The organism is Edwardsiella piscicida (genome assembly GCF_001896205.1).
GTDB classification, from domain to species: Bacteria; Pseudomonadota; Gammaproteobacteria; order Enterobacterales; family Enterobacteriaceae; genus Edwardsiella; species Edwardsiella piscicida.
Genome location: NZ_MPNU01000001.1, coordinates 3708032 through 3823374, shown reverse-complemented (window position 1 = coordinate 3823374; position 115343 = coordinate 3708032). Strand labels below are relative to the sequence as shown.

The 115343-nt window shown below is 60.3% G+C and carries 92 protein-coding genes, 3 tRNA genes and 4 pseudogenes (1 of these 99 cut by a window edge); 54 read left to right on the top strand and 45 right to left on the bottom strand.

The features are described from left to right. Both tpiA and BRD58_RS17610 read right to left on the bottom strand, forming a co-directional pair. Positions 1 to 434 carry the 5' portion of a triose-phosphate isomerase gene (gene tpiA, locus BRD58_RS17615; RefSeq protein ID WP_012850243.1) on the bottom strand. Its footprint begins 331 nt before the window's first position, so the window shows 434 of its 765 coding nt (coding positions 1-434); the start codon lies at positions 432 to 434; the stop codon falls past the left edge of the window. A 125-nt stretch (positions 435 to 559) separates the two neighbouring features. After that, positions 560 to 1189: a DUF1454 family protein gene (locus BRD58_RS17610; RefSeq protein WP_012850242.1), complete on the bottom strand. Its 630-nt coding sequence runs from the start codon at positions 1187 to 1189 to the stop codon at positions 560 to 562. Between the two features lie 161 nt (positions 1190 to 1350). On the opposite strand from BRD58_RS17610, the gene BRD58_RS17605 reads away from it, so the two are divergent. Further along, complete coding sequence (locus BRD58_RS17605; RefSeq protein WP_012850241.1) at positions 1351 to 1782, top strand: DUF805 domain-containing protein; 432 nt, start codon at positions 1351 to 1353, stop codon at positions 1780 to 1782. Between the two features lie 40 nt (positions 1783 to 1822). Here the strand turns inward: BRD58_RS17605 and fpr are convergent, their stop codons facing one another. Further along, the gene (gene fpr, locus BRD58_RS17600) at positions 1823 to 2569 is read right to left on the bottom strand and encodes a ferredoxin--NADP(+) reductase (protein ID WP_069579543.1); all 747 of its coding nucleotides are present in this window, start codon (positions 2567 to 2569) and stop codon (positions 1823 to 1825) included. 7 nt (positions 2570 to 2576) lie between these two features. After that, positions 2577 to 3197, bottom strand: a complete 621-nt coding sequence (locus BRD58_RS17595; RefSeq protein ID WP_041692817.1) for a helix-turn-helix transcriptional regulator — start codon at positions 3195 to 3197, stop codon at positions 2577 to 2579. A gap of 306 nt (positions 3198 to 3503) precedes the next feature. Between BRD58_RS17595 and emrD the strand changes: the two genes are divergently transcribed. Beyond that, positions 3504 to 4688, top strand: coding sequence for a multidrug efflux MFS transporter EmrD (gene emrD / locus BRD58_RS17590; RefSeq protein WP_069579541.1), 1185 nt, complete (start codon positions 3504 to 3506; stop codon positions 4686 to 4688). A 72-nt stretch (positions 4689 to 4760) separates the two neighbouring features. On the opposite strand, the gene glpX is transcribed toward emrD, so the two are convergent. The 3 genes from glpX to BRD58_RS17575 all read right to left on the bottom strand — a co-directional run bounded on the left by glpX (position 4761) and on the right by BRD58_RS17575 (position 8358). Beyond that, complete coding sequence (gene glpX / locus BRD58_RS17585; protein ID WP_015462514.1) at positions 4761 to 5771, bottom strand: class II fructose-bisphosphatase; 1011 nt, start codon at positions 5769 to 5771, stop codon at positions 4761 to 4763. A gap of 160 nt (positions 5772 to 5931) precedes the next feature. After that, complete coding sequence (gene glpK / locus BRD58_RS17580) at positions 5932 to 7440, bottom strand: glycerol kinase GlpK (RefSeq protein WP_073383820.1); 1509 nt, start codon at positions 7438 to 7440, stop codon at positions 5932 to 5934. Between the two features lie 75 nt (positions 7441 to 7515). Further along, entirely contained in the window at positions 7516 to 8358 is an 843-nt protein-coding gene (locus BRD58_RS17575; protein WP_012850235.1) for an MIP/aquaporin family protein, read from the bottom strand. 672 nt (positions 8359 to 9030) lie between these two features. Between BRD58_RS17575 and zapB the strand changes: the two genes are divergently transcribed. Beyond that, positions 9031 to 9273: a cell division protein ZapB gene (zapB, locus tag BRD58_RS17570; RefSeq protein WP_015462513.1), complete on the top strand. Its 243-nt coding sequence runs from the start codon at positions 9031 to 9033 to the stop codon at positions 9271 to 9273. A 77-nt stretch (positions 9274 to 9350) separates the two neighbouring features. Here the strand turns inward: zapB and rraA are convergent, their stop codons facing one another. The 7 genes from rraA to priA all read right to left on the bottom strand — a co-directional run bounded on the left by rraA (position 9351) and on the right by priA (position 17541). Then, entirely contained in the window at positions 9351 to 9836 is a 486-nt protein-coding gene (gene rraA / locus BRD58_RS17565; protein ID WP_015462512.1) for a ribonuclease E activity regulator RraA, read from the bottom strand. A gap of 112 nt (positions 9837 to 9948) precedes the next feature. After that, positions 9949 to 10866 (bottom strand): 1,4-dihydroxy-2-naphthoate polyprenyltransferase, encoded by a 918-nt coding sequence (locus BRD58_RS17560; RefSeq protein ID WP_012850232.1) that lies wholly within the window; start codon positions 10864 to 10866, stop codon positions 9949 to 9951. 188 nt (positions 10867 to 11054) lie between these two features. Continuing rightward, positions 11055 to 12386 (bottom strand): HslU--HslV peptidase ATPase subunit, encoded by a 1332-nt coding sequence (gene hslU, locus BRD58_RS17555; protein ID WP_012850231.1) that lies wholly within the window; start codon positions 12384 to 12386, stop codon positions 11055 to 11057. 12 nt (positions 12387 to 12398) lie between these two features. Next, positions 12399 to 12929 carry an ATP-dependent protease subunit HslV gene (hslV, locus tag BRD58_RS17550; protein WP_005290933.1) on the bottom strand — a complete coding sequence of 177 codons (531 nt, stop codon included), beginning with the start codon at positions 12927 to 12929 and terminating at the stop codon, positions 12399 to 12401. A gap of 87 nt (positions 12930 to 13016) precedes the next feature. Then, on the bottom strand, positions 13017 to 13982 hold the full coding sequence (gene ftsN, locus BRD58_RS17545) for a cell division protein FtsN (protein WP_071840993.1): 966 nt from the start codon (positions 13980 to 13982) through the stop codon (positions 13017 to 13019). Between the two features lie 66 nt (positions 13983 to 14048). Then, complete coding sequence (gene cytR / locus BRD58_RS17540; RefSeq protein WP_015462510.1) at positions 14049 to 15068, bottom strand: DNA-binding transcriptional regulator CytR; 1020 nt, start codon at positions 15066 to 15068, stop codon at positions 14049 to 14051. 277 nt (positions 15069 to 15345) lie between these two features. Continuing rightward, on the bottom strand, positions 15346 to 17541 hold the full coding sequence (gene priA / locus BRD58_RS17535; RefSeq protein ID WP_073383817.1) for a primosomal protein N': 2196 nt from the start codon (positions 17539 to 17541) through the stop codon (positions 15346 to 15348). A 202-nt stretch (positions 17542 to 17743) separates the two neighbouring features. On the opposite strand from priA, the gene rpmE reads away from it, so the two are divergent. Further along, complete coding sequence (rpmE, locus tag BRD58_RS17530) at positions 17744 to 17956, top strand: 50S ribosomal protein L31 (protein WP_012850227.1); 213 nt, start codon at positions 17744 to 17746, stop codon at positions 17954 to 17956. A gap of 114 nt (positions 17957 to 18070) precedes the next feature. On the opposite strand, the gene metJ is transcribed toward rpmE, so the two are convergent. Beyond that, on the bottom strand, positions 18071 to 18391 hold the full coding sequence (metJ, locus tag BRD58_RS17525) for a met regulon transcriptional regulator MetJ (RefSeq protein ID WP_012850226.1): 321 nt from the start codon (positions 18389 to 18391) through the stop codon (positions 18071 to 18073). 283 nt (positions 18392 to 18674) lie between these two features. Between metJ and metB the strand changes: the two are divergent. The 3 genes and pseudogenes from metB to BRD58_RS17510 all read left to right on the top strand — a co-directional run bounded on the left by metB (position 18675) and on the right by BRD58_RS17510 (position 22455). Next, positions 18675 to 19834: pseudogene (gene metB / locus BRD58_RS17520) on the top strand (cystathionine gamma-synthase). A gap of 3 nt (positions 19835 to 19837) precedes the next feature. After that, positions 19838 to 22276: a bifunctional aspartate kinase/homoserine dehydrogenase II gene (locus BRD58_RS17515; RefSeq protein WP_012850224.1), complete on the top strand. Its 2439-nt coding sequence runs from the start codon at positions 19838 to 19840 to the stop codon at positions 22274 to 22276. An 84-nt stretch (positions 22277 to 22360) separates the two neighbouring features. Continuing rightward, positions 22361 to 22455, top strand: a tRNA-Sec gene (locus tag BRD58_RS17510). Positions 22456 to 22686: 231 nt separating this feature from the next. On the opposite strand, the pseudogene BRD58_RS18305 reads toward BRD58_RS17510, so the two are convergent. Next, positions 22687 to 23001, bottom strand: a pseudogene (locus BRD58_RS18305) (integrase core domain-containing protein); the annotation flags it as partial. A 185-nt stretch (positions 23002 to 23186) separates the two neighbouring features. On the opposite strand from BRD58_RS18305, the gene BRD58_RS17500 reads away from it, so the two are divergent. The 3 genes from BRD58_RS17500 to BRD58_RS17490 all read left to right on the top strand — a co-directional run bounded on the left by BRD58_RS17500 (position 23187) and on the right by BRD58_RS17490 (position 25650). After that, a complete protein-coding gene (locus BRD58_RS17500; RefSeq protein ID WP_041692815.1) occupies positions 23187 to 23594 on the top strand; it encodes a type II toxin-antitoxin system RelE/ParE family toxin in 408 nt (135 codons plus the stop codon). Positions 23595 to 23818: 224 nt separating this feature from the next. Next, positions 23819 to 24163: a hypothetical protein gene (locus tag BRD58_RS17495; protein ID WP_069579526.1), complete on the top strand. Its 345-nt coding sequence runs from the start codon at positions 23819 to 23821 to the stop codon at positions 24161 to 24163. A 284-nt stretch (positions 24164 to 24447) separates the two neighbouring features. Next, complete coding sequence (locus BRD58_RS17490) at positions 24448 to 25650, top strand: MFS transporter (protein WP_069579524.1); 1203 nt, start codon at positions 24448 to 24450, stop codon at positions 25648 to 25650. 151 nt (positions 25651 to 25801) lie between these two features. On the opposite strand, the gene BRD58_RS18115 is transcribed toward BRD58_RS17490, so the two are convergent. Further along, the gene (locus BRD58_RS18115) at positions 25802 to 25948 is read right to left on the bottom strand and encodes a hypothetical protein (protein ID WP_012850202.1); all 147 of its coding nucleotides are present in this window, start codon (positions 25946 to 25948) and stop codon (positions 25802 to 25804) included. Between the two features lie 722 nt (positions 25949 to 26670). Here BRD58_RS18115 and BRD58_RS17485 point away from each other — a divergent pair. The 10 genes from BRD58_RS17485 (at position 26671) to BRD58_RS17440 (ending at position 36992) form a co-directional block, all read left to right on the top strand. Then, entirely contained in the window at positions 26671 to 27099 is a 429-nt protein-coding gene (locus BRD58_RS17485; RefSeq protein ID WP_012850200.1) for a universal stress protein, read from the top strand. 801 nt (positions 27100 to 27900) lie between these two features. After that, on the top strand, positions 27901 to 28665 hold the full coding sequence (locus BRD58_RS17480) for an AraC family transcriptional regulator (RefSeq protein WP_012850199.1): 765 nt from the start codon (positions 27901 to 27903) through the stop codon (positions 28663 to 28665). Between the two features lie 281 nt (positions 28666 to 28946). Then, positions 28947 to 29468, top strand: a complete 522-nt coding sequence (gene idi / locus BRD58_RS17475) for an isopentenyl-diphosphate Delta-isomerase (RefSeq protein WP_073383814.1) — start codon at positions 28947 to 28949, stop codon at positions 29466 to 29468. A gap of 641 nt (positions 29469 to 30109) precedes the next feature. Further along, complete coding sequence (gene proC / locus BRD58_RS17470; RefSeq protein ID WP_012850197.1) at positions 30110 to 30919, top strand: pyrroline-5-carboxylate reductase; 810 nt, start codon at positions 30110 to 30112, stop codon at positions 30917 to 30919. A 203-nt stretch (positions 30920 to 31122) separates the two neighbouring features. Continuing rightward, positions 31123 to 32679, top strand: coding sequence for a methyl-accepting chemotaxis protein (locus tag BRD58_RS17465; RefSeq protein ID WP_034168286.1), 1557 nt, complete (start codon positions 31123 to 31125; stop codon positions 32677 to 32679). Between the two features lie 239 nt (positions 32680 to 32918). Beyond that, on the top strand, positions 32919 to 33509 hold the full coding sequence (gene uhpA, locus BRD58_RS17460; protein WP_012850195.1) for a transcriptional regulator UhpA: 591 nt from the start codon (positions 32919 to 32921) through the stop codon (positions 33507 to 33509). Continuing rightward, positions 33509 to 35041, top strand: a complete 1533-nt coding sequence (uhpB, locus tag BRD58_RS17455; RefSeq protein WP_069579521.1) for a signal transduction histidine-protein kinase/phosphatase UhpB — start codon at positions 33509 to 33511, stop codon at positions 35039 to 35041. Before uhpA ends, uhpB begins: the two co-directional genes overlap by 1 nt. A gap of 105 nt (positions 35042 to 35146) precedes the next feature. Continuing rightward, entirely contained in the window at positions 35147 to 36493 is a 1347-nt protein-coding gene (gene uhpC, locus BRD58_RS17450) for an MFS transporter (protein WP_012850193.1), read from the top strand. Between the two features lie 206 nt (positions 36494 to 36699). Beyond that, positions 36700 to 36776, top strand: a tRNA-Pro gene (locus BRD58_RS17445). A gap of 139 nt (positions 36777 to 36915) precedes the next feature. Then, a tRNA-Pro gene (locus BRD58_RS17440) sits at positions 36916 to 36992 on the top strand. Between the two features lie 68 nt (positions 36993 to 37060). Here the strand turns inward: BRD58_RS17440 and BRD58_RS17435 are convergent. Further along, complete coding sequence (locus tag BRD58_RS17435; protein WP_015462499.1) at positions 37061 to 37555, bottom strand: YbaK/prolyl-tRNA synthetase associated domain-containing protein; 495 nt, start codon at positions 37553 to 37555, stop codon at positions 37061 to 37063. Between the two features lie 566 nt (positions 37556 to 38121). Here BRD58_RS17435 and dppA point away from each other — a divergent pair. From dppA to dppF, 5 genes are all read left to right on the top strand, one after another. Then, the gene (dppA, locus tag BRD58_RS17430) at positions 38122 to 39750 is read left to right on the top strand and encodes a dipeptide ABC transporter periplasmic-binding protein DppA (RefSeq protein ID WP_012850191.1); all 1629 of its coding nucleotides are present in this window, start codon (positions 38122 to 38124) and stop codon (positions 39748 to 39750) included. Between the two features lie 150 nt (positions 39751 to 39900). Continuing rightward, entirely contained in the window at positions 39901 to 40920 is a 1020-nt protein-coding gene (gene dppB, locus BRD58_RS17425) for a dipeptide ABC transporter permease DppB (RefSeq protein WP_012850190.1), read from the top strand. 10 nt (positions 40921 to 40930) lie between these two features. Continuing rightward, positions 40931 to 41851, top strand: coding sequence for a dipeptide ABC transporter permease DppC (gene dppC, locus BRD58_RS17420; RefSeq protein WP_015462498.1), 921 nt, complete (start codon positions 40931 to 40933; stop codon positions 41849 to 41851). Between the two features lie 10 nt (positions 41852 to 41861). Next, positions 41862 to 42842: a dipeptide ABC transporter ATP-binding protein gene (gene dppD, locus BRD58_RS17415; protein WP_012850188.1), complete on the top strand. Its 981-nt coding sequence runs from the start codon at positions 41862 to 41864 to the stop codon at positions 42840 to 42842. Then, the gene (dppF, locus tag BRD58_RS17410) at positions 42839 to 43831 is read left to right on the top strand and encodes a dipeptide ABC transporter ATP-binding subunit DppF (protein WP_015462497.1); all 993 of its coding nucleotides are present in this window, start codon (positions 42839 to 42841) and stop codon (positions 43829 to 43831) included. Before dppD ends, dppF begins: the two co-directional genes overlap by 4 nt. 63 nt (positions 43832 to 43894) lie before the next feature. Here dppF and bcsG read toward each other — a convergent pair whose 3' ends face one another. From bcsG to bcsE, 3 genes are read right to left on the bottom strand one after another with little or no spacing between them, the layout of a single operon-like run. Continuing rightward, positions 43895 to 45565, bottom strand: a complete 1671-nt coding sequence (gene bcsG / locus BRD58_RS17405; protein WP_069579518.1) for a cellulose biosynthesis protein BcsG — start codon at positions 45563 to 45565, stop codon at positions 43895 to 43897. Then, positions 45549 to 45755 carry a cellulose biosynthesis protein BcsF gene (gene bcsF / locus BRD58_RS17400; RefSeq protein WP_012850185.1) on the bottom strand — a complete coding sequence of 69 codons (207 nt, stop codon included), beginning with the start codon at positions 45753 to 45755 and terminating at the stop codon, positions 45549 to 45551. The genes bcsG and bcsF overlap by 17 nt, the downstream gene beginning before the upstream one ends. Further along, positions 45752 to 47317: a cellulose biosynthesis protein BcsE gene (bcsE, locus tag BRD58_RS17395; RefSeq protein ID WP_069579516.1), complete on the bottom strand. Its 1566-nt coding sequence runs from the start codon at positions 47315 to 47317 to the stop codon at positions 45752 to 45754. Before bcsE ends, bcsF begins: the two co-directional genes overlap by 4 nt. Positions 47318 to 47499: 182 nt before the next feature. Between bcsE and bcsR the strand changes: the two genes are divergently transcribed. The 9 genes from bcsR (at position 47500) to BRD58_RS17350 (ending at position 63487) form a co-directional block, all read left to right on the top strand. Further along, entirely contained in the window at positions 47500 to 47691 is a 192-nt protein-coding gene (bcsR, locus tag BRD58_RS17390) for a cellulose biosynthesis protein BcsR (protein WP_069579685.1), read from the top strand. 5 nt (positions 47692 to 47696) lie between these two features. Continuing rightward, positions 47697 to 48431 (top strand): cellulose biosynthesis protein BcsQ, encoded by a 735-nt coding sequence (bcsQ, locus tag BRD58_RS17385; protein WP_069579514.1) that lies wholly within the window; start codon positions 47697 to 47699, stop codon positions 48429 to 48431. Further along, positions 48428 to 50995: a UDP-forming cellulose synthase catalytic subunit gene (bcsA, locus tag BRD58_RS17380; protein WP_034168658.1), complete on the top strand. Its 2568-nt coding sequence runs from the start codon at positions 48428 to 48430 to the stop codon at positions 50993 to 50995. Before bcsQ ends, bcsA begins: the two co-directional genes overlap by 4 nt. 61 nt (positions 50996 to 51056) lie before the next feature. Continuing rightward, positions 51057 to 53345, top strand: coding sequence for a cellulose biosynthesis cyclic di-GMP-binding regulatory protein BcsB (gene bcsB / locus BRD58_RS17375; RefSeq protein WP_015462493.1), 2289 nt, complete (start codon positions 51057 to 51059; stop codon positions 53343 to 53345). A 4-nt stretch (positions 53346 to 53349) separates the two neighbouring features. Continuing rightward, positions 53350 to 54471 carry a cellulose synthase complex periplasmic endoglucanase BcsZ gene (gene bcsZ, locus BRD58_RS17370; protein ID WP_012850179.1) on the top strand — a complete coding sequence of 374 codons (1122 nt, stop codon included), beginning with the start codon at positions 53350 to 53352 and terminating at the stop codon, positions 54469 to 54471. After that, a complete protein-coding gene (gene bcsC, locus BRD58_RS17365; RefSeq protein ID WP_069579510.1) occupies positions 54453 to 57914 on the top strand; it encodes a cellulose synthase complex outer membrane protein BcsC in 3462 nt (1153 codons plus the stop codon). The genes bcsZ and bcsC overlap by 19 nt, the downstream gene beginning before the upstream one ends. Before the next feature lie 247 nt (positions 57915 to 58161). After that, positions 58162 to 60201 carry a biofilm formation regulator HmsP gene (gene hmsP / locus BRD58_RS17360; protein ID WP_073383811.1) on the top strand — a complete coding sequence of 680 codons (2040 nt, stop codon included), beginning with the start codon at positions 58162 to 58164 and terminating at the stop codon, positions 60199 to 60201. A 201-nt stretch (positions 60202 to 60402) separates the two neighbouring features. After that, on the top strand, positions 60403 to 61683 hold the full coding sequence (locus tag BRD58_RS17355) for a dicarboxylate/amino acid:cation symporter (RefSeq protein WP_012850176.1): 1281 nt from the start codon (positions 60403 to 60405) through the stop codon (positions 61681 to 61683). Between the two features lie 271 nt (positions 61684 to 61954). Beyond that, the gene (locus BRD58_RS17350; RefSeq protein WP_012850175.1) at positions 61955 to 63487 is read left to right on the top strand and encodes a M16 family metallopeptidase; all 1533 of its coding nucleotides are present in this window, start codon (positions 61955 to 61957) and stop codon (positions 63485 to 63487) included. Positions 63488 to 63560: 73 nt separating this feature from the next. Here BRD58_RS17350 and kdgK read toward each other — a convergent pair whose 3' ends face one another. Then, on the bottom strand, positions 63561 to 64490 hold the full coding sequence (kdgK, locus tag BRD58_RS17345; RefSeq protein ID WP_073383808.1) for a 2-dehydro-3-deoxygluconokinase: 930 nt from the start codon (positions 64488 to 64490) through the stop codon (positions 63561 to 63563). A 277-nt stretch (positions 64491 to 64767) separates the two neighbouring features. Here kdgK and pdeH point away from each other — a divergent pair, with 277 nt between their 5' ends. Next, positions 64768 to 65541 carry a cyclic-guanylate-specific phosphodiesterase gene (gene pdeH, locus BRD58_RS17340; protein WP_012850172.1) on the top strand — a complete coding sequence of 258 codons (774 nt, stop codon included), beginning with the start codon at positions 64768 to 64770 and terminating at the stop codon, positions 65539 to 65541. Here pdeH and BRD58_RS17335 read toward each other — a convergent pair. Next, on the bottom strand, positions 65538 to 66308 hold the full coding sequence (locus tag BRD58_RS17335) for a CDP-diacylglycerol diphosphatase (RefSeq protein ID WP_073383805.1): 771 nt from the start codon (positions 66306 to 66308) through the stop codon (positions 65538 to 65540). The genes pdeH and BRD58_RS17335 overlap by 4 nt on opposite strands. 252 nt (positions 66309 to 66560) lie before the next feature. Between BRD58_RS17335 and BRD58_RS17330 the strand changes: the two genes are divergently transcribed. Both BRD58_RS17330 and BRD58_RS17325 read left to right on the top strand, forming a co-directional pair. Next, entirely contained in the window at positions 66561 to 67454 is an 894-nt protein-coding gene (locus BRD58_RS17330; RefSeq protein ID WP_034168641.1) for a LysR family transcriptional regulator, read from the top strand. Between the two features lie 568 nt (positions 67455 to 68022). Next, positions 68023 to 68616 (top strand): response regulator transcription factor, encoded by a 594-nt coding sequence (locus BRD58_RS17325; RefSeq protein ID WP_015462488.1) that lies wholly within the window; start codon positions 68023 to 68025, stop codon positions 68614 to 68616. Positions 68617 to 68653: 37 nt separating this feature from the next. On the opposite strand, the gene ddlA is transcribed toward BRD58_RS17325, so the two are convergent. Further along, the gene (ddlA, locus tag BRD58_RS17320; protein WP_069579505.1) at positions 68654 to 69757 is read right to left on the bottom strand and encodes a D-alanine--D-alanine ligase; all 1104 of its coding nucleotides are present in this window, start codon (positions 69755 to 69757) and stop codon (positions 68654 to 68656) included. Between the two features lie 227 nt (positions 69758 to 69984). Between ddlA and BRD58_RS17315 the strand changes: the two genes are divergently transcribed. Together BRD58_RS17315 and BRD58_RS17310 are read left to right on the top strand one after the other, a co-directional pair. Beyond that, a complete protein-coding gene (locus BRD58_RS17315; RefSeq protein ID WP_225857399.1) occupies positions 69985 to 70371 on the top strand; it encodes a short-chain dehydrogenase in 387 nt (128 codons plus the stop codon). 297 nt (positions 70372 to 70668) lie between these two features. Further along, the gene (locus tag BRD58_RS17310) at positions 70669 to 72261 is read left to right on the top strand and encodes a methyl-accepting chemotaxis protein (protein ID WP_012850165.1); all 1593 of its coding nucleotides are present in this window, start codon (positions 70669 to 70671) and stop codon (positions 72259 to 72261) included. 61 nt (positions 72262 to 72322) lie between these two features. On the opposite strand, the pseudogene gorA reads toward BRD58_RS17310, so the two are convergent. Both gorA and BRD58_RS17300 read right to left on the bottom strand, forming a co-directional pair. Continuing rightward, positions 72323 to 73674: pseudogene (gene gorA, locus BRD58_RS17305) on the bottom strand (glutathione-disulfide reductase). Between the two features lie 177 nt (positions 73675 to 73851). Continuing rightward, positions 73852 to 74694 carry a 23S rRNA (adenine(2030)-N(6))-methyltransferase RlmJ gene (locus tag BRD58_RS17300; RefSeq protein WP_012850163.1) on the bottom strand — a complete coding sequence of 281 codons (843 nt, stop codon included), beginning with the start codon at positions 74692 to 74694 and terminating at the stop codon, positions 73852 to 73854. A gap of 165 nt (positions 74695 to 74859) precedes the next feature. Here BRD58_RS17300 and BRD58_RS17295 point away from each other — a divergent pair, with 165 nt between their 5' ends. From BRD58_RS17295 to rsmJ, 3 genes are all read left to right on the top strand, one after another. Further along, a complete protein-coding gene (locus tag BRD58_RS17295) occupies positions 74860 to 75333 on the top strand; it encodes an HIT family protein (protein WP_069579503.1) in 474 nt (157 codons plus the stop codon). A 142-nt stretch (positions 75334 to 75475) separates the two neighbouring features. Continuing rightward, positions 75476 to 77518, top strand: coding sequence for an oligopeptidase A (prlC, locus tag BRD58_RS17290; protein ID WP_012850161.1), 2043 nt, complete (start codon positions 75476 to 75478; stop codon positions 77516 to 77518). Then, positions 77518 to 78270, top strand: coding sequence for a 16S rRNA (guanine(1516)-N(2))-methyltransferase RsmJ (rsmJ, locus tag BRD58_RS17285; RefSeq protein ID WP_069579501.1), 753 nt, complete (start codon positions 77518 to 77520; stop codon positions 78268 to 78270). Before prlC ends, rsmJ begins: the two co-directional genes overlap by 1 nt. On the opposite strand, the gene BRD58_RS17280 is transcribed toward rsmJ, so the two are convergent. The 6 genes from BRD58_RS17280 to BRD58_RS17255 form a co-directional block, all read right to left on the bottom strand. Further along, positions 78252 to 78872 carry a KpsF/GutQ family sugar-phosphate isomerase gene (locus BRD58_RS17280; protein WP_069579499.1) on the bottom strand — a complete coding sequence of 207 codons (621 nt, stop codon included), beginning with the start codon at positions 78870 to 78872 and terminating at the stop codon, positions 78252 to 78254. The genes rsmJ and BRD58_RS17280 overlap by 19 nt on opposite strands. Continuing rightward, complete coding sequence (locus tag BRD58_RS17275) at positions 78869 to 80506, bottom strand: FGGY-family carbohydrate kinase (RefSeq protein WP_012850158.1); 1638 nt, start codon at positions 80504 to 80506, stop codon at positions 78869 to 78871. The genes BRD58_RS17280 and BRD58_RS17275 overlap by 4 nt, the downstream gene beginning before the upstream one ends. A gap of 16 nt (positions 80507 to 80522) precedes the next feature. Then, positions 80523 to 81476, bottom strand: a complete 954-nt coding sequence (locus BRD58_RS17270) for an ABC transporter permease (RefSeq protein ID WP_015462481.1) — start codon at positions 81474 to 81476, stop codon at positions 80523 to 80525. A gap of 1 nt (position 81477) precedes the next feature. Continuing rightward, positions 81478 to 82467: an ABC transporter permease gene (locus tag BRD58_RS17265; protein ID WP_012850156.1), complete on the bottom strand. Its 990-nt coding sequence runs from the start codon at positions 82465 to 82467 to the stop codon at positions 81478 to 81480. Further along, a complete protein-coding gene (locus BRD58_RS17260) occupies positions 82460 to 83956 on the bottom strand; it encodes a sugar ABC transporter ATP-binding protein (protein ID WP_012850155.1) in 1497 nt (498 codons plus the stop codon). Before BRD58_RS17260 ends, BRD58_RS17265 begins: the two co-directional genes overlap by 8 nt. Positions 83957 to 84082: 126 nt before the next feature. Continuing rightward, a complete protein-coding gene (locus tag BRD58_RS17255; RefSeq protein WP_041692814.1) occupies positions 84083 to 85075 on the bottom strand; it encodes an autoinducer 2 ABC transporter substrate-binding protein in 993 nt (330 codons plus the stop codon). 528 nt (positions 85076 to 85603) lie between these two features. Between BRD58_RS17255 and BRD58_RS17250 the strand changes: the two genes are divergently transcribed. Together BRD58_RS17250 and BRD58_RS17245 are read left to right on the top strand one after the other, a co-directional pair. Further along, positions 85604 to 86317: a response regulator transcription factor gene (locus BRD58_RS17250; protein WP_073383979.1), complete on the top strand. Its 714-nt coding sequence runs from the start codon at positions 85604 to 85606 to the stop codon at positions 86315 to 86317. Further along, entirely contained in the window at positions 86314 to 87780 is a 1467-nt protein-coding gene (locus BRD58_RS17245) for a sensor histidine kinase (RefSeq protein ID WP_034168505.1), read from the top strand. Before BRD58_RS17250 ends, BRD58_RS17245 begins: the two co-directional genes overlap by 4 nt. A gap of 9 nt (positions 87781 to 87789) precedes the next feature. Here BRD58_RS17245 and gdhA read toward each other — a convergent pair whose 3' ends face one another. From gdhA to uspA, 3 genes are all read right to left on the bottom strand, one after another. Then, complete coding sequence (gene gdhA, locus BRD58_RS17240) at positions 87790 to 89136, bottom strand: NADP-specific glutamate dehydrogenase (protein ID WP_073383802.1); 1347 nt, start codon at positions 89134 to 89136, stop codon at positions 87790 to 87792. Between the two features lie 177 nt (positions 89137 to 89313). Then, on the bottom strand, positions 89314 to 90789 hold the full coding sequence (gene dtpB / locus BRD58_RS17235; RefSeq protein ID WP_012850149.1) for a dipeptide/tripeptide permease DtpB: 1476 nt from the start codon (positions 90787 to 90789) through the stop codon (positions 89314 to 89316). 279 nt (positions 90790 to 91068) lie between these two features. Next, the gene (uspA, locus tag BRD58_RS17230; RefSeq protein ID WP_012850148.1) at positions 91069 to 91506 is read right to left on the bottom strand and encodes a universal stress protein UspA; all 438 of its coding nucleotides are present in this window, start codon (positions 91504 to 91506) and stop codon (positions 91069 to 91071) included. A 598-nt stretch (positions 91507 to 92104) separates the two neighbouring features. On the opposite strand from uspA, the gene uspB reads away from it, so the two are divergent. Then, positions 92105 to 92440, top strand: a complete 336-nt coding sequence (uspB, locus tag BRD58_RS17225) for a universal stress protein UspB (RefSeq protein ID WP_012850146.1) — start codon at positions 92105 to 92107, stop codon at positions 92438 to 92440. Between the two features lie 234 nt (positions 92441 to 92674). After that, a complete protein-coding gene (locus tag BRD58_RS17220) occupies positions 92675 to 94024 on the top strand; it encodes a sodium-dependent transporter (RefSeq protein ID WP_012850145.1) in 1350 nt (449 codons plus the stop codon). 83 nt (positions 94025 to 94107) lie between these two features. Here the strand turns inward: BRD58_RS17220 and pitA are convergent, their stop codons facing one another. Both pitA and mgtA read right to left on the bottom strand, forming a co-directional pair. Next, positions 94108 to 95604, bottom strand: a complete 1497-nt coding sequence (pitA, locus tag BRD58_RS17215; RefSeq protein WP_015462477.1) for an inorganic phosphate transporter PitA — start codon at positions 95602 to 95604, stop codon at positions 94108 to 94110. A 285-nt stretch (positions 95605 to 95889) separates the two neighbouring features. Next, the gene (mgtA, locus tag BRD58_RS17210) at positions 95890 to 98601 is read right to left on the bottom strand and encodes a magnesium-translocating P-type ATPase (protein WP_012850143.1); all 2712 of its coding nucleotides are present in this window, start codon (positions 98599 to 98601) and stop codon (positions 95890 to 95892) included. A gap of 773 nt (positions 98602 to 99374) precedes the next feature. On the opposite strand from mgtA, the gene BRD58_RS17205 reads away from it, so the two are divergent. Continuing rightward, entirely contained in the window at positions 99375 to 101114 is a 1740-nt protein-coding gene (locus BRD58_RS17205; protein WP_069579495.1) for a sensor histidine kinase, read from the top strand. Here BRD58_RS17205 and asd read toward each other — a convergent pair. Beyond that, complete coding sequence (asd, locus tag BRD58_RS17200; RefSeq protein WP_015462476.1) at positions 101111 to 102214, bottom strand: aspartate-semialdehyde dehydrogenase; 1104 nt, start codon at positions 102212 to 102214, stop codon at positions 101111 to 101113. The two genes, BRD58_RS17205 and asd, sit on opposite strands and share 4 nt — an antisense overlap. Positions 102215 to 102487: 273 nt before the next feature. On the opposite strand from asd, the gene pldB reads away from it, so the two are divergent. Continuing rightward, the gene (gene pldB, locus BRD58_RS17195; protein WP_071890371.1) at positions 102488 to 103522 is read left to right on the top strand and encodes a lysophospholipase L2; all 1035 of its coding nucleotides are present in this window, start codon (positions 102488 to 102490) and stop codon (positions 103520 to 103522) included. 16 nt (positions 103523 to 103538) lie between these two features. Then, positions 103539 to 104336 carry a sugar/pyridoxal phosphate phosphatase YigL gene (gene yigL / locus BRD58_RS17190; protein WP_012850139.1) on the top strand — a complete coding sequence of 266 codons (798 nt, stop codon included), beginning with the start codon at positions 103539 to 103541 and terminating at the stop codon, positions 104334 to 104336. A 43-nt stretch (positions 104337 to 104379) separates the two neighbouring features. On the opposite strand, the gene fdhE is transcribed toward yigL, so the two are convergent. From fdhE to fdnG, 4 genes are all read right to left on the bottom strand, one after another. Next, complete coding sequence (gene fdhE, locus BRD58_RS17185) at positions 104380 to 105306, bottom strand: formate dehydrogenase accessory protein FdhE (RefSeq protein WP_015462473.1); 927 nt, start codon at positions 105304 to 105306, stop codon at positions 104380 to 104382. An 85-nt stretch (positions 105307 to 105391) separates the two neighbouring features. Then, positions 105392 to 106048 carry a formate dehydrogenase-N subunit gamma gene (fdnI, locus tag BRD58_RS17180; protein ID WP_012850137.1) on the bottom strand — a complete coding sequence of 219 codons (657 nt, stop codon included), beginning with the start codon at positions 106046 to 106048 and terminating at the stop codon, positions 105392 to 105394. Further along, positions 106035 to 106988: a formate dehydrogenase subunit beta gene (gene fdxH / locus BRD58_RS17175; RefSeq protein WP_012850136.1), complete on the bottom strand. Its 954-nt coding sequence runs from the start codon at positions 106986 to 106988 to the stop codon at positions 106035 to 106037. Before fdxH ends, fdnI begins: the two co-directional genes overlap by 14 nt. A gap of 12 nt (positions 106989 to 107000) precedes the next feature. Then, entirely contained in the window at positions 107001 to 110051 is a 3051-nt protein-coding gene (gene fdnG / locus BRD58_RS17170) for a formate dehydrogenase-N subunit alpha (protein WP_109579853.1), read from the bottom strand. A gap of 373 nt (positions 110052 to 110424) precedes the next feature. Between fdnG and fdhD the strand changes: the two genes are divergently transcribed. After that, positions 110425 to 111249 (top strand): formate dehydrogenase accessory sulfurtransferase FdhD, encoded by an 825-nt coding sequence (gene fdhD / locus BRD58_RS17160; RefSeq protein WP_012850133.1) that lies wholly within the window; start codon positions 110425 to 110427, stop codon positions 111247 to 111249. 103 nt (positions 111250 to 111352) lie between these two features. Further along, a complete protein-coding gene (yiiM, locus tag BRD58_RS17155; RefSeq protein ID WP_069579490.1) occupies positions 111353 to 112027 on the top strand; it encodes a 6-hydroxyaminopurine reductase in 675 nt (224 codons plus the stop codon). 34 nt (positions 112028 to 112061) lie between these two features. Here yiiM and BRD58_RS17150 read toward each other — a convergent pair whose 3' ends face one another. Next, positions 112062 to 112688, bottom strand: a complete 627-nt coding sequence (locus tag BRD58_RS17150; protein WP_012850131.1) for a lysoplasmalogenase — start codon at positions 112686 to 112688, stop codon at positions 112062 to 112064. A 193-nt stretch (positions 112689 to 112881) separates the two neighbouring features. Here BRD58_RS17150 and BRD58_RS17145 point away from each other — a divergent pair, with 193 nt between their 5' ends. Then, the gene (locus BRD58_RS17145) at positions 112882 to 113199 is read left to right on the top strand and encodes a DUF1820 family protein (RefSeq protein WP_012850130.1); all 318 of its coding nucleotides are present in this window, start codon (positions 112882 to 112884) and stop codon (positions 113197 to 113199) included. Beyond that, positions 113199 to 113555, top strand: coding sequence for a DUF2500 domain-containing protein (locus tag BRD58_RS17140; protein WP_069579488.1), 357 nt, complete (start codon positions 113199 to 113201; stop codon positions 113553 to 113555). Before BRD58_RS17145 ends, BRD58_RS17140 begins: the two co-directional genes overlap by 1 nt. Positions 113556 to 113599: 44 nt before the next feature. Here the strand turns inward: BRD58_RS17140 and BRD58_RS17135 are convergent, their stop codons facing one another. Further along, complete coding sequence (locus tag BRD58_RS17135) at positions 113600 to 113875, bottom strand: DUF1145 family protein (RefSeq protein ID WP_012850128.1); 276 nt, start codon at positions 113873 to 113875, stop codon at positions 113600 to 113602. Beyond that, positions 113865 to 114476 (bottom strand): 16S rRNA (guanine(966)-N(2))-methyltransferase, encoded by a 612-nt coding sequence (gene rsmD, locus BRD58_RS17130; RefSeq protein ID WP_012850127.1) that lies wholly within the window; start codon positions 114474 to 114476, stop codon positions 113865 to 113867. Before rsmD ends, BRD58_RS17135 begins: the two co-directional genes overlap by 11 nt. Before the next feature lie 402 nt (positions 114477 to 114878). Between rsmD and BRD58_RS18300 the strand changes: the two are divergent. Next, a pseudogene (locus BRD58_RS18300) lies at positions 114879 to 115343 on the top strand (signal recognition particle-docking protein FtsY); the annotation flags it as partial.

Here is a 115343-nt window from a genome sequence, read left to right as displayed (position 1 = left end):
CGGGCGCAGACTTCTTCCGTTTTACCGGCTTCGTTTTCAGCTTCCGTCTCACCGATGCACAGCACCGGGATCAGACCGGCTTCTTTCAGCGCGGCAAATTTCTCTGCGATGAACGCGTCGCCTTCTTTGTGGTAGGTACGGCGCTCTGAGTGGCCAATGATGATGTATTTGGCACCGATGTCTTTCAGCATCGCGGCGGAGATTTCACCGGTGAATGCGCCGGAGGCATTGATACCGACGTCCTGGGCACCGAGGGCGATACGGCTACCGGCCAGTTCATGGGCGGCCATATCCAGATAGACTGCCGGCGGGGCGATGGCGACATCGCAGTTTGCTACGTCGCTCAGTTCACCGCGCAGGGCGGCAACCAGTTCGTGAACCATGTGGCGGCTACCGTTCAGTTTCCAGTTACCCATAACTAATGGTTGACGCATTTTCTTTCCTCCAATTGGGAAACACATAATCGAAATCAACTCGCCTTGTCGGCATATTCTGTCTGACAGTATAAAAATCTTGGGCGCCAGACACTTTGTTTTCCATCATCAAATGGCTAGGGACCTCAGGATCCTGCATCCTCTGATAGTGAAAGCTTAATCGGTTCAACAGCGAAAGTAATGCCTTTTTCACCGCTATCAGATACCACATAGCGTAAAGAACCATCCTGCTGGCTGTAATAGGGCTGGCTGCGGCCGCGGCTCAGGAGCTCCGCGACTTTTTCCAGGCTCTGCTGCGGGGAAAGGGTCGGGGAGAAGCTTTGCATCAGGGCGGCCATGTAGCGGATAGCCAGCTGGCGATCGGGTGTTTCAGCACCGTTGCGGGCGCCCCGTTTCCCTTTGCCCCGCTCTCCGTCCTCGCTGGGGAGATAGGTTATCTGCAGACTTTTGATTTTACCGGTGCCTTTCTCCAAAACGACGGAGGAGTAAACGGCGGCATTAATCCGCGTCGCAGCCCGGGTCAGCGGCAGGTTTTCATCTCGGACGCTGATGGCGCGGTACTCTTCCAGCGGCAGCGATGGAAACGCCTGATTATAGTGAGCGCGGAAGTTGACCAAGGTGAGATCGAACGTCGGTGCGCCGGGGCGCAGATAGGGCGCGGGCTGAGGCGCCTCGCCGCTGGCCTGCGACGGTGCGGCGAAGGCTGCCGGCTGACAGGCCAGTAAGAACAGGGATAATAGCGTGATCCGTGACATGATTCTGATCCGGTATACAGCGGGATGGCGATCCGATAGATGATTAAAGCGTTTTCTGACGTCGGTTGTCAAAAAGGCGCGTAAAAATTCCGCGATGCGGCGCCGGGATCGAGTACACTGCGCCGCTCTGTTGACTGAACCGAACGACAAAAGGATGAGTGATGGGCCTACAACAGTGGTGTTTTTCTCTGCGCGGTCGCCTGGGTCGTCAGGCGTTCTGGATTTGGATGGGCGTTTGGGCGCTGCTGCTGCTGGCGCTGTTCTCTCTGGCCGGTGCGGCGCTGATCCCGCTACAGGCCGCGGCGTTTCTATTGGTTCTCTCGCTGTGGCCCACGGCCGCGGTATGGGTCAAGCGTCTGCACGATCGCAATAAGTCGGGATGGTGGGCGCTGCTGGCGGTGGTCGCGTGGATACTGGCCGCCGGGAACTGGGAGATCTTAGGGGGGCTGTGGACATGGGCGCTGGGGCGATTTTTGCCGCTGCTGATCTACATCATGCTGCTGCTGGACTGCGGTGTTTTCGTGGGTACGGCGGGCGATAACCGCTATGGGCCGCCGCCGCCGGCGCTGAACTGGCGCCGCATCGGAGCGTAAGCCGGAGGGACGACGCCGGACCTGTCCGGCGTCAGATGTATCACCAGTAGTGTTCGCTGGTGATCTGGCCCGGCTTGCGGCGCAGGTGCTTACGCATCGCGCGGGTCTCTTTCAGCAGCTGCTGCGTATCTCGTACCATCTGTGGGTTCCCACACAGCATGACGTGGCTCTCCTCTGCGCTGATCGGCAGGCCAACGGCCGCCTCCAGCGCGCCGCTGGCAATCAGATCGGGGATACGCCCCTGTAAGGCGCCGGGCGCCGCCTCGCGGCTGACGACGGCCTGAATGCGCAGCTTACCGCCGTAGCGCTGCGCCAGCTGCTGCATCTGCGGCAGGTAGCTGAGATCGGCAGCGTGGCGGACAGCGTGTACCAGCACCAGATGGTCAAAGCGAGCCAGGTCGCGCCCCTCTTCCAGCATGGACAGATAGGGTCCGAGCGCGGTGCCGGTGGCCAGCATCCACAGCGTCCCGCAGTCCGGAACCTCATCCAGCACAAAAAAGCCGTTGGCTTCATCGCTGACCAGCAGGGTATCGCCCGGCCGTAGCGCCGTTAGGCGCGGGCTGAGCAGCCCGTCCGGTACCGTGACCAGATAGAACTCTAGCGTATCGCTGCTCGGCGGATTGACGAAGGAGTAGGCCCGCTGAATGCGTTCGCCGCCGATATCCATACCCAGTTTGCCAAATTGCCCGGCCTGAAACGGCTTGATGGGCGCCCGCAACTGAATGCTGAACAGTTTATCGGTCCAGTGCTGAACCTGTGTGATGGTGCCCGTTACCCATTCGGCCATACGTGAATCACTCCCGGGATGTTATGCGGTAGGCGCAGCGGCGTGAGTCACTGATGATGTGCTCCACGCGCTCAACGTGATACTTCGAGCCCAGCAGGCGGTTGAGCAGCCGCAGCTCGGAGTGACACAGCTTACCGCAGGTATTGGCGGCGACGCCAATCGGACAGTGGTTTTCAATCAGTACCACCGCATTATTTTCGAATTCGACCTCTGCCATATAGCCATCGTCCTGGCGCAGGCGCGCCAGCGCGTGAAAGCGCGCCTCACCTTCGGGATGCAGCGCCAGCTCGCTGACGTAGCGGTCATACAGGGCATCTTCTCGGATCTCGATCAGCTGCTCAACGCCCTGGCTGCCGAACAGCTTTTGCGTCCCTTCTAGCAGCGTGCGCGACAGATCGCGGTGGCGATCGGGGAATTGGGCATGGCCTTTGTTGGTCAGTGACCAGAAGCGAGTGGGGCGTCCTACCTTGGTGCGGGACTCTTCGTAGCACACTAGTTCGCGCTGTTCGAGCTGCTGTAAATGCTGACGCACACCCATAGTGGTAATGGCAATGCGTTCGGCCAGCATTTTTGCCGACTGTGGTCCGAGGCTTTTTAGCTGTAGCAGAATCAATTCAGGTGTCTTCATGGCACAGATCCTTGTGGTAAGCGAGACATTAGTGAACGATTCAGTTTAATAATTTATAAAACGTCGTTAAATGATAAATATTCTTTATTTTTAAATCGGTCGCAGAATGCCCTGCGAGTTGTCACATTTACTTTACGCCTGCGGCGATAACATCTGACAACAAAAATCAGGACAAAGAGCGAGCAGCTGAACATGTTTTAGCTTTATCTGTTAGATTATGCGCCCGAATATGGTCATTGATTCCACACATATGGCCTGGTAATGGTTTATCGTTCTGGTTAATAATGCGTTGGTAAACGTAACATAATGAGAAAGCTAGAAAATTTTCACCTGCTGGTCATGTTGATCCTGTTGGTTGCCGTCGGCCAGATGGCACAGACGATTTATGTTCCTTCCATCCCGGATATGGGACGCGATCTGGGCGTGCGCAGCGGCGCGATACAAAGCGTGATGGCGGCATATTTGCTGACCTATGGCGCCTCGCAGCTGATCTATGGTCCGCTCTCCGATCGCATCGGCCGTCGGCCGGTGATCCTGGCCGGGATGGGCATCTTTATGCTGGGCGCGCTGCTGGCGCTGCTGGCACCCAGCCTGCACGTGCTGGTGATGGCGGCAGCGCTGCAGGGGATGGGGACCGGCGTTGCCGGGGTGATGGCCCGTACCATGCCGCGCGATCTGTACAACGGCACTGCGCTGCGTTACGCCAATAGCCTGTTGAATATGGGGATTCTGGTCAGCCCGCTGCTGGCACCGGTGATCGGTGGCCTGCTGGACGCCTTTATCAGCTGGCGCGCCTGCTATGCGTTTCTGCTGCTGCTGTGCGCCGGGGTGGCCTACAGCATGTTCCGCTGGCTGCCGGAGACTCGACCGGCCGCGGCGGGCCATAGCAACCTGTTTAGCAGCTACCGTCAGCTGCTGAGCCACGGCAACTTTGTCTGCTATCTGGTGATGCTGATCGGCGGACTGGCGGGGGTCGCGGTGTTTGAGGCCTGCTCCGGCGTTCTGCTGGGCGGCGTGCTGCACTTAAGCGGTATCGTGGTCAGCATTCTGTTTATTCTGCCGATCCCGGCGGCATTCTTTGGCGCGTGGTACGCCGGGCGCCCGGGCAAACCCTTTGCTACCCTGATGTGGCATGCGGTGCTGAGCTGTCTGTTGGCTGGGGTGATGATGTGGATGCCGAGCTGGTTCGGCATCATCAACATCTGGACGCTGATCGTACCGGCGGCGCTGTTCTTTTTTGGCGCCGGCATGCTGTTTCCGCTGGCGACGACCGGTGCCATGGAGCCGTTCCCGCTGTTGGCCGGAGCCGCCGGCGCGCTGGTGGGCGGACTGCAGAACGTCGGATCTGGCGCGATGGCCTGGTTTTCTGCCCTGCTGCCGCAGAACGGGCAGTTTAGCCTGGGGATGCTGATGAGTGCGATGGCGGTCATGATTTTGCTGTGCTGGCTGCCGATTGCACACAAGGTGCGTCAGCAGGGACAGATCATGTAATCCGCCGGATGTTGGGCTGAGATAAAACGGCGTGCCGAATGGCACGCCGTTTTTCGTTGGTCGCCCGCGCCGTTACAGAATGATATCGCGGATCTGGGCGTCTTTGCGCTCCAGATAGTGGGTCGAGCGGATACGGCGAATGGTGCGGGACTTACCGCGGATCAGCAGGGTTTCGGTGGTGGCGACGTTGCCCTTACGATAGATGCCCTCCAGCAGGTCACCCTTGGTGATCCCGGTGGCGGAGAAGATCACGTTATCGTTGCGCGCCATGTCGCCGAGGGCCAGCACCTCACCGGCGCAGATCCCCATCTGCTCACAGCGCTGCAGCTCCTGTTCGCCCAGACGGCGGTTCTCCGGCGTATCGCCCTTCACCTGGTGGCGGGCCAGCAGACGGCCCTGCATGTCGCCGTCCAGCGCGCGGATCACCGCGGCGGAGACGACCCCTTCCGGCGCTCCGCCGATGCCATACATGACGTCCACTTCGCTTTCCGGCATGCAGGTCAGGATCGAGGCCGCGACGTCACCGTCGGGAATGGCAAAGACGCGTACGCCCAACGCCTGCATTGCGGCGATGTTAGCGTCATGACGCGGCTTAGCCAGGGTGATCACCGTCAGATGGGACAGCGGCTTGCCCAGGCGGTCGGCGATGTTGCGCAGGTTGGTCTCCAGCGGCAGATTGAGATCGACGCAGCCTTTGGCCTGAGGGCCGACGACCAGCTTCTCCATGTACATATCCGGCGCATGCAGGAAGGTTCCTTTATCGCCGACGGCCATCACCGCCAGCGCGTTGGCCTGGCCCATGGCGGTCATGCGGGTTCCCTCAATCGGGTCGACGGCGATGTCGACCTGATCGCCCTGGCCGCTGCCGACGCGCTCACCAATGTACAGCATCGGTGCCTCGTCGATCTCCCCCTCGCCGATGACGATCTCCCCGTCGATATCGACCTGATTGAGCATGATGCGCATGGCGTTGACTGCGGCGCCGTCTGCCGCATTTTTGTCGCCGCGCCCTAACCACTTATATCCGGCCAGTGCCGCTGCTTCGGTGACGCGAGAGAACTCGATGGCTAATTCACGTTTCATGATGGTCCTGCAGTGATGAGATAGATAAGCAATAAGATGACGGGGGGCGATTCTAACACAGGCGCAGTGAAACGTTTGCGTCGGAAAAACGCCGTAACCTTGACCAAAAATAAAAAAGGGGGCGATTCATTCGCCCCCGCCGTCGGTTTACCGCTGGTTATCAGTCGTGATCTTCCCAGGCCTGCGCGCGCGCCACCGCTTTCTTCCAGCCGCTGTAGCGATAGTTGCGCTCGACGGTTTCAATGCCAGGGCGGAACTCACGCTCAATGCTGGCCTTGCTGCTCAGCTCCTCCAGATCGCTCCAGTAGCCGACGGCCAGACCGGCCAGATAGGCCGCGCCGAGCGCCGTGACCTCCAGGACCGCCGGGCGTTCAACCCGCGTCCCGAGGATGTCTGACTGGAACTGCATCAGGAAGTTGTTAGCGACCGCGCCGCCGTCGACGTGCAGGGACTGCAGACGGGTATTGGCGTCGGCCTGCATGGCATCCAGTACGTCGCGGGTCTGGTAGGCGATGGACTCCAGGGTCGCGCGGATGATGTGGTTATTGTTGACGCCGCGGGTCAGGCCAAAGATGGCGCCGCGGGCATAGGGGTCCCAGTAAGGGGCGCCCAGGCCGGTAAAGGCCGGCACCACGTAGACGCCATTGCTGTCTTTTACCTTGGTGGCAAAGTACTCGGAGTCCGCCGCATCGTTGATGAGCTTCAACTCGTCGCGCAGCCACTGAATCGAGGCGCCGCCGATGAAGACCGCCCCCTCCAGTGCGTAGTTCACCTCGCCGCGCGGACCACAGGCGATGGTGGTCAGCAGGCCGTGCTGTGACGGTACCGCCTCTTTACCGGTGTTCATCAGCAGGAAGCAGCCGGTGCCGTAGGTGTTCTTCGCCATCCCCGGCTGCACACACAGTTGGCCAAACAGCGCCGCCTGCTGGTCACCGGCGATACCGGCGATAGGGATACGGGTTCCACCCTTGCCGCCGATGTTGGTTTTTCCATAGATTTCGGAAGAGGCGCGTACCTGCGGCAGCATTGCGCGCGGGATATCCAGCACCTCCAGCATGCGCTCATCCCAGTCCAGCGTGTGGATGTTGAACAGCATGGTGCGAGAGGCGTTGGTGTAGTCGGTGACGTGTACCCGCCCTTGGGTCATCTTCCATACCAGCCAGGTATCGACGGTGCCGAACAGCAGTTCGCCGCGCTGGGCGCGTTCGCGGGCGCCGTCGACATGGTCCAGGATCCACTTCACCTTGGTGCCGGAGAAGTAGGGGTCGACCACCAGGCCGGTGTTGTGGCGGATGTACTCCTCCAGTCCGTCGCGCTTGAGCTTTTCACAGATATCGGCGGTACGACGGCACTGCCAGACGATAGCGTTGTAGACCGGTTTACCGGTCTCTTTTTCCCAGACGATAGTGGTTTCACGCTGGTTGGTGATGCCGATGGCGGCAATCTGATCGGATTCGATATCGGCTTTGGCCATCGCCTCCGTGAGGGTAGAGCTCTGGGTCGCCCAGATCTCCATCGGGTCGTGCTCCACCCAGCCGGCCTTGGGGTAAATCTGTTCGAACTCGCGCTGGGAGGCGCTGATGATATTGGCATCGTGGTCGAGGATCACGGCGCGGGAGCTGGTGGTGCCCTGGTCAAGAGCGACAATGTATTTTTGTTCGGTTGTCATGATCGTTGTCCTGGTTGGGTGTTCGGTGTACGGAGTTCGCTCAAATGCCGGGGAGTCGCCTCCCCGGAAACCTTATCAGGCTTTGGATTTCTCGCTGTTCTTTTTCTCTTCTTCTGCGATGCAGACATCGCAGGGCAGGTGGCGGCCAATCAGCGCGCGGTAGCCAAAGGCCCCCAGACAGGCCCCGATAATCGGGCCGACGATGGGAACCAGGAAGTAAGGAATGCTGCGCCCGCCGGTGAAGGCGATCTCGCCCCAGCCGGCCATCCAGGCGAAGGCTTTCGGGCCGAAGTCACGGGCCGGGTTAAGGGCAAAGCCGGTCAGGGGCCCCATGGCCGCGCCGATGACGGCGATCAGGACACCGATCAGCAGCGGCGCCAGCGGCCCGCGCGGGATGCCGTTACCGTCGTCGGTCAGCGCCAGAATCAGGCACATCAGAATGGCGGTGATGACGGTTTCAACCAACAGCGCCTGCCATACGGTGATGTGTGGGTTCGGGTAGGTGGAGAAGATCCCCGCCAGCGTCAGGCTCTCTTCGCTGCCGCGTACCATATGATGGGTCTGCTCATAGTCGATGAACAGATTGTGGTACATGGCATAGACCAGCGCCGCGGCACAGAATGCGCCGGCGATCTGGGCGATGATATAGGGGAGTACTTTGCGGCGCTCAAAGCAGGCGAACAGCCACAGGGCGATGGTGACCGCCGGGTTGAGGTGGGCGCCGGAGATGGCGGCCGTCAGATAGATGGCCAAAGCGACCCCCAAGCCCCAAATGACGCTGATCTCCCACAGGCTCAACGTGGCTCCGGCCAGTTTCAGGGCGGCCACGCAGCCACAGCCGAAGAAGATCAGCAGGGCGGTGCCCAGAAATTCGGCGATACACTGTCCTTTTAATGTCGTACTCGCGGTTTGGCTCATAAAAGAAATCCTGCGACGAAGAGGTGGAAGATAAATGCCCGGCGCTGAAGGGAACAGGTTACGGGTGCGATGTGAATTTATCGTTAACGAGCGAAAACGAGAAATAGCGAAATTTAAATGTGTGTGTGTCGTCAAAAAAATGGTTGATATCGCTTATTTTGTGCGATTTATGCCTGAAAAGTTTTGTGATCTGCCTACTGACTTGGATCACGCAGATGGGGCATTGTTCTTTTTATGTTTGATTGTAACTTTTTTTTAAACTGACTTTTTCAACGTAAAACGCACGAGATTGTGCCTGAATGTGTTACAGACTGGGACGCGGCCTAGACAGTGAGAGGTGGGCTACATACAATCGGGGTAATCTAGGCAGTGCCCCGTAACGCCGGGTGAATAGCGTGGCAAAGGGTCAAATGGTGCCGCCCCTCCGGGACGCGTGCCGGGAGGCGCGCCGTCGTAAACCGAGGTCTGCTACGCCCTGCGACCTTCGTTTTGACAATGCGCCTTTGACGCTGCATCGACGCTGGATACGGTGACGGGAACACGGCTAAATGGATTGCGTGCGTAGGTCTGACGGCCTGCGCGGTTAGGGCGCCAATTTGAATGTGTGTGCCGCCGCAGGGCGGCCTGCACAACGGCAAGACGTACGCCTGGCTACTATTAAGGGGACAGACCATGTCATTTGAAGTATTTGAGAAACTGGAAGCAAAAGTTCAGCAGGCGATTGACACTATTACCCTGCTGCAGATGGAAATCGAAGAGCTGAAAGAGAAAAACAATCAGCTTAATCAAGAGGTTCAGCAGGCTGCCAGCAACCGTGAAGGGCTGCTGCGTGAAAATGAGCAGCTGAAGCATGAGCAGGGGGCATGGCAGGAGCGCCTGCGCGCGCTGCTGGGAAAAATGGATGAAGTGAACTGATCGCCACCGCTGCACGGTTCACTATAATAAAAGGCGCTCAATGAGCGCCTTTTGACTATCGGGGAGCGCGTCGCTTCTTATTCGATATCCAGCGGTTCTTCCGCCAGAATAATGCCGGTGTTATCGGCATACAGATGATCGCCGGAGAAGAAGGTTACGCCGCCAAAGTTGACGCGAATGTCGCTCTCACCGATGCCTTCGCTGTCGGCGCCGGCGGGAATAGCGGCCATGGCCTGAATGCCGATGTCCAGCTCCTCCAGGTCATCAACCTGGCGCACCGCGCCATAGACCACGATGCCCTCCCATTCGTTTTGCACCGCCAGACGCCCCAGTTCGGCGTTGACCAGCGCCCGACGCACCGAGCCGCCGCCGTCGATGACCAAAACGCGTCCCCGGCCATTCTCCTCCAGCAGATCGTAGAGCAGGCCGTTGTCTTCAAAGCATTTGACCGTAGTAATCTGGCCGCCAAAGGAGGAACGCCCGCCAAAATTGGAGAACAGCGGTTCCACAACATTCACCTCTTCATGGTAAATGTCGCACAGTTCGGAAGTATCGTATTTCATGGGTCCACGTCCGGTTGCCGCAGGAATTATCAGTATATCCCTTTAATGTGGCTGTTTGCAAAAGCAGCAGTATCACCCGCGTGCGACGCGGGTGATACTACTGCGGAAGGGATTAACTCAGAACGGTGCCGATGGCGAAGAGCAGATTGGTCAACAGAGCGCTTTTCACCATGTTTTCCAGCATGGGGCGCATGGCCTCCGGCGAGCGCTGGTGCAGGACATAGCTGGCGTGGCGGTACAGCATGGGAACGGCCAGTACGAACAGCCAGCCCGCCAGACTATGCAGATCCAGCAGGGCAAACAGCGCTAAACACAGCACCGCGCCGCCCAGCAGGGCTACGTGATAGTAGCGGGCGTTGCGCGGCCCCAGGCGTACTGCCAGGGTGTTTTTGCCGTTGCGGGCATCGTTTTCGATATCGCGCAGGTTGTTGATATTTAGCACCGCCGCCGCCAACAGGCCGCAGGCCGTTGCCGGTAGCATGACCACGCTGTTAAAGGTACCGGCCTGCAGATAGTAGGTGCCGGCAACGCTCAGCCAGCCAAAGAAGATCAGCACCGAAATATCGCCTAGGCCGATATAGCCATAGGGGCGAGTACCGACGGTGTAGGTGATGGCGGCGATGATAGCCATGAGGCCGAGTAGCAAGAACCCAATGATATCCTGGGGTTTTTGGCAGGCGACGGCGATCAGCGCGACGCCGGAAACGACGGTCAGCAGCACGGTGATGATCAGGGCCCGCTTCATCTGCGCCTGGGTGATCACGCCTTTTTGCATACCGCGCAGCGGCCCAATGCGCTCCGGGGTGTCGCTGCCCTTGACGGCGTCGCCGTAGTCGTTGGCCAGATTGGAGAGGATCTGCAGCAGCGCCGCCGTCAGCAGCGCGAGCAGAGCGATGCCGAGATTAAAGGTTTGCTGCCAGGCGGCGATGGCCGATCCGGTCACGATCGACGCCAGCGCCAGCGGCAGCGTACGCAGGCGCAGACTTTCCAGCCAGGCACGAGGCCGGCTGATCGGGGTTAATGAAGTCATTATATGGTTTCAGTCACTAGGGGCATGCGACCCTCAGCGATGCGCTGAGCGGCCCGTTGCCGGGTTATCTCATGAGTTTATCTTAACAAACCGTTAGCTGTCTGTTGCTTCAACCAGTGGCAATAAAAAGGGGGAAGGCAGACGCCTTCCCCCTGGCAAAGACCGAAAAGGACGGTTTCTGCGGGTGATTATAGAATAAACCGGCTCAGATCTTCATCTGCTACCAGCTCATCGAGGTGATTACGCACGTAATCGGCATCGATGGCGATCGCCGCGCCGTGCATTTCACTGGCGTCGAAGGAGATCTCTTCCATCAGACGCTCCATCACAGTGTGCAGACGACGGGCGCCGATGTTTTCCGCGCTCTCATTCACCTGCCAGGCGGCTTCAGCGATGCGGCGGATACCGTCGGCGCTGAAGCTGATGTTAACGCCTTCGGTTGCCATCAGCGCCTGATACTGCTCGGTCAACGAGGCGCTCGGCTCCGTCAGGATACGCTCGAAGTCTTCGGTGGTCAGCGCCTGCAGCTCAACGCGGATAGGCAGACGGCCCTGCAGTTCCGGGATCAGATCGGCGGGGCTGGAGACCTGGAACGCACCGGAGGCGATGAACAGAATGTGATCGGTCTTGACCATGCCGTGCTTGGTATTGACGGTGCAGCCTTCGATCAGCGGCAGCAGATCGCGCTGTACCCCTTCACGGGAGACGTCTGGGCCGGAGCTTTCGCCGCGCTTACAGATCTTGTCGATTTCGTCGATGAAGACGATACCGTTTTGCTCTACGGCGTCGATAGCCTGCTGTTTCAGCTCTTCCGGGTTGACCAGCTTGGCGGCCTCTTCTTCGATCAGCTGTTTGAAGGCATCCTTGATTTTCACCTTGCGCGGCTTGGTTTTCTGACCGCCCAGGTTTTGGAACATGGACTGTAGCTGGCTGGTCATCTCCTCCATTCCCGGAGGGGCCATGATCTCGACGCCCATCGGGGAGGCCGCCAGCTCGATTTCAATCTCTTTATCGTCCAGCTCGCCTTCGCGCAGCTTTTTACGGAAGGTCTGACGCGCCGGGGAGCTTTCATTGGCTTGTTCGGTCTGTCCCCAGTTGTTTTTGGCCGGGGGGATCAGGGCGTCGAGGATCCGCTCTTCCGCCATCTCTTCTGCGCGGTAGCGGTTTTTCTCTATGGACTGCGCCCGGATCATTTTCATCGCGGAGTCGGTAAGATCGCGGATGATGGAGTCCACCTCTTTGCCGACATAGCCGACTTCGGTGAACTTGGTCGCTTCGACCTTGATGAACGGCGCGTTGGCCAGCTTCGCCAGACGGCGGGCGATTTCGGTCTTGCCGACGCCGGTTGGGCCGATCATCAGAATATTTTTGGGGGTTACTTCGTGGCGCAGTGCCTCGCCCAGCTGCATACGGCGCCAGCGGTTGCGCAGCGCGATCGCGACGGCGCGTTTAGCCGAGTGTTGGCCAATGATGTAACTGTCGAGTTCGCTGACAATTTCGCGTGGGGTCATTTCAGACATGATATACAGTCCTTACGCTTTGGAGTCTAATTCTTCAATGGTGTGGAACTGGTTGGTATAAATGCAGATATCACCTGCAATTCCCAGCGCCTTTTCTACGATATCGCGGGCACCCAGCTCGGTGTTTTCCAACAGCGCGCGCGCCGCTGCCTGGGCATAGGGGCCGCCGGAGCCAATGGCGATCAGATCGTTTTCCGGTTGTACTACGTCACCGTTGCCGGTGATGATCAGCGATGCGTTTTCATCGGCGACGGCCAGCAGCGCCTCTAGCTTGCGCAGCATACGGTCGGTACGCCAGTCTTTGGCCAGCTCCACCGCCGCTTTGACCAGGTGGCCCTGGTGCAGCTCCAGCTTGCGCTCAAACAGTTCAAACAGGGTAAAGGCGTCGGCGGTGCCACCGGCGAATCCAGCGATGACGCGATCGTTGTACAGGCGGCGGACCTTGCGGACGTTGCCTTTCATTACGGTGTTGCCCAGCGTGGCCTGACCATCCCCACCGATCACTACTTTGCCGTTGCGGCGAACGCTAACTATTGTTGTCATGAACAGACCCCCGTGGCTATAAAGTAATCCTCCCGTCGCGCGGGACGGGAGGCATTACCCGATTACATGGGGGGGATTTCGCGGATTTCAACCCCCGGCGGCGAGGGTGATGCAGCCGGACATGCCGTTTCCTTTCAGGCGGCCGATCATTTTGTCTGCCGCGGGGCGACTGGCATAGGGGCCGAGCAGGACGCGGTGCCAGCCGCCTCCGCTGGTGATGCGGCTTTCTATTCCGCCAAAGGCCAGCTGGGCCCGTACCGATTCGGCCTGATCCGTGTTACGGAAGGAGCCGCACTGGATCAGCCATTTCTGGCCAGACGCTTTCTCCGCTGGCTTCTCGGCCGGTTTTTCCACCGGTTTCTCCCGGGCGGTCTGTACCGGCGCCGGCGCGGCGCTGGTCACCGGCGCGCTGCGCTCTTTTTCTCGCTCCCGACTGACGGGCGGCGGAGTTGGCGCCGGGCTGGGGCGCGCGCTGGTCTGGGACTGGGAGAATGGGTTGCGCGGCGCGGGCGCCGGCTGACGCACCGGCTCCTGATAGGTCGACTGCGGCGTCGGCGTTTGCTGAGCATAACGCTGCTCCGGCAGGCGGCTGTTGTGCGGCGTTACGGTCGGCGGAGTCTGATCGTTATAGGGCACCTCCGATAGCTGGGTCGGCGCCTGGCGCATATCGGCCTGCATCTGCTCCAGCAGCTGGCGCTGCTCATCCGTCAGCTGCGGCTGCCCCTGCAGCGGGGCTCCGCCGCTGGGTTCGGTCGGTGCCGTGACGCCAACCTGGCGATTTTCCAGCTCTTTAATATAGCGCCAGCGCTCCTCCGGCTTGGGCGGAAGACCATTTTTAGGGTGCTGCGATGCCGCCGGCAACAGCGTATCGCCGTCCGGTTTATGCTGGGTCAGAAAATAGAGGCCACCGGCAAAGGTTGCCAGCACGGCCAGGGCAAGCACCATCATGGTTCTGGATACGCCGGAACCCGAACGCCGCTTTTTACCCCGGCTGTTGCTTTTGCGTTTGGCGCCCGAAGCGCGCCCACGGCTCACATAGTCTCTTTGTGCCACTGTCGTTTCGCTACAACTGAATAGTCAATATCAGGACGCCATGTTACTGAACTCAGATTCAATTCACTAGCGTTTCGGAACAGCCGTACTGCCGCGGATGATGAGCTCGCTGTCCAGCAGGCGCGAACCGCTGACCACGCGATGGTGATGCAGCTGCTCCAGCAGTAGCAGCATGGCCTCACGGCCAATCTGATAGCGGGGCTGTGCCACGGTCGTCAGCGGCGGATCGGCGTACTGCGCCAGGCGGATATCGTCGAAGCCGATGATAGACAGCTCCTCCGGCACCTTGATCCCCAGCCGCTTTGCCTGCGACAGCGCGCCTATCGCCATCACATCGCTGTGACAAAACAGCGCGGTGGGCGGCTGCGGCAGCGCCATCAGCTGCGCCAGCGCCTTAGCGCCGGCCTCGAAGGTAAAGTCGCCATGCGCCACGTAGCCCGTTTCGCTGAGGCCGCAGCGGCGCAGCGCCTGGATATACCCCTGCAGGCGGTATTGGCTCAGCGGCATGTGCTCTGGTCCGGCGAGGCAGCCTATCCGCTGGTGGCCCAGATCGTGCAGATAGAGCACGGCCTTGAAGGCGGCGGTCAGGTTGTCGATATGCACCGTCGGCAGCTCCAGCTCCGGTGCAAACTCATTGGCCATCACCATGGGCGGTAGATTGCGCTGCTCTTCCTTACTGGCGTCGAAGGGAATGTTGGAACCCAGCAGCAGCATGCCGTCGATCTGCTTGGTGATGATCAGGTTAACGAAAGTTTTTTCCTGCTGCATCTGCTGGGCACAGTCGCCGAGCAGAACCAGATAGCCGTGCTCGGCGGCGGTGCGTTCGATCCCCTGGATCACTTCGGCAAAAAACGGATCGCAGATGTCCGGGACGATCACCAGGATAGTGCGTGACTCGCCGCGTTTGTTGCTGCGGGCCAGCGTATGGGGGGCATATCCGACGGCCAAAACCGCCTGTTCGACCTTTTGTCGCGTGGCGGCCGACACCTTCTCTGGATTCATCAGCGCTCGCGATACCGTTGCGGTTGATACGCCGGCATACTCCGCCACATCTTTCATGGTGGCGTTTATTTGCTTCTCTTCCAACGCGTTTCTCCTTGCGTCAGTCCATGCTGGCGCGATGATATGACTTCCCGATCATTATCCCGCGGCGAAGGTAACGATTGCGCCAGCGATAGCTCTGTTCTCTCCGAAGGCAGCCTCGTCCGCTGCCGACATCGGCCGCCGTCAATGGATGGCCGATGAGTATATGATCACATATTAAACGGAACAGCGGGGGTGACAGTTACTTAATTTGCAGGGAAAGTGTGATGTGAATAGATTTTTTCGATCCCGATCGCACTTCATTTCCACGCCGACGCCCTTAGCTGTCGGTGGGATCGACGTCTAATGACCATTTAACCTTCTTATAGGCCGGCAGCGTGCTGACCTGTGGCAGAACCTCCTGCAACAGGCGCTGCAGCTTGGCGCGCGACGGATGCTGAGCCAACAGCTGCCAGCGGTAACGACCGCCGCGTTTGGGTTGCAGCGCCGGAACCGGACCAAGCAGCCACAGCGACTCGTCGCACAGCGGGCTGGCCTCTAGCCGTGCGCGCAGCTGCTGCAGAAAGTCGCAGGCGTGCTGGTTGTCGTGATCGTCGGCGCGCAGCATGACGTGGTGGGTGAACGGGGGCAGGAATACGCTCTGACGTTCCTGCAGTGCCTGACGGGCAAAGGCGTCATAGCCCTGATGCAGCAGCGTTTGCAGCAGGGGATGGTCGGGGTGGTGGGTCTGCAATAGCACCTCGCCGCGTTTGCCGGCGCGCCCGGCGCGTCCGGCCACTTGGGTATACAGCTGGGCGAAGCGTTCGGCGGCGTGAAAATCGGCGGAGAACAGCGCGCCGTCGACGTCCAGCAGGGCGACCAGCGTGACGTTGGGGAAATGGTGCCCCTTGGCCAGCATCTGGGTGCCGATCAGGATGCGCGAGCCCCCCCGATGGACCTCCGCCAGCTGCTGCTCCAGCGCCCCTTTGCGGCTGGTGGTATCGCGATCGATACGGGTCAGCGGGATCGTGGGGAACAGATCGGCCAGCTCATGCTCCAGCTGCTCGGTCCCCAGTCCGACCGGCACCAGATGGGTGGAGCCGCACTGTGGACACTGGTGTGGAACCGGCCGCTGGCTGTCGCAGTGGTGACAGCGCAGGGTTCGCTGGCCCTGATGCAGGGTATAGAAGTGATCGCAGCGCGGACACTCGGCGATCCAGCCGCACTCATGGCACAGCAGCGCCGGGGCGTAGCCGCGGCGGTTAAGGAACAGGATCACCTGGTTTCCGGCGTCGGTGTGACGGCGGATACGTTCGATCAGCGGCGGCGCCAGTCCGGCCTTGAGGGGCAGCCCCTTGAGATCCACCAGATGCTGTGCGGCGGGCTTGGCATTACCGGCACGCTGGGTCAGACACAGTCGCCGGTACTTGCCGACGTCGACGTTATGCAGGGTTTCCAGCGCCGGGGTCGCAGATCCGAGCACGATAGGGATATCCTCGAGGCGGGCGCGCAGCACCGCCAGATCGCGGGCGTGATAGCGCCACCCCTCCTGCTGTTTGTAAGAGCCGTCGTGCTCTTCATCGATAATGATGCCGCCCAAGCGGGCGAACGGCGTAAACAGGGCCGAACGGGTGCCGATAACGATCGCGCTTTCGCCGTCGCGGGCGCGCAGCCAGGCCGCCAGCCGCTCGCCGTCGTTCAGCCCGGAGTGCAGCACATCGACCGGCACGGAAAAGCGCTGGCGGAAGCGGGCGATGGTCTGCGGCGTCAGGCCGATCTCTGGGACCAGAACCAGCGCCTGGCGCCCGCGGGCGAGCAGGTTTTCGATAATGCTCAGGTAGACTTCGGTCTTGCCTGAGCCGGTCACGCCGGCCAGCAGCCAGGGGCTAAAATGGTCATCATCGGCGCGAATGGCGCCCACGGCTGTGGCCTGCTCTGCGTTCAGCGTCAGGCGATCGGCGCAGAGGGAAACGTCGCTGCGCCAGTCGCCGGGGGCGATCGCCTCGCTCTCCAGCGCGATCAGCCCCTTGCTCTTCAGCGCCTGTAGCGCAGCCGCGCTGAGGTCGAACTCATCCGCCTGATGGCGGTAGATCGCGTGGCGCTGCAGCAGCGCCAGCGCCTGCTGCTGCTTGGGCGCCCGTTTCAGAGAGAGGGGATCGGTTTGCTGCCCTTGGGGCGTCAGGCTCCAGCGCCACAGGGGCGTATGGCTAGCCGCCTTGCCCTGGCGCAGCAGCATCGGCAGTGCATGAAACAGCACCTCGCCAATGGGGTGATGGTAATAGTCGGCGGCCCAGCGCAGCAGGCGCCACAGACTGTCGCTGAACAGCGGCTGCGTATCCAGCAGCTGGTTGATGCGCTTTAGGTTTTCCAGCGGCAGCTCGCTCTGCTCGCCGATCGCCACCACGATGCCAATCAGCTCACGGCGACCAAAGGGCACGCTGACCCGGCAGCCCGGCTGAGCCGGCATGTCGTGGGGCAGCAGGTAGTCAAAGGTGCGGGCCAGGGGTACGGGCAGCGCTACGTGGGCTACGGACATCGCGTTTTCCTGCGGCTTAACGGCGTTACAGTGTACACCGGATAGTGTTTGGATCGATGTGGGTGATTGCGTTGGTCGGCTATTTTCTGTATGATTCGCCGCCTTTGATATAATTTTGTATCAAACCCGATTTTATCAACCACGCGTGGTGTCTGGCGGAAAAGGGCCGGATAGCGACGCGGCCTTAACAGAGGTTTTCCCCATGAAAGAAGGTATCCATCCGAACTACGTTGCCATCACTGCAACCTGCTCTTGCGGCAACGTAATCAAGACCCACTCTACCGTTGGTCACGATCTGAGCCTGGACGTGTGCGACAAATGCCACCCGTTCTACACCGGTAAGCAGCGTGACGTCGCTACCGGCGGCCGCGTTGATCGCTTCAACAAGCGCTTCAACATGGTGGGTTCCAAGTAATTTGGAACCGGCGAAAAAGGCACCCTCGGGTGCCTTTTTTATTGCCTGAAAAACGCCGCGGCTCACTCTCGCTAAGGCAGCACCCGGGGCGAACGCATCCGGACGCTACACGTATCAGTATTCCCAGGTTTCCGGATCGATCCCCAGCTGGCGCATCATTTCTTTGGCCGCCTCCGGGATTTCATTGCTGCGATCTTTGCGCAGATCGTCGTCATCCGGCAGCGGCTGGCCGGTAAACGCGTGCAGAAAGGCCTCACACAGCAGTTCGCTATTCGTCGCGTGGCGCAGGTTATTCACCTGGCGGCGGGTGCGCTCGTCCGTGAGTATTTTTAATACTTTCAGCGGAATGGATACCGTAATCTTTTTAACCTGCTCACTCTTTTTGCCGTGCTCAGCGTAAGGGCTAATATATTCACCGTTCCATTCTGCAGCCATGAGGAGATACCTTCACAAAAAATTATTCCGAGACAACGGGCTATTATGCCTGATTGTATCTCGTATCCCTAACAGAATGGCGGGATCAGCGTGGACGATCACGTTTGCCGCGCCGGTATCCAGGGAAGCGATAACCACAAACAGACTGTGCCAATTTTAGCGGCTAATCCTATCTACCTCAATCCATACGCAAAGACTTTTAGATGGCTAGATGTATTGACGTCTATTTTTGCAGCGGTTACGCTCTATCCATCACTGGCGCTATTTCAGGGAGGGCAATCAGGTGCGCTATCAACCGGCAACTCAGGCAGTGCGCTGTGGGCTGAACGACGATGAGCAGTATGGCAGCGTGGTTCCCCCCATCCATCTTTCCACCACCTACAACTTTACCGATTTTAATCAGCCGCGCACGCACGACTATGCTCGGCGCGGAAATCCCACGCGCGACGTGGCCGAGCGGGCGCTGGCGGAGCTGGAGGGGGGCGCCGGTGCGGTGGTGACCGCCAGTGGAATGGGCGCGATCCATCTGATGTGTACGGCGCTGCTCTCCCCCGGCGATCTGCTGCTGGCGCCGCACGACTGCTATGGCGGTAGCTATCGCCTGTTTGACAGCCTGGCGCGCCGGGGCGCTTTCCGGGTGGCCTTCGTCGATCAGGGCGATGCGCAGGCGCTGGCCCAGGCGATGGCGCTGCGCCCGAAGCTGGTGCTGATTGAGACGCCGAGCAATCCGCTGCTGCGGGTGGTGGATATCGCCGCGATCTGCGCCGCCGCGCAGCGGGTAGGCGCCCTGACGGCGGTGGATAATACGTTTCTCAGTCCGGCGCTGCAGCAGCCGCTGGCGCTGGGCGCCGATCTGGTGCTGCACTCCTGTACCAAGTATCTGAACGGCCATTCCGACGTGGTGGCCGGCGCGGTGATCGCCAAAACGGTGGAGATGGCGCAGGAGCTGGCCTGGTGGGGAAATAATATCGGTGTGACCGGCGCGCCTTTCGACTGCTATCTGCTGCTGCGGGGGCTGCGCACGTTGGCGCCGCGTATCGCGCTGCAGCAGGCCAATGCGCTGCGTATCCTCGACTGGCTGCGGGCGCAGCCGCAGGTCACGCGGCTGTATCATCCGTCGCTGCCGACGCACCCCGGCCATGCCATTGCTGCCCGCCAGCAGCGGGGCTTTGGCGCCATGCTCAGTTTTGAGCTAGAGGGGGATGAGTCCCATCTACGGCGTTTCCTAAAATCCCTGCAACTGTTTACACTGGCAGAGTCTCTGGGGGGGTGGAGAGCCTGATCTCCCATGCCGCCACCATGACCCATGCTGGCATGGCGCCGGAAGCGCGCAGGGCGGCAGGCATTAGCGACAGCCTGCTGCGTATTTCCGTGGGTATTGAGGACGGTGATGATTTAATCGCTGATCTGGAACAGGCATTTCAGGCAGCAGCAACGAGGTAAGCGATGAGTGCACAAGCGGTAACGGGGCAGCAACAGGCAGAGCGCCAGCTGCATAAGTTCGGCGGCAGTAGCCTGGCAGACGTAAAGTGTTATTTGCGCGTAGCGGGGATCATGGCGGAATACAGCCGCCCCGGCGACATGATGGTCGTGTCGGCGGCGGGCAGCACCACCAATCAGCTGATCAGCTGGCTCAAGCTCAGCCAGAGCGATCGCATCTCTGCCCATCAGGTACAGCAAGCCCTGCGCCGTTACCAGAGTGAACTGATTGCCGGTTTGCTGCCGCCGGAGATGGCGGAGCCGCTGCAGGCGCACTTTATTCGGGATCTTGAGCGCCTGGCCGCGCTGCTGGATAGTGAGATCGATGAGGCGGCCTACGCCGAGGTCGTGGGCCACGGTGAGATTTGGTCCGCCCGGCTGATGGCGGCGGTGCTGCAGACTCAGGGGATGGCGTCGGCGTGGCTGGATGCGCGGGATTTCCTGCGCGCCGAGCGCGCCGCTCAGCCGCAGGTGGATGAGGGGCGCTCCTATCCGCTGCTGCAGCAGCTGCTGGCCCAGCATCCGAATAAGCGTCTGGTGGTAACCGGTTTTATCAGCCGCAGCGGCGCAGGTGAAACGGTCTTGCTGGGCCGTAACGGTTCTGACTATTCGGCGACGCAGATCGGCGCCCTGGCCGGCGTGCGGCGCGTGACTATCTGGAGCGATGTCGCCGGGGTCTACAGCGCCGATCCGCGTAAAGTGAAAGATGCCTGTCTGCTGCCGCTGCTGCGTCTGGATGAGGCCAGCGAGCTGGCGCGTTTGGCCGCGCCGGTGCTGCACGCCCGTACGCTGCAGCCGGTGTCCGCCAGCGATATCGATCTGCAGCTGCGCTGCAGCTATCAGCCGCAGCAGGGGTCGACCCGCATTGAGCGGGTGCTGGCCAGCGGCAACGGCGCCAAGATTGTCACCAGCCATGACGATGTCTGCCTGATTGAGCTGCACGTTCCCGCTGGTCATGAGTTCAGCCACGTACACCAAGAGGTGGAGCGTATTCTGACGCGCAGCCAGCTGCGCCCGCTGGCCAGTGGGATCCATCGCGATCGCGGACTGATCCAGCTGTGCTACACCGCAGAGGTGGTCGGCAGCGTATTTAAGCTGCTGGAGGAGTCGGCGATTCCGGGGCTGCTACAGCTGCGCGACGGCTTGGCGCTGGTGGCGATGGTTGGCGCCGGCGTCTGCCGCAATCCACTGCATGCTCACCGTTTTTATCAGCAGCTTAAGGATCAGCCGGTCGAGTTTATCTGGCAGTCGGAGGAGAGCATCAGCCTGGTGGCGGTGCTACGCTGTGGCCCGACGGAGGCGCTGGTACAGGGGCTGCACAGCTCGCTGTTCCGGGCAGAAAAACGCGTCGGTCTGGTCCTGTTTGGTAAGGGCAACATCGGTTCCCGCTGGCTGGAGCTGTTCGCCCGCGAACAGGGTAACCTGTCGGCGCGCAGCGGTTTCGAGTTTATTCTGGCTGGGGTGGTCGACAGCAATCGCAGCCTACTGAACTATGAGGGGCTGGACGCCAGCCGCGCGCTGGCCTTCTTTGACGATGAGGCGCAGGCGCTGGATGAAGAGTCGCTGTTCCTGTGGATGCGGGCTCATCCCTATGATGATTTGGTGGTGCTCGATGTGACGGCCAGTCCTTCGCTGGCCCAGCAGTACCGTGATTTTGCCAGCTACGGTTTCCACGTGGTCAGCGCCAACAAGCTGGCCGGCGCCGCCGACGGCCATGAATACCGCCAGATCCGCGACGCATTTGAGAAAACCGGACGCCACTGGCTGTATAACGCAACCGTGGGCGCCGGGCTGCCGGTTAACTATACCGTGCGCGATCTGCGCGACAGCGGCGATACGATTCTGTCCATCAGCGGCATTTTCTCCGGCACCCTTTCCTGGCTGTTTCTGCAGTTTGACGGTTCGGTTCCCTTTAGCGCGCTGGTGGATCAGGCCTGGCAGCAGGGGCTGACGGAGCCCGACCCGCGGGTGGACCTTTCCGGCCAGGATGTGATGCGCAAGCTGGTGATCCTGGCGCGCGAGGCGGGGTATGACATTGAGCCCGCCCAGGTCCGGGTCGAGTCCCTGGTGCCGGTCGGCGGCGAGCAGGGTTCTATCGATCACTTTTTTGAGAACGGCGAGGCGCTGGACGAGCAGATGCTGCAGCGTCTGGAAGCGGCCAATGAGATGGGGCTAGTGCTGCGCTACGTGGCGCGCTTTGACGCCAACGGTAAGGCGCGCGTCGGCGTTGAGGCCGTGCGCCCGGAGCACCCGCTGGCGTCGCTTTTGCCGTGCGACAACGTGTTCGCGATCGAAAGCCGCTGGTATCGCGATAATCCGCTGGTGATCCGCGGCCCCGGCGCGGGGCGCGATGTTACCGCCGGCGCCATCCAGTCGGATCTTAACCGTCTGGCGCGTCTGCTTTAGCGTAATGTCCGCTCGGTGCGCCGGGCGGGGATTTCTCCTTGCGCCCGGCCCCCGGTTGTGGGGTATACTCCCACCGCATCGATTGGAAGATCATCGTCCCCGGTGGGGCGGCCGGACTTCAAATCCGGTTGGGGCCGCCAGCGGTCCCGGGCAGGTTCGACTCCTGTGATCTTCCGCCAATTAAGCTCTCCTGAACTCTCCCCACGTCAAAAAAACCTCTTCTAACCCCTTATATATCAGGCTTTCTTTGTTTCCTAAGGTCAACTGACTTCAACCGGCATCAAGCGCTTTTTGGGGTGTATTAGGGGGTGTTATTTCACCCTTAAAATGCCAGCACCCCAATAATGGTAAAAATGTAATGTATAACAAAGGGTTTAAATGACAATTCCCCAATATTATGCCTGGCTAAATCAGAGAGCCGGGCTTTTTTGTAGACTTTGGATAAATTCCTCTGGAGTCTTGTTATTTAACGATGAATGGGGTCTGCTTCGGTTATATTCCTGTCATCATTGCTCGATCTTTTCCTGCGTATCGTCCAGTGATAGTAACCAATTAACGTTCAGATACTCATCTCGAAAACTACCGTTAAATGACCAGATCAGCGCATTATTCATCGGTTTTCCAGGCCGTGAGAAGTCCATTGCTATACCGTTTTTATATGCCCAGTGAGCCAGTGTTTTAGATATAAATTCACTACCATTGTCTGTCTGAAACCGTTCGGGTACTTATCACTTAAGTTAGCTCGTTGCGGCTATCACGCTCAAGTCGGTTATATTTTCACATATCTTGATAGCAATAGATCCTGTGGGGATGAGTGGATTTGTAGCGTATGGATATCAACCGCATAGCGTTTATGGCAGAATAAAGTAAGGCTGTACTTGGCTACCATCAGTATAGGACATTAAGTAGAGTGAATATTCTCTGCCTTGCGGCAAAAGGTACCGTGGATAGCGCGCATATTTTGTATTTTCTTGGCCATGTATCAGAGAAGCTGGCGGGCGCAATCCAGAGGAAGCTGACGGCGTTTAGCGCATTGGATACCATTCCCAGTGTGCGTAGCCTAAAGATTTTAAATCCCAAGATCTGGGGTTATAAAGGCACGATTTATAAACTGCGGATTGACTGCGGCGCTGAGTCGGCGCGGATCCTGTTGATGCTGAATGCCCATAACGATCTGGTGGTGTTACATGCCTTCCTGAAGAAAACCCGTAAGACACCGAAGAAAGAGGCGGAAACGGCGATACGTCACTTTGACGCGGTGTGTGCCAATGCGGAGCTGATGCCTCTGTTTCCGTCAGCGTTGGAAAATAGGCGCTAACATTTTCGCTATAGAGAGGGCGCATCTGTGTCTCGCGGCGGGGTCATTGCGTGGCCGAGGAGGCTGATCCACTGCCGCTCGCTTACTCACCGATTTTAGCGGGTGTCTCCCTTTGGCGATGCACTGAGAAAAGCGATGTATTCCTAGGGGGCGGCGCGCTACTCTCTTTGACAGTGGCGCCGATCAATCGGCGCGGCAGCAGTCCGTAGAGTGGAGGCAAACAGATGAGTCACGATCTCTTTGAGCCAGAGATGAAGATAACGCTGGACGATAATAGCGCTATTCACGCGTTTTTTAAGAAGTTCTCTAGAGTGGGTCCGGAGATTAGGGACAATATTTACCGTGAGCTACCGCAGATTATCCAGCGGCGTCCTCATAAGATTAAGGCCGCCTGGGGATTGAAGCATCAAGGGCTTACTATCCTGGAGTATAAGGTGGCGCTGAAACCGCAGAGTTTTCGCGCGGCGTACATTCAGCGGGGAGAGGAGGTCCGAGTGATCTTTATCTCGGATATTCTGATTAAGCGTGATTTTGTTAAGGCGTTGGCTGCGACCTCGCTGGTCGATTGATCGTGTGTTGGATTAGCATCGTGTCTCCGGCGCAGGGCCCATTTTACCGCGCGGCGGCGGCGAAGGTATAAATAGTCGTTATATTACTAACGCAATATTTAACACCGCTCTTCAATTTAGTGCTTCATATGCGATATCGGTGTGACCTACCGGCTTCAGCGCATCCTCTGTCACCTATTGTTATATCACCTCGTCTATTATCTCTATTTACGGGAAGAGAGGAGGGCATATTTATAATTTATGCCATAAATATTCACTGCATTTAATTTTATAGGTGTCGGGTGATGGATAATCCTATTGGCGTGACGCTCTCGCTGCGGCAGCAGAATAAAAATATCCTCTGCCTTGCGGCAGCGCAGGCGCTGGCCGGGGCGAATTCGGTGGTGTTTTATGCGATCGGGGCGATTGTCGGTCATCGCCTGGCGCCCTATGACACGCTGTCGACGCTGCCGATCACGCTGTTTGTGACCGGTATGGCGGCCTGTATCTTGCCCTTTGGCTATTTGGCTAAGCAATATGGGCGCAAAGCGGCGTTTATGGCGGGCACGGCGTTGGGAACGCTGGCGGGGTTGACGGCGGCGCTGGCCGTATTCATCGCCTCTTTTGAATTGTTTTGCCTGGCGGCGCTGATGGGGGGAGCCTATGCCGCGGTGAGCCTTTCGTTTCGTTTTGCTGCCGCCGATGGCGTTGGGCCGGAGCGACGCGCGCTGGCGCTGTCGCTGGTCATGGCGGGCGGCGTGGCGGCGGGGGTTATCGGGCCTAGCCTGATCGGTGGATCCCTCGCGCTATGGCCAGCGTATCCACTGGTTGCCGCCTTTATCGCTCAGGCGCTGGCGGCCGCTGCGGCGGCGCTGGTATTGCGTCGTGTGTCGGTTCCCCCCGTCAGCGAGCAGGCGCCAGCGATGCGCCGATCGCTGCGCAGTATTGCCCGTCAGCCCGGACTCATGCGTACGGTATTTTGTGCCACAGTCTCCTATACGGTAATGAATTTTTTGATGACGGCCGCGCCGCTCTCTATGCATATGCACGGGCTTTCCCTGCACGCATCGACGCTCGGTATTCAGTGGCATGTAATCGCAATGTATGCCCCCGGATTTATTACCGGCAGGCTGATCAACCGCTTTGGCGCGGAGTCTATTAGTACGGCAGGGTTGGCGATTACGCTGTTGGCCATCCTGACGGGATTTTCAGGTCAGGAGGTCATGCACTATTGGCTGTCGCTGATCCTGTTGGGGCTAGGCTGGAGCCTTGGATTTACCGGCGCCTCGGCCAACCTGCTCAACTATCATCGTCCGGAGGAGCGGATACGGGTGCAGTCGCTGAATGACTTTATTATTTTTAGCCTGATGATCGTCGGCTCTTTCTTGTCCGGGGTGCTGTTGAATAGCGCCGGCTGGCATGCCGTACTGTGGGGATCGCTGATCCCGGTAAGCGTCGCACTGTGGGTGATGCTGGCGGGAATGGCGCATCGCCGCCGCACCGGCTGAACAGACGGTGAGCTAGCGTCGTCGCTGCGAAACCGGAGCCGTAGAAGACCCGTTGCGCGGATGCTCGGCGTGTTTACCCTGAGGCGCGACGGCGCTCATGCAGGATAGCGCCGGATCGTCGGGGAAGCCGACCATCGTTGACCTGCGGACATTACTCATCAAAATCGGTGTAGAATGTGTCGTTGTAGGTACACATGCCGCAGTCGGCCAGGTTGCCGACGTTATGATTCTGCACCGCCGGGGTATGTGCGCAGCCGCTTAATATCAGTGTGGCAAGCAATAAGATGATATATTTCATGGTGGACTCCTATTAACCCATTAGGTATTTCTAGCGTAAAATGCCCTGCTCATCATGAGCATTTAAATTCCCTGTATTATTTACTGTCGATTATAGCGTGTGTTTTTTGTGCTGTCTTCCCTCTATTTTAACGTAACGTGCGGCACGAAATGTTAAGACGATATGCAAAGAGGGTGCAATAAAAATAAAAAGGCGTTCTGTGTTTTAGTGCTCCATAATTTATTCATAAAGGCGCTTCTTATAATGAAAAATGGAGAAATAAAGGAGAAAGAGTAAAACGATTTTACTTTCATTTTGTTTTTATTATTTGTCGTTGGAAGACCATCTCGCTGGATTATTCGTAAAGTGAAAGTAAATGGGTTTCACCCTATTTGGGGGATGTTTGGGGAATGCTCTGAGCAGAGGCGATTCATCATTACACCATGGGGCGGTTATTCCGCTGCGCGCTCTGTGGGGTGGGCAATATCCTCTGCCGCTGGCATAGGCGTACCGTCGGGGGACCACCCGGTGCGACGGTGCCCAGATGAAAACGTTCGCCAGACTCTGTGGTATCTCACAAAAGCGCGGTGAATCAATTCTGTCTATTCTTATCTGGCAGTATGCTTCACCGTGGAGTGGGGTGCCATAGCACCGGGGGCGTGACCGGCAGGCGTCGGTGAGCGTGACCCGGGGATCGGTGCGGGACATGACGCGCTTTGAGAGTGAGCCAGGAGGGGGTTACGATGTATAAGAATATTTTGGTACCTGTCGATATTGAAGAGGATGTACTGACGCAGAACGCGTTGGAGCATGTGATTTATATGGCAAAGCTGACGGATGCCGAAGTGCATTTCCTGTATGTGCTGCCGGATGCTCAAGCGTTTGTCACCGCCTACTCATTTGGTATTAAAGAGTTTGAGAACAAGGCCGTCGCGAATGCGGAGGAGAAGCTGCTGACGCTGATCGATAGTATCGATCTGCCGCGTGAGCGCCTGTCATATACTATCCGCTTTGGTACGCCGCGCGATGAGGCGCTGCAGCAGGCAGAAGAGATGGGGGCCGATCTGATCGTGGTTGGCTCGCATCGTCCCAGCGTAAAGACCTATCTACTGGGCTCTAATGCGGCGGCGATTGTGCGTCACGCGAAGACCAATGTGCTCGTGATCCGCTGAGCGGCGCGTTACGTATGCGCTTAAGACACCGTGTCACCGTGGGTGATACGGTGTCTTACCGGTGCGATGACGGGGATAACGCGATGCGTCGGAGGGCGCTGATGGTGCGGGTAAAATAGCATGATCAGCTAAAAAAATAGCCATTGAGAGTAAATCTAATCGTTAATTAGCCATCTTTTCCGCATAATGCATTGATATATCTCATCTTCTACTGAGCATGCGCTGAGGCATGGCATTGCATTAGCGCTGTGCCTGAATGATAATAAAAGAAGTAACGCATAATATGGTTTCGTCACGTCACTTTTTTTTCTGATATGAGTTATCGATGAATAATATTATGCCATGCCATTTTCGCGCGGGAGCCATGATCATCGTCCGACGTGCGGCATCGCGATGATCATCGGCAGATGACGGACGTTTACCGTTGTTCCTGCGTAATAAAGGATTATTGTCGGTATTTCGCTGACGATAATGTAGCAAAGACATCGTAGCACTATAATAGCAAAGTAATGATTGCGCGGGGTTATCTCCGCGCTTTTTTCATTTCTATATAAATAATCGTTCTTAAAAAATAGGCTTTTTAGCGAAAAAAGTTCATTTTTCGATAGAAATGTCTCTATTTATATAATAGCGTAAAGATAATGATACATTGATATTGTGCGCGCCGTATTGAAATCGCGGCATGATTCGGTATTTTGTTTCGACATTGGATGTCAGATTTAGACCTCTGTTTATGCCTTATTCAATCGTTAGAATTTGGCTTTGATAAGGCATTTTTACATTTATGTAGGATGTTCTGCTATGAAACTTTGCTGTGATGAGTGTTGTGCGATAGTTTTAACAGAGAAAGATACAGACGTTAGATTTTGCGAAGGAGATATCGTCAAGTTTACTGCAAATAATCTGATGCTAGTCTCCATTGAAAATGACTCAATTGATTTTTCTACGCTTGACTCCTCCCTTATTCTCTATATTTCCCGCGATCTAATAAAAGACTATCTGCATTTTTTAAAGAAAGACCTTACCCACTATACGCCGGTGTCGCGTGGGTTTCCGCCTTATATGATAGAGCCTTGCCGTACGCCCTATGTATTTCGTGAGGCTGCCTGCCACTCGGTAATGCGGGAGGCGGATGAAATCGAGTTTGAGCGTAAGCGTTCGCTGACGTTTGCCGCTCTATCCATTTTTCTTAATAATAGAAGCTTCATTCCATTTTTAATGCGGATGGTTCGCAATAACATTAGCGCGAATGTATACAATATCATTCAGAGTGATATTCATAAGACATGGAGCTTGACGACGGTCGCCAGCTGCCTGTGTCTGAGTCCAAGCTCTTTGAAGAAAAAATTAAAAAATGAGCAGACCAGCTACAGTAAAATCGTGACCGATTGCCGTATGCGCTATGCAGTGGAGCAGCTGTTGGTTTTTAATAAGAATATTTCTCAGGTCTCGACGCTGTGCGGCTATAGCAGTACCTCTTACTTTATTTCCGTATTCAAAGAGTATTATGGCGTGACCCCGCTGAACTATGTACACCGTTACCGGGATGGCACCATGCTGTCATAGCTGTCCTGTCGCGCTATCCCTTTAGCACGACGCTGCCGACAAGGATGTCGTCCCTTTCTCCCGCTTATCCGCCGTCTCCTTTGCTTTCATCCTCTTCAGCCTGCGTGGGGCGATGCGAGCGCGCATAGTGACCGCTGTAAATCAGATTTTTATGGCTAAAGTGTTTTCGGGGGCTAAAAAGCCTGGACGCGATCGGGTATGGTAGCCATGCTCGGACGGCGAGCGCTCACGCGGGCTTGGCGTGTCGTCCGGTTTCTAGGGTGTGTTTGGGAGAGAATGGGGTGATTGAGGTTGTTCTGGTCGATGAGCATGACGTCGTGCAAGGGCATATGGAAAAGCTGGCGGCGCACCGTCAGGGGTGTCTGCACCGCGCGCTGTCTGTCTATATCTTCAATGCGCGCGGCGAGCTGCTGCTGCAGCGTCGCGCCGCCGATAAGTACCATGCCGGTGGACAGTGGAGCAATACCTGCTGCAGCCATCCGCTGCCGGGTGAATCGGTCGAGCGCGCGGCGGGGCGCCGACTGCAGGAGGAGATGGGGATGCAGTGCGATCTGACCGCAGGATTGACGCTGCGCTACCGAGTTGATGTCGGGCAGGGATTGACGGAGCATGAGCTAACCCACGTGTTTATCGGTCAGAGTGATGGGATGCCCCAGCTGAATTTGGCTGAGGCGGACGCCTTTGCGTTTCGTGAGCCGACGGCAATCCTACGGCATATGGCGCAGCAGCCAGACTACTATACGCCGTGGTTCCGGGCATGCCTGACGCCGGTTTTACAGCATGTTGCGGCGCATCCGCGCTGAGCCTTCGCGGTGGGCGGGGGAGCAATACCGCTGCCCTTATTGGATCGCTCGGCCTTTGGCAGAAAGAGGGCGTCAGGTTACGAATTATCCTGACAGTACCGCTAATGCCGAGGCAAGGCCGAGGTACGGAGCCACCGGCTGGCGCACTGACCACGACGCGCGGATCCGCCGTAGCGCCGGTTCTCCTCCGGCAGGACGATAAAGCTATTCATACCATATCGTCCCCTCGGGGGCGTCCCCTTCATTATTCTGCATTCTGCGCTTGCTATGCTGCACCCTGGATGGTGACACAGAGATTCAATGGGGGATAGTTTCTCTTCTCGTCCCGATGGGTATTCCACGCTGCTATAAGCGTACCCGCGCGCATCCTATTATTCCCAATACAGCCTTAGCCCGTTAAAAAATGAGCAGCGCTATATTTGCATAGCCTGGGATGAAGATATGTATCGCCGTATTATTTGACAATATTATTTTTAGCCTACGCTAGGCGGCGTATTTTCCAGTATTTATGCGCGCGCGATATGCGTGCGAGGGAGATCGGCTGGCATATTTTTCCACGGCGCTTGGTGGTAGGCTGAAACCCGGGTGCCTGCTGTATCAGGCGCTCCCATCTTAATGATGCATACTGGGCTGGAGGTTATGTGGAGCAGAAAATCGGATTTATTGGCTGCGGCAACATGGGCCGGGCCATTCTGGGGGGGCTGTTGGCCAGTCAGTTTGCGCGGCCGCAGGATATTCTGGTGTATAACCGAACCGCTGACAGCGTCAGGGCGATTGTCGATGAATATGGCGTCGGCGCGGCCGACGGCGCAGCGGCGTTGGCCGCCGCGGTGGATATTGTGGTGCTGGGCGTCAAGCCCAATGGGATGCGGGCGCTGCTGGAGGAGATTAAAGGGCGTCTGCGGGCCGAGACTATCGTCGTCTCTATTGCGGCCGGCGTGACGCTCGAGACGCTCCAGGAAGGTCTACCGGCGCAGCAGAAGGTGATTCGGGTCATGCCCAACACGCCCTCGCTGGTCAATGCCGGCATGTCATCCATCACCCCGAACGGGCGAGTCAGCGCCGAAGAGTGCGCTCGGATCGTCGCCCTGTTCCGCAGCTTTGGGCGGGCGGAGGTCGTGCCGGAGTCGCTGATCCACGCCGTGGTCGGGGTGAGCGGATCGTCACCGGCCTATGTGTTCATGTTTATTGAGGCGATGGCCGATGCGGCGGTTCGTGCCGGGATGCCGCGGGCACAGGCCTATCAGTTTGCGGCCCAGGCGGTGATGGGCGCGGCAAAAATGGTGTTGGAAACCGGTACGCATCCGGCGGAGCTGAAGGATATGGTGTGTTCGCCGGGCGGCACGACCATTGAGGCGGTGGCCGCGCTGGAGGAGAACGGCATGCGTGCGTCGGTGATCGAGGCCATCTCCCGCTGTATCGCGAAGTCGGAGGCGATGAGTCGCCGCTGAGCGGCGTGACTTCTCTGGCGCTGCCCCGCTGCGGCAGCGCCGCATATCCCCTTTCCCCTGCCTATACGCCGCTGATTTGTTTTATTGTGTGATCTGGCTCAAGTTTTTGTCCCTGTGGCCGATAAATCGAACGCTGACTTAACAGTAAACCTGGCCAAGGGATGATCCCATCATGGCGCAGTATTATTTACAGGGAATAATTAATGAATCAACGAATTACAGTTCGTGGCGGACTGCTTGTCATCATCGTTACCTATACCTTATTGCTTTTCTTTATCAGTAGCATGGGAATTTATTTCTTACGCCAGAGCAATCACTCTCTGGCGGTGGTCAATCAGCTGCAGGCCGATGAGCTGGGTCCGTTGTCGACCGGCTTTAGCGCCACCCTGCGCGCCCGCTCCGCCGCCGCCGTGGCGGCGCGTCAGCTGACGCTGGAGCATATTGCGGACGCCGACAGCAGCCGCCGGACGGTAGAGGCCCTGCTGACTGAGTCTAACGACATCATGGCGCAGTTTTCCGCGTTGAAAAAAGTCACCGTAGAGGGGCAGCGTCTGAGCGCTCGCCTTGAGCAGAGCTATAACGCCTATATCCAGGATGGCCTGCAGCCGATGGTTCAGGCCCTGGCGGCGCGTAATCTGGATACTTACTACGCCCTGCTGGAGAATCAGGTCAGCAGCCATTCCACGGAGTACGACCGCGATCTGCGCGAGTTTCGGCAGTTTGCCGATACGCTGGGACGCCAGGCGCTGGAAAAGGCACAGCGGGATTATCAGCGTGCCATGACCCTGATCATCTCCGCCTGCGTACTGCTGTTGGCGGTTGGTGGCTTCTGCTGGTATGCCCTGCGCGGCATCATTCTGCGGCCGTTGGCGCAGCTGGATGAGCAGGTGGAGCATATCGCCGCCGGGGATTTGGCCCGCCAGCTGGCGCTGAGCGGTCGCTCGGAGATAGCCCAGCTGGGTCGACAGCTGACACAGATGCAGCAGGCGCTGGCTGGAACGGTACGCCGGGTACGCGATGCCAGCGAGCAGGTTGACGTCGGCGCCCGTGAGCTGCGCGCCGGTAACCGCGATCTGTCGCAGCGTACCGAAGAGCTGGCGGCATCGCTGGAGGAGACGGCGGCCAGCATGGAGCAGCTGACGGCGACGGTGCGTCAGAACGCGGCCAATGCGGAGCAGGCCAATCTGCTGGCGAGCGGCGTCTCCGACAGCGCGAATCAGGGCGCGGGCATCGTCAATGAGGCGATCGTCGGCATGCGCAGCATCTCCCATAGTTCACAGAAGATCGCCGATATTATCAGCGTAATCGATGGTATTGCCTTCCAAACCAATATCCTGGCGCTCAATGCGGCGGTAGAGGCGGCGCGCGCCGGTGAGCAGGGGCGCGGCTTTGCCGTGGTGGCCGGCGAAGTGCGCAACCTGGCACAGCGTAGCGCCCAGTCGGCGAAAGAGATTAAGCTGCTGATCGAAGATTCGGTGCGGCAGGTGAGCGACGGCGAGCGACGCGTCAGCGCGGCGGCGGAAACCATGGCGAAGATCTCCGCCGAGGTGGTACGCGTGACGGCGCTGATGTCGGAGATCTCCGGAGCCTCTCAGGAGCAGACCCGCGGTATCGAGCAGGTAAACCAGGCCATCGCCCAGATGGATCAGGTGGCGCAGCAAAACGCGGCGCTGGTAGAGGAGTCCACCGCGGCCACGGCGTCGCTGGAGGCTCAAAGCGAGCAGCTGATGCAGAGCATGGAGAGCTTTAAGCTCGCCTGATCTGCAGGGCGGTGAGGTGCCTCACCGCCTACGATCGCCGCCTTAGCGCGGTACGCGCCGCAGGGTTGGTTGCCAGCCCTGTGGGGCGTGCGCTGGCGTTACCCGGACGGTGTCTGACCTCTGGCCCGCAGCGGCCCGCATTTCCCGCCTTGATGATGGGTTTCTGGCGCTACGCCGTTACGGGACCCCTCCGAGTATGTGTATAATCCGAGCGCTATCGTTATCCGCCGGAGCCCGCCATGACCTACCGCATTGCCTTTATCGATGACCACTATATCGTGCGGTCCGGCTTCGTGCAGCTGCTGGCGCTGGAGGAGGATATGGCGGTCGTCGGCGAGTTCAGCTCGGCGGCAGAGGCGCGGGCCGGCCTGCCGGGGCTGGATGTGCAGGTCTGTATCTGTGATATCTCGATGCCTGATGAAAGTGGGCTGGATCTGCTGGCCGATCTGCCCTCCGGGCTGGCGGTGATCATGCTGTCGATGCACGACAGCGCGGCGCTGGTTGAGCTGGCGCTGGATCGCGGCGCGCGCGGCTTTCTGTCTAAACGCTGCCGTCCCGAGGATCTGGTCAGCGCGGTACGCACCGTCGCGCAGGGCGGCGTCTATCTGATGCCGGAGATTGCCCAGCAGCTGGCGCGTACCCGCATCGATCCCCTGACTCGCCGCGAGCGTGAGGTGGCGATGATGCTGGCCCAGGGGCTAGAGGTGCGAGAGGTGGCCGAACGCCTCGGCCTGTCGCCGAAAACCGTACACGTCCACCGCGCCAACCTATTTGTTAAGCTAGGGGTAAACAACAACGTTGAGCTGGCGCACCGCCTGTTGGGGCAGTGATGCAGCGTCTGATCTCCAGCATCGCCATCTTCTTCTGCTATACCATCGCCGGATTTTGCCTGTGGGCTATCGGCGCGGCGCTGGTGACGGCGCCCGTCGACGCGCTGCTGCTGTTTCCCTTCGGTCTGCGGATGGGCATTCTGCTGCAGACGCCGCGCCGCTACTGGCCCGGTATCCTGGCCGGCGACGTGGCCGTGCAGCTGTTTTTGAGCCATCAGCTGGGCGGCGGCAGCTGGCTGTGGGGAACCCTGGGGGGACTGCTGCTGTGCATGGCCCTCGCCTGGGCGTCGGGAGACTGGCTGCGGCGCCAGCAGCGGCAAGAGGTTGAATGGCGCTGGCCGCTGCAGCAGGGGGCGCTGGTGGCGCTGGCGGCGCTGATCCAGGCGCTGTCCTGGTCGCTGGCGACCGGCGCCATGCCGGGGCCGGCGCTGCTGCTGGGGCTGTGCGGCGGGTTGACGGTGGCGCCGACCTGCCTGCTGATTTGGCACTATTTGGCGCAGCAGATTTGGCTGCCGCTGACGCCGGGGATTCTGCATCGCCCGGTCAACCTGCGCCTGCGCCATATCGGCGGCTATCTGCTGCTGTTCGCGCTGAGCCTCTGGCTACAGCACCTGGCGCAGCACGCCGACCTGCGCCGCTTTGTCCCTTTCTGTCTGGCGATCCCCATCGTCTTCATGTCGTATCGCTATGGCTGGCAGGGGGCGCTGTTGGCCACGCTGCTGAACGGCGTGGTGCTGATCGCGACGGAGCCGCAGGGCGATGCCCCGCACCGCGATCTGCTGCTGTCGCTGCTGGCGCAGAGTCTGACCGGGATGCTGCTGGGCGCCGGGATTGAGCGGCAGCGCGATCTGAACCGTCAGCTGACGCAGCGTCTGGCGGAGAACCGTTCATTGGCCCGTTCGCTGGTCATGGCGCAGGAGATGACCCGGCGGGAGATCGCCCGTGAGCTGCACGATGAGGTCGGACAGACGATTACGGTGATCCGCACCCAGGCGGGCATCATTCGACGGCTGAGCGATGAGCCGCGTCTGCTGGCCAGCGCCGAGGCCATCGAAAACCACGCCCTGCGGGTATATGACGGCGTACACGATCTGCTGGCGCAGCTGTGGCCGGCATCGCTGAGCAATCTGCCGCTGTCGGCGGCGCTTTCGGCGCTGCTGCGCGATCTGGCGCCGCCGGAGCAGGGCACCACGGCGCAGCTACGCTGGCATATCGACGACGCCGCGTTGGACGACACCCTGAAAATTACGCTGTACCGCCTGTGTCAGGAGGGGGTGACGAACGCCTGTCGCCACGCGCGGGCCCGCCATATCGAGGTAGAGGGCTGGCAGGACGACGGTGGCCTGCTGCACGTGAACATCTGCGATGACGGCTGCGGGGTGGATACGCTCAGCCTGACGCCGGGGTATGGCCTGCGCGGCCTGCGTGAGCGGATCTGCGCCATGGGCGGGGAGCTGCGCCTGGAGAGCCATCAGGGGACCCAACTGGCTGTGATCCTGCCCGCAGTTTTATCCGGCGAGGCGGAAAACTAGGAGATTTTCTTAGCGGCGGCGGGGGATTTGTATTAGTTATCCCGCGCGCGCGCGACGCACCATAGCGGCTACAACGATGAGTTTTCACGCACGAGGTATTTCCCCATGTGGTCTTTTCTGAAAAGCCGCACCGACGCGCCCGAGATCCAGGATAGCGCCAAGGTTGATGCAGCCTATAAATACTGGCGCATCCAGCTGATGTGGGTCATGTATGTTGGCTACGCCGCCTTTTACTTTACCCGCAAAAGCTTCAACTTCATCATGCCGGAAATGATCAGCGATCTGGGGCTGAGCATGTCCGATATCGGCATCATGGGTACGCTGTTCTATATCACCTATGGCTGCTCCAAGTTCATCTCCGGGATGATCAGCGATCGCTCTAACCCGCGCTATTTTATGGGGCTGGGGCTGATCATGACCGGTATTATCAATATCGTCTTCGGGATGAGTTCGTCGCTGCTGGTGCTGGGAGCGCTGTGGATGGTTAACGCCTTCTTCCAGGGCTGGGGCTGGCCGCCGTGCTCGAAGATCCTGACCAGCTGGTATTCACGCGCCGAACGCGGCAGCTGGTGGGCCATCTGGAATACCTCTCATAACGTCGGCGGCGCGCTGATCCCGCTGCTGGTCGGCTTTATCTCTCTGCACTTCAGCTGGCGCTATGGCATGATCATCCCCGGGATTATCGGCATCGTTCTGGGGCTGCTGATGTGCTGGCGCCTGCGCGACAAGCCGGTCACGATGGGGCTGCCGAGCGTCGGCAAATGGCGTAATGACGCCCTGGAGCTGGTGCAGGAGTCCGAAGGCAAAGGGCTCTCCAATAAAGAGATCATCAAGCGCTATGTGCTGACAAATAAGTACATCTGGCTGCTGGCCGTCTCTTATGTACTGGTATATATCGTACGTACCGCGATCAATGACTGGGGTAACCTGTACCTGACCCAGACCAAGGGCTACTCGCTGATGACCGCCAACTCGGCGCTGTCGCTGTTTGAGGTGGGGGGCTTTATCGGTTCCCTGGTCGCCGGCTGGGGTTCCGATAGGCTGTTCCGCGGCAACCGTGGTCCCATGAACCTGATCTTCGCTATCGGGATCTTCCTCTCCGTGGCCGCGCTGTGGCTGATGCCGGGCGGCAGCTATGCGCTGCAGGCCGCCTGTTTCTTCTCCATCGGCTTCTTCATCTTTGGCCCGCAGATGCTGATCGGGATGGCCGCCGCCGAGTGTTCCCATAAGGATGCGGCCGGCGCAGCGACCGGCTTTGTCGGCCTGTTCGCCTATCTGGGGGCGGCGCTTTCCGGTTATCCGATCGCGCGGGTGATGGAAGTGTGGCACTGGAACGGCTTTTTCGTCGTGATTTCCGTGGCCGCCTGTCTGTCTGCGCTGTTTCTGCTGCCGTTCCTGCGTGCGCAGAAGGCTGATAGCAAAGCGCCGCCGGCGGTGCAGGCTAACGCCTGAGTTCGCTTTGACTCGATAAATTGACGCGATAAAAAAGCATGGCTTCGGCCATGCTTTTTGCTATCTGAAGGCGGGGAACTGTGGCTAAAATGCAGACAACGGGATGGATTTAGCGTCGGATGGTCGGTTTTCTCAACAAACGGCGGCCGTAATGCAAAAAGGGGGTTGACGGCGGGGGAGGCTAGCAGTAACATGCGCTCCGCATTCGGCGAGTAGCGCAGCCTGGTAGCGCAACACGTTCGGGACGTGTGGGTCGGAGGTTCGAATCCTCTCTCGCCGACCAAATTCCTGAGAAACCCAGCCCTTACGGCTGGGTTTTTTGCGTTACGAGGGCTTTACAGTCAAACGCAAAAAAGCCGAGCCCCGGTGGGCGTTAAGGTGTTGACGACGGGTAGCGCTAGCAGTAACATGCGCTCCGCATTCGGCGAGTAGCGCAGCCTGGTAGCGCAACACGTTCGGGACGTGTGGGTCGGAGGTTCGAATCCTCTCTCGCCGACCAAATTCCTGAAAAGCCCAGCCTTTATGGCTGGGCTTTTTGCATTGTGGCCGGGGTGAGCGCGGGGCGCCTTAGCTCTCCTGACGGCGAATAAAGTCGACGCAGCGCGGCGCGGCGATGCGCCGGTAGTCGGCGCAGTTTAGGATCAGCGAGCGCTCCAGCGTGCCGGCGTTAAAGGCCAGCTCCTCAAAGCGGGTAAACAGCAGCGGATCGGCGACCAGCAGCAGGTCGGGATGCAGGCTGAAAGGGGGGATCGCGCCAAAGAGGCAGTCGGTCAGCGCGCTGACCTCTGCCGGGCTGGCCAACGAGGCGCGAGTGCCGCCGATGCCCCGCGCCAGCGCGCTGAGATCGGCCTGCTGATCGGCGGGCAGCACCGCCAGCACATGCTGCTTTATCCCATTCCCCTTGACGTGGCAGACCAGCGCCTTGGCGCCCTGGCCAAGCTGGGTGCCGCGAATTTTGGCCACCTCTTCTGATTTCCCCGCGCTGGGGTGTTCAACGACGCGATAGCGCGCGCCTTGGCTATCCAGCAGCCGCTGCAGCTGTTCAAATGTTGCCTGTGACACCGTATTTCTCCCATTGATGATGATGCCTGTGATCATAACGCGAAGGCGCGGCTGCGCCTGAGGCCGTTTCCGCAAAAACGGCCGCTGTGGCGCGCGCGCACCCGTTTTCAGCAGAATTTTCCCCTGTATTAATGGCACTTTCCCGGGTTAACTGTGTATATATTCGACATTTGAGATAAATTTTTTCGCCGGCGGCGACAGGGAGATCGACTGGTAAAATTTTGTTACATGGTGGAATGCACGGTGTAATTTCACCGTGGGCAGATTTCGACCTATCTGTGAGGTTTATTTGTCCTTTTTTATACAAAAATATTGCTTATTTATTAGGCGATAAATTGTATTTTGTCATATTGACGTTAACCGGAACACTTGAGAGATTGGGATGTATAAGGTGAAAACAGCGCTTCAGGATTGTGCATCTATTCGCTGATGGACTGCCCGATGAGTCGTTCCTCGCCGGGATATCGTCTACCCACCTTGGCCGCTCAGGCCGCCGCCGGACGGATCGTACAGAAAAAAACAGAGATCCGCCGGTCACACAACATCACAGTATGGAGTTCAATGTTATGTCTTCCAATCATCACGTATCTACGGGGCGTGGCGCAGGCGCCGTCGCGCTGAAATGGGGCGTCGGCCTGGTCGCGTTGGCGATCGCCGGCAGTTTGCAGGCAAAAACCCTGGTGTACTGTTCTGAGGGATCGCCTGAGGGGTTTAACCCGCAGCTGTTTACCTCCGGTACCACCTATGACGCCAGCGCGGTCCCCATCTATAACCGCCTGATTGAGTTTAAGAACGGGAGCACGGAGATCGAGCCCGGGCTGGCGGAGAGCTGGGAGGTAAGCCCCGATGGCAAGACCTATACCTTTCATCTGCGCAAGGGGGTGAAGTGGCAGGGCAGTAAGCTGTTTAAGCCGACCCGCGACTTCAACGCCGATGACGTGGTGTTCTCCTTCGAACGCCAGCGCGATCCGAACCACCCGTACCACAAGGTCTCCGGCGGCAGCTATGAGTACTTTCAGGGGATGGGGCTGCCGGAGCTGATCGCCAAGGTCGAAAAGGTGAACGATAGCACGGTGCGCATCGAACTGAATCACCCGGAGTCGCCGTTCCTGGCGGATCTGGCGATGGATTTCGCGTCGATCCTGTCTGCTGAATATGCCGATGCCATGATGAAGGCGGGCACCCCGGAGAAGATCGATCTGGAGCCGCTGGGCACCGGTCCCTTCCAGCTGGTGCAGTACCAGAAGGATTCGAAGATCCTCTATAAGGCCAACAAAGACTACTGGGGCCCGCAGCCGAAGATTGACCGCCTGGTGTTCTCCATTACGCCGGATGCCTCGGTACGCTACGCTAAGCTGCAGAAGAATGAGTGTCAGGTGATGCCGTACCCGAACCCGGCGGATCTGGCGCGCATGAAGCAGGATAAGAACATTACCCTGCTGGAGCAGCCGGGGCTCAACGTGGGCTACCTGTCGTTTAACGTCGATAAAAAGCCGCTGGACAACGTCAAGGTGCGTCAGGCGCTGACCATGGCGGTCAACAAACCGGCCATCATTGAGGCCGTCTATCAGAAGGCCGGGCAGCCGGCGAAAAACCTGATACCGCCGACCATGTGGGGCTATAACGACGAGATTAAGGATTACCCGTACGATCCGGAGAAGGCCAAAGCGCTGCTGAAAGAGGCCGGCTTGGCAGAGGGATTCAGCATCGACCTGTGGGCGATGCCGGTGCAGCGTCCCTATAACCCCAACGCGCGCCGCATGGCCGAGATGATCCAGGCGGACTGGGACAAGATCGGCGTAAAAGCCAAGATTGTGACCTATGAGTGGGGGGAGTACCTCAAGCGCGCGAAAGACGGCGAACACCAGACGGTGATGATGGGCTGGACCGGCGATAACGGCGATCCGGACAACTTCTTCGCCACGCTGTTCAGCTGCGATGCGGCCAAGCAGGGCTCCAACTACTCTCGCTGGTGCTATCAGCCGTTTGAGGCGGTGATTCAGCCGGCGCGCGCCGAGGCGGATCAGGCCAAGCGCGCCGAGCTGTATCGCCAGGCGCAGGTGATTATGCATGACCAGGCACCGGCGCTGATCATCGCCCACTCCACCGTCTATGAGCCGGTGCGTAAAGAGGTGAAGGGCTACGTCGTGGATCCGCTGGGCAAGCATCACTTCAATCAGGTCTCCCTGGAGTAATCCTGCCGCCCCTCAAGGGTGAGGGGCTTCGTGAACCGTACCGCCGCATGGCCGTGAGGCTAGGCGGTCTCCGGTATCAGGCGCTGCGCACTCTTGCGCAGCGCAGCGGGCCGGCGGGTGGGTGCCGGCCAACTACAGAGAGTTCGGGCTATGCTGCAGTTTATTCTCCGGCGTTTGGGGCTGGTCATCCCAACGTTTATCGGCATTACGTTGCTGACATTCGCGTTTGTGCACATGATCCCCGGCGATCCGGTGATGATCATGGCGGGCGAGCGCGGGATCTCCGCGGAACGTCATGCTCAGATCATGGCTGAGATGGGGCTGGATAAGCCGCTATATCAACAATACTTTATCTATATCGACGACGTGCTGCACGGCAACCTCGGTCAGTCCCTGAAGAGCCGGACTCCGGTGTGGCAGGAGTTTGTGCCGCGCTTTCAGGCGACGCTGGAGCTGGGGATCTGCGCCATGCTGTTCGCGGTGCTACTGGGGATTCCTATCGGGGTGCTGGCGGCCGTCAAACGGGGGTCGATCTTTGACCATACGGCGGTCGGCGTGGCGCTGACCGGCTACTCCATGCCGATTTTCTGGTGGGGCATGATGCTGATCATGCTGGTCTCGGTAAATCTGGATTTGACGCCGGTTTCCGGGCGTATCAGCGACACGGTATTTCTGGACGATAGCCACCCGTTGACCGGCTTTATGCTGATCGACACCCTGCTGTGGGGGGAGCCGGGGGACTTTAAGGATGCGGTGATGCACCTGATCCTGCCCTCTATCGTGCTGGGGACCATTCCGCTGGCGGTGATCGTGCGCATGACCCGCTCGGCGATGCTGGAGGTGCTGAGCGAGGACTATATCCGCACCGCCCGCGCTAAGGGGCTGAGCCGTCTGCGGGTGATCGTGGTGCATGCCCTGCGCAACGCGCTGCTGCCGGTGGTGACGGTGATCGGCCTGCAGGTCGGTACGCTGCTGGCCGGGGCCATCCTGACGGAGACCATCTTCTCTTGGCCGGGGCTGGGGCGTTGGCTGATCGACGGTCTGCAGCGCCGCGACTATCCGGTGGTGCAGGGCGGCGTTCTGCTGGTCGCCAGCATGATCATTCTGGTTAACCTGCTGGTTGACGTGCTGTACGGCATCGTTAACCCGCGTATCCGCCATAAACACTAGGAGGCCGCTGATGTCTGAACCAACAACGGCCGCGACGGCGGCCACCGCATCCGGCGTCGCGGCCCCGCGGCCGATGACGCCGCTGCAGGAGTTCTGGCACTATTTTCGCCGCAATAAAGGCGCTGTCGCTGGGCTTATCTACGTGGCGATCGTGGTGGTGGTGGCGCTGGGGGCCAATGTCATTGCGCCGCACCTGCCGCAGGAGCAGTTCCGCGATGCGCTGCTACGTCCGCCGGTCTGGGAGGCCGGCGGCAGCTGGCGCTTTATTCTGGGCACCGATGACGTGGGGCGCGATGTGCTGTCGCGGCTGATTTACGGCGCCCGTCTGTCGCTGCTGGTGGGCTGTCTGGTGGTCGCGCTGTCGCTGATCCTCGGGGTGGTGCTGGGGCTGCTGGCGGGCTACTTCGGCGGTGCGGTCGATGCGCTGATCATGCGGGTAGTCGATATCATGCTGGCGCTGCCGAGCCTGCTGCTGGCGCTGGTGCTGGTGGCCATGTTCGGCCCCTCGATCGTGAATGCGTCGCTGGCGCTGACCTTTGTGGCGCTGCCGCACTATGTCCGCCTGACGCGCGCCGCGGTATTGGCGGAGGTGCATCGCGACTATGTGACCGCCTCCGGGGTGGCCGGCGCCGGTGCGCTGCGTCAGATGTTCGTCAATATCCTGCCCAACTGCCTGGCGCCGCTGATCGTGCAGGCGTCGCTGGGGTTTTCTAATGCGATCCTGGACATGGCCGCGCTGGGGTTCCTGGGTATGGGTGCCCAGCCGCCGACGCCGGAGTGGGGGACCATGCTGTCCGATGTGCTGCAGTTCGCCCAGAGCGCCTGGTGGGTGGTGACCTTCCCCGGGCTGGCCATTCTGTTGACGGTACTGGCGTTTAACCTGATGGGCGACGGCCTGCGCGATGCGCTGGATCCGAAGCTGAAGCAGTAAGGAGAGGGACATGGCATTACTGGATGTAGATCAGCTATCGGTGCATTTCGGCGACGATAGCGCCCCTTTCCGTGCGGTTGACCGCATCAGCTATCAGGTTGAGCAGGGAGAGGTGGTGGGGATTGTCGGTGAGTCCGGCTCCGGCAAATCGGTCAGCTCGCTGGCCATTATGGGGCTGATCGATTTTCCCGGGCGGGTGACGGCACAGCGGCTGAGCTTTAACGGCGCCGATCTGCAGCGTATCTCCGAGCGGGAGCGACGCCAGCTGGTGGGGGCCGAGGTGGCGATGATATTCCAAGACCCGATGACCAGCCTGAATCCCTGCTACACGGTGGGATTTCAGATTATGGAGGCGCTGAAGGTGCATCAGGGGGGCAACCGGCGCACCCGGCGTCAGCGCGCCATCGACCTGCTCACCCAGGTCGGTATTCCCGATCCGGCGTCGCGCCTGTCGGTCTATCCGCATCAGCTTTCCGGCGGTATGAGTCAGCGCGTAATGATCGCCATGGCGATCGCCTGCCGTCCCAAGCTGCTGATTGCCGATGAGCCGACCACCGCGCTGGATGTGACCATTCAGGCGCAGATTATCGAACTGCTGCTGGCGCTGCAGCAGCGGGAAGATATGGCGCTGGTGCTGATCACCCACGACCTGGCGCTGGTGGCAGAGGCGGCGCATAAGATCATCGTGATGTACGCCGGGCAGGTGGTGGAGTCTGGGCTGGCCGGCGAGATTTTCCACACGCCGCGCCACCCCTACACCCAGGCGCTGCTGCGGGCGCTGCCCGAGTTCGCGGTGGACGGCGAGCGTTTGGTGTCGCTGCCGGGGGTGGTGCCGGGTAAGTACGATCGCCCGACGGGCTGCCTGCTCAATCCGCGCTGCCCCTATGCGACCGAGCAGTGTCGGCGCGAGGAGCCGTCGCTGCGCCACCTGCACGGGCGGGCGGTGAAGTGCCACACCCCATTGGACGACGCCGGGAGGCCGACAGCATGAGTGAAGCCATATTACAGGCGCCGTTACTGCAGGCGGTGGACCTGAAAAAGCATTATCCGGTCAAGAGCGGGCTGTTTTCCCCAGAAAGGCTGGTCAAGGCGCTGGACGGTGTCTCGTTCAGCCTGGAACGGGGAAAAACCCTGGCGGTGGTCGGGGAGTCCGGCTGCGGTAAGTCGACGCTGGGACGTCTGCTGACGATGATCGAAACGCCGAGCGCCGGCGAGCTCTATTATCAGGGCCAGGATCTGCTGCAGCCCGATGCGCAGGCGCAAAAGCTGCGCCGCCAGAAGATCCAGATCGTGTTCCAGAACCCCTACGCCTCGCTGAACCCGCGCAAGAAGGTCGGTGCGATCCTTGAGGAGCCGCTGCGGATCAATACGTCGCTGTCGCGCGACCAGCGGCGCGAGCGGGCGCTGGCGATGATGGCGCGGGTCGGTCTAAAGACCGAGCACTACGATCGCTATCCCCATATGTTTTCCGGCGGTCAGCGTCAGCGTATCGCTATTGCCCGCGGCCTGATGTTAAATCCGGACGTGGTGATCGCCGATGAGCCGGTGTCGGCACTCGACGTGTCGGTGCGAGCGCAGGTACTCAATCTGATGATGGATCTGCAGCGGGAGCTGGGGCTTTCCTATGTCTTTATCTCACACGATCTGTCGGTGGTAGAGCATATCGCCGATGAGGTGATGGTGATGTACCTGGGACGCTGCGTTGAGAAGGGCAGTAAGGCGGCGGTGTTCGGCAATCCGCGTCATCCCTATACCCAGGCGCTGCTGTCGGCGACGCCGCGGCTGAATCCGCAGATGCGCCGCGAGCGGATCAAGCTGAGCGGGGAGCTGCCCAGTCCGCTCAATCCACCGCCCGGCTGCGCCTTTAACGCCCGCTGCCGCTGCGCCTTTGATACCTGTCGCCAGCTGCAGCCGCCGCTGCGTCGCTATGGCGATCAGATGATCGCCTGTTTTGCCGTGGAACAGGAGGCGGGGGCATAGTTGCTCCAGTGCAATAAAAAAAGAGCCGCGAGTCGGCTCTTTTTTATGGTGGCGTCGCCGCGGCTACTGCGGGTAGGGCACCCAGTCCCCGCCGTTGAGGCGTACATAGGGTTTCCCCTGATACATCATGACGATGGCGTTATCGTTTTCCGATACGGCGGCGCTTTGGGGCAGGTTACTGACCAACGCCTGCCAGTTGACGCTGGGCTGGGTGAAGATCTTGCCATCCAGGCTGCGGACGACCAGCTCGGAGAGGGCCAGATAGCTGCTCGGCCGATCGACCAATACCGGCGAGGCTGGCGCCGGCGCCTTCATTCCGCTAAAGATGACGCCGACCGGCACGTGAGTAATGGGCATGCTGGGGATATCGCGCAGTCCGGCCATCTGCATTTTGTCACCGACCACCGCCGCACCGTGCTCCGGTACGATCACCACCATCACATGACGCCCGGATCTCTCCAGATCGTCCAGAAAACTGTTGAGCTGGTCGAGCAGATTTTGCGCCCGCGGTTTAAAGTCGGCCCCCCGGTCGCTATTGATAAAGCGGTTGCCGTCGTGCAGGGCGATCAGGTTGACGAAGTTGGCCGTACGCACGTCGCCCAGTTTCTCCGTATTGCCCAGCCAGCGCTGCAGCGTCTCCAGATCGTTGAAGATAGGCTCGCCGTCGAACGCCGTCAGTTCATGGTCAATATTCGCCTGTGACGCCAGCGGCGGCTGCAGCGCGGCATACTGGCGCAGTTCATTGAGGTAGTCACCGAATTTCCCGGAGTGATCCATGGTGAGCTGTTGCTGGAACCCCAGGCGGCCTAGGTTTTCCATCAGATCGCACTGCTGGCTTGCCGGGGTATACAGCGCCTTGTGCGAAGGCTGGCCGCAGCTGGCGCGTAGCAGGCGGATAGAGGCCGGGCCGCTGTAGGCGGTGGCGGAGTTAAAGTTATTGAACAGAATATCCATCCGTTTCCACAGCGGATGATCCTGCAGGCCGACGGCGCTGAGATCGCTCCAGGAGAGGGAGCAAATATTGATAATCAGCAGGTCGAAGGGCTGGGCATCGGCCGGCAGAGCCGCGGGGAAGTGGGTTTGCCGCTGTTGTTCGCTGGCGTAAAAGCGATCCAGCCAGTCGTTGAGATTGCTGTTGTTGGGCGCGGCGCTCTGCGCCGGGATCTCAGCAGCGCTGGCGGTTGATATCGATGTATTGTCTGGCGTGGACTGGCTGCTCACCGAAGTATCGACCGTGGCAGCACCCTGCTGCAGGCTGAGCTGCGGAACGCCTAGGCTGCCCAGATTGACCCATACCAGGGCCAGAATGGTGAACGTGGTAATCCGAATCCACTGGGCGAGAAACAGGTAGGCGACGGTGATCACCAGCGCCGCGCCGATCATGGTCCAGTTAACGAAGCGTTGAGCTAAGTCCAGCGCATAGTCGGCGCTGAAGTGGCTCCACTGATCGCGCTGTTGCACGATGCTGTTCAGCCCCGGTAGCCAGGTGTCGTGGTAAAACAGCGCCACTCCGATGGGGATAGCCAGCCAGTTACGCCAACGGTGCAGATGCGCCGAGGGCAGGGGAAACAGCAGAAAGGCTAAAAAGATGACGTTGGCGAAAGGGTGAAAATTAAGATAGCCGTACCACAGTAACGCCAGTTTCAGTAAAAAGTAGAGATTCCAGCCGCCCAGCCCGCGCCAGCGGTAGCCTCGTTCAGAGAAAACGCTCTGCTGCTCAGTGTGTTTTGCCATGCTTATCTACCCTAGCGGAGAGTGGGCGGCGGTGCAGTACCGTCACCCGTTGAAGATAACGGGTCGGAAAAATCGTCCTCCGCAGCGTTCGCAGAGGATGGGGATAATACTTGTGCAGGTAAAAACCGCCGGGCAGCATGACCAGCGCGCACAGAACGAGGATCTGTAGAATATCCGTAATCGTCATCATGATGAGGGCTCCCGTGGCGTCATCCCGAGGGTCAGTTGCCGGGGGATGCGTCGTGGATGCGGTATGGCGGTCTCCGTTGGCGCCCTGACCTGCGGTGAAGGAAGCGGTTCGGGTGGCAGCCCTTGCGTGGGGGTCTCATTGCGCATACGCGTCAGCTCCAGCATCAGCTCTGTATCCTGGTGCCATAGACGGCGGTGGATAAATAGCTCTTCGACGGGCAGTGGGAAGATAAAGCGCAGTGCGGTGTCCAGCTCATGGGGGCGGCAGTAGGCCAGAAACAGCACCAGCGATTGCCCGTCCAGCGTGACTAAATCGCCGTCGCGGCGCAGGTTGCAGAGTTTTAGCACCTGTTCGGCATCGATTCCGGAAACCGGCCGTAAGGAGACCAGCGTGCCACGCCCGTCGTGCGGTATCAGCGGGTTATCCAGTAGGTCGAGCAATAGCGTGCAGAACTGCGCTTTGGGCCGGTAGCCGCGCAGTTTGAGTGGCCGCAGGGCGTCGAGCAGCGTGGTGATATTGGCCGGCACATGGCGCAAAAACGTGTGTCCCTGAAGCCCCTCCAGACTCACCAGCGCATTGGATAGGGTGGCGTGTAGCGGGATAACCACGTTGGCGCCGCAGGCCAGCAGCAGGCGTTCGTCGCTGCTGCGCTGCACAACCGCCTGCTCTCGTACCGCTATTTTCAGTGCATTGCCGCGCTGGCGGCGCAGCGTGTGGATTTGGCGCGCCAGATCGTCCACCTGATCGCTTTGCGTCAGTGAAAAAATCAGGGTTGCCGCCTGCGCCGTCAGCGCGGCGGTAAACAGCTCATAGTTAGACGTAAACAGATGCCAGTGCTCAGAGAGCGGGGGGGCGCCCTCCAGAATCGCGGCGTGCGCCAGATAGCTATCTTCATCATTATGGGGCTGTGGCGGTGGCAAAGGGGTTTCTACCGTGGCCTGCCAGCCCTGCGGCGTTTGAGCTAACGGGATATTCTGCTGAGCCGAAACGCCACGCTCATTACACCAAAAGGCGACATCATAGAGCCAGCGGTCCAGCTGCCAGCGTAGGCTAGCCACCCCTGAGACGAGTCGATTCAATGGAACTAGCTGATTACGTAGGACATCGGTTCCTGCCCCGTGACAGATGACGAGCAGCGTCGCGCTGCAGCGCTGTAGCCAACGATGGGTGAGGTTTATCCACCGGTTTAGCCCCTCGGCGGAGAGCGTGGTCAGGTCGGCCGCCGGGATCAGTAGGATAAACAACGGAGATGTTGAGCCCATTAGGTGAGCTAACTCATCCGGCAGCGCCATCAGCGCCGCTGGCGTCGGCGTCAGGCGATAAACCGGCAGAGACGCAGGACCTTGCGAATACGCCTCCTCCAACGCGGACGTCATCTGTCTATCGTGACCCGCGTCGATAAGCGTGACGTGGCTGTCCGCCTGCTGGGCAAAAATCGTTTGGCGACACAGGCTGGGCACATCCTGTGTGCGATCGATATTCAACCAATAAAGGCCGTGCGTTTGCACTGTCTGTAGCTCATCCCACAGGTGTGGGATACCGAGCGTAAATGATTGCGCCATGGTATATCGACTTTGTGAGAGTAGAGTGCTTCACCATGCCGACATAGGCAAAATAACATTAACTATCAAATGATTATGAGATAGTAATGTGGGTAATCATCCCTATTTTGCATTATGGCAGCGCCATTTTCCTACCTTGCTATACTCACTTAAACCATAGCTGAATTTTTATGGTTAGCAGAATGAGCGAACAAACAAAGTATCGAACGGCGCCGACGCCGTCATCGTCGGAAGATCTTGCCGTGTTACAGCGCATCTACGGGATTATGGATATTGATTACGTCAATATCGTGCGGATAGAGCATGTAAACAAGGCATTGGAACGCTGGCCGCTGTTGGCAGAGTGTCGCCAGCTGGCAGAACGACGGGACTAATCCATATGGTAACGGTAGCGCTACAGGGAATTCGCGGCGGTGTCGGCACTACCAGTACCGCCGCGGCGCTGGGTTGGGCGCTCAATGGCCTGGGACAGCGGGTGCTGGTGGTCGATGCCAGTCCCGGCGATCAGCTGGGGATGCATTTTAACCTGCCGCTCGCCGATCGCGCGGGCTGGGCGACGGCGCTGTTGGAGGGCAGCGCATGGCAGGAGAGGGCCTGGCGCTATACCGAAGGGCTGGATTTTCTGCCTTTTGGCGCGGTGGAATCAGCGCAGCTGCCTGCGCTGGAGACCTGCGTAAGCCAGGCTGAGTGGAGGACGTCCTTTGCGTCGCAAAGCGCGGTCTACGACTGGATAATCCTGGATATTGGCAGTGGGCATACGCCGATATCCCGGCAAATGGCGGCGTTCGGCGAGCTGCTGCTGCTGTTGATTATGCCGGATGCCAACTGCCATTTGCGCTTGCACCGTCAGGCGCTGCCCGATGATGCGCACCTGCTTATCACGCAGCTGTTACCCGGCAGCGTATTGCAAGAGGATCTCTACCTGCTGTGGAAGCAAACCCTGCCTAGATTGGTGCCGTTGGTGATGCACCGTGATGAGGCCGTCGCCGAGGCAGCCGCCGGTAAACAGCCTCTCGGTGAGTATGCGCCCTATTCTCAGGCGGCGCAGGAGGCCACCAACCTGGCGGCGTGGTGCCTATTGCATAAGCATCCTGAGAGCGCGGAGGCGACATGAGGCATGCGTGGGATGTGTTGCTGGCGGCACCGGCGAGGCGGGCATGGACGCAGCGCTATCGGGAGTGCCGCGCACACGGTGCGACGCCGCTGGACGCTATCAGCGGTTGTTTTTGGCTTACCGTCGCGTGGCTGTTTCTGCATTGGGAGTCACCGGCGTGGCGGGCTATCCATCAGCAGCAGGCCGCGTTGTTTCCTCATCTCGATCCGCTGCGGCCCCGTCCCCTCGATCCCGTGCGGTATGGGCTGCAGGCGATATGGCTCGCGTTGACCCGCTGGCCGCATTCCGAAACGTTACTGGGTGCCCTACGCCGCATCAGCCGGCGCAGCCTGCAGTGGCTGGCGGGGTTACCGGCGCGATGGGGACAGCAGAAAGGCGAATCGGTCTGGTTAGATGCGTTACCCAATACCGTGCGCCGGGTTGTATTGACGCTGTCGGCGCTGCTGGGGTCCGCACTCGCGTTACTGTGTATCTCTCAGCCGTTTGACCTGCTGTCGCAGTGTATCTTTGTGCTGCTGCTGTGGGGATGCGCGATGGTGATCCGTCATATTCCCGGGCGCTTCACCACGCTGCTGCTAGTGCTGCTGTCAATTACGATTTCCTGTCGTTACATCTGGTGGCGCTATACCTCAACGTTGAATTGGGACGATCCGTTTAGCCTGATCTGTGGCCTGCTGCTGTTAGCCGCGGAAACTTATGCCTGGGTTGTGCTGCTGCTGGGGTATTTTCAATCGGTATGGCCGCTAAATCGCCCGCCGGTGGCCTTGCCCAAGGCGATGGATCAATGGCCGATAGTCGATATTCTGATCCCCACCTATAACGAAGATCTTCGGGTGGTTAAACCCACCATCTATGCTGCGCTGGGGATCGACTGGCCTCGGGATCGGATCAACATCTATCTGCTGGATGACGGCGGCCGTGACAGCTTTCGCCAGTTTGCCGAGGAGGTTGGCGTTCACTATATTGCGCGCCCAACCCATGAGCATGCCAAGGCCGGTAACCTAAACTACGCGCTGAAGCGGATCAACGGTGAGTTTGTGGCGGTGTTTGACTGCGATCACGTCCCCACCCGTACGTTTCTGCAGCTGACCATGGGCTGGTTTTTACACGATGCGCGGCTGGCGATATTACAAACGCCGCACCATTTTTTCTCGCCGGATCCGTTTGAGCGCAACCTGGGGAATTTTCGGCGCACGCCGAATGAGGGCCAGCTGTTTTATGGCCTGCTGCAGGATGGCAACGATATGTGGAACGCCACCTTCTTCTGTGGCTCCTGTGCGGTGCTGCGCAGAACGGCGCTGGATGAGGTCGGCGGTATCGCCGTTGAGACGGTGACCGAGGATGCGCACACCTCGCTGCGCCTGCACCGTAAAGGCTGGACATCTGCCTATATTCGCATTCCGCTGTCCGCCGGGCTGGCGACGGAGAGCCTGTCGGCACATATCGGCCAGCGTATGCGCTGGGCGCGCGGCATGACTCAGATTTTCCGCCTGGATAATCCCTTTTTGGGTAAAGGGTTAACGCTGGGACAGCGTTTGTGCTACGCCAACGCCATGATGCATTTTCTCTCCGGCATTCCCCGGCTGATTTTTCTGGTCGCGCCGTTGGCGTTTCTGTTGTTTCACACCTACGTTATTTTTGCGCCGGCGATGGCGATCGTGCTGTATGTGATTCCGCATATGTATCACTCCAGCTTGGCGCGTATTCGCCTACAGGGGCGCCATCGTCACTCTTATTGGAATGAGATCTATGAAACGGTATTGGCCTGGTATATCGCTCGCCCGACGCTGGTGGCGCTGATCAATCCGAAGAAAGGGCGTTTCAATGTGACGCAGAAAGGGGGATTGGTCTCGCATAATCATATGGATTGGGTTATCTCGTCGCCCTATCTGTCGCTGGTGTTATTGAGCGTGCTGGGGCTGTTGTTTGGGGTCTGGCGTCTGATTTTTGGGCCGCAAAATGAGCAACTTACCGTGTTGCTGACCGTCGGATGGGTGATCTATAACCTCGTTATTCTGGGCGGCGCGGCGGCGGTCGCCGTTGAGGTGCGCCAGATCCGTCAGGCGCACCGGGTCGACATCGCGATGCCGGCAATCCTGATGCGCCACGATGGACATCTTTATCCCTGCACTCTGCGCGACTATTCCGATGGTGGCGTGGGGATCGAACTGGCGGATGAGCGTCTGTGCCTACGGGAAGGCGAGTCGATCTCTCTGCTGCTGCAGAAAGGGGAAGAGAGCTTTGTGTTTCCGATTGCGGTAACGCGAGTCGTGGGGCGCCGAGCCGGGCTGCGTTTGGATGGACTGAGCGTCGCACAGCATATTGCGTTTATCCAGTGCACCTTTGCCCGCGCCGATACCTGGGCGCTGTGGCAGCAGGCCATCCCAGAGGATCATCTGGGCGGTGGTTTTGTCGGTATTTTACGCCTGGTGGGGCGCGGTTACCGTAGCTTGGCCGAGTATGCCCCGGCACCGTGGCGCATGCCGATTATGGTGGCGGTGCGTTTGGGCGCTTGGCTGGTTTCCTTTGTACCGCGTCCGATAGCGGGACGCCAGACCGCGTAGTGTGTATCCCTCGATATGCAGTATGTGGGCACTAACTTATTATGGAGCAACGGAGATACCCATGATGAAGATGATACACCTGTTGTGGGCTGCCATCGCGCTGGGCTCCAGCATGATGGCGCAGGCACAGTCTCCGTTTCCAGTGGCGTCAGATAGCGCGCCGGCGGCGGGTAGCGCAGCGGCACTGGCAACGGAGAGCAGCGCTTCGGCTGCGCCCGTCTCGACGCAGACGCTGGATTTGACTCGGTTGGCCTCCGGGCCGACGGTACTGCGCGGCGATAACCCCAACGCCTATATGGAGTTCGGGGTGCCGCGCGACCAGCTGGTGACCAATGCGATGCTTAACCTGGTGTTTACCCCATCGCCGTCGCTGGTGCCGCTGGTATCCCAGGTTAAGGTATTCCTCAACGATGATCTGGTCGGCGCCGTGGCGGTCGATAAAAGTCAGTTAGGGCATGCCAATCAGGTCCAGGTGCCGCTAGATGCGCACTATATTACCGATTTTAATCGCATTCGCCTGGAGTTCGTCGGTCGCTATCAGTCTTATCGCCAGTGCGACAACGAGTGGCATCCGACCCTGTGGCTGGCCGTTGGGCAGGGCAGTAGCCTGACGCTGACGACCCAGTCCCTGTTACTGCAAAACGACTTATCCCTATTCCCCCGACCCTTCTTTGACAGCGCCAGCAAGGCGCCGCTGACGCTGCCGGTGGTGTTCGCCGCCCAGCCGAATCTGGCGCAGCAGCAGGCCGCGGCGGTGCTGGCATCCTGGTTCGGGGCGCAGGCGCAGTGGCGCGGTCAGCGTTTCCCAGTGCTGTATAATCAGCTGCCGGATCGGCATGGGGTGGTGTTTGCCACCAATGCGCAGCGCCCGGACTTTTTAGCTGACTACCCGGCGGTTGACGGGCCGACGGTGGCGATGATCTCCCGGCCGGATAATCCTTATATCAAGATGCTGTTGATTATGGGGCGTGACGATCGCGACCTAATGACGGCGGTGCGGGGGATTGCCCAGGGCGATATCCTGCTGCGCGGCGATAGCGCCCGCGTCGATCGGGTCGAGACGCTCGCTCAGCGGCAGCCCTATGATGCGCCCAACTGGGTGCCGACCGACCGGCCGGTAACCTTTGGCGAGCTGCAAAGCTATAGCGATCAGCTACAGTCGAGCGGGGTGCGGCCGGCACCGATATCCTTAACCCTGAATCTGCCGCCGGATCTGTTTTTGCTCCACAACGCCTATGTGGATATGAATCTGAAGTACCGCTATACCCAGCCGCCGTTTAATGACGGTTCGCGTATGACCGTGAATATCAATAATCAATTTTTACAGGCTTTCCCTCTACTGCCCTCGGAAGATCAAGAGCGTGCACTATTGCATATCCCTTTGATTCAGGGCTTGTTTGATAAAATGGATGCCGTCACTATCCCCGCGGTAAAACTGGGGATTCAGAACCATCTACGCTTCGATTTTGACTATGTGGTGCCCTATCTGACGCCCTCCAACGGCGAGTGCGTCTCTTATCAACCGTTGCCGAATACCGTGGCGATCGGTAACGCCTCGACCCTTGACTTCTCCGGCTTCCGTCACTTTATCGCGATGCCGGATCTGCGGAGTTTCGCCAACGCCGGTTTCCCCTTTAGCCGCTTGGCCGATCTGTCGCAAACCCTGGTGGTGGTGGCGCCTAAACCCTCGGCGATACAGGTGAGTACCCTGCTGTCGGCGCTGGGGAATATCGGCGCCCAGACCGGCTATCCGGCGCTGGCGGTGACCCTGAGTGACGACGTTGCGCAGGCGCAGGATAAGGATCGCGATATTCTACTGATCGGGCGTATTCCGCCGACGCTGCGCGACGCGGATCGGGTTGCGGCGCTGGTGAGCGCGACGCAGAGCTGGCTGGAGAGTCCGATGAATACGACGACGGACAACACGATTCCGGATCCCAGCGCGACGCGCGCCGCCGCAAAAACGACCCTCAGCGCGACGGCGCCGCTGGCCGCCATCGTCGGTTTTCAGTCGCCATTCAATGCGCAGCGTAGCGTGGTCGCGCTGCTGGCGGACGATCAGCAGGGCTATACATTGCTTAATAACGCCTTGATTGACAGCGGTAAAACCGAGGCGATGTACGGTTCGGTCTCCATTATTCGGACCTCCGGCGTCAATAGTGTGCGGGTGGGCGACATTTACTACGTTGGCCACCTGCCTTGGTGGGAGCGCCTATGGTATATCTTCTCCTCTCATCCGTTCATTCTGGCGGCCTTGGCGCTGCTGGCGATTGTGCTGGTGAGCCTGGTGCTGTGGCGGGTGCCGCGTATGCTGCGCCGCCGCCGTCTGGATCCCGACGATAGGAGATAAGCGCATGAAGGAGTCGGTCTGCCGTACATTGATGGCTGCCGCATTGCTGTGTGTCAGCGTCGCCACCGTAGGCGCGCCCTGTGAATGGCATGAGTGGGAACAGTTTCGTCAGGGCTATATCAGCCCTGACGGGCGGGTTATCGATCCCAGCTCTCCCCGCCAGATAACCACCTCGGAGGGGCAAAGCTATGCGCTGTTCTTTGCCTTGGTCAATAACGATCGCCCGTTGTTCGCTAATCTATTGGCCTGGACGCAGAATAACCTGGCGCAGGGCAGCCTGCGCCAGCATTTACCGGCCTGGAAGTGGGGACGCCATGATGACGGGCGCTGGCGCATATTGGATAACAACTCCGCCGCGGATGCCGACCTGTGGATAGCCTATGCGCTGCTGGAGGCCGGACGCCTGTGGCAGGATGCCGATTACCAACATTTGGGCATTCAGCTGCTGGCGCGGATTGCCCGGGAGGAGGTGGTCTCGCTGCCGGGGTTTGGCATGATGCTGCTGCCGGGTCGCCAGGGGTTCCGCTCCGGCGCCCTGTGGACGGTAAATCCAAGCTATCTACCACCGCAGATCCTGGCCCGGATTGCGCCGTTGCATGGGCCGTGGAATCGCCTGCAGTACAGCGCGCTGCGTATGTTAGAGGCGTCGTCGCCGCAGGGTATCGTGCCGGATTGGACCAACTGGCAGCGGAATAAGGGCTGGCTGCCGACGCCGGGGCGGGCCTATATCAGCGGCTATGATGCTATCCGGGCCTATCTGTGGGCGGGAATGCTGGCCGACGGCGCGCCGGCCAAAAGCGCGCTGGTGAAGCACTGGCAGCCGATGGTGGCGCTGAGTGAGCGTCTGGGATATATCCCTGAAAAGGTCAGCGTGCTGGGCGCGCAGCCCCAGGGCGAAGGCAACGTCGGGTTCTCTGCCGCCATGCTACCGTTTCTGGACGCCAGCAACAGCCCGCTATTGGCGGCGCAGCGCCAGCGGGTAAAAGACAACCCGCCGGGGAATAATAACTACTACAGTTCAGTCCTGACGCTGTTTGGCCTGGGATGGGATCAGCGGCGTTACCGTTTTAATCTACAGGGCGAACTGGTGCCAAACTGGGGTGCCGTATGCGATGTTTCCGACTGAGTCTGACCGCCCTACCGGTGACGCTGGCGCTGAGCGCGCCGGTGTGCGCCAGCGAAGTAAATGCGACGGACTGGCTGCTGCAGCAGGTCCGTATAGGCGAATCGTCGCAGCGTTACGATCTGGTAACGCAGTCGCTCGACCGTCTGATGATGATAGCGCCCGATGATCCCGAGGTGATCCTGGCGCGTATTCGCATGCTGCTGCGCCAGGGGGATATGGCTGCCGCCAATCAGCTTGTCGAGAAATCGTGCCGTCCGGCGCCGGATGCCGCGGTGTGCCAAACGGCGCGAATGCAGGTGGCGCTGAATACGCCGGAGGGACATCAGGGTCTGCAGCAGGCGCGTCTGCTGGCGTCCGGAGGACAGTATGCGGCGGCCGTCGCCGCCTATGACAAGCTGTGGCACGGCATGTCTCCGCCGCTGGAGTTTGCGCCGGAGTATTGGCGCACGGTCGCGCGTCTGCCGGGGCAGGTATCGCGGGCGATAACGGCGCTGCAGGCCGTCAACCAGCGCTATCCCAACAGCGCCGCGCTGCAAACGACACTCATTAGTCTGTTGTTTTCTGATGGAAAAGAGGCACAGGCCTACGCATTGCTGACGCAGATGGCGGCTGACGGTGCAACCCGCGATAGCGCCGCCTCTCTGTGGATGACGCAGATCCAGCGTATGCCGCTGGGTGAGCAGAGCGTGGCGGCCCTGCAGCGTTATATTCAGGTTTTTCACGATGCGCCGCAGGCGGTAGCCGACGCGCAAGCGCTGCTGCAGACGCAGCAAGCCCAGCTGGCGGATCCGCAGTATCGGGCGCGCAGTACGGGGTTGGCGCAGGCTGCCGCCGGGAATGACAGTCAGGCCCAGCCGCTGCTGCAGCAAACGCTGCGTCAGCATCCTAACGATGCGGAGACGCTGGGCGCGCTGGCGCAGACGTATTCCCAGCAGGGCGATCGTCCGCGGGCTATCGCCCTGTTTGAACGCGCTATCGCGGCCGATCCACACAGCGATCAGCTGAGCAAATGGCAAAGCCTGCTGAAGACGAACCGCTACTGGCTGCTGATTAAACAGGGGGATGAGGCGCTGGCGGCGCATCAATACGCCCTGGCGCAGCAGAAATATCGTCAGGCTCAGGCGCTGGATGGTGAGAATGCCTACGGACCGATCGGCCTGGGGGATGTGGCCGCGGCGCAGGGGGATTTGGCGCAGGCGGAGCAGTCATACCGCCTGGCGCTACGGCGCGATCCGCTTAATGGCAGTGCGCTGAGAAAGTTAGTAAGTCTTTACCAGCAGCAGTCGCCGGATAAGGCGCTGGCTTATCTGCAGCAGCTGCCGGCGGCGCAGCGCCGGGCCATGCAGTCGTCGTATAGCGAGCTGCAAAGCGACGCGCTGCAGCAGCAGGCGGCGGCCCTGGCGGGGCGTCAGGCCTGGGGACCCGCGCTGGAAAAACTGAATGAGGCGCAGCGTCTGACGCCGGACGACGTCTGGCTGAACTACCGGCTTGCCGGTACGCTGGTCAGCGCCGGGCAGCCTGAGCGGGCCGATGCGCTGATGCAGCGCATGGATCAGCGCTTCTCTCACCGCGGTGACCAAGTGTACGCCCGCGCGCTGTATCTCTCCTCCCGTGGTCAGCCCGATCAGGCTCAGGCGGTGCTGCGACGGATCCCCGCGGCACAGTGGAGCGACGGCATGCGCGCGCTGGATCTGCGCCTGCAGGCTCAGCATATCGTAGACCACGCCAACGGCCTGCGCGACGGCGGCCATGAACAGCAAGCGATCGCTTACTTACAGCGCCAGCCCGCCACCACGGCGATTGATCTGACGCTGGCCGACTGGGCGCTGGCCCGAGATGACTATGCGGATGCCCTGAAGGGATATCAGGGCGTCCTGACGCGCGATCCACAGAACAGCGATGCCCGTTTAGGGGTGATTGAAACGCGGGTGGCGCAGGGCGATCGCCGCGCGGCCGAGGCGGCGCTGCGGCGTCAGCCGCCGCAGGCGGCGGCTGACGATCTCAACGTACAGCGGCGGATCGCCAATGCCTGGGCCGCCTGCGGAGATCCGCAGCAGGCCCGGCGTATCTTTGACTCGCTCTTGCCGACCGCGCGCCGAACGCCGGGTATGGCGGGGGCGCTGGTGCTACGTGACGATGCGCGTCTGGCGGTGCAGTCGCGTCAGACCGAGCGGGCGCAAAACGATCTGCGGTCGGCCATGGTCGCCACGGGCATCAGTGAGACGCCGCCGCAGGATAATGATGCGTTTACCCGCCTGACGCGCACTGCGCCGCAGGATGACTGGCTAAAACGCAGCGTTCGCGCCGACGGCGCCGATCTCTATCGCCAGCAGGAGGTTCGCTTTACCCTTGAGCATGACTACTGGGGCTCTAGCGGCAGCGGAGGCTATTCCGATCTCAAGGCCCATACGACGATGCTGCAGGCCGATATGCCGCTGTACGATGGCCGCCTTTTCCTCCGCGGCGATCTGGTCAATATGGATGCAGGCCGCCTGTCGGGCGGCGCCTACCAGGACAAGTTTGGCAGCTGCTATGTCACGGGATGTCCGGCCGGTGAGGGGCAGCGCGGCGCCGGAACCAGCCTGGCCGTTGGCTGGCAGAATAGCGCCTGGCAGATGGATATTGGCACCACTCCCATTGGCATGAAGGTGGTGGACTGGGTTGGCGGTATCGCCTACAGCGGTAGCTGGGATCATATCGGCTGGACGCTGGAAGCCCATCGTCGCCCGGTCTCCAGCTCCCTGCTGTCGATGGGGGGGCAGCGTGATCCCCATACCGGTACGGTATGGGGCGGCGTCCGGCGCAACGGCGTCGCGCTGAGCGGCAGCTACGATCGCGGCGGGCCGCACGGGCTGTGGGGCTCGCTGAGCGCCGACTACCTGGAGGGCAAGAACGTCGAGAACAACAGCAGCATGCGCTGGATGGGGGGCTACTACTACAAGCTGATCAATGAAGATAACCGTCGAGTCAGCGTTGGGCTCAGCAATATGCTCTGGCATTACGACAAGGATCTCAGCGGCTATACCCTGGGACAGGGCGGCTACTACAGTCCGCAGCAGTATGTGTCGTTCGGGATACCCGTCAACTATCGCCAGCGCACGGAGAACTGGTCGTGGGAACTGGGCGGATCGGTCTCCTGGTCCTACGCCAACACGTCGCGGCAGGCGCGCTACCCGCTGCAGAACCTGGTCGACAGTACGACGGTGCCGGACTATGCCGCATCGGACGACGGCGGCAGCAGCAACGGATTTGGCTATACCCTACGGGCGATCGTGGAGCGGCGGCTGAGCAGCCACTGGTTCGTCGGCGCCGGAGTCGATATTCAGCAGGCGAAGGACTATACCCCCAGCCATGCGCTTATCTATGTGCGCTACTCTATGCAGGGGTGGCAGGGCGATATGGATCTGCCGCCGCAGCCTCTGCGGCCCTATGCCGATTTCTAGAGCGGAGTCAGATACGCCGCGCGCGGGCGAATAGGCCGCTGCGCGGCGTTTTTTTTACGTAATATTATGTGGATATGGAACCTAATGACGCCCATTTATCCTAGGGATGGAATGGGAAAGGCGCGAAACGATCTTTTGGTATAGTTAATAACGTTGGCTAATCCAGTATACTCGGCCGGTTTGAGGCCTGCGGGCGCCGCCGACGCGGCGGCGGGCCGTCAGCAAATTTTGTGTGCGGAGAGAGAGTTTGCGAGTCAGTCGTTCCTTAACCATAAAACAGATGGCGCTGGTCTCCTCGGTGGCGCTGGTGACCGTCTGTATCTTCACGGTGATTCAGCTGTTTCACTTTGTGCAGCAGCGTAAGGATGACTATGGCCAGCAGATGCAGAGTATTGCCCAGTCGGTGCGCCTGCCGCTGGCCGACGCCATGCTGAACATGGATGTCGCCAAGGCCCAGCAGATCCTGGACGGCCTGCGCGCGAGCGGGATCCTGGCGCGGGCCGATATCGTATTGCCCCATCATGAGGTACAGGTGCTGCGCGGTCACTTTCCCGCGGCACGCCCCGTGCCGCGCTGGGCGGGGCGGCTCTTCCACCTGCCGCTGCAGCTCTCCACCCCGCTGTATGGCGTGGATCGCGGCCGCGCGACGCCGGATCATCCGCTGGGCTATCTGATCCTGCAGGTGGACTCGTTCCGCCTGTACCGTTTTATTCTCACGACCTTCGCGACCATGGTGTCGACCTACCTGCTGCTTGCGCTGATCCTGACGGTGGCCGTCAGCTGGTGCATGAACCGACTGCTGGTACATCCGCTGCGGGCGCTGGCGCGCGAGCTGCGCAGCATGCCGCTGGAGGCGCCGCACTACCATCAGCTCCCCCTGCCGCCTCACCACAGCGATGATGAGTTGGGGCTCTTGGTACGGACCTATAACCGTAATCAGCAGGCGCTGGAGAAGACGCGCCAGACCATGAGCCAGCTGTCGACGCGCTATCCCCAGACGAACCTTCCCGGTCAGGCGCTGTTTGTGTCGCTGCTGGAGCAACAGTGTCAGGCGGAGCGTGAGGGGCAGTGCGTGATGATGGTCAGCATCCCGACCCTGCAGGAGGCGATGGGCGTGTTGGACGGCGGGCAGCGCGATATGCTGCTGATGACGCTGGTGGAGCGCCTGCATGAGGGGACTTCGCCGGCCAGCCTGCTGGCGCAGGCGAGCCAGGACGGCTTTTTGATCCTGGCGCGCGATGCGGCGCGCCCGAGCGACGCGATGCAGCAGGCGCAGCGTTTGATGAGCCTGCTAACGCAGCCGGTGACCCTGGACAATCTGGCGCTGCGGCCAACGGCGGCGATCGGGATCGCGATGCGCCGGCCGTCGCTGGAGACGTCTGAGGCGGAGTGTGAGCTTAGCCCGACGGAGCGGCTGCTGACGCAGGCTCGCTCGGCGCTGAATATGGCGCTGACGGACGGCAAGAATCGGGTGCTGTTTTTTGAGCCACAGCTGGCCGAGCGCGTTAAGGCGCGCCTCACCCAGGAGAATGAGATTCTGAACGCGCTGCGTCAGGGCGATTTTGAGCTGTACCTGCAGCCGCAGATCGATCTGCGCAGCCAGCGGCTGGCGGGGGCGGAGGCGCTGATCCGCTGGCATCGCCAGGACGGCGGCTGCAGCGAGCCATCTCAGTTTATTCCGCTGGCCGAGGAGCAGGGCGGCATTGTGGCGCTGGGCGAGTGGGTGCTGGAAGAGGCGGTGCGGATCTTGGTCGACTGGCAGCGCCGGGGGCTGACGATACCGCTGTCGCTGAATGTTTCGGCGCTGCAGCTGGTCGACGCCCGCTTTGGCCAACGCCTAGAGACCCTGCTGCAGCAGCACGCGATCTCAGCGCAGCGTCTGCATTTAGAGATTACCGAAACCGCCTACATCAGCGATATCCGCAGGGCGGCCGATACGCTGGACCGTCTGCGTAACCAAGGGGTGCGCGTGGCGCTGGATGACTTCGGCATGGGGTATGCCGGGCTGAATTACCTGCGTCATTTACCCGTCGATATTCTGAAAATTGATAAAAGCTTTATCGATCAGATCCCGTTGGACGGTGCGCTGGTGCGCATTGTCGGCTCGATTGCCGAGGTGCTCTCCCTGGACGTGGTTGCGGAAGGGGTGGAGACGCAGGGACAGTGTGACTGGCTACTGGCCAACGGCATTCACTATGCTCAGGGATACTTCTTCTCGCCGGCGCTGTCCCAGCGCGATTTTCTGGCGAAGTACCCCGTAGCCGCGGCGGCGGCCCCCTCCGTTTAGCGCAGACGATATCCCTGCTAGCAATATGGATAACTCTTGCAGGGTCTTATGCGTTTCAGCTCATAGAATTGATTAAATAACTTTTATAATTGAAATACTGCGTTTCCATATTGTTAACTTGATGTTACTTTCAGTCATATGCAATACCCGCCATTCGGGATGCAGAAGCTGCGCGTTCGTACCCGACCAGGAATACAAATCATGAAAAAAAGCATCTTCACGAGCCTCTATCTACAGGTGTTGGTGGCTATCACTATTGGTATTTTGCTCGGCCATTTCTACCCCGAGCTGGGTGCCCAAATGAAGCCTTTGGGCGATGGCTTTGTCAAACTGATTAAGATGATCATCGCGCCGGTGATCTTTTGTACCGTGGTGACCGGCATCGCCGGTATGGAGAGCATGAAAGCGGTGGGGCGTACCGGCGCCATTGCGCTGCTCTATTTTGAGATCGTCAGCACTATTGCGCTGATCATCGGCCTGGTGGTGGTGAACGTGCTGCAGCCGGGCGCAGGCATGAACGTCGACCCGAACGCGCTGGACGCCAAGGCGGTCGCGGTCTATGCCGATCAGGCGGCGCAGCAGGGTATTGTGGCTTTCCTGCTCGACGTGATCCCCAGCAGCGTTATCGGCGCCTTTGCCAGCGGTAACATCCTGCAGGTGCTGCTGTTTGCGGTGATGTTTGGCTTCGCGCTGCACCATCTGGGTGAAAAGGGGCAGCTGATCTTCAACGTGATCGACAGCTTTGCCAAAGTGATTTTTGGCGTGATTAACATGATTATGAAGCTGGCTCCCATCGGCGCCTTCGGTGCCATGGCGTTCACCATCGGTAAGTATGGGGTGGGGACGCTGGTACAGCTGGGACAGCTGATCCTGTGCTTCTATATCACCTGCATCCTGTTTGTGGTGCTGGTGCTGGGCAGCATCGCTAAGGCGACGGGGTTCAGCATATTCCGCTTTATCGCATACATTAAGGAAGAGCTGCTGATCGTACTGGGTACCTCCTCCTCGGAGTCGGCGCTGCCGCGGATGCTGGATAAGATGGAGAAGGTGGGCTGTCAGAAGTCGGTGGTGGGGCTGGTGATCCCGACCGGCTACTCCTTTAACCTGGACGGAACCTCTATCTACCTGACTATGGCGGCGGTATTTATCGCCCAGGCGACCAATGCCCACATGGATATCTGGCACCAGGTGACGCTGCTGGTGGTGCTGCTGCTCTCCTCGAAGGGCGCCGCCGGCGTGACCGGCAGCGGCTTCATCGTCTTGGCTGCGACTCTGTCGGCGGTAGGACATCTTCCGGTGGCCGGGCTGGCGCTGATCCTGGGCATCGATCGCTTCATGTCGGAGGCCCGCGCCCTGACCAACCTGATCGGCAACGGCGTCGCGACGATCGTGGTCGCCAAGCGCTGCCGTCAGCTGGACGAAAAACAGATGCGGGCCGTACTCGGCGGTCGCGACAGCGCGCTGAGGGATCCCATCGCGTAGCGCCTCTTCAGCGCGGCAGCGGATGTGCGCCGCCGCGTTTCCTCCCCATTCCGCCATCGCCCCCGGCTTTTTGTTACCGGGGGTGAATGTCCGCCCCCTGCGGCTTGATGCTGTCGGGGGTGCCTTTATAATGAGCCCATCCATTTCCCACCGCGTCGTGTTACGCGGAATTTTTTTTAAGCGTTTGCGACTTTGGCCGTTTTCCGTGGTCTAACGGAACAACGCCTATATGCGTGGGCTACGCTTTTGTCCGATTTGAGTAGGGGTTCACATGCAATACACCAAATTGCGTCTGATGGTTGGTGGGCTGGCGCTGGCCATGGTCGGTACCAGCGTGCATTCTGAAACGCTACAGCCCGATCCGGCCTGGCAGGAGGGCAAGCTGCCGAACGGTTTTTCTTGGCAGATCCTGGCGACGCCGCAGCGTCCATCCGATCGTATTGAGCTACGTATGATCGTCAACACCGGCTCGCTGTCGGAGTCTCCTCAGCAGGTGGGGTATGCCCACCTGCTGCCGCGCCTGGCTTTGGCGCAGGGCAAGGGGCTTGACGCGACCGCCCTGCAGTCGTTTTGGCAGCAGGCAATCGATCCCGTGCGTCCGATGCCAGCGGCGATCACCTCGTATGATTACACCAGCTATAACCTGAGCCTGCCCAATAACCGCCCCGATCTGATGAAGGATGCCCTGCGCTGGCTGGCCAATACCGCCGGCGATCTGCAGGTGAATGCCGAGACGGTCGGTGAGGCGCTGAAAGGCAGCGACAGCCGCGTGATGGCGCTGCCCGGCGAAGCCGGCGATCCCTGGTGGCGCTACCGTCTGAAGGGCTCCAACCTGCTGGGCCATGAGCCTGGACGAACGGCGGCGGTTCCGCTGGCGCCGGCGCAGCTGAAGGCCTTTTATCATCAGTGGTATACCCCCGATGCGATAACGCTGTACGTGGTCGGCAACGTGGATGCCCGGGCGCTGAGCGAACAGATCAATCAGACCTTCGGCCCCCTGAGCGGCAAGCGGGAGACGCCGGCCACGGTGCCGGCGCTGCCGGCGCTGGCCGCGGCGCCGGTGAGCCTGATCGCCGATGGCGCCAAGCAGGATATTCTGTCGCTGGTCTGGGATACGCCGTGGCAGCCGATCCGTGACTCTCAGATGCTGCTGCGCTATTGGCGTAGCGACTTGGCGCGCGAGGCGCTGTTCTGGCATCTACAGCAGGTGCTGGCCAACAGCGCGCTGAAGGGCAGCGTGAACCTGAGCTTTAACTGCCAGGTGCAGTATCAGCGCTCGCAGTGCGCGATCCATTTAGAGACGGCTCAGGCGTCATTGAGCAAGACGCTGGCGTTTATCGCCGATGAGATGTCCGCGCTGCGCGATGATGGGATTACCCAGCCGGAGTTTGACACCCTGCTGGGGCAGAAGAACGATCAGCTGAGTCACCTGTTCGCCACCTATGCGCGAACCAATACCGACATCCTGATGAGTCAACGCTTGCGCTCACAGCAAAGCGGCGTGGTGGACATCGCTCCGGAGGCGTATCAGAAGCTGCGCCAGACGTTCCTGAGCGCGCTGACGCTGGACGATATTAACCAAGAGCTGCATATCATGCTGTCGCGGGAGCCCGCCGTGGTGCTGCGTCAGCCGCGCGGTGAGGCCGAGGAGAACGTGGGCCGCCTGCTGGAGGAGTATAACCGGGTGATGGGGCTCGGCGGCGAAGAGGCCGTCGCCGCGGAGGCGGTGGATCCGCCGTCCCCGCCAACCGCCGCGGAAAATCCGGCCCACGAGACTACGCCGCCCCAGCCGCTGGCGCAGTAAGTGCGCAGCGGTAGGGGCGATAGAACAACGCCGGCGTGAGCCGGCGTTGTTCTGTGTGGACCACCGTGGATGGTTAGGCGGGCATGACGTCGCGGGGAATGATGGCACCGCGGTGCTGGATCACCGTGCTGGCCGTCAGGTGTCCCCGGGCCGCCGCCGTCTGCACATCGCCGCCCAGCAGGCGGACAGACAGATAGCCCGCGCTGAAGGAGTCTCCGGCCGCGGTGGTGTCAATGACCTGCTCTTTGGCCAGTCTGAGCGTCGGGATCTCATCGCGCTGGGCGCCGATGGAGACCAGGCAGGCATCGGCGCCGCGCTTGATGACGACCTCGCTGACGCCAAGGGCGTGAGTACGCTCCAGCACGGCATCCAGCGGCTGCTGTCCCCAGAGTAAATCTTCATCGTCCAGCGTCAGAAACGCGATGTCGGTGCAGGCGAGCATGGCGCGATAGGCACCGCGGGCCTGCTCGACCCCCTGCCACAGGCGCGGGCGGTAGTTATTATCAAAGATAACCTTGCCGCCGTTGTCCCGACAGCGCTGCAGCAGCAGCATCAGGCGCGCACGGCTGGCGTCATCCAGAATGGCCAGGCTGATGCCGCTGAGATACAGATAGTCAAACTGCGCCAGGCGATCGCAGATAGCATCGGCTTCGACGCTCTGCAGCCAGTAGCGGGCGGCGGCATCATTACGCCAGTAGTAGAACGTCCTCTCGCCGTGCGCGTCGGTTTCGATCACATACAGCCCCGGCAGTTTATCGCTCATGCGCTGAACCAGACCCGTCTGTAGCCCCTCTTGCTGCCAGGCATCGATCATTTCACCGCTGAAGGTGTCGCAGCCCAGCGCGGTGACATAGTGCACCGATAGGCGATCGGCCGGCACCTGACGGGCCAGATAGACGGCGGTATTCAGGGTATCGCCGCCGAATCCGCGCGTCAGATCTGCGCCTTTCTGTGACAGTTCAATCATGCATTCGCCAATAATGGCAATCTTCGCGCTCGTCATGGGAAATCAGCCCGTGGTAACCAGAGAAAATGGCCTCTAGTGTGTCGAGGGGAAATACCCTCGTCAATAAAAATAAAACAACGTTCTGTTTTTATATGATTTGGATCTAAAAACCTCCCGCAGAACGGGGGCCAGGAGCCGGCTGCGCCCGGGGTTAAAGCTTTTGTCATACATGCCGATAAACACAGCAGTACGGGAGGATATGCCCCACTGCGGGGCTCCCCGTCGCAGGGGCACAGAGGCTGCCGTTATTTAGAGATCAACGGATGGGAAATGCATGAACATTGGCAATATCGTATCCGGTGGCCCGGGAGCCGTGCCGTTGCTGCACAGCGATACCTTGGGCAGCGCCTACTGGCAGGCCTGTGAACGGGAATACACTTTTCAGCCGATTTACTCTACCTGCGGTCGCCCGCTGGCCATCGAGCTGCTAACCCAGGTGGTTCACCCGGATCAGCCGACGCGGCGGCTTTCGCCGGAGCACTACTTCGCCAATATTCCGCTGTCGCTGCGTTTACAGGTGCTGCTGGAGCAGCTGCGCCTGGTACACCGCTGGCGTGCCTTTTTCGGGCAGCGCGATCTGTTTGTCTCCATCAATGTGGATGGTCAGGCGCTGCATGCGCTGCAGAAGAAGGCCGAGGCGGCGACGCTGATCGACGAACTGCCGTTTTTGCGCTTTGAGGTGCTGGAGCACGTACACGGCAGCGCGCCGATCCACGGGCTGCCGGATCTGCATCGCCTGTGGCTGGATGACTTTGGCAGCGGCCTGGCGAACTTCTCTTCGCTCATCGATGTTCGCTATGAGTTCGTCAAGCTGGATCGCGCCGTATTTGCCCTGCTGTGTCAGACCCAGGAGGGAACCGAGCTCTTTATGGCACTGGTGGCGATGATGCGTCAGTATTCGCGCGGAGTGATTGTAGAAGGGGTGGAGACGGCTCAGGCCTGGCAGCTGGTGCAGCGCTCGGACGCCTGTGCGGCCCAGGGCTACTACCTGTCACGACCGCTCCAGTTTGAACGTCTTCCCCTATTGCCTCAGCGCTTCGCCGGCTAGTCGGTGTGCGGCGGCGAGGGATACAGCTGCGGGCAGCGATGGTCCTGAATCTCCTCAATCGAGGCCAGACTGCCGCGCCACAGCGCCCGGCGGGTTGCCAGCAGGATCAGCTGACCATCCGGCGCCGGCAGCAGCGCCAGGCCATAGGCCGCCATATTCGCACGCGCCCCGCTTAAGCGAGAGAGCAGAATAAAAGGGCTCTCCCGCGCCAGGGTTTCATTGCTCAATCGCCTTGCCCAGTAGGGATGACCATTGATCCCATTGCTGACCGCCTGCCACTGCGTGCCGAGCGTGGGATAGATTTTCCACAGCTGGGAGACGACCGCCTGACGGGTGCAGGAGAGATGAATATGCAGCTGATCTTGGGTACGTCCCACGCGCGAGTTGATGGTCAGCGAAAGCCGACTATCGGCTATCGGTTGACCGTAACGCTGGCTTAACAGCGGGCGGCTGTACCACGCCAGCGCCATATAGTTGGGCGTCGTCGGGTTGAGCAGCTGCGGATCGTCGATGCCGCTGCTGCGGACGGTGGGCAGCAGCAGGTACTGCAGCGCGCCTCGGCGATCCTTGAGCAGGGCGTAGCCCTGACGGCGGTCCAGATAGGCACAGGGGGCGGGATCGCCGCTCGCCTGCTGGTGGGGGAGACACTGCTGGCTGACAATGCGCCACAGCGCATCGCTCTGCGGATGATACAGCAGCAGCGCGACGGCGGCGGTCAGCAGCAGCGTTGCCGCAAGGCCATATGTGTAGCGGTGACGGATCTGCATGATGTTACCTGTTTACAGCGGTGTAAAATGAGGGACGCTTGCCCTATGAGAGCCGCTTGGCGCCAGACCTCGGCGTCTTAATTTATGGTGCGGATAAAGATTCTATTTATCCGCTGTATCAGATTGATGACGGCGTATTTTAACGATGAACTCTGTCGCCAGCATAGGATAATTGCATAAAAAATAGCATGAATTTACAATGACCGTTTCAATATGCGGATCCTGCTACGGTGGCCGACCAAAGGTAAAAATATGCTCGATGTTGATGTGAGTGTTATCCGGACTTTTCTGACCGTGATGGATACGCGTAGTGTGACATTGGCTGCAGAGTTGTTGGACAGCTCTACGGCGTCGATTAGCCGCGCGTTGAAAAAAATGCGTGACGCATTTAACGATCCGCTGTTTATCCGGACCAAGCAAGGGTTAGAGCCAACGGCGTTAGCGTACAATATTACGCCTAATCTGGCACAGGCATTAAATAATATTCAGAACGCCGCGAATCTAACCAACGGTATTCATCAGGGCGATCGTCGTCAGACCCGATTAAAGCTCAGCATGTCTCCGCTGCTGGAGTTTTATCTGACCCGTTTACTGCAGCATTACCATTACCCCTTTGACAGCGTGGCGCTGATGACGGAAACCCATGATGGTGATCTAACCCGGGATATCAGTCGACTGCGTTCGCGGAAAATCGATATCAGCTTTACGCCGCAGAAATATGCAGACTGGATGATTACCAATGTGCCCGTATTCGATGTACAGCCCGCGGTGCTGTGTCGGGTGGGGCATCCCCGTATCGGCCCGGGGTTTACGCTGGATCAGCTGGCGCAGGAGGACTATCTGAGCCTGACGATGTGGCCATCGCTGTTTGAGGATGACGAGGTGCTGAATCCCCATCGCAAGGCGCCGATCTACTCCAGTTCATCGCTGCTGAATCTGATGATGATGGTGGCCTCCAGCGATTATATCCTGCTGTGTGGCAAGCGGTTTGCCCAAGAGTTTGCGCGCCTGGTTGAGATTCAGGTATTGGATCACCCTCAGGGACGCTCTATGGGAACCATATATGCGCACTATCATAAAAGCCGGACGACCGATCCCTGCATTATCGAATTGATAGATATTCTACGCACCCGCGCCGGTGAGTAGCGTCCATACGCAATGAAAAAACAGGCGATAGCCTGTTTTTTCATTTCTAGATGATCCCTATCTTTTAATTTATCCATCGCCTGGCGTAACCCGTCATGGCGATGATTATTCTTATTTGTATGATTTATTATCGGAGTAGTAGAGGTAGGAAACATTATTAGACACTTAATGTTAATTATAGCTATCAATATGAAGCCCGCGCGATGCTCATTATTGACTGTTCTGCGTAGGGTTTTATGCGATTAACTCAATCACTTTTCGATTTGTGCAAAGTGTATTTTCGAAAGGGAGTGTTGTTGTGTCACGTACGGCTGATTTTAAATAGCATAATAATATGCAGTTAAACGGTATTTGATATCGCGGGTAAAGTAATAGGGATGCGTCGATAGAGGATAGCAATTGGTGCGATCCCTATATACCCGTTAGTCAAGCTTCACCATTTTGGTCAGTTTATGACGCTGATGCGCTTTGGCGGTTTTATCAGCGACCCATAAGGGTAACTCGCCATTTTGGTATCGACAGGGATAAGATTATGCATTCATTATCAACGTGTTTATCTGAAGCAGTAATGATTAACACCGATCGCGCGGCGATTCACATTCTCTCCGGCGATGATATGTTTATTTCCGGCGTTCGCGCGCTGCTATCGCACATTGCGCCGGGAGGACAGGGCGCCGTGCTGGACGATCGACGTGAAAGGATGCTGTTTATCGATCTGAACAGCCTGAGCCACTCTCTGTTTCAGCTGGTGCGTAATTTAGCGGCGCAGTCCGGCTATCAGGCCTATCGGGTGGTGTTTTGGACCGCCCGGCAGCCCGCGCATACCCTTAATTTTCTGCGGCTGATCGATAACGCCAGCTTTATCCATAAAAAGGCGCCCCTGAGCGCTATCGAGGGGGCCCTGCGTCAGATCCTGAGCGGGCAGCGTTTCATTACTCCGCAGGTGAGACAGACATTTATGTCGTCGAATGGACCGGGACGGGTGACGGAGGAGACATTCACCATTCTGGACAATATGATGAGCGGAGTCCGAGTGAAGTGCATTGCGGCCAAGATGCATACGGCCGATAAATCGGTCTACAGCAAACTGCGCCAGTTCCGGGAGAAGCTATCGCTGCTGCGTAAGAGCGACTTCTTAAGCTTTATTCACGATATTTCGTAAAAAAAAGAGCCTGCAACGCAGGCTCTGAACCACAGGATTAGCAGCTGCCCGTCGCCCGGCACAGCTGGCTGTCCAGGCGGTGGCGCTCTAGCGCCAGCTCGATCAGTCGGGTGATCAGCGCCTGATAGCCGATGCCGCTGGCCTGCCACAGCTTGGGATACATGCTGATATTGGTGAATCCAGGCAGCGTGTTGATCTCATTGATAATGACTTCATTATCTTCTGTCAGGAAGACATCGACGCGCGCCAGGCCGCGGCACTCCAGCGCCTGAAACGCGCGCAGGGCGGTATAACGGACGCGTTCGCTGGCTTCGGGCGCCATCGCCGCCGGCACGACCACCTGAGCGCCCTGTGCGCTGATGTACTTGCTGTCATAGGAGTAGAAGTCGCTGTGCAGGACGATCTCTCCACAGACGCTGGCCTGCGCCGCTTCGTTACCGAGGATGGCACATTCAATCTCACGCCCAACCACGCCGCGTTCGACGATCACCTTATGGTCGAAGCGCAGCGCGTCGGCAATCGCGCGGTGATATTCATCTGCGTTACGAACCTTACTGACGCCGACGGAGGAGCCCTGATTGGCCGGTTTGACAAACAGCGTCTCGCCCAGCTGGCTGCGCAGCGTTTCATAGTCGTAGTTGGCCTGCGTGGCGCGGGTCAGCGTGACGAAGGGGGTGATCGGCAGGCCCGCATCGCGCAGCAGGCGTTTGCACACCTCTTTATCCATACAGGCGGCGGAGCCGATGACGTCGGAGCCGACGAAGGGCAGGTTCAGCATTTTCAGCATGCCCTGCAGGCAGCCGTCCTCGCCCTGGGTGCCGTGTACGATGGGAAAAATAACGTCCAGCGAGGGCAGAGGTTCGCCGCTGGCGCTATCGATCAGCTGTCCCTGGGTCGCGCCGGGGATCACCGCCAGACGACGTTCTGAATGGTTCAGGGCGATGTGCTGTGGGTCCTGGGCGTGGTTCAGGTAGTCCTGCCCGCCGCACAGATGCCAGTATCCCTGCTTATCAATGCCGATAAGCGTTACGTCAAAACGTGATTGATCGATCGCTTCAACAATATTTTTTGCTGATTGAAGAGAAACCTCGTGCTCGCAGGATTGACCGCCGAACACAATGCCAACGCGAATTTTTGCCATTACCCAACCCGTATAACTCACCAAAAATAAAATAGGTTTTACCATATCGCTGAACCGGGTAAACGCCAACCCTTTGTCGCCGCTACCCGCGCAAATTGGCGCATTTTACCGGCGGGTGCGCCCTAAGATATGTCTGGAACGGTGCGGAGTGCACTGAGATTGATACGCGGTTAACCTGCGATGGCATATGCTGGGTCTATTGATAGAGTGCGAAGCAGGAGCGGGATATGAGACGATCGGGATGTATGCTGGGATTGGCGATGCTGCTGGCGGGGTGCAGCGATACGACGCTGGAGCCCACGTTTCGCGGGATGTACAGCGAGGGCTTTGAGGTGAGTGGGTTCACGCCCTGCGGCGGCGGGCCCGATGCCTGGCTGTATGCCAACGATGGCCAGCTGCGTGCGGCAGAGAGCCTGATAGCTCGCCAGCGCAACCAGTTCAACCAGCCCTATCCCCGCGTGTATGTTGAGTTCGACGGAGTGGATGAGGGGAAAGGCAGCGAAGGCTTCCCGGCCGACTACGATCGGGTGATCCGGGTGACGCGTCTGCGCACCGTCTCTCTCGCTGCGCCGGCGGGGTGCCCGATGCCGGCGGATGCGTTGAGCGATGAGTGATGGTTTTAATAAATTTAATTAAACTTAATTGATTAATCTGATTAAAATTATATGTTTTGTCATAACTCATTGTATTTGAATCAATAAGCATGATGACGTATCCGCCCGCGGTGAGGCTGTGCCAAGTGTGTTCTGTAACTGAATGATTTTTTAACAAAAAATATATATTTCCCTGCTTTTAAAACTAAAAAAATAAACGCTGAATATGTGTTTATGTGACTAATATCGCGAATTTTCTCCCGCCCCTGCCGATATATCCTTGTCAGATACATACCATTAAAGGACTTAGGAAACGGCATGTTTAAAAACGTCAGGGTTATTACGGGGATTATCGTCTTATTGGCTATATTTACCCTGCTACAGGGACTTTCCGGGCGTCTGTTCTATACGGCGATTGCGCAGGATCGGGACAACTTCTCGCAGTCGCGAGCGCTGAGCTATCAGCAGGAGCAGCTGGCCGATGGCTGGCAGACGCTGGTGATGACGCGAGTGACCATTAACCGGGTCGCGATCCGCTACCTGAAGCAGCAAAATGCCGGGGTGGCGCAGGCTGAAATCGGCCCGTTGCTGGATGCGGCGAACGCTTCGCTGGACAGCGCCGAAGGCTACTTCAAAAACTACCGCGCCGCGCCGCGGCTGCCCGGGCAGGACGCCGCCCTCGCGGCGGAGGTTGAGCGTCGTTTCACGGCGCTGTATAGCCTGCTGCGCGATTCCTCGCGCTATCTGCGCGCCGGCGACTATCCGGCCTACGGCAATCTGGAAACCCAGGCGGCGCAGGATGCCATGGCGGAGATTTATGCGCAGTGGCGCGCCCAGAATCATGGCCTGCTGCAGCAGGGGATCGACGCCAACCAGCGCAGCTTTGAGCGCATGGTGTGGACATTGGCCGGTATAGCGCTGGCGGTCGTGCTGTTAATCATCCTGGCCGGAGCGGCGGCGCGCGGGATCCTGCTGCGGCCGCTGGCCCAGCTGCACGCGCATTTGCGCCGCCTGACCGCCGGCGATCTGTCGGCGACGCTGGCGGGCGGGCGCAACGAGCTGGGGAGCCTGGCGCGCAGCATCAGCGAAATGCAGCAGGCATTGATTTCGATCGTCGGCCAGGTGCGCGGCGGCGCCGATGCCCTGCTGCACGGCAGCGGCGACATTACCGTCGGCAATGCGGATCTGTCGTCGCGCACCGAGCAGCAGGCGGCGGCGCTAGAGGAGACGGCCGCCAGTATGGAGCAGTTAACGGCCACGGTGCGTCAGAATGCCGATAACGCTCGCCAGGCTAGCCAGCTGGCCAGCAGCGCCTCCGCGACGGCGGATCAGGGCGGGACAGAGGTCGGCCAGGTCGTTACGACGATGGGCGAAATCGCCGACAGCTCACGTAAAATCGCCAGCATTACCGGGGTGATTGACTCCATTGCCTTCCAGACCAATATTCTGGCGCTCAATGCGGCGGTAGAGGCGGCGCGCGCCGGAGAGCAGGGGCGCGGCTTTGCCGTGGTGGCCGGCGAGGTACGTAGCCTGGCTCAGCGTAGCGCCCAGGCGGCGCGTGAGATCCGCACGCTGATCGAGGATTCGGTTCGGCGCATCGATACCGGCTCCCAGCAGGCGACGCAGGCGGGAGAGACGATGCAGTCGGTGGTCGGGGCCGCTCAGCGGGTCACCGGGATTATTGCCGAGATCGCGGCGGCTTCTGACGAACAGAGCCTGGGGATCGCGCAGGTGAGTCAGGCGGTAAGCGAGATGGAGCAGGTCACCCAGCAGAACGCCGCGCTGGTGCAGCAGTCCGCCGCGTCCGCCACATCGCTGGAGGAGCGGGCCTGCGGCCTGTCCCAGGCGGTGGCTCTCTTTACCCTGCCGGGGGACAGCACCGGCAGCGATGCCAGAGCTACCACGGCCTAACGCTCGTCCTTAAAACAGAACGGGCCGGCATCGGCCGGCCCGTTGATGGCGTCCCCCACGCTTAACGCATGGTGACAAACTCTTCCGAGGCCGTCGGATGGATGGCCACGGTATTGTCGAAGTCCCGCTTGGTCGCCCCATCTTCAGCGCCACGGCGAAGCCCTGCAGCATTTCATCCATACCGAAGCCGATCCCGTGGATCCCGACGATCCGTTCATCTGCCCCCTGGCACACCAGCTTCATGCGGCACGGCTGACGGTGCTGGGTGACTGCGCTGTACATGGCGGTAAATGAGGAGGTGTAGACCTTAATCTGTTCATCGCCGTACTGCGCGCGCGCCTGCGCTTCGGTCAGCCCCACGGTGCCGATCGGCGGGTGGCTGAAGACCACGGTGGGAATATTGCTGTAGTCCAGATGCTCCTGCGGCTTGTTGTTGAACAGACGCTCAGAGAGGCGCCGCCCGGCGGCGACGGCGACCGGCGTCAGCTCGACGGCGCCGGTATTGTCCCCGACGGCGTAGATGCCGGGAACGTTGGTATTCTGGAACGCATCCACCGGAATATAGCCGTTGGCGTCGGTGGCGACCCCGGCGGCGCCCAGGTTGAGGCGGTCGGTATTCGGATCGCGGCCGATGGCCCAGATCAGGCAATCGACGGTCTGGCGATGGCCGTTTTCCAGCGTCAGCGTCAGGCTGCCGTCCGCGTTCTTAACCACCGACTGCGGTACGCTGTGGGTATGCAGCTGAGGCCCTTCGCTGTGCATCACCTCCAGCAGGGTATCGACGATCAGACTGTCGAAGCTGCGCAGCGGCGCATGCTTACGGACAAACAGGTGGGTTTCGGCGCCCAGCGCGTTGAGCACCCCGGCGATCTCGACCGCGATGTAGCCCGCGCCAACGATGGCGACGCGCTGCGGCAGTGCGTCAAGGGCAAAGAAGCCGTCGGAGTCGATACCATATTCTGCGCCCGGGATATCCGGGTGCGCCGGCCGTCCCCCGGTGGCGATGAGAATATGGTCGGCGCTGATGCGCTCGCCGTTGACCTCGACCGTGTGGGCGTCAATAAAGGTGGCAAATCCTTGGATAACGTCGACTTTATTATTTCCCAGACCGCGCTGATAGGACTGATGAATCCGCTCGATATAGGCGCTGCGGCTGTCGATCAGGCGCTGCCAGTCGAAGCGGTTGAGCGTGGTGTCAAAGCCGTAGTCCGGGCCATACAGCTTGATGGCCTCAGCGATCTGCGCGGCGTGCCACATCACCTTCTTCGGTACGCAGCCCACGTTGACACAGGTGCCGCCCAGCGCGTTGGCTTCGATCAGCGCACACGTGCGGCCGTACATCGCCGCCCGATTGATGGAGGCGATACCGCCGCTGCCGCCGCCGATGGCGAGATAGTCATAATGTTTAGTCATAGGGATGTCTCAGCGTTATCAACAAATCGGATTTGCCCCGCAAAGTCCCTCTGCCGGAGACAGGATGGCGAGATACCGCCGCTATTTGCAGGTTTGCTTTGGAGTGTAACGCTGCGGTGGGCCGACGGCAAAATCTTGCCGTCGGCAGGGCACAAATTCCGTATGAAGCGCGTGGAATTACTCTGGGACGATCCAGCTGACGCTGGCGTGGCCGGTTCCCTGCGGAACCAGCGCTTGGTGCAGCCAAGGCAGCAGGCTGCGCATCTGCTCTTCCAGCTTCCACGGCGGATTGATGACGATCATCCCGGAGGCGGTCATCCCGCGCTGATCGCTGTCCGGGCGTACCGCCAGCTCAATCTGCAGGATACGGCGGATGCCGGTCTCCTCCAGGGCATGGACCATGCGCCTGATGTTCTGACGCAGCACCACCGGGTACCACAGTGCATAGGTACCGGTGGCAAAGCGTTTGTGCCCCTCCTGGATCCCTTTCACCACATCCTGATAGTCGCTCTTCAGCTCATAGGGCGGATCGATCAGGATCAGGCCGCGCCGTGTCGCCGGCGGCAGCTGAGACTTGAGCTGCTGGTAGCCATTTTCACGGACGACCCGGGCGCGCTCGTCTTTCTGGAATTCGGCGCGCAGCAGCGGAAAGTCGCTGGGATGCAGCTCGCTCAGGTGCAGACGATCCTGCTCGCGCAGCAGCTGACGGGCGATCAGCGGAGAGCCCGGGTAATAGCGCAGCTGGCCGGCGCGGTTGAAGTGGCGCACGGCGTCCATATACGGCGTCAGCGCCTCCGGCAGATCGTCGCGCTGCCATAAGCGGGCGATCCCCTCCAGGTATTCGCCGGTCTTCTCGGCATGTTCGCCGCTGAGCAGATAGCGCCCGGCGCCGGCGTGGGTATCGAGGTACAGGAACGGTTTGTCCTTTTCCTTAAGCGCCGCGATGATCAGGCTTTGGACGGTGTGCTTGAGAACGTCGGCGTGGTTGCCGGCATGAAAACTGTGACGGTAACTTAACATAGGGTGGTTTGCTTCTGGTGAGTCGTTCGGGTTAAAAATGAAGCCTGATTGATGCGGCCGCGGCAGGCAGAAACCGGCGCGGCGCGATATTGGATAAAGTATACCCCATTTCATGAGCCGAGGCGTGATAAACCCGCGCGCCGCCGTTGAGAAGAGGCGAAGGTGATGTGCTGTATTTTTTGTCAAATAGTACGCGGCGAGGCGCCGTGCCATAAGATCTGGGAAGATGACGCGCATCTGGCTTTCCTGTCTATCTATCCCAATACGGACGGGTTCAGCGTGGTGATCCCCAAGCGCCATTACCCTAGCTATGCGTTCGATATGCCTGATGACGCGCTGACGCGCCTGATGCTGGCGACCAAGACGGTGGCTCGGCGGCTCGATGCCGCCTTTGAGGATGTGGGCCGCTGCGGCATGTTTTTTGAGGGGTTTGGCGTGGATCACGTTCACAGCAAGCTGTTCCCGATGCACGGCACCGCCAATATGGACGAGTGGCGGCCGATAGAGACGCGCAGCCAGCGCTTCTTTACCCGCTACGAAGGCTACCTTTCCTCCCACGATGCACCGCGCGCCGATGACGCACGACTGGCCGAGCTGGCACAGCATATTCGGTGCGTTGCCGCCGCCGCGACCCCCTAGACCGTGCGCGCAGAGATTGATTTTCTGCGCCGCAGTCCCCATCCTAGTTTCAATACGCCTTATTTTATCCGCGGCGTCACGCGGCGGATATCCCGATTTCAGGGCTGCTGCGTCAGCCCTGCCGACCATAGGACACTTGCCGATGACCAATCCTTTGCTGACTCCCTTTGTGCTTCCGCCCTTTTCTCGCATTACGCCGCAGGACGTGGTTCCGGCGGTGAGCGCGGCGCTGGCCGACTGCCGCGCCGCGGTAGAGCGCGTGGTGGCGCAGACCGGCCCCTTTACCTGGGAGAACCTGGTCCAGCCGCTGGCCGAGGCCGACGATCGTTTAGGGCGTATTTTTTCGCCGGTCAGCCATCTCAACGCGGTAAAAAACAGCCCGGAGCTGCGGGCAGCCTATGAGCAGTGCCTGCCGCTGCTGTCGGAGTACGGCACCTGGGTCGGCCAGCATCAGGGGCTGTATCAGGCCTACCGCCAGTTGAAGGCGGGAGAGGGCTACATGGCGCTGGACAAGGCCCAGAAGCGGGCGGTGGATAATGCGCTGCGCGACTTTGAGCTGTCCGGTATCGGCCTGCCGCCGGAGGCGCAGAAGCGCTACGGCGAAATCGTCATGCGCCTGTCTGAGCTGGGCTCCGCCTTTAGCAATAATGTGCTGGATGCGACCATGGGTTGGAGCAAGCTGGTGACGGAGAAGGCGGCGCTGGCTGGCCTGCCGGAGAGTGCGCTGGCGGCGGCCCAGGCGCTGGCGTCGTCACGTGGTCAGCAGGGGTGGCTGCTGACGCTGGATATGCCGAGCTACCTGCCGGTGATGACCTATGCCGACAACCGCGAACTGCGCTATGAGATGTACCGCGCCTTCACGACGCGCGCCTCCGATCAGGGGCCGAACGCCGGTGAGTGGGACAACGGCGCCATCATGAACGAAACGCTGGCGCTGCGCCACGAGCTGGCCCAGCTGCTGGGCTTTGCCAGCTACGCCGACAAGTCGCTGGCGACCAAGATGGCTGAAAACCCGCAGCAGGTGCTGGGGTTCCTCAACGATCTGGCGCAGCGCGCCCAAAAACAGGGGGCGGCGGAACTGGAGCAGCTCAGTGCCTTTGCCCTGCGTCACTATGGCGTCAGCGAGCTGGCGCCCTGGGACATCACCTACTACAGCGAAAAACAGAAGCAGCATCTCTACGCCATCAGCGACGAGGAGCTGCGCCCCTACTTCCCCGAGCCGACGGTGCTGAGCGGGCTGTTTGAGGTGGTGCATCGCATCTATGGCATTACGGCCAAAGAGCGTCACGACGTGGATGTCTGGCATCCGGAGGTGCGTTTCTTTGAGCTGTACGGCAGCGACGGTGAGCTGTGCGGTAGCTTCTACCTGGATCTGTACGCGCGTGAACACAAGCGCGGCGGCGCCTGGATGGACGACTGCGCCGGGCGTCTGCGCCGCGCCGACGGCAGCCTGCAGAAGCCGGTGGCCTACCTGACCTGTAACTTCAACCGTCCGCTGGGCGATAGCCCGGCGCTGTTTACCCACGGCGAAGTGACCACCCTGTTCCACGAGTTTGGCCACGGCTTACACCATATGCTGACCCGTATCGACACCCCGGGAGTGTCCGGGATCAACGGGGTACCGTGGGATGCGGTCGAGCTGCCGAGCCAGTTTATGGAGAACTGGTGCTGGGAGCCGGAGGCGTTGGCCTTTATCTCCGGCCACTATCAGAGCGGCGAGCCGCTGCCGCAGGCGATGCTGGATCGGATGCTGGCGGCGAAGAACTATCAGTCGGCGCTGTTTATCCTGCGCCAGCTGGAGTTCGGACTGTTTGATTTCCGTCTGCACACCGAGTTCGACCCGTCGCAGGGCGCGCAGATCATGGAGACCCTGCGCCAGGTCAAGGCGCTGGTGGCGGTCGTGCCGTCGCCGGAGTGGGGACGTTTTCCGCATGCGTTCAGCCACATCTTCGCCGGCGGCTATGCGGCCGGCTACTACAGCTATCTGTGGGCTGAGCTGCTGTCGGCGGATGCCTTCTCCCGCTTTGAGGAGGAGGGGATCTTTAACGTTGATACCGGGCGCGCCTTCTTGGATAACGTGCTGTCGCAGGGGGGCTCCGATGAGCCGATGACTCTGTTTAAAGCGTTCCGCGGGCGTGAGCCGCAGATCGATGCCATGCTGCGTCATTACGGGATTAAGGGCTGATGGCGGCGGTTCAGCTGCTGGTGGAAGAGGGTGCCGATGCGACGGCGCTGAGCGCGCTGGCGCAGCGCTGGGGGCTGTGTCACGACGCCGACGCCGTACTGGCGCTGGTGCTGACGCCGCAGCGCCTGGAGCTGCGCAAGCTAGATGAGCCAAAGCTGGGGGCTATTTTCGTCGATTTCGTCGGCGGGACGCTGGCGCACCGTCGCCGCTTTGGCGGCGGCCGCGGCGAGGCGGTGGCCAAGGCGGTCGGCATTAAGGGCGGCTACCTGCCGGCGGTGGTGGACGCCACCGCCGGGCTAGGCCGCGATGCGTTTGTACTGGCGTCGCTGGGATGCCGCGTGCGGATGCTGGAGCGCCACCCGGTGGTGGCGGCGTTGCTGGATGACGGTCTACAGCGCGGCTATGCCGATGCGGAGATCGGTCCGTGGCTGCGCGAGCGGCTGACCCTGCTGCACGCCTCCAGCATCGAGGCGCTGGCCACGCTGAGTCCGCGTCCAGAGGTGGTTTATCTGGATCCGATGTTCCCCCACCGGCAGAAAAGCGCGCTGGTGAAGAAAGAGATGCGGGTGTTTCAGGCGCTGGTCGGCGCCGATGACGACGCCGACGCCCTGCTGGCGCCGGCGCGCCGTTTGGCCACCAAGCGGGTGGTGGTTAAGCGGCCAGACTATGCGCCGCCGCTGGCCGACGTCGCGACCCCTAACGCCACCCTGACCAAAAGCCACCGCTTCGATATCTACGCACCGCTGGCCTGATCGTCCGTGCTGCGGCGTAGGCTTAGCCCCACGTCGCCGCCGGGATGCACGCTCAGCAGCGTCTGGCGATCGTAGCCGCTGCGCTGCATCAGACAGGCGCAGGCGGCATCGAACAGGGCCAACACCAAGATGATGGAGGTGGTGGCCAGCATGTTGAGCGGGTCTATCTCGCGCTGTACCCCGGTCGCCAGCGTCAGCTGCGCCGCGCGGGCGATGGCCGAGCGTGGATTTTCCGTTACGGCGATCAGGGGAACCCCCTTCGCCTGTAGCGCCGGCAGCAGGCGGGTCAGCTCCTCCGAATTGCCGCCGCGCGAGATGAGGATCACCAGATCGTCGCCGCGCAGAAAGCCAAGGTCGCCATGGGCCGCGTCAGTGGCGTTGAGATAGATGGCCGGACGCTCTACGCAGGCCAGCATGTGCGCGACTTTACGCGCGGCGATCCCCGAGGTGCCGACGCCGCTGACCACGATCTTGCCCCGGCACCCGGATAGCCGATCCAGCAGCTGCTGCCACTGCTCGGCGTCCAGCCGCTGCGCCAGCTGTGTCAGCTCGGCGCTATAGATTTGCCAGGCCGTCTGCGCCTGATGCCATTCCGCCGTCATTCCGCCTCCTGCATCAGCTGGCGATACTTCATATGGTCCTGATACATTTCATGGAACACCCGGTATTTGCGATCGTAGTAGCGCTTGATGCTGTTGGTCTGCGGCGTGACGGTCTTGCCGATGCGGCTCATGGCGCCCATCGCCTCCGGCAGGGTGTCAAAGACGCCGGCCGCGACGGTGCCCATCATGGCGCCGCCCAGCAGCATCGCCTCGCCTTCGACGGGCAGCAGCATGGCGCAGCCGGTGGCGTTGGCGTGCTCCTGAACAAAGATCGGGTTCTTGGTGCCGCCGCCGCTGGCCATGATGGTGTCGATGCGGTAGCCGCTCTGGTTCATGGTTTCGATGATATGGCGGGTGCCCAAAGCGATCGCCTGGATGGTCGCCAGATACTGTAGCGCCAGATCCTCCGGGGTTCGCGACAGCTTCAGGCCGCTCATGACGCCGCTCAGGGTCGGGTTGGCGCGCGGCGAGCGGTTACCGTGAAAATAGGGCAGGACGTGGATATCGCGGGTCAGGAAAGCGATATTTTCCGGCTCTCCTGCCATTTTACGCAGCAGGGCGTTGAGCACTTCATAGATGGTCTGCCCGTTGGCCTTGGCCTGCGCCAGCAGCGGGGCGTAGCAGGGATGGGACTGGATGACGTGATCGATCAGGGCGCCGGTCGCGGACTGTCCCCCCTCGTTCAGCCAGTAGCCCGGCAGGATTGCCGAATAGTAAGGTCCCCATACGCCGCCGATAAAGCGCGCGGTGGGCGACATGGCCATATGGCCGGTGGAGGTGCCGCCGATCAGGGCGATGCGGCGATCGAAGTCGGCCACGTCACCGCTGACGCCGCTGGCGCCCAGGGTTCCCAGCGTGCCGGCGTGGGCATCGATGATCGAGACGCTGACCGCGGTGCCGGGGATCAGGCCCATCTCGCGCGCCGCGCGTTCGGTCAGGCCGTAGCCCAACGGCTCTCCCATGGTTTTGACTTCGCGGCCGATCTTGGCGGCATCGTGCGCCAGCAGATCCTCTAGCCCTATCTCGCGGAAGTAGCTCTCATCCCAGCGGTTTTCGTGCCCCAGATAGGTCCATTTACAGACGGTGGAGCAGAGGGAGCGGGTGTCATCCTGGGTGGCGCGCCAGGTCAAAAAGTCCGGCAGGTCAAAGAAGTAGCCGGCGTTGGCCCAGGTGGTCGGCATATGCTGTTTTAGCCACAGCAGCTTGGGCGTCTGCATCTCCGGCGAGATAATGCCGCCGACGAAGTCCAGCACCCGGTGGTGGGTGGTGTTGATGCGCTCCGCCTGGGCGATGGCGCGGTGATCCATCCAGACGATGATGTTCTGTTCGCTGCGCCCGGAGGGGCTGATGGTCAGTGGTTTGCCTTCGCTGTCCAGCACCACCAGCGAACAGGTGGCATCGAATCCCATTCCTTTGATTTGAATTGGGTTAATGTCGGCCTGGCTCACGGCGTCGCGCACCGCGTTACACACCGCCTGCCAGATGTTGTCGGACGACTGTTCGACAAAGTCGGCCTGGGGGCGGTAGAGGTCGATTTCGCGCGTTGCCTGACCGACCATTCGTCCGCTGAGGTCAAAGACACCGGCGCGCGCGCTGCCGGTTCCCACATCTACGCCAATAAAGTAGCTTGCCATGAATTTTCTCCTGAAATCAGGCTGTTCGATTCTGTAATGCAATAAACAGGATCAGCACACCGCCCCACAGGGCCATGGTCAGGTAGCTGCTGACGCCCAGCAAATTGAGTCCGCTCTCCAGCATCTGCAGCACGATCAGCGCCAGCACCAGCCCCAGAATACGGCCAAATCCGCCGTCCGGGTTAATCCCGCCGAGCACGGAGGCCAGAATCGTGACCAGCAGGTAGGACTCCCCGTAGCCGGCCTTGGCCGAGTTGAACTTGGCCATCATCAGCAGCGCCGCGGCCCAGCCGAGCAGGGCCGAAATGATATAGACGGCGATCTGTACGCGGGCGGTGTCCACTCCGCTGAAGCGGGTCGCCTGTTGGTTGGAGCCGACCAGATACAGGCTGCGTCCTAAGGTGGTGTGCTCCAGCAGGAGCCACAGCGCGGCGGCGACGGCCAGGAACAGCAGCATGGCCAGGGGGATCCCCAGCAGGGAGGCGCTGCCGAGCTGCTGGATCAGCGGCGGGAAGCCGGCGATCACCGCGCCGTTGGAGAGCAGGATATTGAGTCCGGTGAGCAGCGTCATGGTGCCCAGCGTCGCCAGAATCGGCGACACGCCGACCCAGGCGATCAGGGCACCGTTGAGGGCGCCGATCGCGACGGCCACCAGTAGACCCGCCAGCAGCGCCAGCACCAGGAAGGCCGGCTGGTCGGGGTGGCTGACGATAATGGCGGCCATCACCAGCGAGCAGGCGTTGGCACCGGCGATGATCGACAGGTTAATGCCGCCGGTCAGCATGGTCACGCCCATGCCGAGCGCCAGCATGCCCAGGATCGGCAGCTGGGAAGCGATGGATTGAAAGTTGGCTACGCTGAAGAAGCGGCTGCCGAGCAGCGCGGAAAACAGCAGCGCGACGACAACGATAATCAGGCACTGCAGGCGAATGATGCGATCGCCGGGCAGCAGGCGCGCAAAGGCGTTCATGTTATAGCTCCTTGGCCAGTTTGCGTTTTTCGTTCCAGGCGGTGCTGCTGATGCTGATCAGGATGATCAGTCCGCTGAGTACCGTATGCCAGTAGGAGGAGACGCCGAGCAGCGTTAGGCCGTTCTGCAAAAAGGCCAGCAGAATGACCCCCAGCAGGGTGCCGGTCAGGGTACCGCGCCCGCCGGCCATGCTGGTGCCGCCGAGCACCACCGCCGCCAGCACCGTCAGCTCAAAGCCGAGCAGCGAGTTAGGCGCCACCGACTGGGTGATCTGTGCCTGAACCACCGCCGCCACGCCGGCCAGGATCCCCATATAGCCGTAGACATAGAAGTGCAGACGCAGCAGGTTCATGCCCAGGCGAGAGGCGGCGTCGCGGTTGCCGCCCATGGCATAGATCTGACGCCCGAGGCGGGTGTGGTTCATCAGCACGGCGGTCAGCGCGACGGTGCCGCCCAGGCACAGCAGCGGCAGCGTCAGACCATAGTCATAGCCGTCGGCGCCGGTAAAGGAGAGGTAGTTGACCCCCTCCATAAACCAGTCGGGAAAGCCGTACAGCCAGGTGCCCTTGGTCAGGTAGACCAGCAGCCCATAGTAGAGATTCAGGGTCGCGATGGTAATGATGATCGCCGGTACTCGCAGCCAGTAGACCAAGAAACCGTTACACAGCCCCAGCAGCAGCCCCACGGCGATGGCCATGGCGAAGGCCAGCGGAAAGCTGCCGCCGTGGGTGATGATCCAGCTGGCCATCACGTACTGGGCGATGGCGGTCATCGCCGGGAAGGAGATATCGATCCCGCCGGCGATCAGCACCACGAACAGGCCGCAGGCCAGGATCCCGAGAATGGCGTAGCTGGTGGCGACGTCCGTCAGGTTACCCAGCGAGAAGAACTCATCGGTTGCCAGCGAGAGCCCCAGCGCCAGGGCGATGACCAGCAGCCCGAGATAGGCTTCGTGTCGCCCCGCCAGGCGGGAAAGGAAGGCGTTATGCATTGACCACCTCGGCAATATCCTGTTCGCAGCAGCGCTGCGGTAAAAATTCAGCCACCAGGGCGCCTCGGCGCATCACCAGGATGCGGTGGCTGTTGTAGTAGGCCTCCGGGATCTCATCGCAGATCATCAGCACCGCCATGCCCTGCTGGGCCAGATCGCGGGCGATCTGGTAGATCCCTTCTTTGTTGGCGATATCGACGCCGACGGTCGGCGAATCGAGGATCAGAATGCGGGGGCGGGTCGCGACCCACTTGGCGATGGCGATGCGCTGCGCATTGCCGCCGGAGAGGGTCTTGACCGGCAGCGCGCTGTCGGCCACCTTGATATTCAGCTCACGGATCAGTCGCTGAACCAGCGCATTGGCGCGCTGATGATCGAGCAGTCCGGCCTTGGTGTGCAGCTGGTCGAAGACGGTCACGATGGTGTTGTCATAGATGGACTGATCCATGATCAGCCCCTGGGTCAGGCGATCCTCCGAGACGTAGCCGATGCCGTGGCGGATGGCGTCGCGGTTGCTGCTCAGGGTGACCGCCTGGCCGTCGATGCAGATCTCGCCGCTGTCGGGGCGGGTCATGCCGAACAGGCTCAGGCACAGCTCGGTGCGTCCGGCGCCCAGCAGGCCGACGATAGAGACGATTTCGCCCTGGTGCAGCGTCAGGCTGATATCGTGATATTTGCCGCGTCGGGTCAGGTTGCGCAGCGCCAGGCGCGGCGCCGCCGTTGAGGCGTCATAGGCCGGCAGCGGCGTATAGTGGAAGCGTTGGCCGGTCATCAGGAAGGCCAGCTCGTGGCTGTCCAGCTCGCTGGCGGGCCAGGTGCCGACCAGCTTGCCGTCGCGCATCACGCTGATGCGATCGGCCACCTCCATCACCTCATCCAGACGGTGGCTGACGAAGACCACGCAAATGCCCGCGCTCTTCAGCTCATTGACCACGCGCAGCAGACCGTTGACCTCTTGGCGGGTCAGGGAGGCGGTGGGCTCATCCATGATCACCAGGCGGGCATCGGCGGCGATGGCGCGGCAGATGGCGACCAGCTGACGATCGGCGATCGACAGCTTCTCCACCTTCTTGTCCGGATCGAGCGTCACGCCGATGCGCTGCATCGCCGCCAGCGCCTGCTGCCGCATGGCGCGGCGGCGTACCCACAGATCGCCGCCCGGCTGGTAGCGATGAATGGCGATGTTTTCCGCCACGCTGAAGTTCGGAAACAGCGACAGATCTTGATAGATAACCTGCACGCCGTAGTGGGCGGAGAGTGAGGGGGTGAGCTGGTGGAACAGTTTGCCATCGATCAGGAGGCGAGCCCCCTTTTCCGGCTGATAGACGCCGGAGATGATTTTGATGATGGTGCTTTTGCCACAGCCGTTCTGGCCGGCCAGGCAGTGTACCTCGCCTTTATTCAGCGTCAGGCTGACCCGATCCAGAGCCAGCACGCCGGGAAACTGTTTACTGATGTTTTCAAGCGTGATGAATGCGCTGCTGTTCATGGGCAATACTCCGCCGGACGCCCCCGGAGGGGCGTCGTCGTATAACGATGGAGAAAATATTCCTGAGCGCCGGCCCGTGCGGCCGGCGGTGTGGGTTTCCCTGGTGATGGCGGCCGTGAGCCGGAATCAGAAACCGAGTGACTGGGCGTTATCTTTGGTCACTTCTAATATTTTATTGAAGCGGATGACGTGATCTTTCGTATCCACATCCGCTTTGCCCAGTCCTTCAATGCTCAGGTCCGGTTTGACCTCCTGGCCCTGCAGCAGGCGATCGGCCACGGTCACCAGCGCATAGCCTGCGTCTTTCGGATCCCACAGCAATACCTGCTTGATATCGCCGCGGATCAGATACGGTGCCGCCTGGGATGGCATGGCGATCCCAACCACGGCCACCTTATCCTTGGCGCGTTTCTTGGCGACCGCCTGACCTGCGCCGATGGGGCCGAGAGAGCCAAAGCCGATAATCCCCTTCAGCTGAGGGTAGGTCTTCATCAGATCCAGCGTGGTGGCGTAGGATTTATCGATGCTTTCGGCCACCGGCAGACGCGAGGTGACTTCGAACATCTCCGGATACTTCTCTTTCTGGTACTTCACGGCGTAGTCAGCCCAGGCGTTGTGCAGCGGCACGGTCAGGGAGCCGACGTAGATGGCGTAGCCCCCTTTGCCACCCATCGCCTTGGCCAGCGCATCGACGTTGGCCTGCGCGTATTTCTGGCTATCGATGGTTTCGATATCCCATTGGCCGATCTGCTGATCCGGTGACTCATGGGTCAGTACCACGATCCCCTTGTCCCGCGCCTTCTTCAGCACCGGCTCCAGCACCTTGGCATCGTTGGGCACCACGATGATGGCATCCACGTTTTTGGCGATCAGATCCTCGATAACCTTGACCTGCTGAGCCGGGTCCGGCGTGGCGGGTCCGGTCTGGTAGGCGTTGACGTCCAACTGCTGCGCCGCTTGGTTTACCCCGGTTTCCATGCGGTTGAACCACGGGATACCGGTGACTTTAGCGACCACGGCAATGTCATGCTTTTCTGCTTTTTCTGCGGCAAACGTCGGGGCCGAAAACATGCACGCAGAGGCTAGGGCGGTAGTGAGCAAGGCGAGTTTGAATTTCATGGCTGAACCTTTGTTGTTGTAAGAGCCCGGGAAAATTCATGACGGAAAGGGTAATGAAGAATGGAAACGATTGGCTGCCCATGGGTGATAAAACGTGATCTATGCCCATTACTGTAAAATAATGGAAAAATAATGGTTAAAAAACGGTGTCTATTAATGATTGCCGTAATTTTATTACCTTCAAGGTGTTAAATATCATGTTTATTGGATCATTTTATTATCTATTTATTAGCATACGGCTTAGCAGTGGTACGCAAAAAGTATGCATTGGATGGGCGATAATCGGTGAATATTTATATTTGTGAGATGAAACGATAATGCAATTTAAATTCATGAAATTTATTGCTGCTGCGAACGATGTCTATCACCTCACCCGCGGCGCGCGCTTCTATCAAGGGGGGCGTTTTCCGTTGCTTTGACTGAAAGTAAACACCATATCGCCGGGATGGCGGGGTTATAAACAAAATGTGATAACTCGTCCTTGGCAGGCCATGTAGACTGGAAAAAACGTTGATGGGGGAGTCGGTGATGACGGGGAAACGAATTCTGGTGGTAGAGGATGACACGCTGATTGCCGAACTGCTGATGCTGCATCTGTGCGATGAGGGATACCAGGTGACCCATGCCGCCGACGGCGATCGGGGGATGGCGCTGGTTGAACAGGGTGGATGGGATGCGCTGATCCTCGATCTGATGCTGCCGGGCGTGGATGGGCTGGATATCTGCCGCCGGGTGCGCGCCATGACCCGCTATACCCCGATCATCATCACCAGCGCCCGCTCCAGCGAGGTTCACCGAGTGCTGGGGCTGGAGCTGGGGGCCGACGATTATCTGGCCAAGCCGTTTTCTATGATTGAGTTGGTCGCCCGGGTAAAGGCGCTGTTTCGTCGCCAGGAGGCGATGGGCCGCAACCTGATGCTGGAGGGGGGACGCCTGAGCTATGGCCCGCTGACCATCGATCCCATGGCGCGGGTGGTGTGGGTGGGAGAGCGGCCGATCGAGCTTACGCCGCGCGAATTCGATCTGCTGTACTTCTTTGCCCGTCACCCCGGGCAGGTATTTTCACGTCTGCAGCTATTGGACAAGGTGTGGGGATACCAGCACGACGGCTACGAGCATACGGTCAATACCCATATTAATCGCCTGCGCACCAAGATCGAGGCCGATCCCGCCGAGCCGGCGCTGATCCTGACCGTCTGGGGCGCCGGCTACAAGTTCGCCGACGCAGGGGGAGCGGTATGAGCCGCCTGAGCCTGTCGCAGCGTCTGGCGCTGGTGTTTGCCCTGCTGCTGCTGGTGTGCAGCGCCCTAACCGGTTGGCTGCAGCTGCGCAGTAATACGCAGTATAGCCAGCAGGTGATCCAGCGCCTGTCCGCGAACCTGGCGCGTCATATCGCCGAGCATAACCCGCTGCTGCAGGCCGACGGCCTGAATCCGGCGTCGGTAAAAAACCTGTTCGATCAGCTGATGGCGGTGAATCCCAGCGTGGAGGTCTATCTGCTGGATGAGCAGGGGCGGATCATCGGCGATGCGGCGCCGCCGGGACGCATCGTGCGCCATCAGGTCAGTCTGGCGCCGATCGCGGCGTTTCTGGCGGGAAAACCGCTGCCGCTGTACGGCGACGACCCGCGCAGCCCAGATGCCCGCAAGGTGTTTAGCGCCGCGCCGCTGTCGCTGAACGGCCATCCGCGCGGCTATCTGTATGTGGTGCTGCTGGGAGAGAACTACAACCGGCTGAGCGACGACGTTCGCTTCGGCTCCGCCTGGCGCATGGCCGGCTGGTCGATAGCCCTGATCCTGATCTGTGGGCTGCTGGCCTGGCTGCTGGTCTACCGCTGGGTCACCCGCCCGGTTCACGCCCTGACGCGTCAGGTGGGGCGTCTGGAGCGCGAGGGGCTGGAGACCGCGCAGCCGGCGACGCTGACCGCGCTGCAGCAGATCCGTGGCGAGGATGAGGTCGCCCAGCTGCAGCGGGCGTTTGGCCGCATGGCGCGCCGGATCACCGAGCAGTGGCAGCGTTTGGCCGATCAGGATCGCCAGCGGCGCGAGTTTATCACCACCGTCTCTCACGATCTGCGCACGCCCCTCACGTCGCTGCATGGCTATCTGGAGACGCTGAGCCTGAAGCGGGATACCCTGAGCGCCGCCGATCGACGGCGTTACCTGGATACGGCGCTGGCCCAAAGCCAGAAGGTCGGGCGTCTGGCGCAGCAGCTGTTTGAGCTGGCGCGCCTGGAGTACGGTGCGGTGAAGCCGCAGCGTGAGCCTTTCTCTTTTAGCGAGCTGCTGCAGGATGTGTTTCAGAAGTTTGAGCTGGCGGCCGAGGCCCGCGGCCTGACGCTGAGCGCCGACGTCGCGACGGGTTTACCGCTGATCTCGGCGGATATCCATATGATGGAGCGGGTACTGACCAACCTGCTGGATAACGCCATACGCCATACGCCGCAGGAGGGGCGCATCGTCGTGCGCCTATGGCAGGAGGAGCGGCGGCTGTGGGTCGAGCTGTGCGACAGCGGCCCCGGCGTCCCCGATGGGCTGCGCAGCGCGTTGTTCCAGCGGCCGCTGTCATCCAGCGGGACGCGTTACGGCACCGGCGGGCTGGGGCTGCTGATCGTAAAACGGATGCTGGAGCTGCACGGCGGGGATATCGCCCTGATCGCGCGACAGCGACAGGGCGCCTGTTTCCGCCTATCGCTGCCGCTGTAGGATGATGGGCTACAGCACGCCCTGCGCCAGCATGGCGTCGGCGACCTTCACGAAGCCCGCGATGTTGGCGCCGCGCACGTAGTGCACCGGCCCGCTCTGACCGCCGCTGTGGTCGACGCAGGCCTGATGGATATCCAGCATGATCTGCTGCAGACGGCGATCGACCTCCTCTGCGCGCCAGCCGAGGCGCGCGGCGTTTTGCGCCATTTCCAGTCCCGAGGTCGCGACCCCGCCGGCGTTGGCCGCCTTGCCGGGGGCAAACAGGACGCCGGCCGCTAAGAACCGATCGGTCGCTTCAATGGTGGTGGGCATGTTGGCCCCTTCGGCCACGGCGCGAACGCCGTTGGCGATCAGGGCCTGTGCGGCGTCGGCATCCAGCTCATTCTGGGTGGCGCAGGGCAGCGCGATATCGACCGGCACGTGCCAAGGCTGGCGTCCCTCCTGATAGATCAGACCAAACTCGCGGGCGTAATCGGCGATCCGGCCATCCGGCGTCGCCTTAATCGCGCACAGGCGGGCCAGCTTCTCCGGGGTAAATCCCGCCTCATCGACCACGCAGCCGTTGGAGTCCGATGCGGTAACGACCCTGGCCCCCAGCGCCATCGCCTTCTCGATGGCGTACTGCGCCACGTTACCGGAGCCGGAAACGGCGATGCGCATGCCCTCCAGCCCCATGGCGTGGCGCCGGAGCATGGCATCGGTAAAATAGACCAGCCCATAGCCGGTGGCCTCTGGGCGCATCAGGCTGCCGCCGAAGGAGAGCCCCTTGCCGGTAAACACGCAGGCGGTGTTGTTGGCGAGCTTTTTCATCATCCCCGCCATATAGCCGACCTCACGCCCGCCGACGCCGATGTCGCCCGCCGGCACGTCGGTATCGGCGCCGAGATGGCGATACAGCTCGGCCATCAGCGCCTGGCAGAAGCGCATGATCTCACCGTCGCTTTTCCCTTTAGGATTAAAATCGCTGCCGCCTTTTCCCCCGCCCATCGGCAGCGTGGTGAGCGCATTTTTAAAGGTCTGCTCAAAGCCGAGAAACTTGAGGATCGACAGATTGACCGAGGGATGAAAGCGCATTCCGCCCTTGAATGGCCCAATGGCCGAGCTGAACTGCACGCGCCAGGCCCGATTTACCTGCACCTGGTTACGGTCGTCCACCCAGCTGACGCGAAATTGGATCACTCGCTCCGGCTCGATCAGCCGCTCCAGCAGGGCGCTATCGCGGTAGTGTGGGTGCTGCTGCAGAAAGGGCCACAGGGTGGTCATGACTTCACGGACGGCCTGTGCAAACTCCGGCTGATGGGGATCGCGCAGCTGGACGTGCTGCATGAATTGATCGACTGATGCGAGGTGAGCCATAAAAACTCCTTGTTATTATAGGATTGCATTCGTTGTGTCGCAGATGCCTGTCGGCAGCCTAAAAAATAGGCTGTCTGGGACTATAGCATCGCGCCACGCGGGCAGCGCAAGGAGTTTTATCGGGAGAAAAAAAGAACAACGCCCTGTGCTGTCAGGGCGTTGTCGAGAAGTGAATAATTAGGCTTTTTGGCCGTCGGCCGGGGTGTTCATCATCCGGTTAAGCCAGGGCACCATCGCCGCCATCACCAGCGTGACGATCAGCGTGGCGATACCGATCTTACCGAAGACGCCGGTATAGATGGGCAGAGTCTGCAGCGGATCGTGGATCCCCGCCGGAACCGCGGTGAAGGTCGCGACGTAGCCGCCGAGCAGGAAGGCGGCGGCCTGGGTCAGGAACCACATCCCCAGAATAAAGCCCATCAGATACTGCGGCACCAGCGCGGCGACCATCGCCAGTCCCAGCGCGCTGATCATCAGCTCCCCGAGGCTCTGGAACAGATAGACCAGCACCACAAACCAGGGCGAGGTTAACCCCTGGGCGTCGGCAAACCACATGCCCGCGGCGGCGGCGGTGAGAAAGCCCAGAGAGCACAGCAGCATTCCCAGAGTAAACTTGGTCGGCATGGTCATGTCACGGCCGCGGCTGCCCAGACGGGTGTAGATCGAGGCCAGAATCGGGCTGGCCACCACGACCCAGAACGGGTTGAGCGCCTGGAAGCTGACCGGGTTAATGGCAAAGCCGAGCAGCTCGTGGCGGACGTTATTGATGGCGAAGAAGTTAAGCGAGGTCGGCATCTGCGCATAGAGAATGTAGAACAGGACGGCTTCGATCATCAGGATGAACGCGACGAACATCCGATTACGCCCGGTTTTATCCTGCTTAAACGCCTCGCGGAAGAAGAAATACAGCACCACCGCGGAGACCGCGATCAGCACGATGTTGGCGACGCCGACGTTATGCATCAGCCAGGCGCAGAGGAAGATCATGACGACGGCCCCGGCCAATACCAGCAGCAGCTTGCCATAGTTCAGCGGCTGATGATCCGGCGCTGAGCCGATGCTGCGCACCATGCCGCGGCAGGCGAAGTAGACCAGCAGGGCGATGATCAGTCCCAGGCCGCACAGGTTATAGGTCACCGCATAGCCGAAGCGTTCGGCGATGATCGGCGCCAGGGAGAGAGAGAGCAGTGAGCCGATGTTGATGGACATGTAAAACAGGGTGAAGGCGCCATCCAGGCGCGGATCCTTCGGCGGGTAGCATTTGGAGAGCAGACTCGCCGGGTTCGCCTTGAACAGGCCATTGCCGACGGCGATGGTACCCAGGGCGATGAAGATCATCTCTGGCTTCAGCAGCGACATGCCGGTCATAAAGTAGCCCAGCGCCAGCACGATGGCGCCGAGCACCATGGTGCGCTTGGTGCCCAGCAGATGGTCGCCGACGTAGCCGCCGATAGAGATCAGGCCGTAGACCAGCGCGGCAAAGGCGCCGAAGGTGATGAAGGCCTGCTCCTGTGAGAAGCCCAGCTGTTTGACGAAAAAGACGGCCAGAATGCCCTGTACGCCGTAATAACCGAAGCGCTCCCACAGCTCAACGAAGAAGATCATGAAGAAGGGCTTGGGTTGGTGGAGTAAACCGGGCGCGGTGTTGTTCATTGTGGTTGATCTCGGATTATTGTTATGTCGTGAAAAGGGTCGGCGTGGCCTGTCACGCCACGACACCATGAAATAGAATGCCATTTTATAAGCAGATGAGCTGCATTAAATGCGGTATGTGCGGCTATTTTATAGTTTATTGTTTTGAAATGACGCGAATGTGGTGGCGGATCACACTATCCTGATGGGGCGGGAGATACGCCGCGGCCAAAATAAAAAACGCCGGCGCGTAGAGACGCGCCGGCGTGGTAAAGAAAGCGTGGAACGAGCGACGTGACGTTAGTCGTCCTCTTCATCCTTCAGCGGAACGATCAGCATGTCGATATGAACGGTATTAATCAGCTGGCGGGCGGAGGACATCAGCTTGCTCCAGAAGTCCTGATGGTGGCCGCACAGGACTAAGTCCATATCGTATTTCTTGATGGCATCCACCAGCACCTGACCGAGATCGCCGCTGCCGCTCAGGGTTTCGGTAATTGGATAGCCCGCGTTTTGCGACAGTTCGGTCAGCGCATGGTGCGTTTCATCGGAGATACGTTTTTGCATATCGCCCAGGTTAACGTCGATCAGGCCGGTATACAGGTCGGAATAGTTGACGTCTACGTGGATCAGCGAAACCTTGGCATCGTAGGGGCGTGCCATGGACACGGCTTTTTCGACCAGTATGTTACTTTCCGGGGAAAGGTCTACAGCAACCAGGATGTGTTTATAAGCCATAAGAGAGCTCCTTCCTAAAGCCGATTAACGGTGATTACAGGTTTCGTCCGCTCCGGTGGGCGCGCTGGCGATGCCTGTATGTTAGCACTGTCCGGACAGCGAGATGTGTCGTGCGGCTCACAGGGTAGTTTTTTGTATGACCATCCCAGAGAAGACCGTGACCGGAGTCAGTTGTAAACGGCGCCCCGTGACTGCAGGACCGCGCCAGGTAACATAATTAACCCATTTTTTATAAGGATCGCCGCAGGGTAAATCAAGCACTGTTTCCCTATTACGTGGAAAAGTTGATTTATCCCCGGAATCCCCATACCCATGGTGCTATTTTTGTGGCTGATTTCGTGAATATATAATGAAATCTATAACCTATAGCGTAGAGAACTCCGGCGCGCCACGCGATATATAAATAATTTTTGTGATCTCTGTACGGGTTGCCGCCAGATTTCCTACACTAAGAACTGGAGACCCCGCACGCCGGGGCTCGCCGTCTCTTCATAACAACACCGTGGGCCGGGGCGAGTCAGCTGCGCCGGCGTTGTCTGTCTGGATAGGGCGTCCACGGCAGGGAGGTTACGCCGTGAGGATGCCGGGAGGGGAAACCATGATTAATACCGTCGCGTTATTTTGGGCGTTGTTTATTGTGTGCGTGGTCAACATGCTGCGTTATTACTCTTCCCTGCGCGCCCTGCTGGTGGTGCTGCGCGGCTGCGATCCGCTGCTGTACCAGTACGTGGACGGCGGCGGTTTCTTTACCAGCCACGGTCAGCCCAGCAAACAGCTGCGCCTGGTGCGCTATATCTACGAGCGCCGTTACTACGATCACCATGACGGGGAGTTTATCCGTCGCTGCGAGCGTCTGCGCCGTCAGTTTATGCTGACCAGCGCCCTGTGCGGGCTGGTGGTGGTCGCGTTGATTGCGCTGACGCTCTGGCACTGAGGGTAAACGGGCGTTGCCTAACGCCCAGGATTGTTATAGGGTGGAGACGAACTTCTTATGATGGATTCGATGACCATGTCAACCCAGCGTCGCCTGCTAAACCTACTTCTTCTCCTTAGCACCTAGGGCGGCCTGCGCACACCATTCATTCTTTCAAGGCCGCCGGATGGCGGCCTTGTTGCAGATACCCTCAAGACGAACTCCGGCGACCCGTAATTCAACCGGAGCGATGTTATGAGTCAAATGTTAGCCAGCGGCCAGACGGCCGCCCGCGGTCCCCAGTGGTCATCGCGGGTGGGACATATCCTGGCCGCCGCCGGATCGGCGATCGGTATCGGCGCCATCTGGAAATTCCCCTATGTGACGGCCACCAACGGCGGTGGCGCGTTTCTGCTGCTGTTTCTGCTGTTTAGCTTTACTCTGGGGCTGGCGGTGTTCATGGCAGAAACGCTGCTGGGCAGCCACAGCCGCCAGAGCGTGGTGAAGGCGTTCAGTCAGATGTGCGGCCGCCGCTGGGGATGGGTGGGCATCTTGGGTATCGTTACCAGCGGGTGTATCTACAGTTTTTACAGCGTGGTCGGTGGCTGGACCGTCGGCTATACGCTGCTGGCCGGCGCCGGTCGCCTGCAGAGCGGCGATGCCTCCGCGCTCCAGGCGCTGTTTAGCCGCTACATCAGCGATCCCTACTGGCCGGTATTGACCCACCTGCTGTTTGCCGCGCTGACCGGCTATGTGGTGCTGGGCGGCGTACAGCGCGGCGTCGAGAAGGCGGTGAAGGTCATGATGCCGCTGCTGCTGCTGATCATGGTGGCGCTGATCGCGATCGGCGTGACGCTGCCGGGCGCCAGCGCCGGCCTGCGGATGTTCCTGCAGCCCGACTTTAGCCATCTGAGCGGGAAAAGCGTGCTGGATGCGCTGGGTCTGGCCTTTTTCTCCCTGTCGGTGGGGTTGGGGATCCACACCACCTACGGCGCCTATCTGCCGGACAGCCGCGGCGTGGCCCGCTCCAGTCTGTGGGTGGTGGCGCTCTCCTGTCTGGTGTGCGTGTTGGCCGGGCTGATGATTTTTCCCGCGCTGAGCGCGGCCGGGCTGGACCCCAGCGCCGGGCCGGGGCTGACCTTTATGACGATGCCGGTGTTCTTTTCCCATCTGCCGTTTGGCAGCCTGTGGGCGCTGGCGTTCTTTGTGCTGCTGCTGCTGGCGGCGCTCTCCTCGTCGATCTCCCTGCTGGAGCATATCGTGGCATTTGCCTGTGGACGCTGGGGGTGGTCGCGGCGTAACGCCACCCTGCTGGTCAGCGCCGGCATCATGACGGCGGGGATCCCGGTGACCCTCTCGTTTGGGCCGCTGGCTCACTACACCCTGGGCGGGCGTACGCTGTTCGATTGGCTGGACTTTATGACCTCTAACCTGATGATGCCGCTGTTCGCCATCGCGATCTGTTTGCTGTTTGGCTGGTCGTCACGACTGGAGGCGCTGCTGCCGGAGACGCTGCCGACGCACTGGCGACGCGCCCTGCGCTTTACCTGGCGCTACGCCGCGCCGCTGTGCATTGGGGTTATTCTGCTGCATGGCGTGATGTAAGGCGCGGGGGACGCACGCGGCCCAGCGCCTATCGGCCAAAAAAAAGCCCGCATTCGCGGGCTTTTTTATCGCTTAGCGGGCCGTTAGACCACGAAGGTGAGCGCCAGCCAGTACAGCAGGCTGGAGATGATGATCGCCATGGGCAGCGTCAGCACCCAGGCCAGCAGGATGTTCTTCACCGTTTTGCCTTGTACGCCGCCGCCGTCGACCAGCATGGTGCCGGTGACCGCAGAGGAAAGTACATGGGTGGTGGAGACCGGCATCCCGGTGTAGCTGGCCACGCCGATGGAGACCGCGGCGGTCATTTGCGCGGAGACCCCCTGCGCGTAGGTCATCCCTTTCTTCCCGATCTTTTCGCCGATGGTGGTGGCGACGCGACGCCAGCCGACCATGGTGCCCAGCGACAGGGCGAGGGCAACGGCGACGATGATCCACATCGGAGCATATTCCACCGTTGCCAGCAGATCTTTGCGCAGATCGGTCAGGAAGCGCTTATTGGTTTCGTTGGTTTCCGGCAGCTTGGCTACCTTACCGGCCGTGTCGGCGACGCACATCAGCAGGCGGCGCATATGGCTGCGCTGATCGACGCTCAGCTGATCGTAGCTTTGCAGATCGGTCAGCATACCCTGCGCGCTGGCGATGGCGACCTGGGCCCGGGCGGGGTCGCAGTGGAAGATCTTGCTGCCGTTGACATCTTCGCTGGCCGGGACTTCCGGCTCCGCGCTGATGACGTGGCTCAGCTCAGCCTGATGCTGACGATAGTACTGGTCCAGGTGGGTAATGGCATCGCGCGTGCGGGCAATATCGTACCCCGTCGCGTCCATGTTCATCACGAAACCGGCCGGGGCGACGCCGATCAGCACCAGCATCAGCAGACCGATCCCTTTCTGTCCATCGTTTGCACCATGGGAAAAGCTGACGCCAATAGCCGATACGATCAGGGCGATACGGGTCCAGAACGGCGGCTTGCGTTTGCCATCGATCTTTTCACGCTCGGCCGGCGTCATATGAATACGGCGACGTTTTTTGGTTCCGCTCCAGTAGCGGCGCAGCATCCAGACGATCAGTCCGGCCAGCAGCAGGCCGACGATCGGCGAGATGATCAGCGAGAGGAAGATCTCAATCATCTTCGGGATGTTCAGCGCATCCACCACGGAGGTATGGGTCATGAGCGCGTTGGTCAGCGCGATGCCGATGATGGCCCCGATCAGGGTGTGGGAGCTGGAGGCCGGCAGGCCGAAATACCAGGTTCCCAGGTTCCAGATGATCGCTGCCAGCAGCAGGGAGAACATCATGGCCAGTCCATGGGCGGAGCCCACGTTCAGCAGCAGGTCGGTCGGCAGCAGGTGAACGATGGCATAGGCCACGCTCAGGCCGCCCAGCATGACGCCGAGGAAGTTAAAAATACCGGACATTACCACGGCGATCTGCGAGCGCAGGGCACGGGTGTAAATCACGGTTGCGACCGCGTTGGCCGTATCGTGGAAGCCGTTGATGGCTTCGTAGAACAGCACAAAGAGCAGCGCGAGAACTAACATTAGGCCAGTATGGAAATCTAGCCCTGCAAAGAGATGTAGCATATGCGTTACGCCAGTTTGTGGACATGAACGCGGCGCATTATCGGCGAGAAGGCTGGGTGGGGAAAAGTAAAATATGACGTTTTTTTGATTTGTCGGCGGCAAAAGTGGGCGGGAAGTTAAGACTACTCTTAGTATTTCATAAAGTTATAAGAATTATTCTGCTAAAAATATTTTATAAGGTGATGGGTTTTTCTATGGCATTTCCTTGTTTATCAGCACGATCCCGACGTATTTTTACCCGAGCGACGCGGCGCGCTGCGTGATATGACAGCGCGCCGCAGGGGGTTAGAACCACTGACCGAAGCGGTGAATATAGAAACGCTTCATCAGCTGCGTCAGAACGCAGTAGCTCAGCAGGATGGCGACCAGCCACGGGAAGTAGGCCAGCGGCAGCGGCTGCAGGCCGATAAAGTGTCCCAGCGGTGAGAAGGGAATATAGATCCCGAGCGCGATGATGATCCCGGTGGTCAGCATCACCGGCAGCGCGGCGCAGCTCTGAATGAACGGGATCTTCTGGGTGCGCAGCATATGCACGACCAGCGTCTGCGACAGCAGTCCCTCGATAAACCAGCCGGACTGGAACAGCGACTCATGGGCAATGCTGTTGGCGGAGAACACGTACCACATCAGGGCGTAGGTGGCGATATCAAACAGGGATGAGGTCGGCCCGATCCACAGCATGAAGCGGCCGATGTTTTTGGCGTCCCATTTACGCGGTTTACGCAGAAACTCCTTGTCCATCCGGTCCCACGGCAGGCTCATCTGCGACAGATCGTACAGCAGGTTCTGCAGCAGCAGCTGAATGGCCAGCATCGGCAGAAACGGGATAAAGGCGCTGGCGACCAGCACGGAGAACACGTTGCCGAAGTTAGAGCTGGCGGTCATATTCAGGTACTTGATGATATTGCCGAAGGTCTCACGCCCGGTGATCACCCCCTGCTCCAGCACCATCAGATCCTTCTCCAGCAGAATGATATCCGCCGACTCTTTGGCAATATCCGTTCCGGTATCGACGGAGATGCCGACATCGGCGTCGCGCAGCGCCGGGGCGTCGTTGATCCCATCGCCGAGAAACCCGACGGTGTGACCATTATTCTGCAGCGCTTTGAGTACCCGGGATTTTTGCAGCGGGCTCAGCTTGGCGAAGACGGTACGCTGCTCCGCTTCCTGCGCCAGCTGTTGGTCGTCCATGCGGTCGATATCGCTGCCCAGCAGGATCTCGCCCGGCGTCAGCCCCACCTCTTGGCAGATCTTGCCCGTGACGGTCGGGTTATCGCCGGTCAGCACTTTGACCACGACGCCGTTTTCGCGCAGCGCGTCAAGGGCGGTGGCGGCGGACTCTTTCGGCGGATCCAGAAAGGTCAGCAGGCCGCACAGGGTCAGGTCGCGCTCGTCGGCAATACTCAGGGGAAACGCGCAGCCATCGTGGCCGAGATCGCGGGTGCCGAGCATCAGCACGCGGAATCCCTGGCGGTTATACCCCTCCGCCAGCGACTGCAGCGCGGCGCGGCGCGCCTCATCCAGCGGCTGTACCTGGCCGTGCTCTTCAATGTGGCTGGCGATGGCCAGCATCTCTTCGACGGCGCCCTTACAGATCAGCGTATGGTGTTGCTGCTCATCGCTGACCACGATAGAGAGGCGGCGCCGGCTGAAGTCAAACGGCAGCTCGTCGATTTTGCTGTAGCCGGCCATCGCCTCAATGGCCGGTTTATCCTGGCCGCAGCGGATCACCGCTTTGTCCATCAGGTTCTTCATGCCGCTCTGGTGATAGCTGTTCAGCCAGGCCAGCTGCAGAACGCGAGGGTTTTCGACGCCCTGGGTATCCAGATAGTGCTCAAGAATAATACGATCCTGGGTCAGGGTGCCGGTCTTATCGGTGCACAGCACATCCATAGCGCCAAAGTTCTGGATGGCGTTGAGGCGCTTCACGACCACCTTACGCCGCGACATGGCGATGGCGCCTTTGGCCAGGTTAGAGCTGACGATCATCGGCAGCATCTCCGGCGTCAGCCCGACGGCGACGGCCAGGGCGAACAGCGCGGCATCGGTCCAGTCGCCTTTGGTAACGCCGTTGATCAGCAGCACGATCGGCACCATGACCAGCATAAAGCGGATCAGCAGCCAGCTGACGCTGTTGACGCCGCGGTCGAACGCGGTCTGCGAGCGGGTGCCGACGATGGACTTGGCCAGCGAGCCGAAGTAGGTGCGGTTACCGGTGGCGACCACGACCGCCCGGGCTGTCCCGCTGGAGACGTTGGTGCCCATCAGACAAACGTTGGCCAGCTCCAGCAGGCTGCCTTCGGCGCTGCAGGGGTCGCTGGACTTCTCACGCACGCTGGCGGTCACGTCATATTTTTCGATCGGCAGGGACTCGCCGGTCAGCACGGCCTGGCTGATAAATAGGTCGCGCGACTCAATCAGCTTCACGTCGGCCGGTACCATATCGCCAGCGGAGAGCAGAATGATGTCGCCCGGCACCAGCTGCTGCATCGGTATCTCGTGGCATTCGCTCTGGGCAAACGGGTGGGCGCGCCGCAGTACGGTTGCCGTGGTGCGGACCATGGACTTCAGCGCCTCGGCGGCCTTATTGGTGCGAAACTCCTGCCAGAAGCGCAGCAGCCCGCTGAGAGAGACCATCACCAGAATGATGATCACCCCGGTCAGATCGGTTGGCTCACCGTGACGCAGTGGGAGCCAGTAATCGGTGAAGAAGCTGATCAGCGCCAGCGCGATCAGTACGTAGATAAAGGGGTTGTTGAACGCCATGAAGAACTGAATCAGCGCCGGCGGCGCCTTTTCATGGGCGACCTGGTTAGGGCCGTGCAGCTGCAGGCGTTCGCGCGCGTCGTCCTCCTCCAGCCCCAGCGTATTGGCGGAGAGGTTGGCCAGGGTGGCGTCCAGGCTGACGCGGGCTTCATCGGCAATCGCGTGGCGTTTTGTCTGTTTTTCCCGGCGGCCGTTAAGAACCGCGGTGTTTTGATCGATCATCTGAGTCATGGTGCGCTACTCATGTGCTGTTTTTTAAGCACACCCCTGCCGCCCGGCAAAAGGTGTCTGTACGTGTGAGGCATAGGGAAACGCTGGGCGTGATGCATCTTGCGCCGTCATGCGCAGGGTTTCAGGGTAGCGACGGCATAATGCGCGCCGCGGCGAAGCTTATTCGCCCGGAGGAAACAGTGCCTGGGTATAAAACAGCATGATAACTGTCCGCATTTACGCGAGCGCGGTGCGCAGCGCGCGTGTCATTACTAAGGGTATGCAGCAGTTCGAGATGAAGTGTTGCTGCCCGCCTGGGTTCGGCAAGCAGCACATCGTGAAGATGGTCAGCTTGCCAAGGATAAGTGCGTGTTGTCCTGATGACTCTGACTGTCCAAAGAGGGAATCTCCACCAACTAAAAAGTGAGCTAACTATAGTTCTGCCCGCGAGAGCTGTAAACCGTACAGAGTTAAACCAATGGTTAACAAAGTTATCCTTTCTACCCTTCCATCGGGATGAAAATAGATAAACTTATTAAGTATCAATAGGTCGTGATGTATTGCGCGGCTCGCACTTTCTTACAAAAGCGCTTTACATCATTACATGATAATGATTATCATTAACTTGTTTTTCGGGTGGTGGCTTCACCTCCACCGGGAAGGCACGACATTGCTCACATTGCTTCCAATTTTTTAGCCAGCGTCGGGTGCTGGCTTTTTTTTTGTCTACGACCGCGCAGCGGCGGAACGTGCGCCGGCCTACAATGGCGACACATCGTGGCGAAGGAGGGGGTATGGGCGTCAGCCAGATGGATTTAATTTTGTCTCTGCTGCAGCAAATGTGTGTCTATCTGGTGATTGCCTATCTGCTGAGTAAAACGCCGCTGTTTATTCCGCTGATGCAGGTGACTATTCGCCTGCCGCATAAGCTGGTGTGCTACCTCACCTTCTCGATGTTCTGCATCATGGGGACCTACTTTGGCCTGCATATCGATGACTCCATCGCCAACACCCGGGCCATCGGCGCGGTGCTGGGTGGGGTGCTGGGCGGGCCGGGCGTCGGCTTTCTGGTGGGGTTGACCGGCGGTCTGCACCGCTATTCGATGGGGGGAATGACGGCGCTGGCCTGCATGATCTCCACCGTGGTCGAGGGGCTGGTCGGGGGGATGCTGCACCGCCACATGCTGCGCCACCATCGCCTTGATCTGCTGTTTACGCCTTGGGTGGTCGGCGCGATCACCTTGTTGGCCGAGTGTCTGCAGATGGGGATTATCCTGGCGATCGCCCGCCCGTTCTGGGAGGCCGAAGAGCTGGTCGAGCATATCGCGCTGCCGATGATGATCACTAATACCGTCGGCGCGGCGATGTTTATGCGCATTCTGCTGGATCGGCGAGCCATCTTTGACAAATACACCTCGGCCTTTTCCGCCAAGGCGCTGCAGATCGCCGCCCGCGCCGAGGGGATACTGCGTCAGGGCTTCGATCGCCAGAACAGCATGAAGGTGGCGCGGATCCTGTATGAGGAGCTGGGCGTCGGCGCGGTGGCGCTGACGGATCGCCAGCGCCTGCTGGCCTTTATCGGCATGGGAGCCGATCACCATCTGGTCGGCTCACCGATCACCTCGCACCACACCCATCGGGCCATTGAGCAGAACCAGGTGGTGTACGCCGACGGTAATGAGGTGCCTTACCAGTGCTCCATCACCCCGCACTGTAAGCTGGGGTCGTCGCTGGTGATCCCGCTGCGCGGCGAGGATAACCGGGTCATGGGCACGATCAAGCTCTACGAGCCCAAGAACCGCCTGTTTTCCAGCATCAACCGAACGCTGGGGGAGGGGATTGCGCACCTGCTGTCGGCGCAGATCCTGGCGGGCAAGTATGAGCAGCAAACCCAGCTGTTGGCCCAGTCGCAGATTAAGCTGCTGCACGCGCAGGTGAATCCCCATTTCTTATTTAATGCCCTAAATACCCTGTCGGCGGTGATCCGCCGCGACCCGGACCATGCGCGGCGCCTGGTGCTGTCGCTGTCGACGTTCTTTCGCAAGAATCTCAAGCGCAACGGCGATGAGGTGACGCTGGCGGACGAGCTGGAGCACGTGAACGCCTACCTGGAGATCGAGAAGGCGCGTTTCGCGGAGAATCTGGTGGTCGCGGTGTGCTCTGACGCCGCGCTGCGGGAGGTTCGTCTGCCGGCGTTCTCCCTGCAGCCGATCGTTGAGAATGCGATTAAGCACGGTACGGCGCAGCTGTTCGGCGTGGGACGGGTCGAGATCCGCAGCTGGCGTGAGGGGGAGCGGGTCTCTATTTGCGTGGAGGACAACGCCGGGCTGTATCGGCCGACGCCGGGCGGCGACGGGCTGGGAATGAGCCTGGTCGATCGGCGGATCAAGGCGCGCTATGGCGAATGCTATGGGGTGCAGGTCGACTGTGTGCCGGAGCGTTCGACCCGGGTGGTGGTGTGCGTGCCGTGGTCACCGCCGACGGAGGCCTTATCCCCGTCGACGGCGCCTGCGCCGTACCAGGGCGCGGACTAGAGCAGCAGCCTCAGCATACGGCGCAGCGGCTCGGCAGCGCCCCACAGCAGCTGGTCGCCCACGGTAAAGGCGGACAGATACTGCGGCCCCATGTTCAGCTTGCGCAGACGGCCAACCGGGGTGGCCAGCGTGCCGGTGACGGCGGCCGGCGTCAGCTCACGCATGCTCAGCTCGCGATCGTTGGGGATCACCCGCACCCATTCGTTATGGCGCGCCAGCAGCTGCTCCACCTCTGGGATGGCGATATCGCGCTTCAGCTTGATGGTAAAGGCCTGGCTATGGCAGCGCAGAGCGCCGACCCGGACGCACAGACCATCGATCGGAATCGCCTGAGCGCTCGCCAGGATCTTGTTGGTTTCGGCCTGCCCCTTCCACTCCTCGCGGCTCTGACCGTTATCCAGCGCCTTATCGATCCACGGGATCAGGCTGCCGGCCAGCGGTACGCCAAAGTTATCCGTCGGCAGCGTGCCGCTGCGCATCAGATCGGTGACCCGGCGCTCGATATCCAGGATCGCGCTGGCCGGGTTTTCCAGCGCCGGCGCGACCTGGCCGTGCAGCATCCCCATCTGGGTCAGCAGCTCGCGCATATGGCGCGCGCCGCCGCCGGAGGCGGCCTGGTAGGTGGCGACGGAGACCCATTCCACCAGATCGGCGGCGAACAGTCCGCCCAGGGACATCAGCATCAGGCTGACGGTACAGTTGCCGCCGACAAAGGTTTTCACTCCGCTCTCCAGGCCACGATCGATCACCGCGCGGTTGACCGGGTCAAGGATAATGATGGCGTCATCCTGCATCCGCAGCGCCGAGGCGGCATCGATCCAGTACCCCTGCCAGCCCGCCGCCCGCAGCCGCGGGTAGATGGCCTGGGTATAATCGCCGCCCTGACAGGTGATGATAATATCCAGCGCCTTGAGGGCGTCGATATCGGAGGCATCCTGCAGCGTGCCGCGGTGGCCGCCGAACGTCGGCGCCGGCTGGCCATGCTGCGAGGTTGAAAAAAAGACCGGGCGGATAGCGTCGAAGTCGCGCTCTTCGCTCATGCGTTGCATAAGCACCGAGCCAACCATGCCGCGCCAGCCGATAAAACCAACGTTTTTCATATGCACTCCTGCCTTGGATGGTGACGAGTTGCGGATCGGCCGCCGCGCGCCGGCGCGACGCGCAACGGTGTGATAATCCTCAAACTTACAAGATGTGCCGCGATGCGCAAGTGAATTTATTCGATGGCAGCGGAGGGATCGGCGCGCGGGACTAATAATCGCGGCGCCGCGCACCGCAGGGGGAGAGCTCCCCGCAGGCCACTTTTTATGCCACAATAGCCCGCAGTAACGGCGCACCGCGCTACTCTTATTTTCCTGCGCGATACCATGACAATGACACCGATGTCTTCCATGATCCACGGCTGGCTGACGCGTGAGCGTGGCTTTGCTGCGTTTACGACCGGCCCGCTGCTGGACTTTTGGCAGCGGCGCCGAGAGGGCGAATTCTGCGGCGTTGACGGCGTAGCGATCCGCTACGTGGCCTTTTGCGATGCGCGGCACACCCGCGCGATACTGATCGCCCCGGGGCGCATTGAAAGCTATATGAAATATCCGGAGCTGGCCTACGATCTGTTTGTGAGTGGCTATGATGTAGTGATCATCGACCACCGCGGCCAGGGAACCTCCGAGCGGATGCTGGCCGACTCGCACCGCGGCCACGTGGAGCGCTTTGACGACTACGTGGATGATCTGCAGCAGCTGTGGCAGCGCGAGCTGCTGGCGCGCCCCTATCGGCAGCGTTTCTTACTGGCGCACTCGATGGGCGGCGCGATCAGCGCTCTGTTTCTGGCCCGCCGCCCCGTGGGGCTGACCGCCGCGGCGCTGTGTGCGCCGATGACCGGGATCCGCCTGCCGCTGCCGCGCTGGCTGGCGAATGGCATATTGAGCTGGGCCGCGCGCCGCCGCGCGCGCCGCACCCGCTATGCCTTGGGCACCGGCTACTGGCGTCCCCTGCCATTTATGGTTAACGAACTCACGCACAGCCGGGTGCGATATCGTCGTTTTTTGCGCTATTATTCTGACTATCCACAGCTGCAGGTGGGCGGGCCGACCTATCAGTGGGTCGCCGAAAGCCTGGCCGCCGCCGAACGGATCCAGCGCGTGGCGCCGGAGATTGTCACGCCGCTGCTGCTGCTGCAGGCCGCAGAGGATCGCGTGGTGGATAATGCGTCACAGCTGCGTTTTTGTCAGACACTCGCCGCCGCCGGCAACGCCCCCTGGGGCGGTGCGCCGCTGGTTATCAAGGGTGCACGCCATGAGATCCTGTTTGAACGGGACAGCCAGCGTGCCGAAGCGCTAACCGCTATCGTGCGGTTTTTTAAACAATTTTCTGAATCGCCGGCACCTATTGCCGCCAACCCCTGCTGAGGTTAGAACGTACTCTATGTATCATATCGTAGCTTCGGATATGGACGGCACCCTGCTGTCGCCCGCGCATACTCTGACACCCTTTGCCCGAGAAACCCTGCGTCTGCTGACCCAGAAAGGGGTGCACTTTGTCTTCGCCACCGGGCGTCACCATATCGATATCGCGCAGGTGCGCGACAGCCTGGGGATCAAGGCGTTTATGATCACCTCCAACGGTGCCCGGGTGCACGATCCGCTGGGTGAGCCGATCTTCAGCCACAACGTGGATCCCGATATCGCCCACGATCTCTTCTCGATCGTGCACGATGACCCGCAGATCCTGACCAACGTTTACCGCAACGATGACTGGTTTATGAATAGGGAGGACCCCGCCCAGCGGGCGTTCTTTCAGGAGTCGGTGTTTCACTACCATGTGTTTGAGCCGGCGATGCTGCCGACGGACGGCATCTGTAAGGTCTATTACACCTGCGCCGATCACGATCGGCTGCTGCCGCTGGAGGAGGCGATCAATGCCCGCTGGGGCGATCGGGTGAACGTCAGCTTCTCCCTGCCCACCTGTTTGGAGGTGATGGCCGGCGGGGTGTCGAAGGGACATGCGCTGGAGTTTGTGGCGCACCGTTTGGGCTATGGCCTGAAAGACTGCATCGCCTTTGGCGACGGCATGAATGACATGGAGATGCTGAGCATGGCGGGCAAGGGGTGCATCATGGCCGATGCGCACCAGCGCCTGAAGGATCTGCTGCCGCAGAGGGAGGTGATCGGCAGCAACGCGGACGATGCGGTGCCGCACTATCTGCGCAAGATGTACCTGTAAGCGGTATCGAGATGGCCGGGCGCGCTGCGCCCGGCGCTGAGTCTTACTCTCCGGGGAACAGGAAGGGGTTAAGACTGCTGCGGGCGAAGCCCGCCTCTTCCATTTTGGCATCCAGCAGCAGCGTGGCGAGATCGTCGGCCACGGCGTCGACGCCGCTGTCTTTTTCCTGGTACAGGATTTTCAGATAGCTGCCGCAGTCGCCGCAGCTTTCAGCTTTTACCGCCGCCTGCTCGCTGTCGAGCGACCAATAGCTCAGATCGCGGCTCTCCTCGCAGTTGCTGCACTTCACGCGCACCATATGCCATTCGCTTTCGCACAGACTGCAGTGCAGATAGCGCAGCCCGTTGCTACCGCCGATGTGCACGACGCTGCTGACCGGCATGCTGCCGCACACCGGGCAAACGTGGCGCTGTTCGCCGTACTCCGCCTGCGCCCGTCCGGGCAGCTGGCTGGCCATTTGGGCCCAGTAAAGCGAGAGGGCGGCCCACAGGAACAGCGCCCTGTCGCTGCCGACGGCGGCGTAATCGCCCGCCAGCAGGGCGCTGGCCAGCGCTTCGCGCTCACCGGCGGCGCACTTCTCCAATCCCTCCAGCACCGGCAGTACGTGCGCCGGTGCCTGGGGACGCAGCTCGGCGATGATGGCCAGCAGCAGCCGCTGCCAGTGGGGCGTCCGGGCGAAGGTTTGCGTCGCCAGCGGCGGGGTGCCGTTGGCGGCGGCGTTGGCGACGACCGGCGCCAGATCCAGGGTTAGCGGGTTATCGAACAGCGCCTGCTGCTGCGCGTCGGCCAGCGTGGCAGCAAAGCACAGATAGTCGGCCAGCGGGTGTTCGTCTGCCAGCGTGCGCAGACGCTCTGCGCGCTGGCGGTACAGTCGCTGCAGGTTGGGCAGCAGCAGCGGAGCGATCGGGCCCAGCGCGCCTGAGCGGCGTTCGGCGTCGATCTGCTCCTGGGGAAGAATTCGAATGCTCATAGGGTTTCGTCTGATGTGTTGTGAATACATCGCGGATTCCCGCCGCCCCGGGGGCGACGGGAGGGGTCCGCGACAGAATGGGGGATCAGCTCGGCTTCTTACCGGACTGGGCCTCCTTTTCTTCTTCTTCCACTTCCTCTAGCCAGCGCGGGTGGTGTTTTCTGGCCCAGCGACGGCTGACCTTGCCTTCCACCATCCCTTTGATCGAGCCTTTGACCCAAAACGCCATGTAGATATGGATCAGGATGGCATGGATCAGCACGATGGCGGCGACGGCGTGCAGCAGCAGCGAGTAGCGCACCAGCGGGATCGGAAAGCGATCGGCGAAGTAGGGGCGCCAGATGATGATGCCGGTGATCAGCAGCACCAGGATCAGGCTCATGATGCTCCAGAACATCGCTTTCTGCCCCGGGTTATATTTACCCACGCGCGCCACCAGGTGCTCGTTGCCCTTCAGCACCTCAATGATCCCCTTAAACCAGGGAATATCCTGGCGTTCGAACAGGTTATGCCTGACGAAGCGAAAGAACATAACCAGCAGGGTAACAAAGATCAGCACGCCGAAGAAGGGGTGCAGAATACGCCCCATCTGCGGTGTCCCGAAGGTTTCGGTGAGCCACTGTAGCGTGGGGAAGAACAGCGCTATCCCGGATAGCGCGACCAGGAAGAAGCAGATCACCACCGTCCAGTGACACGCCCGGTCGATAAACCGGGTGCGCAGGATCAGATTATTTTTGCTCATGGTGATTCTCCTCTGCATGTCCTTGCGCCTGGCTATGCTCCTGCCCGCCAGCGTTCCCCCGCGGCGTATCGTCGTGATCGTCTTCGTCCTCCGTATTGGGACCGACGGCGATGTAGTGGTACAGCAGCCCGATAAAGGTAGCGATAAAACCGGCAAAGGCGACCGGTTTGAGCACATCCTTCCACAGTGTGATGGGGGTATCGATATGCGGATCCTTCGGCAGCCCGTGGTACAGCTCGGGTCTGTCGGCGTGGTGCAGCACATACATCACGTGGGTGCCGCCGACGCCCGGCGGATCGTACAGACCGGCATCGGCAAAGCCGCGCCCCTGCAGTTCGCTGATGCGCTCGGCCGCCAGCGTCTTCATCGCCGCCTTGGTGCCAAAGTGGATGGCGCCGGTCGGGCAGGTTTTGACGCAGGCCGGCTCCTGGCCGACGGCGACGCGGTCGACGCACAGGGTGCACTTGTACACCCGCTTGTCTTCCGGGTTCATGCGCGGCACGTTGAACGGGCAGCCGGCGATGCAGTAGCCGCAGCCGATGCAGTGCTCGGACTGAAAGTCGACGATACCGTTGGCGTACTGGATGATGGCGCCCGCCGACGGGCAGGCCTTCAGGCAGCCCGGATCGGCACAGTGCATGCAGCCATCCTTACGGATCAACCACTCCAGCTTGCCGTTCTCTTCGACCTCCGAGAAGCGCATCACCGTCCAGGACTTGGCGCTCAGATCGGCGGGGTTGTCATACACCCCGACGCAGTGTCCGACCTCATCCCGGATATCGTTCCACTCTGAACAGCCCACCTGGCAGGCCTTACAGCCGACGCAGGTGGTTACGTCGATAAGCTTGGCCACTTCCTCCTGGTGATTGCGCCCGTTGGGGGGCGGCGTCAGGGAATTGGTGGCCGAACGCTTAATAATGTCTTGGGATTGCAGTGACATGGTTAGCCTCCGTTACACCTTTTCCACGTTAACCAGGAACGCCTTGAACTCCGGCGTCTGCGTATTGGCATCGCCGACAAACGGCGTCAGCGTGTTGGCCAAGAAGCCGGGACGCGCCACGCCCAGGTAACCCCAGTGGATCGGGATCCCGATGGTATCGACCGCCTTACCGTTGACCTGCAGGGTGCGGATGCGCTTGGTCACTACCGCCTTGGCCTTGATATAGCCGCGGTTGGAGCTGACCTTCACCGTATCCCCGTTGGCAATGCCCTTGCTGTTGGCCAGCCGCTCACCGATTTCGACGAACTGCTCCGGCTGGATGATCGCATTCAACAGCGCATGCTTGGTCCAGTAGTGGAAGTGTTCGGTCAGACGGTACGTGGTGCCGACGTAGGGGAACTGCTCCGCCTTGCCCATCTGCGCCAGATCGTCTTTAAAGACGCGCGCCGCCGGGTTGGAGACCACGTTGGGGTGCAGCGGGTTGGTGCCCAGCGGCGTTTCGAACGGCTCATAGTGCTCCGGGAACGGGCCTTCGGCCATCTTGTCGATGGCGAACAGGCGCCCCATTCCCTCTGGCTGCATGATGAACGGCCCGACGCCGCTGTTGGGCGGGGCATTGCTGTAGTCCGGGATATCGATGCCGACCCACTTGGCGCCGTCCCAGTGCAGCAGTTCGCGCTTGGGATCCCAGGGTTTCCCTGACGGATCCGCCGACGCGCGGTTATACAGGATGCGGCGGTTCAGCGGCCAGGCCCAGGCCCAGCCCAGGGTATTGCCCAGGCCGGAGGGGTCGCTGTTGTCGCGGCGCGCCATCTGGTTGCCCTCTTCGGTCCAGCTACCGGCGAAGATCCAGCAGCCGCTGGCGGTGCTGCCGTCGTCGCGCAGCTGAGCGAAGGAGCTGAGCTGCTGTCCCTTCTTGACGATCACGGCGCCGCTGACCGGATCGGTCAGATCGGCCAACGCCCGGCCATTGTTCTCGCGGGCCACCTCTTCCGGATGCGGGTTTTCCGGCGTCAGGTAGTCCCAGGACATGTTGAGCACCGCCTCCGGCAGCGCGCCGCCCTCTTTGGCGTACATCTCGCGCAGACGCAGGAAGATCCCGGAGAGGATCTCGCCGTCGTTACGGGCGATCCCCGGCGCATCGGCGCCTTTCCAGTGCCACTGCAGCCAGCGTCCGGAGTTGACGATGGAGCCGTTCTCTTCGGCGAAGCAGGTGGAGGGCAGGCGGAAGACCTCGGTCTGGATCGTGGTCGGATCGACCGCGTTCAGCTCGCCGTGGTTCTGCCAGAAGCAGGCGGTTTCCGTATTCAGCGGATCGATGGTCACCAGGAACTTCAGCTTGGACAGACAGTCGACCACCTTGTTCTTGTTCGGGAACGAGGCGACCGGGTTAAAGCCCTGACAGATATAGCCGTTGACCTTCCCCTGCGACATCATCTCAAAGTACTGCAGGACGTCGTAGCCTTTGTCCCACTTGGGCAGCCAGTCAAATCCCCAGCTGTTTTGCGCCTGCGCCTTATCGCCATAGAAGGACTTCATTAGGCTAACGAAGAACTTGGGCGTATTGCCCCAATAGTTGACCTGGCCGGGCAGGGTCGGTTTCGGGGTGGTGGCGGCCAGGTAGCTGGCCAGGTCGGTCTGCTGCTCTGACGGCAGGCTCATATAGCCCGGCAGACTGGTCGACAGCAGCCCCAGATCCGTCAGCCCCTGGATGTTAGAGTGGCCGCGCAGCGCGTTGACGCCGCCGCCGGCCATCCCCATGTTGCCCAGCAGCAGCTGGATCATCGCCATGGTGCGGATGTTCTGGGCGCCGACCGTATGCTGGGTCCAGCCCAGGGCGTACAGGAAAGAGGTGGTCTTATCCGGCGCGCTGGTCTCCGCGATGTATTCACAGACCTTCAGGAAGTCGGCGCGCGGGGTGCCGCACAGGTTTTCGACCACCTCTGGGGTATAGCGTGATACGTGGGTTCGCAGCAGATTCCATACGCAGCGCGGATCCTGCAGGGTATCGTCGCGTTTGGCAAAGCCCTGATCGTCCAACTGGTAGTTCCAACTGCGCTTATCGTAACGGCGTTTGTCCGCGTCGTAGCCGCTGAACAGGCCATCTTCAAAGGTAAAGTCCTCCCGCACCAGCAGGCTGGCGTTGGTGTAGTTCTTCACATATTCGGCGTTGATCTGGTTGTTATCGATCAGGTACAGCAGCACACCGGAGAGGAAGGCGATATCGGTGCCCGAGCGGATCGGGGTATAGAAATCGGCCACCGCGGCGGTGCGGGTAAAGCGCGGATCGATCACGATCAGCTTGGCGTTGTTATGGATTTTGGCTTCCATCGCCCAGCGGAAACCGACCGGGTGGGCCTCGGCGGCGTTACCGCCCATCACCACGATCAGGTTAGCGTTCTTGATGTCGACCCAGTGGTTGGTCATGGCACCGCGACCAAATGTTGGAGCAAGACTTGCTACCGTTGGTCCGTGTCAGACACGTGCTTGGTTATCGACTGCCAGCATCCCCAGCGCCCGGCTAAACTTTTGGGTCAGATAGCCGGTTTCGTTGCTGGACGCCGAGGCGCATAGCATCCCGGTGCTCAGCCAGCGGTTGACGGTGACGCCCTGGGCGTTGGTGGCGATGAAGTTGGCATCGCGGTCCTGCTTGATCAGGCGGGCGATGCGGGTAAAGGCCTCATCCCAGCTGAGGCGCTGCCAGACGTTGGAGCCCGGCGCGCGGTATTCTGGGTACTGCAGTCGGGATTCGCTGTGGATAAAATCGATGAGACCGGCGCCCTTCGGACACAGCGCGCCGCGGTTTACCGGATGATCCGGGTCCCCTTCGATATGAAAAATACTCTCCTTTGCGTTTTTGGCACCATCCCCCAGGCTGTACATCAACAGCCCACAGCCAACGGAACAGTATGTACAGGTGTTACGGGTTTCTTTCGCGCGCAGTAGCTTGTACTGCCGGGTTTGCGCCAAAGCCAGCGACGGGGCGAAGCCCAGCACCGCTGCCGTTGTTCCTGCCATACCGCCAGCGCAGATCCTGAAGAATTGTCTTCTGCTGACTTGCATGGATTGCTCCTCAAATAGCCACATTGTTTGTTGAAATACCCCGGCGGGCCCGATGCTGCCGGTGTGTTTCCTTTTCATTGTTTGTTATTGCGTGTCGCTTTTTTGGGTATTATTTCCCTACTCGCAGTGTACCATGAAAGTATATTAAAATGTTAATGAGAGGTTTTAAAACAGGGTGCCTTTTGATAGGGAAATGCGCTGTTTTTAGCTTCTTTTTTCCATTTTTGTTATGTGATTCAAATTACTGAGTTGCCCTTTCGGTCGAACTGCGCTACGCGGCGGTCATGTCGGTGAAAATTGATCGTCATGGATATAGCGTCCGGTGAGAGGCGATGGGTTTTTCCCTTACCGGTCAATTTGATGGGAATAGCACGTGAATAAGAGAGCGTCTCTACTGCCGCAGCGCGTGTGCGGCGCGACGACCGTTCCGGTCTGGCCACGCACCGAACCGAGCGAGCCGCGGCCTGACTGGGTCGCCAACGAGGTTCCGGTCGCCCTGGTCTATAACGGTATTTCCCACGTAGTGATGATGGCGTCGCCGAAAGAGCTAGAGGCGTTTGCCCTGGGCTTCTCCCTGTCAGAGGGGATCATCCGTTCGCCGCAGGACATCTACGGCATGGAGGTTCAGACGGCCTGTCATGGGCTGGAGGTTCAGATCGAGCTTTCCAGTCGCTGTTTTATGGCGCTGAAGGCGCGCCGTCGCTCGCTGGCCGGTCGCACCGGGTGCGGCGTGTGCGGGGTTGAACAGATTGGCGATGCGCTGCGTCCGCTGGCGCCGTTGCCGTTTAGCCAGCGTTTCGATCTGGCGACGCTGGACGGCGCGCTGGCGCGCCTGCGCGAGGTGCAGACGATCGGTAACCTGACCGGCTGTACCCACGCCGCCGCGTGGCTTGACGGCGAGGGGGTGCTGCAGGGAGGCTGCGAGGACGTCGGGCGTCATGTGGCGTTGGATAAGCTGCTGGGCCTGCGTGCCCGCCAGCCCGGGTGGCAGGCCGGTGCGGCGCTGGTATCCAGCCGCGCCAGCTATGAAATGGTACAGAAGGCGGCGATGTGCGGGGTGGAGATCCTGTTCGCCGTCTCCGCGGCCACCACCCTGGCCATTGAGGTGGCTGAGCGCTGCAACCTGACGCTGGTGGGGTTCTGCCGTCCCGGGAAGGGGACGATTTTTACCCATCCTCAGCGCCTGCTCGCCGTGTGAGTTACGCCCGTCTGTGCCGCCGCATGCGGCGGTTTTCTCCGCTGCCGTTGCCCGCTATAGTGGTGGGCGGCAAATCCTTTTCCCCTCATCTGGAGCTATCGTCATGCGCTATCCCGAAGTCTACGTTGGTCGCTGTGCACCTTTTATCGGCGGTAAAAGCAGCGCCATCGTTAAACATCAGATGACCGATGCCCTGACGCTGCTGCATCTGGGGCTAGCGGGGGATGAACAGGCGGAGTCGCGGATACACGGCGGCGCCGATCGGGCGCTGTGCCACTATCCGCGCGAGCACTATGACTACTGGCGTCAGGCGTATCCGCAGCAGGCGGAGCGTTTTGAGGCCGCGGTCTTCGGTGAAAACCTGTCGACTCTCGGGATGGATGAGGCGTCGGTCTTTATCGGCGATATTTATCGCTGGGGCGAGGCGCTGATTCAGGTGACTCAGCCGCGTTCTCCCTGCTACAAGCTGAATCAGATGATGGAGATAGGCGATCTCTCCCTGCACATGCAGCAAAGTGGCCGCTGCGGCTGGCTGTACCGGGTCGTGGCGGAGGGGCGCGTCGGCGATCGCTGCCCGCTGGAGCTGGTGTCGCGCAACGGTGATATCAGCGTGGCGCAGTGTATCGCCATTGTTTTCCACATGCCGTTCGATGAAGCGGAGTACCGCCGCTTGCTGGCCTGCGCCGGGCTTTCCGCCAGCTGGTGCAAGACATTGCAGAATCGCCTACTGCACGGGCGTATTGAAGAGATGAACCGGCGTTTGTACGGGCGGGGGTAGCGCCGGTCCCGCGCAAGGCGGGCCGGCGGCGGAGTCAGAGATACAGGGAGCGGACGATCAGAAAGTGTCCGACGAAGTAGCCGAAGGCGATGAGCGCGCCGGCGGCGCGGAAGTGGGTGCGGAAGCGGTCGATAAGCCAGACGGTGTTGGCCAGCAGCAGCAGCCAGGCGCCGAGCAGCAGAGAAAATCCCTGATCGTCACCGCGGGCGAAGTACTGGGCCCCGGCGATCCACACCATCACCAGCATCATCGCCACATAGGTGACCACGGGCCAGCGCAGGGTCTCCAGGGGGCCCCAGATGATGGCCAGCAGCACCACGCCGATGGCTAGCAGGATCAGCAGCGGCGGCCAGTACAGAGCCAGGGTCATGGCGCTGGCAAAGCTGATGGTATACAGCAGCTGGGAGAGAAACAGCGCGCCGATGGCATACAGCATCCGCTCACGCGGCAGCAGCAGCAGGGCATCCGCTGCCAGGGTCGCCAGCAGGCCCAGCAGAATGAAATAGCCGCCGGGCCCCAGATGCGGCGCGTTCCAGCCCAGCATCAGCAACAGCAGCAGGGTCAGGGGCTTAAATAGCCAGCGCTGCCAGCTCGGACCACGGTAACTGGCGTCGACGTACAGCCAGCCGGAAAATAGAACCGCCAGAAATGCCCAACTCATGCAGCCTCCTACTCAGGGTGTGGGGATCGGCGCCGCGCGCCGAAGAGTCCATGGTCTGAGTGTAGGGGATGGCGTCGGGAGCGACAATGGTTTCCCGCTGCCGATGTAAAGGCGAGGGTCCCTATGTTAGGCTGTGGGCGCGCCCGTCGGGCGATCGTGTTAAATGTCTTAACGGAGGAGTCGACGCAGCACCATGTCCAGTCAGCCGCTATACCGTATCCAGTTCATGAATAACGGAAAAAATTATCAGCTGTACGTGCGGGAAATCATACAGAGTCCGCTGTTTGGCTTTATTGAGATCGCGGATTTCGTCTTTGACAGCCACGGCTCGCTGCTGGTCGATCCGAGCGAAGAGAAGCTGAAAAGCGAGTTCGCCGGGGTGACGCGCAGCTACATCCCGATTCAGGCGGTGATCCGTATCGACGCCGTGACCGAGCGCGGCAGCGCCCGTATCTCCGATCTGGCGGATAACGTGGCGGTATTTCCGCTGTTTAACGGGAAGAAGCCCTGATGAGTCGCCCGCCGCTGTTTTTTATCATCGTGGTGGTCGCGATCGCGTTGCTGGCGACCCAGCGCTTTGTTCAGCAGCGGCGCCAGCATGCCGCTAACGATGCCGCGCCGTCGCAGAGCCTGCGGGCGACGCTGACGGAGAAGCGCGCGCTGCCGTCGCCGCTGCGTTCGCGCCAGCGGGAGGAGATCGTCGCTGAAACGGTACGTTATTCGCTCCAGTTTACGCCGCTGGGGGGAGGGGAGCCGCGGCGTTTTACCCTGCCTGAGCGTGACTGTGCGACGCTGACGCCTGGGATGCGGGGGACGCTGCGTGTGCAGGGCACCCGCTTCGTCGCTTTCTCCCCGGATGCGGTTTAAGTGACGCGCCGGCGTGTGTCCCGCAGAGTCTCGGGACACCGCCCTTATTTCTTCGGGCGTGGCGGCTGCTTCTTTTGCCAGGCGAGCAGCTCAAATACGCCGAACAGAAAGATGCGCAGCTCCAGCCAAAAGCCGAGCTTGCGCTGCTCCAGCGGTAGGGTGCTCTTCAGCATGGTGACCTGCAGGCCGTGCATCAGCACCATAAAGACCATCGCCACGTTGACGAAGATATTCAGCGGGCGCGGAAACGCGTGCAGCAGGTTGGCCAGCATGAATCCCCACACGCCCAGCATCAGCAGGCGGCCAATATTAATCCACATGGTTGTCTCCCTCGTGTTGCGCCGTCGCCTGGCGTCGGTACAGCCGATAGGCGACCTGTCCGGCGACCTTTTCACGCTGTAGCGCCCAGCTGGCTGGAATGGGCAGGGCAGGGCCGTCGACCTCACTCTCGACATAAATCCAGGCGTCCGCCGCCAGCCAGCCGTTCTGCTCCAGCAGCGTCAGCGTGTCGTTCAGCAGCCCCTGGCGGAAGGGGGGATCGAGAAACACCACCTGATACGGCGTTCCCGGCTGCGCCAGAAAGCGCAGCGTATCGGTGTGGATCACCTCAATCTGGGGACAGTTGAGCAGGGCCGCGTTTTTACGCAGTCCCGCCGCGACCTGCCGATCGGACTCCAGCAGGGTCGCGCGCGCCGCGTAGCGCGAGACGGCCTCAAACCCCAAGGCGCCGCTGCCGGCGAAGGCATCCAGACACTGGGTATCGTGCAGGATCGGCGCTAGCCAGTTGAACAGGGTTTCCCGAACCCGGTCGGTGGTGGGGCGGAGTCCCGGGCTGTCCGGCACCGGCAGTTTGCGGCCGCGCCACTGTCCGGCGATGATGCGGATCTGGCCGCAGGGTTGTGCGTGAGGTTTTTTTGCCATGTAATCTGTTAGTGTCGTTGGGGAAACAGTGAGCGGCGTCAGACGGATGTCCGTCCTACGGCTCGCCCGCCATCGGAGCCGGCGGCAGAGCGGATGCGTGCGCGGCGCAGGCCGTGCCATACTGTTTAATGGTCCGCTTCGCCGCTTTCGCTAGGCGCGCTGGCCAAAGATGCCGCCTGCGGCGCTCTTGGGCGCAGGCGGAACACAGCCTAATCCTTTATTGATTGAAATGCCACCCGAAACCCGGTTACATCCATGTTGCGAGCGATGGTTAAGTGATAAACTCAATCCTTGATATTTTTTAAACCGAATTGATGTCTCTCGTCGCGCGGCTTTGCCCGCGCCAGCTAACGGCGGGAGTTCGCTTATAGCCTTGATTTGAGGCGGGAGTAGAGTCGTAAGATGGCAAAAGATAAGAAACGTGGATTTTTCTCCTGGCTGGGATTTGGCCGACAGCAGGAAGATCAGCCCCAAGAGCACTCCCCGGCGCAGTCGCAGGAGCACGCGCCCGAGCCGGCCGCTCCGGCCGCCGATCCCGCGTCAGTTCCCGAACCTTGCGCAGAGATAGCCCCCGCCGAAACGCCAGCGCTTGACATTGCGCCCGCCGTGACGACGCTTGCTGCAGAGCAGGCAGAGCAGGCAGAGCAGGCAGAGCAGGCAGAGCAGGCAGAGCAGGCAGAGCAGGCAGAGCAGGCAGAGCAGGCAGAGCAGGCAGAGCAGGCAGAGCAGGCAGAGCAGGCAGAGCAGGCAGAGCAGGCAGAGCAGGCAGAGCAGGCAGAGCAGGCAGAGCAGGCAGAGCAGGCAGAGCAGGCAGAGCAGGCAGAGCAGGCAGAGCAGGCAGAGCAGGCAGAGCAGGCAGAGCAGGCA

What these genes read in the sequence shown, in the direction of transcription:
- BRD58_RS17605 (WP_012850241.1), top strand. Translation starts at nt 1,351, where the DNA reads ATGGGCCTACAACAGTGGTGTTTTTCTCTGCGCGGTCGCCTGGGTCGT.
- fdxH (WP_012850136.1), bottom strand. Translation starts at nt 106,988, where the DNA reads ATGTCACTGCAATCCCAAGACATTATTAAGCGTTCGGCCACCAATTCC.
- priA (WP_073383817.1), bottom strand. Translation starts at nt 17,541, where the DNA reads ATGTCCGTAGCCCACGTAGCGCTGCCCGTACCCCTGGCCCGCACCTTT.
- BRD58_RS17260 (WP_012850155.1), bottom strand. Translation starts at nt 83,956, where the DNA reads ATGAACAGCAGCGCATTCATCACGCTTGAAAACATCAGTAAACAGTTT.
- dppB (WP_012850190.1), top strand. Translation starts at nt 39,901, where the DNA reads ATGCTGCAGTTTATTCTCCGGCGTTTGGGGCTGGTCATCCCAACGTTT.
- BRD58_RS17220 (WP_012850145.1), top strand. Translation starts at nt 92,675, where the DNA reads ATGAGTCAAATGTTAGCCAGCGGCCAGACGGCCGCCCGCGGTCCCCAG.
- dppA (WP_012850191.1), top strand. Translation starts at nt 38,122, where the DNA reads ATGTCTTCCAATCATCACGTATCTACGGGGCGTGGCGCAGGCGCCGTC.
- bcsB (WP_015462493.1), top strand. Translation starts at nt 51,057, where the DNA reads ATGATGAAGATGATACACCTGTTGTGGGCTGCCATCGCGCTGGGCTCC.
- pitA (WP_015462477.1), bottom strand. Translation starts at nt 95,604, where the DNA reads ATGCTACATCTCTTTGCAGGGCTAGATTTCCATACTGGCCTAATGTTA.
- BRD58_RS17265 (WP_012850156.1), bottom strand. Translation starts at nt 82,467, where the DNA reads ATGCATAACGCCTTCCTTTCCCGCCTGGCGGGGCGACACGAAGCCTAT.
- uhpC (WP_012850193.1), top strand. Translation starts at nt 35,147, where the DNA reads ATGTGGTCTTTTCTGAAAAGCCGCACCGACGCGCCCGAGATCCAGGAT.
- BRD58_RS17250 (WP_073383979.1), top strand. Translation starts at nt 85,604, where the DNA reads ATGACGGGGAAACGAATTCTGGTGGTAGAGGATGACACGCTGATTGCC.
- hslU (WP_012850231.1), bottom strand. Translation starts at nt 12,386, where the DNA reads ATGTCTGAAATGACCCCACGCGAAATTGTCAGCGAACTCGACAGTTAC.
- uspA (WP_012850148.1), bottom strand. Translation starts at nt 91,506, where the DNA reads ATGGCTTATAAACACATCCTGGTTGCTGTAGACCTTTCCCCGGAAAGT.
- prlC (WP_012850161.1), top strand. Translation starts at nt 75,476, where the DNA reads ATGACCAATCCTTTGCTGACTCCCTTTGTGCTTCCGCCCTTTTCTCGC.
- uhpB (WP_069579521.1), top strand. Translation starts at nt 33,509, where the DNA reads ATGCAGCGTCTGATCTCCAGCATCGCCATCTTCTTCTGCTATACCATC.
- BRD58_RS17135 (WP_012850128.1), bottom strand. Translation starts at nt 113,875, where the DNA reads ATGTGGATTAATATTGGCCGCCTGCTGATGCTGGGCGTGTGGGGATTC.
- BRD58_RS17140 (WP_069579488.1), top strand. Translation starts at nt 113,199, where the DNA reads ATGAGTCGCCCGCCGCTGTTTTTTATCATCGTGGTGGTCGCGATCGCG.
- BRD58_RS17310 (WP_012850165.1), top strand. Translation starts at nt 70,669, where the DNA reads ATGTTTAAAAACGTCAGGGTTATTACGGGGATTATCGTCTTATTGGCT.
- BRD58_RS17495 (WP_069579526.1), top strand. Translation starts at nt 23,819, where the DNA reads ATGAGTCACGATCTCTTTGAGCCAGAGATGAAGATAACGCTGGACGAT.
- bcsC (WP_069579510.1), top strand. Translation starts at nt 54,453, where the DNA reads ATGCGATGTTTCCGACTGAGTCTGACCGCCCTACCGGTGACGCTGGCG.
- emrD (WP_069579541.1), top strand. Translation starts at nt 3,504, where the DNA reads ATGAGAAAGCTAGAAAATTTTCACCTGCTGGTCATGTTGATCCTGTTG.
- BRD58_RS17490 (WP_069579524.1), top strand. Translation starts at nt 24,448, where the DNA reads ATGGATAATCCTATTGGCGTGACGCTCTCGCTGCGGCAGCAGAATAAA.
- BRD58_RS17280 (WP_069579499.1), bottom strand. Translation starts at nt 78,872, where the DNA reads ATGACGGCGGAATGGCATCAGGCGCAGACGGCCTGGCAAATCTATAGC.
- rsmD (WP_012850127.1), bottom strand. Translation starts at nt 114,476, where the DNA reads ATGGCAAAAAAACCTCACGCACAACCCTGCGGCCAGATCCGCATCATC.
- fdhE (WP_015462473.1), bottom strand. Translation starts at nt 105,306, where the DNA reads ATGAGCATTCGAATTCTTCCCCAGGAGCAGATCGACGCCGAACGCCGC.
- uhpA (WP_012850195.1), top strand. Translation starts at nt 32,919, where the DNA reads ATGACCTACCGCATTGCCTTTATCGATGACCACTATATCGTGCGGTCC.
- bcsE (WP_069579516.1), bottom strand. Translation starts at nt 47,317, where the DNA reads ATGGCGCAATCATTTACGCTCGGTATCCCACACCTGTGGGATGAGCTA.
- BRD58_RS17270 (WP_015462481.1), bottom strand. Translation starts at nt 81,476, where the DNA reads ATGAACGCCTTTGCGCGCCTGCTGCCCGGCGATCGCATCATTCGCCTG.
- BRD58_RS17325 (WP_015462488.1), top strand. Translation starts at nt 68,023, where the DNA reads ATGATTAACACCGATCGCGCGGCGATTCACATTCTCTCCGGCGATGAT.
- BRD58_RS17355 (WP_012850176.1), top strand. Translation starts at nt 60,403, where the DNA reads ATGAAAAAAAGCATCTTCACGAGCCTCTATCTACAGGTGTTGGTGGCT.
- BRD58_RS17480 (WP_012850199.1), top strand. Translation starts at nt 27,901, where the DNA reads ATGAAACTTTGCTGTGATGAGTGTTGTGCGATAGTTTTAACAGAGAAA.
- dtpB (WP_012850149.1), bottom strand. Translation starts at nt 90,789, where the DNA reads ATGAACAACACCGCGCCCGGTTTACTCCACCAACCCAAGCCCTTCTTC.
- BRD58_RS17350 (WP_012850175.1), top strand. Translation starts at nt 61,955, where the DNA reads ATGCAATACACCAAATTGCGTCTGATGGTTGGTGGGCTGGCGCTGGCC.
- BRD58_RS17315 (WP_225857399.1), top strand. Translation starts at nt 69,985, where the DNA reads ATGAGACGATCGGGATGTATGCTGGGATTGGCGATGCTGCTGGCGGGG.
- BRD58_RS18115 (WP_012850202.1), bottom strand. Translation starts at nt 25,948, where the DNA reads ATGAAATATATCATCTTATTGCTTGCCACACTGATATTAAGCGGCTGC.
- yiiM (WP_069579490.1), top strand. Translation starts at nt 111,353, where the DNA reads ATGCGCTATCCCGAAGTCTACGTTGGTCGCTGTGCACCTTTTATCGGC.
- bcsF (WP_012850185.1), bottom strand. Translation starts at nt 45,755, where the DNA reads ATGATGACGATTACGGATATTCTACAGATCCTCGTTCTGTGCGCGCTG.
- bcsR (WP_069579685.1), top strand. Translation starts at nt 47,500, where the DNA reads ATGAGCGAACAAACAAAGTATCGAACGGCGCCGACGCCGTCATCGTCG.
- zapB (WP_015462513.1), top strand. Translation starts at nt 9,031, where the DNA reads ATGTCATTTGAAGTATTTGAGAAACTGGAAGCAAAAGTTCAGCAGGCG.
- rpmE (WP_012850227.1), top strand. Translation starts at nt 17,744, where the DNA reads ATGAAAGAAGGTATCCATCCGAACTACGTTGCCATCACTGCAACCTGC.
- glpX (WP_015462514.1), bottom strand. Translation starts at nt 5,771, where the DNA reads ATGAAACGTGAATTAGCCATCGAGTTCTCTCGCGTCACCGAAGCAGCG.
- fpr (WP_069579543.1), bottom strand. Translation starts at nt 2,569, where the DNA reads ATGGCCGAATGGGTAACGGGCACCATCACACAGGTTCAGCACTGGACC.
- BRD58_RS17275 (WP_012850158.1), bottom strand. Translation starts at nt 80,506, where the DNA reads ATGGCAAGCTACTTTATTGGCGTAGATGTGGGAACCGGCAGCGCGCGC.
- dppF (WP_015462497.1), top strand. Translation starts at nt 42,839, where the DNA reads ATGAGTGAAGCCATATTACAGGCGCCGTTACTGCAGGCGGTGGACCTG.
- ddlA (WP_069579505.1), bottom strand. Translation starts at nt 69,757, where the DNA reads ATGGCAAAAATTCGCGTTGGCATTGTGTTCGGCGGTCAATCCTGCGAG.
- BRD58_RS17150 (WP_012850131.1), bottom strand. Translation starts at nt 112,688, where the DNA reads ATGAGTTGGGCATTTCTGGCGGTTCTATTTTCCGGCTGGCTGTACGTC.
- asd (WP_015462476.1), bottom strand. Translation starts at nt 102,214, where the DNA reads ATGAAAAACGTTGGTTTTATCGGCTGGCGCGGCATGGTTGGCTCGGTG.
- BRD58_RS17575 (WP_012850235.1), bottom strand. Translation starts at nt 8,358, where the DNA reads ATGAGCCAAACCGCGAGTACGACATTAAAAGGACAGTGTATCGCCGAA.
- BRD58_RS17610 (WP_012850242.1), bottom strand. Translation starts at nt 1,189, where the DNA reads ATGTCACGGATCACGCTATTATCCCTGTTCTTACTGGCCTGTCAGCCG.
- pldB (WP_071890371.1), top strand. Translation starts at nt 102,488, where the DNA reads ATGACACCGATGTCTTCCATGATCCACGGCTGGCTGACGCGTGAGCGT.
- rraA (WP_015462512.1), bottom strand. Translation starts at nt 9,836, where the DNA reads ATGAAATACGATACTTCCGAACTGTGCGACATTTACCATGAAGAGGTG.
- BRD58_RS17300 (WP_012850163.1), bottom strand. Translation starts at nt 74,694, where the DNA reads ATGTTAAGTTACCGTCACAGTTTTCATGCCGGCAACCACGCCGACGTT.
- BRD58_RS17145 (WP_012850130.1), top strand. Translation starts at nt 112,882, where the DNA reads ATGTCCAGTCAGCCGCTATACCGTATCCAGTTCATGAATAACGGAAAA.
- rsmJ (WP_069579501.1), top strand. Translation starts at nt 77,518, where the DNA reads ATGGCGGCGGTTCAGCTGCTGGTGGAAGAGGGTGCCGATGCGACGGCG.
- bcsQ (WP_069579514.1), top strand. Translation starts at nt 47,697, where the DNA reads ATGGTAACGGTAGCGCTACAGGGAATTCGCGGCGGTGTCGGCACTACC.
- BRD58_RS17330 (WP_034168641.1), top strand. Translation starts at nt 66,561, where the DNA reads ATGCTCGATGTTGATGTGAGTGTTATCCGGACTTTTCTGACCGTGATG.
- BRD58_RS17465 (WP_034168286.1), top strand. Translation starts at nt 31,123, where the DNA reads ATGAATCAACGAATTACAGTTCGTGGCGGACTGCTTGTCATCATCGTT.
- gdhA (WP_073383802.1), bottom strand. Translation starts at nt 89,136, where the DNA reads ATGGCTCACCTCGCATCAGTCGATCAATTCATGCAGCACGTCCAGCTG.
- BRD58_RS17255 (WP_041692814.1), bottom strand. Translation starts at nt 85,075, where the DNA reads ATGAAATTCAAACTCGCCTTGCTCACTACCGCCCTAGCCTCTGCGTGC.
- BRD58_RS17485 (WP_012850200.1), top strand. Translation starts at nt 26,671, where the DNA reads ATGTATAAGAATATTTTGGTACCTGTCGATATTGAAGAGGATGTACTG.
- BRD58_RS17205 (WP_069579495.1), top strand. Translation starts at nt 99,375, where the DNA reads ATGGGCGTCAGCCAGATGGATTTAATTTTGTCTCTGCTGCAGCAAATG.
- metJ (WP_012850226.1), bottom strand. Translation starts at nt 18,391, where the DNA reads ATGGCTGCAGAATGGAACGGTGAATATATTAGCCCTTACGCTGAGCAC.
- hslV (WP_005290933.1), bottom strand. Translation starts at nt 12,929, where the DNA reads ATGACAACAATAGTTAGCGTTCGCCGCAACGGCAAAGTAGTGATCGGT.
- dppD (WP_012850188.1), top strand. Translation starts at nt 41,862, where the DNA reads ATGGCATTACTGGATGTAGATCAGCTATCGGTGCATTTCGGCGACGAT.
- bcsA (WP_034168658.1), top strand. Translation starts at nt 48,428, where the DNA reads ATGAGGCATGCGTGGGATGTGTTGCTGGCGGCACCGGCGAGGCGGGCA.
- BRD58_RS17295 (WP_069579503.1), top strand. Translation starts at nt 74,860, where the DNA reads ATGTGCTGTATTTTTTGTCAAATAGTACGCGGCGAGGCGCCGTGCCAT.
- BRD58_RS17515 (WP_012850224.1), top strand. Translation starts at nt 19,838, where the DNA reads ATGAGTGCACAAGCGGTAACGGGGCAGCAACAGGCAGAGCGCCAGCTG.
- dppC (WP_015462498.1), top strand. Translation starts at nt 40,931, where the DNA reads ATGTCTGAACCAACAACGGCCGCGACGGCGGCCACCGCATCCGGCGTC.
- pdeH (WP_012850172.1), top strand. Translation starts at nt 64,768, where the DNA reads ATGAACATTGGCAATATCGTATCCGGTGGCCCGGGAGCCGTGCCGTTG.
- BRD58_RS17335 (WP_073383805.1), bottom strand. Translation starts at nt 66,308, where the DNA reads ATGCAGATCCGTCACCGCTACACATATGGCCTTGCGGCAACGCTGCTG.
- bcsZ (WP_012850179.1), top strand. Translation starts at nt 53,350, where the DNA reads ATGAAGGAGTCGGTCTGCCGTACATTGATGGCTGCCGCATTGCTGTGT.
- uspB (WP_012850146.1), top strand. Translation starts at nt 92,105, where the DNA reads ATGATTAATACCGTCGCGTTATTTTGGGCGTTGTTTATTGTGTGCGTG.
- BRD58_RS17560 (WP_012850232.1), bottom strand. Translation starts at nt 10,866, where the DNA reads ATGACTTCATTAACCCCGATCAGCCGGCCTCGTGCCTGGCTGGAAAGT.
- BRD58_RS17245 (WP_034168505.1), top strand. Translation starts at nt 86,314, where the DNA reads ATGAGCCGCCTGAGCCTGTCGCAGCGTCTGGCGCTGGTGTTTGCCCTG.
- mgtA (WP_012850143.1), bottom strand. Translation starts at nt 98,601, where the DNA reads ATGACTCAGATGATCGATCAAAACACCGCGGTTCTTAACGGCCGCCGG.
- fdnI (WP_012850137.1), bottom strand. Translation starts at nt 106,048, where the DNA reads ATGAGCAAAAATAATCTGATCCTGCGCACCCGGTTTATCGACCGGGCG.
- kdgK (WP_073383808.1), bottom strand. Translation starts at nt 64,490, where the DNA reads ATGACGAGCGCGAAGATTGCCATTATTGGCGAATGCATGATTGAACTG.
- bcsG (WP_069579518.1), bottom strand. Translation starts at nt 45,565, where the DNA reads ATGGCAAAACACACTGAGCAGCAGAGCGTTTTCTCTGAACGAGGCTAC.
- glpK (WP_073383820.1), bottom strand. Translation starts at nt 7,440, where the DNA reads ATGACAACCGAACAAAAATACATTGTCGCTCTTGACCAGGGCACCACC.
- yigL (WP_012850139.1), top strand. Translation starts at nt 103,539, where the DNA reads ATGTATCATATCGTAGCTTCGGATATGGACGGCACCCTGCTGTCGCCC.
- BRD58_RS17595 (WP_041692817.1), bottom strand. Translation starts at nt 3,197, where the DNA reads ATGAAGACACCTGAATTGATTCTGCTACAGCTAAAAAGCCTCGGACCA.